General features: G+C 39.0%; 82 protein-coding genes, 2 tRNA genes, 8 pseudogenes, 2 riboswitches and 2 other annotated features. Of the genes and pseudogenes, 84 read left to right on the plus strand and 8 right to left on the minus strand.

Annotated elements, in window-relative coordinates:
- Window positions 1–28 precede the first annotated feature (28 nt).
- The 9 genes and pseudogenes from pheS to JCM9157_RS08920 all read left to right on the plus strand — a co-directional run bounded on the left by pheS (window position 29) and on the right by JCM9157_RS08920 (window position 12,147).
- Entirely contained in the window at window positions 29–1,063 is a 1,035-nt protein-coding gene (pheS, locus tag JCM9157_RS08885) for a phenylalanine--tRNA ligase subunit alpha (protein WP_035664120.1), read from the plus strand.
- 12 nt (window positions 1,064–1,075) lie between these two features.
- Window positions 1,076–3,498: pseudogene (gene pheT, locus JCM9157_RS08890) on the plus strand (phenylalanine--tRNA ligase subunit beta).
- Between the two features lie 317 nt (window positions 3,499–3,815).
- On the plus strand, window positions 3,816–4,091 hold the full coding sequence (zapA, locus tag JCM9157_RS08895) for a cell division protein ZapA (protein WP_035663997.1): 276 nt from the start codon (window positions 3,816–3,818) through the stop codon (window positions 4,089–4,091).
- Between the two features lies 1 nt (window position 4,092).
- Entirely contained in the window at window positions 4,093–4,632 is a 540-nt protein-coding gene (locus tag JCM9157_RS08900) for a CvpA family protein (RefSeq protein WP_035663998.1), read from the plus strand.
- 111 nt (window positions 4,633–4,743) lie between these two features.
- The gene (gene polX, locus JCM9157_RS08905; RefSeq protein WP_035664000.1) at window positions 4,744–6,477 is read left to right on the plus strand and encodes a DNA polymerase/3'-5' exonuclease PolX; all 1,734 of its coding nucleotides are present in this window, start codon (window positions 4,744–4,746) and stop codon (window positions 6,475–6,477) included.
- A gap of 24 nt (window positions 6,478–6,501) precedes the next feature.
- Window positions 6,502–8,858, plus strand: a pseudogene (locus tag JCM9157_RS08910) (endonuclease MutS2).
- 14 nt (window positions 8,859–8,872) lie between these two features.
- On the plus strand, window positions 8,873–9,286 hold the full coding sequence (locus JCM9157_RS08915; protein ID WP_035664002.1) for a DUF350 domain-containing protein: 414 nt from the start codon (window positions 8,873–8,875) through the stop codon (window positions 9,284–9,286).
- A gap of 640 nt (window positions 9,287–9,926) precedes the next feature.
- Window positions 9,927–10,122: pseudogene (locus JCM9157_RS24370) on the plus strand (transposase); the annotation flags it as partial.
- 318 nt (window positions 10,123–10,440) lie between these two features.
- Entirely contained in the window at window positions 10,441–12,147 is a 1,707-nt protein-coding gene (locus JCM9157_RS08920) for a long-chain-fatty-acid--CoA ligase (RefSeq protein WP_035664004.1), read from the plus strand.
- 59 nt (window positions 12,148–12,206) lie between these two features.
- Here the strand turns inward: JCM9157_RS08920 and JCM9157_RS08925 are convergent, their stop codons facing one another.
- Complete coding sequence (locus tag JCM9157_RS08925; RefSeq protein ID WP_148296840.1) at window positions 12,207–12,863, minus strand: hypothetical protein; 657 nt, start codon at window positions 12,861–12,863, stop codon at window positions 12,207–12,209.
- A 168-nt stretch (window positions 12,864–13,031) separates the two neighbouring features.
- Between JCM9157_RS08925 and JCM9157_RS08930 the strand changes: the two genes are divergently transcribed.
- From JCM9157_RS08930 to JCM9157_RS08965, 8 genes and pseudogenes are all read left to right on the plus strand, one after another.
- Window positions 13,032–14,738, plus strand: a complete 1,707-nt coding sequence (locus JCM9157_RS08930) for an AMP-binding protein (protein ID WP_035664008.1) — start codon at window positions 13,032–13,034, stop codon at window positions 14,736–14,738.
- 99 nt (window positions 14,739–14,837) lie between these two features.
- Complete coding sequence (gene fadR, locus JCM9157_RS08935; protein WP_035664010.1) at window positions 14,838–15,422, plus strand: fatty acid metabolism transcriptional regulator FadR; 585 nt, start codon at window positions 14,838–14,840, stop codon at window positions 15,420–15,422.
- A gap of 22 nt (window positions 15,423–15,444) precedes the next feature.
- The gene (locus JCM9157_RS08940; protein WP_035664012.1) at window positions 15,445–16,221 is read left to right on the plus strand and encodes an enoyl-CoA hydratase; all 777 of its coding nucleotides are present in this window, start codon (window positions 15,445–15,447) and stop codon (window positions 16,219–16,221) included.
- Window positions 16,222–16,243: 22 nt separating this feature from the next.
- Window positions 16,244–17,013, plus strand: a pseudogene (locus JCM9157_RS08945) (electron transfer flavoprotein subunit beta/FixA family protein).
- 14 nt (window positions 17,014–17,027) lie between these two features.
- Window positions 17,028–18,005: an electron transfer flavoprotein subunit alpha/FixB family protein gene (locus JCM9157_RS08950; RefSeq protein WP_035664015.1), complete on the plus strand. Its 978-nt coding sequence runs from the start codon at window positions 17,028–17,030 to the stop codon at window positions 18,003–18,005.
- Between the two features lie 187 nt (window positions 18,006–18,192).
- Complete coding sequence (gene trxA / locus JCM9157_RS08955) at window positions 18,193–18,507, plus strand: thioredoxin (protein ID WP_035664016.1); 315 nt, start codon at window positions 18,193–18,195, stop codon at window positions 18,505–18,507.
- A gap of 124 nt (window positions 18,508–18,631) precedes the next feature.
- Window positions 18,632–20,404: an excinuclease ABC subunit UvrC gene (gene uvrC, locus JCM9157_RS08960; RefSeq protein WP_035664018.1), complete on the plus strand. Its 1,773-nt coding sequence runs from the start codon at window positions 18,632–18,634 to the stop codon at window positions 20,402–20,404.
- Window positions 20,405–20,501: 97 nt separating this feature from the next.
- A riboswitch (Lysine riboswitch) is annotated at window positions 20,502–20,689 on the plus strand.
- A gap of 122 nt (window positions 20,690–20,811) precedes the next feature.
- A complete protein-coding gene (locus JCM9157_RS08965) occupies window positions 20,812–22,059 on the plus strand; it encodes an aspartate kinase (protein WP_035664020.1) in 1,248 nt (415 codons plus the stop codon).
- Window positions 22,060–22,522: 463 nt separating this feature from the next.
- On the opposite strand, the gene JCM9157_RS08970 is transcribed toward JCM9157_RS08965, so the two are convergent.
- Window positions 22,523–22,918 (minus strand): YslB family protein, encoded by a 396-nt coding sequence (locus JCM9157_RS08970; protein ID WP_035664021.1) that lies wholly within the window; start codon window positions 22,916–22,918, stop codon window positions 22,523–22,525.
- A 298-nt stretch (window positions 22,919–23,216) separates the two neighbouring features.
- Here JCM9157_RS08970 and JCM9157_RS08975 point away from each other — a divergent pair, with 298 nt between their 5' ends.
- The 5 genes from JCM9157_RS08975 to JCM9157_RS08995 all read left to right on the plus strand — a co-directional run bounded on the left by JCM9157_RS08975 (window position 23,217) and on the right by JCM9157_RS08995 (window position 28,569).
- The gene (locus JCM9157_RS08975) at window positions 23,217–24,566 is read left to right on the plus strand and encodes a TrkH family potassium uptake protein (protein ID WP_035664023.1); all 1,350 of its coding nucleotides are present in this window, start codon (window positions 23,217–23,219) and stop codon (window positions 24,564–24,566) included.
- A gap of 319 nt (window positions 24,567–24,885) precedes the next feature.
- On the plus strand, window positions 24,886–25,515 hold the full coding sequence (locus tag JCM9157_RS08980) for a succinate dehydrogenase cytochrome b558 subunit (RefSeq protein WP_035664024.1): 630 nt from the start codon (window positions 24,886–24,888) through the stop codon (window positions 25,513–25,515).
- Between the two features lie 12 nt (window positions 25,516–25,527).
- Window positions 25,528–27,297 carry a succinate dehydrogenase flavoprotein subunit gene (gene sdhA, locus JCM9157_RS08985; protein ID WP_035664025.1) on the plus strand — a complete coding sequence of 590 codons (1,770 nt, stop codon included), beginning with the start codon at window positions 25,528–25,530 and terminating at the stop codon, window positions 27,295–27,297.
- Window positions 27,294–28,043 carry a succinate dehydrogenase iron-sulfur subunit gene (gene sdhB, locus JCM9157_RS08990; RefSeq protein WP_035664027.1) on the plus strand — a complete coding sequence of 250 codons (750 nt, stop codon included), beginning with the start codon at window positions 27,294–27,296 and terminating at the stop codon, window positions 28,041–28,043. Before sdhA ends, sdhB begins: the two co-directional genes overlap by 4 nt.
- Before the next feature lie 73 nt (window positions 28,044–28,116).
- Window positions 28,117–28,569 (plus strand): acyl-CoA thioesterase, encoded by a 453-nt coding sequence (locus tag JCM9157_RS08995; RefSeq protein ID WP_035664028.1) that lies wholly within the window; start codon window positions 28,117–28,119, stop codon window positions 28,567–28,569.
- A gap of 95 nt (window positions 28,570–28,664) precedes the next feature.
- Here the strand turns inward: JCM9157_RS08995 and JCM9157_RS09000 are convergent, their stop codons facing one another.
- Window positions 28,665–28,889, minus strand: a complete 225-nt coding sequence (locus tag JCM9157_RS09000; protein ID WP_035664029.1) for a helix-turn-helix domain-containing protein — start codon at window positions 28,887–28,889, stop codon at window positions 28,665–28,667.
- A gap of 542 nt (window positions 28,890–29,431) precedes the next feature.
- Here JCM9157_RS09000 and JCM9157_RS09005 point away from each other — a divergent pair.
- The 10 genes from JCM9157_RS09005 to JCM9157_RS09050 all read left to right on the plus strand — a co-directional run bounded on the left by JCM9157_RS09005 (window position 29,432) and on the right by JCM9157_RS09050 (window position 36,688).
- Window positions 29,432–29,695, plus strand: a complete 264-nt coding sequence (locus JCM9157_RS09005) for a phosphocarrier protein HPr (RefSeq protein WP_035664030.1) — start codon at window positions 29,432–29,434, stop codon at window positions 29,693–29,695.
- A complete protein-coding gene (gene ptsP, locus JCM9157_RS09010; RefSeq protein ID WP_173401250.1) occupies window positions 29,692–31,413 on the plus strand; it encodes a phosphoenolpyruvate--protein phosphotransferase in 1,722 nt (573 codons plus the stop codon). The genes JCM9157_RS09005 and ptsP overlap by 4 nt, the downstream gene beginning before the upstream one ends.
- 151 nt (window positions 31,414–31,564) lie before the next feature.
- Entirely contained in the window at window positions 31,565–32,008 is a 444-nt protein-coding gene (locus JCM9157_RS09015) for a MarR family winged helix-turn-helix transcriptional regulator (protein ID WP_035664033.1), read from the plus strand.
- 29 nt (window positions 32,009–32,037) lie between these two features.
- On the plus strand, window positions 32,038–32,841 hold the full coding sequence (racE, locus tag JCM9157_RS09020; protein ID WP_035664034.1) for a glutamate racemase: 804 nt from the start codon (window positions 32,038–32,040) through the stop codon (window positions 32,839–32,841).
- Between the two features lie 401 nt (window positions 32,842–33,242).
- Window positions 33,243–34,313: a GerMN domain-containing protein gene (locus tag JCM9157_RS09025; RefSeq protein ID WP_173401249.1), complete on the plus strand. Its 1,071-nt coding sequence runs from the start codon at window positions 33,243–33,245 to the stop codon at window positions 34,311–34,313.
- A gap of 132 nt (window positions 34,314–34,445) precedes the next feature.
- Window positions 34,446–35,189, plus strand: a complete 744-nt coding sequence (gene rph, locus JCM9157_RS09030) for a ribonuclease PH (RefSeq protein ID WP_035664035.1) — start codon at window positions 34,446–34,448, stop codon at window positions 35,187–35,189.
- 12 nt (window positions 35,190–35,201) lie between these two features.
- The gene (locus tag JCM9157_RS09035) at window positions 35,202–35,801 is read left to right on the plus strand and encodes an XTP/dITP diphosphatase (RefSeq protein WP_035664037.1); all 600 of its coding nucleotides are present in this window, start codon (window positions 35,202–35,204) and stop codon (window positions 35,799–35,801) included.
- A gap of 12 nt (window positions 35,802–35,813) precedes the next feature.
- A complete protein-coding gene (locus tag JCM9157_RS09040) occupies window positions 35,814–36,326 on the plus strand; it encodes a metallophosphoesterase family protein (protein ID WP_035664038.1) in 513 nt (170 codons plus the stop codon).
- 210 nt (window positions 36,327–36,536) lie between these two features.
- Window positions 36,537–36,607, plus strand: a tRNA-Gly gene (locus tag JCM9157_RS09045).
- A gap of 4 nt (window positions 36,608–36,611) precedes the next feature.
- Window positions 36,612–36,688: transfer RNA gene (locus tag JCM9157_RS09050), tRNA-Arg, on the plus strand.
- A 41-nt stretch (window positions 36,689–36,729) separates the two neighbouring features.
- Here JCM9157_RS09050 and JCM9157_RS09055 read toward each other — a convergent pair.
- On the minus strand, window positions 36,730–37,134 hold the full coding sequence (locus JCM9157_RS09055; RefSeq protein ID WP_052013038.1) for a hypothetical protein: 405 nt from the start codon (window positions 37,132–37,134) through the stop codon (window positions 36,730–36,732).
- A 301-nt stretch (window positions 37,135–37,435) separates the two neighbouring features.
- Here JCM9157_RS09055 and ilvE point away from each other — a divergent pair, with 301 nt between their 5' ends.
- The 15 genes and pseudogenes from ilvE (at window position 37,436) to yihA (ending at window position 58,127) form a co-directional block, all read left to right on the plus strand.
- Window positions 37,436–38,317 carry a branched-chain-amino-acid transaminase gene (gene ilvE / locus JCM9157_RS09060; protein ID WP_035664039.1) on the plus strand — a complete coding sequence of 294 codons (882 nt, stop codon included), beginning with the start codon at window positions 37,436–37,438 and terminating at the stop codon, window positions 38,315–38,317.
- 60 nt (window positions 38,318–38,377) lie between these two features.
- Complete coding sequence (gene ilvD, locus JCM9157_RS09065; RefSeq protein ID WP_035664040.1) at window positions 38,378–40,045, plus strand: dihydroxy-acid dehydratase; 1,668 nt, start codon at window positions 38,378–38,380, stop codon at window positions 40,043–40,045.
- Between the two features lie 4 nt (window positions 40,046–40,049).
- Window positions 40,050–40,310, plus strand: a binding site (T-box leader).
- A 147-nt stretch (window positions 40,311–40,457) separates the two neighbouring features.
- Window positions 40,458–42,194 carry an acetolactate synthase large subunit gene (gene ilvB, locus JCM9157_RS09070; RefSeq protein ID WP_035664042.1) on the plus strand — a complete coding sequence of 579 codons (1,737 nt, stop codon included), beginning with the start codon at window positions 40,458–40,460 and terminating at the stop codon, window positions 42,192–42,194.
- Complete coding sequence (gene ilvN, locus JCM9157_RS09075) at window positions 42,191–42,712, plus strand: acetolactate synthase small subunit (RefSeq protein ID WP_035664045.1); 522 nt, start codon at window positions 42,191–42,193, stop codon at window positions 42,710–42,712. The genes ilvB and ilvN overlap by 4 nt, the downstream gene beginning before the upstream one ends.
- Window positions 42,713–42,770: 58 nt before the next feature.
- On the plus strand, window positions 42,771–43,772 hold the full coding sequence (ilvC, locus tag JCM9157_RS09080; protein WP_035664047.1) for a ketol-acid reductoisomerase: 1,002 nt from the start codon (window positions 42,771–42,773) through the stop codon (window positions 43,770–43,772).
- A 12-nt stretch (window positions 43,773–43,784) separates the two neighbouring features.
- Complete coding sequence (locus JCM9157_RS09085) at window positions 43,785–45,332, plus strand: 2-isopropylmalate synthase (RefSeq protein ID WP_035664049.1); 1,548 nt, start codon at window positions 43,785–43,787, stop codon at window positions 45,330–45,332.
- 13 nt (window positions 45,333–45,345) lie between these two features.
- Window positions 45,346–46,440 (plus strand): 3-isopropylmalate dehydrogenase, encoded by a 1,095-nt coding sequence (gene leuB, locus JCM9157_RS09090; RefSeq protein ID WP_035664050.1) that lies wholly within the window; start codon window positions 45,346–45,348, stop codon window positions 46,438–46,440.
- A 273-nt stretch (window positions 46,441–46,713) separates the two neighbouring features.
- Window positions 46,714–48,132: a 3-isopropylmalate dehydratase large subunit gene (gene leuC / locus JCM9157_RS09095; RefSeq protein WP_035664052.1), complete on the plus strand. Its 1,419-nt coding sequence runs from the start codon at window positions 46,714–46,716 to the stop codon at window positions 48,130–48,132.
- Between the two features lie 12 nt (window positions 48,133–48,144).
- A complete protein-coding gene (gene leuD / locus JCM9157_RS09100; protein WP_035664054.1) occupies window positions 48,145–48,729 on the plus strand; it encodes a 3-isopropylmalate dehydratase small subunit in 585 nt (194 codons plus the stop codon).
- A 278-nt stretch (window positions 48,730–49,007) separates the two neighbouring features.
- The gene (locus JCM9157_RS09105) at window positions 49,008–50,051 is read left to right on the plus strand and encodes a tetratricopeptide repeat protein (RefSeq protein ID WP_035664055.1); all 1,044 of its coding nucleotides are present in this window, start codon (window positions 49,008–49,010) and stop codon (window positions 50,049–50,051) included.
- Between the two features lie 125 nt (window positions 50,052–50,176).
- A pseudogene (gene tig, locus JCM9157_RS09110) lies at window positions 50,177–51,468 on the plus strand (trigger factor).
- 511 nt (window positions 51,469–51,979) lie between these two features.
- Window positions 51,980–53,254 (plus strand): ATP-dependent protease ATP-binding subunit ClpX, encoded by a 1,275-nt coding sequence (clpX, locus tag JCM9157_RS09115; RefSeq protein ID WP_035664057.1) that lies wholly within the window; start codon window positions 51,980–51,982, stop codon window positions 53,252–53,254.
- 174 nt (window positions 53,255–53,428) lie between these two features.
- A complete protein-coding gene (gene lonB / locus JCM9157_RS09120; protein WP_035664059.1) occupies window positions 53,429–55,093 on the plus strand; it encodes an ATP-dependent protease LonB in 1,665 nt (554 codons plus the stop codon).
- Between the two features lie 121 nt (window positions 55,094–55,214).
- Window positions 55,215–57,536, plus strand: a complete 2,322-nt coding sequence (lon, locus tag JCM9157_RS09125) for an endopeptidase La (RefSeq protein WP_035664060.1) — start codon at window positions 55,215–55,217, stop codon at window positions 57,534–57,536.
- Window positions 57,537–57,539: 3 nt separating this feature from the next.
- Window positions 57,540–58,127 carry a ribosome biogenesis GTP-binding protein YihA/YsxC gene (gene yihA, locus JCM9157_RS09130; RefSeq protein ID WP_035664062.1) on the plus strand — a complete coding sequence of 196 codons (588 nt, stop codon included), beginning with the start codon at window positions 57,540–57,542 and terminating at the stop codon, window positions 58,125–58,127.
- Between the two features lie 205 nt (window positions 58,128–58,332).
- Here the strand turns inward: yihA and JCM9157_RS09135 are convergent, their stop codons facing one another.
- On the minus strand, window positions 58,333–58,809 hold the full coding sequence (locus JCM9157_RS09135) for a LiaI-LiaF-like domain-containing protein (protein ID WP_035664063.1): 477 nt from the start codon (window positions 58,807–58,809) through the stop codon (window positions 58,333–58,335).
- Window positions 58,810–59,087: 278 nt separating this feature from the next.
- On the opposite strand from JCM9157_RS09135, the gene hemA reads away from it, so the two are divergent.
- The 10 genes and pseudogenes from hemA (at window position 59,088) to ysxE (ending at window position 69,074) form a co-directional block, all read left to right on the plus strand.
- Entirely contained in the window at window positions 59,088–60,467 is a 1,380-nt protein-coding gene (gene hemA, locus JCM9157_RS09140) for a glutamyl-tRNA reductase (RefSeq protein ID WP_035664064.1), read from the plus strand.
- 18 nt (window positions 60,468–60,485) lie between these two features.
- Window positions 60,486–60,851, plus strand: a complete 366-nt coding sequence (locus tag JCM9157_RS26030; RefSeq protein WP_369384716.1) for a hypothetical protein — start codon at window positions 60,486–60,488, stop codon at window positions 60,849–60,851.
- Between the two features lie 35 nt (window positions 60,852–60,886).
- Window positions 60,887–61,299: pseudogene (gene ccsA, locus JCM9157_RS26035) on the plus strand (cytochrome c biogenesis protein CcsA).
- A gap of 49 nt (window positions 61,300–61,348) precedes the next feature.
- Window positions 61,349–62,284: a hydroxymethylbilane synthase gene (gene hemC, locus JCM9157_RS09150; RefSeq protein WP_035664065.1), complete on the plus strand. Its 936-nt coding sequence runs from the start codon at window positions 61,349–61,351 to the stop codon at window positions 62,282–62,284.
- The gene (locus JCM9157_RS09155) at window positions 62,281–63,054 is read left to right on the plus strand and encodes a uroporphyrinogen-III synthase (RefSeq protein ID WP_035664067.1); all 774 of its coding nucleotides are present in this window, start codon (window positions 62,281–62,283) and stop codon (window positions 63,052–63,054) included. Before hemC ends, JCM9157_RS09155 begins: the two co-directional genes overlap by 4 nt.
- Complete coding sequence (gene hemB, locus JCM9157_RS09160; RefSeq protein WP_035664069.1) at window positions 63,051–64,034, plus strand: porphobilinogen synthase; 984 nt, start codon at window positions 63,051–63,053, stop codon at window positions 64,032–64,034. The genes JCM9157_RS09155 and hemB overlap by 4 nt, the downstream gene beginning before the upstream one ends.
- 15 nt (window positions 64,035–64,049) lie before the next feature.
- A complete protein-coding gene (gene hemL, locus JCM9157_RS09165; protein ID WP_035664070.1) occupies window positions 64,050–65,336 on the plus strand; it encodes a glutamate-1-semialdehyde 2,1-aminomutase in 1,287 nt (428 codons plus the stop codon).
- Window positions 65,337–65,808: 472 nt separating this feature from the next.
- Window positions 65,809–67,128 (plus strand): stage VI sporulation protein D, encoded by a 1,320-nt coding sequence (spoVID, locus tag JCM9157_RS09170; protein WP_035664073.1) that lies wholly within the window; start codon window positions 65,809–65,811, stop codon window positions 67,126–67,128.
- Between the two features lie 12 nt (window positions 67,129–67,140).
- Window positions 67,141–68,049 (plus strand): hypothetical protein, encoded by a 909-nt coding sequence (locus JCM9157_RS09175; RefSeq protein ID WP_035664075.1) that lies wholly within the window; start codon window positions 67,141–67,143, stop codon window positions 68,047–68,049.
- Entirely contained in the window at window positions 68,046–69,074 is a 1,029-nt protein-coding gene (ysxE, locus tag JCM9157_RS09180; protein ID WP_035664076.1) for a spore coat protein YsxE, read from the plus strand. Before JCM9157_RS09175 ends, ysxE begins: the two co-directional genes overlap by 4 nt.
- Before the next feature lie 259 nt (window positions 69,075–69,333).
- Here the strand turns inward: ysxE and JCM9157_RS09185 are convergent, their stop codons facing one another.
- On the minus strand, window positions 69,334–69,540 hold the full coding sequence (locus JCM9157_RS09185; protein WP_035664079.1) for a YszA family small membrane protein: 207 nt from the start codon (window positions 69,538–69,540) through the stop codon (window positions 69,334–69,336).
- Window positions 69,541–69,723: 183 nt separating this feature from the next.
- Window positions 69,724–69,966 (plus strand) — a binding site (T-box leader).
- A 40-nt stretch (window positions 69,967–70,006) separates the two neighbouring features.
- Between JCM9157_RS09185 and JCM9157_RS09190 the strand changes: the two genes are divergently transcribed.
- Window positions 70,007–72,652 (plus strand): valine--tRNA ligase, encoded by a 2,646-nt coding sequence (locus JCM9157_RS09190; RefSeq protein ID WP_035664082.1) that lies wholly within the window; start codon window positions 70,007–70,009, stop codon window positions 72,650–72,652.
- 112 nt (window positions 72,653–72,764) lie between these two features.
- Here JCM9157_RS09190 and JCM9157_RS09195 read toward each other — a convergent pair whose 3' ends face one another.
- Window positions 72,765–72,953, minus strand: coding sequence for a hypothetical protein (locus tag JCM9157_RS09195; protein WP_035664084.1), 189 nt, complete (start codon window positions 72,951–72,953; stop codon window positions 72,765–72,767).
- A gap of 170 nt (window positions 72,954–73,123) precedes the next feature.
- Between JCM9157_RS09195 and JCM9157_RS09200 the strand changes: the two genes are divergently transcribed.
- The 26 genes and pseudogenes from JCM9157_RS09200 (at window position 73,124) to JCM9157_RS09330 (ending at window position 98,441) form a co-directional block, all read left to right on the plus strand.
- Entirely contained in the window at window positions 73,124–73,567 is a 444-nt protein-coding gene (locus tag JCM9157_RS09200) for an RNA polymerase sigma factor (RefSeq protein WP_052013039.1), read from the plus strand.
- Window positions 73,560–73,862, plus strand: a complete 303-nt coding sequence (locus tag JCM9157_RS09205) for a hypothetical protein (protein WP_035664087.1) — start codon at window positions 73,560–73,562, stop codon at window positions 73,860–73,862. Before JCM9157_RS09200 ends, JCM9157_RS09205 begins: the two co-directional genes overlap by 8 nt.
- Window positions 73,859–75,712 carry a carboxypeptidase-like regulatory domain-containing protein gene (locus JCM9157_RS09210; RefSeq protein WP_035664089.1) on the plus strand — a complete coding sequence of 618 codons (1,854 nt, stop codon included), beginning with the start codon at window positions 73,859–73,861 and terminating at the stop codon, window positions 75,710–75,712. Before JCM9157_RS09205 ends, JCM9157_RS09210 begins: the two co-directional genes overlap by 4 nt.
- A 426-nt stretch (window positions 75,713–76,138) precedes the next feature.
- The gene (locus tag JCM9157_RS09220; RefSeq protein WP_035664093.1) at window positions 76,139–77,446 is read left to right on the plus strand and encodes a bifunctional folylpolyglutamate synthase/dihydrofolate synthase; all 1,308 of its coding nucleotides are present in this window, start codon (window positions 76,139–76,141) and stop codon (window positions 77,444–77,446) included.
- Window positions 77,447–77,462: 16 nt separating this feature from the next.
- Window positions 77,463–78,137 carry a hypothetical protein gene (locus tag JCM9157_RS09225; protein WP_035664095.1) on the plus strand — a complete coding sequence of 225 codons (675 nt, stop codon included), beginning with the start codon at window positions 77,463–77,465 and terminating at the stop codon, window positions 78,135–78,137.
- A 17-nt stretch (window positions 78,138–78,154) separates the two neighbouring features.
- Window positions 78,155–79,180, plus strand: coding sequence for a sensor domain-containing diguanylate cyclase (locus JCM9157_RS09230; RefSeq protein ID WP_268870936.1), 1,026 nt, complete (start codon window positions 78,155–78,157; stop codon window positions 79,178–79,180).
- A 201-nt stretch (window positions 79,181–79,381) separates the two neighbouring features.
- A riboswitch (cyclic di-GMP riboswitch) is annotated at window positions 79,382–79,464 on the plus strand.
- A gap of 148 nt (window positions 79,465–79,612) precedes the next feature.
- Window positions 79,613–80,032 carry a type II secretion system protein gene (locus tag JCM9157_RS23335; protein WP_052013040.1) on the plus strand — a complete coding sequence of 140 codons (420 nt, stop codon included), beginning with the start codon at window positions 79,613–79,615 and terminating at the stop codon, window positions 80,030–80,032.
- Between the two features lie 73 nt (window positions 80,033–80,105).
- A complete protein-coding gene (locus tag JCM9157_RS09240; RefSeq protein ID WP_148296841.1) occupies window positions 80,106–80,852 on the plus strand; it encodes a prepilin peptidase in 747 nt (248 codons plus the stop codon).
- A 12-nt stretch (window positions 80,853–80,864) separates the two neighbouring features.
- Entirely contained in the window at window positions 80,865–81,344 is a 480-nt protein-coding gene (locus JCM9157_RS09245) for a type II secretion system protein (protein ID WP_035664099.1), read from the plus strand.
- Entirely contained in the window at window positions 81,331–81,783 is a 453-nt protein-coding gene (locus JCM9157_RS09250; RefSeq protein ID WP_035664100.1) for a PilW family protein, read from the plus strand. Before JCM9157_RS09245 ends, JCM9157_RS09250 begins: the two co-directional genes overlap by 14 nt.
- Window positions 81,784–81,799: 16 nt before the next feature.
- On the plus strand, window positions 81,800–82,849 hold the full coding sequence (locus tag JCM9157_RS09255) for a pilus assembly PilX N-terminal domain-containing protein (protein WP_035664101.1): 1,050 nt from the start codon (window positions 81,800–81,802) through the stop codon (window positions 82,847–82,849).
- A gap of 12 nt (window positions 82,850–82,861) precedes the next feature.
- Window positions 82,862–83,989: a type IV pilus biogenesis protein PilM gene (pilM, locus tag JCM9157_RS09260; RefSeq protein ID WP_035664102.1), complete on the plus strand. Its 1,128-nt coding sequence runs from the start codon at window positions 82,862–82,864 to the stop codon at window positions 83,987–83,989.
- A 33-nt stretch (window positions 83,990–84,022) separates the two neighbouring features.
- Window positions 84,023–84,583 (plus strand): hypothetical protein, encoded by a 561-nt coding sequence (locus JCM9157_RS09265; protein ID WP_035664103.1) that lies wholly within the window; start codon window positions 84,023–84,025, stop codon window positions 84,581–84,583.
- A complete protein-coding gene (locus JCM9157_RS09270; protein WP_035664105.1) occupies window positions 84,580–86,109 on the plus strand; it encodes a hypothetical protein in 1,530 nt (509 codons plus the stop codon). Before JCM9157_RS09265 ends, JCM9157_RS09270 begins: the two co-directional genes overlap by 4 nt.
- A 53-nt stretch (window positions 86,110–86,162) precedes the next feature.
- Window positions 86,163–87,830 carry a GspE/PulE family protein gene (locus tag JCM9157_RS09275; protein WP_035664106.1) on the plus strand — a complete coding sequence of 556 codons (1,668 nt, stop codon included), beginning with the start codon at window positions 86,163–86,165 and terminating at the stop codon, window positions 87,828–87,830.
- A 7-nt stretch (window positions 87,831–87,837) separates the two neighbouring features.
- Window positions 87,838–88,884 carry a type IV pilus twitching motility protein PilT gene (locus JCM9157_RS09280; RefSeq protein WP_035664108.1) on the plus strand — a complete coding sequence of 349 codons (1,047 nt, stop codon included), beginning with the start codon at window positions 87,838–87,840 and terminating at the stop codon, window positions 88,882–88,884.
- Window positions 88,885–88,904: 20 nt separating this feature from the next.
- Complete coding sequence (locus JCM9157_RS09285) at window positions 88,905–90,122, plus strand: type II secretion system F family protein (RefSeq protein WP_035664109.1); 1,218 nt, start codon at window positions 88,905–88,907, stop codon at window positions 90,120–90,122.
- 130 nt (window positions 90,123–90,252) lie between these two features.
- A complete protein-coding gene (locus JCM9157_RS09290) occupies window positions 90,253–91,356 on the plus strand; it encodes a hypothetical protein (protein ID WP_035664110.1) in 1,104 nt (367 codons plus the stop codon).
- 325 nt (window positions 91,357–91,681) lie between these two features.
- A complete protein-coding gene (locus tag JCM9157_RS09295) occupies window positions 91,682–92,254 on the plus strand; it encodes a Maf family protein (protein WP_035664112.1) in 573 nt (190 codons plus the stop codon).
- Window positions 92,255–92,307: 53 nt separating this feature from the next.
- Window positions 92,308–92,994, plus strand: a complete 687-nt coding sequence (gene radC / locus JCM9157_RS09300) for a RadC family protein (protein WP_035664113.1) — start codon at window positions 92,308–92,310, stop codon at window positions 92,992–92,994.
- A gap of 182 nt (window positions 92,995–93,176) precedes the next feature.
- Window positions 93,177–94,217 carry a rod shape-determining protein gene (locus JCM9157_RS09305; RefSeq protein WP_035664114.1) on the plus strand — a complete coding sequence of 347 codons (1,041 nt, stop codon included), beginning with the start codon at window positions 93,177–93,179 and terminating at the stop codon, window positions 94,215–94,217.
- 42 nt (window positions 94,218–94,259) lie between these two features.
- A pseudogene (gene mreC / locus JCM9157_RS09310) lies at window positions 94,260–95,103 on the plus strand (rod shape-determining protein MreC).
- Window positions 95,104–95,167: 64 nt separating this feature from the next.
- The gene (gene mreD / locus JCM9157_RS09315; RefSeq protein ID WP_052013041.1) at window positions 95,168–95,623 is read left to right on the plus strand and encodes a rod shape-determining protein MreD; all 456 of its coding nucleotides are present in this window, start codon (window positions 95,168–95,170) and stop codon (window positions 95,621–95,623) included.
- A 167-nt stretch (window positions 95,624–95,790) separates the two neighbouring features.
- Window positions 95,791–96,474, plus strand: a complete 684-nt coding sequence (gene minC / locus JCM9157_RS09320; protein ID WP_035664115.1) for a septum site-determining protein MinC — start codon at window positions 95,791–95,793, stop codon at window positions 96,472–96,474.
- Window positions 96,475–96,600: 126 nt separating this feature from the next.
- The gene (minD, locus tag JCM9157_RS09325; RefSeq protein ID WP_035664116.1) at window positions 96,601–97,395 is read left to right on the plus strand and encodes a septum site-determining protein MinD; all 795 of its coding nucleotides are present in this window, start codon (window positions 96,601–96,603) and stop codon (window positions 97,393–97,395) included.
- A 521-nt stretch (window positions 97,396–97,916) separates the two neighbouring features.
- A complete protein-coding gene (locus tag JCM9157_RS09330) occupies window positions 97,917–98,441 on the plus strand; it encodes a MogA/MoaB family molybdenum cofactor biosynthesis protein (RefSeq protein ID WP_035664118.1) in 525 nt (174 codons plus the stop codon).
- A gap of 40 nt (window positions 98,442–98,481) precedes the next feature.
- Here JCM9157_RS09330 and JCM9157_RS09335 read toward each other — a convergent pair.
- A pseudogene (locus tag JCM9157_RS09335) lies at window positions 98,482–99,401 on the minus strand (aldo/keto reductase).
- Window positions 99,402–99,639: the final 238 nt, after the last annotated feature.

Raw genomic sequence — 99,639 nt, forward strand, 5'->3', positions numbered from 1 at the left:
TTGTTCAAATTTAAAGGAGGCACTCCAGATGCGTGAACGATTAGAAGCTTTGCGAGATGAGGCATTAGCGAAAGTCGCTGTAGCTGAAGATGTAAAAGCATTGCAAGAAGTTAGAGTTGCTTATTTAGGCAAAAAAGGACCTATTACCGAAGTGTTACGAGGAATGGGAAAACTATCAGCAGAAGAACGTCCTTTAATTGGTCAAATGGCGAATGACGTTCGTGATGCCATTAAAGAACAGGTAGAGAAAAAGGAAGTTGAATTAGAACAAGCGGCGATCGAGCAACAGCTTGCGACAGAGAGCATTGATGTAACCTTGCCAGGCCGTCCAGTACAAAGTGGCTCAAGCCATCCGCTAACTTCCGTTGTTGAAGAAGTAGAAGAGGCATTTATCGGTCTTGGTTTCTCAGTTGCAGAAGGACCAGAAGTAGAAGTTGATTATTATAACTTTGAAGCTCTGAATCTGCCTAAAGATCACCCAGCACGTGACATGCAAGATTCATTTTATTTTACGGATGAACTATTACTAAGAACACATACGTCACCTGTTCAAGCAAGAACAATGGAATTACATAAAGGAAAAGGACCAGTTAAAGTTATTTGCCCTGGAAAAGTGTTCCGTCGTGATGATGATGATGCGACACATTCTCATCAATTCATGCAAATTGAAGGCTTATTTGTAGATGAAAATGTACGAATGAGTGATTTAAAAGGTGTATTAGAGCAATTTGCGAAATCTTTCTTCGGAGAGGATCGTTCGATTCGCTTACGTCCAAGCTTTTTCCCATTCACAGAGCCTTCTGTAGAAGTAGATGTTTCTTGTGGAATGTGTGGCGGAAAAGGCTGTCGTATTTGTAAACAATCAGGCTGGATTGAAGTACTTGGGGCTGGAATGGTTCATCCGCGCGTACTTGAAATGAGTGGATTTGATTCAACGAAGTACAGTGGCTTTGCTTTTGGTATGGGAGTTGAGCGTTTAGCAATGCTCAAATACGATATTGATGATATTCGTCATTTCTACACAAATGATGTTCGTTTCTTAAAGCAATTCAAACGGGTGTAAGGAGGAGTTTGCATGTTAGTCTCATATAAATGGTTACAAGATTACGTTGATGTTAAAGAGCATTCAGCTCGTGATATAGCAGAAAAAATGACTCGCGGTGGGATTGAAATTGATTTCGTTCATTCTCTTAACCAAGGAATCTCAGGTGTTGTTGTTGGATTTGTAAAAGAATGTACTCAACATCCTAATGCCGATAAACTAAATGTATGTCAAGTGGACATTGGTGAAGAAGAACTTGTTCAAATTGTTTGTGGAGCAAAGAATGTAGCGCAGGCCAACATGTTGCGGTTGCAAAAGTAGGAGCCGTTCTTCCAGGTGATTTTAAAATTAAAAAAGCCAAGTTACGCGGCGAAGTGTCACAAGGCATGATTTGTTCCCTGCAAGAGTTAGGGATCGACAGCAAGCTAGTTCAAAAAGAATATTCAGAAGGCATTTATGTGTTCAAAGATGAAGTGGAAGTAGGAAGCTGTGCTCTTTCTGCTCTTAACTTAGATGATGAAATTCTTGAATTAGATTTAACACCAAACCGTGCTGATTGTTTAAACATGTTAGGTGTTGCATATGAAATTGCTGCTTTATATGAAAAGGAAGTTACGTTACCTTCAATTGAAGTGAATTCAAACGAGGAGAATGCAGCGGATTATATTGACGTAAAAGTGGAAGCGAAAGAAGATAATCCATATTATGGCGCTCTTATTATTAAAGATGTGAAAGTAGGAACGTCACCACTTTGGCTACAAAATCGTTTAATGGCAGCGGGCATTCGTCCAATTAGCAACGTTGTTGATATAACGAATTACGTATTGCTCGAGTACGGTCAGCCTTTACATGCCTTTGACTATGATCTTTTTGGTTCCAAGGAAGTGGTAGTCCGCCGCGCTAAAGATGGGGAAACGATTGTCACATTAGATGATCAAGAAAGAACACTTTCAAGTGATCATTTGGTTATTACAAACGGAAAAGAGCCTGTAGCGATTGCTGGAGTAATGGGTGGAGCGACATTAGAAGTACATGCTGGAACGACAACTGTTTTGTTAGAAGCTGCTTATTTTGAAGGGGCAACAATTCGCAAAGCCTCTCGCGATCTTGGTTTGCGTAGTGATGCCAGTACAAGATATGAAAAAGGAATTGCACAAGACCGTGTATTAGCTGCTGGAAGACGTGCCGCTGCTTTAATGGCAGAACTAGCTGGTGGGACGATTGTATCAGGCGTAGTAGAACAAGATCTTTTTTCTTATGAACTTAAGACGATCGAATTAGATGTGAACCGAGTAAATAATCGTTTAGGAACTCAGGTTTCAACCGAAGAAGTTATGGCGCTTATGAATCGTTTAGGCTTTACTTATGACAATAATGGTGACGTGTTACAAGTAACGATTCCATCAAGGCGCCCAGATATTCAGATTGAGGAAGATCTAATGGAAGAAGTAGCTAGATTATATGGTTATGATCTGATTCCAACTACTCTACCAGCAGGGGCTACAACACAAGGAGCTTTAACTGAATACCAACAAAAAAGACGTCAAGCTCGCCGAACATTAGAAGGTTCTGGTTTATCACAAGTAATCACTTATTCATTAACTAGTCCAGAAAAAGCTAAAGGCTTTGCTTTTGAGATGAATCAAACACCTGTAACGTTAGCGATGCCTATGAGTGAAGACCGAAGCACAATGCGTACAAGTTTAATTCCGCATTTGTTTGATGTTCTATCTTACAACATTAATCGTAAAAATCCAGATGTGTTTGTGTATGAAATTGGATCAATTTTCTTAAGTAATGAGGAAACATTAACAAATCAACCTCTGGAAAAAGAAATGGTTGCAGGTGCGTTAACCGGAATGTGGATGGACCATGGTTGGCAAGGAGAAAAGAAAGCTGTTGACTTTTTCCTAGCAAAAGGAATTATGGAAAAACTTTTCGAAACGTTTGGAGTAGAAGAAGAAGTGGTGTTTGAACAAGCAACACTACCTGATTTGCATCCTGGAAGAACCGCTTTAGTGAAACTTGATGGCAAGGAAATCGGCTTTATTGGTCAAGTCCATCCTTCTCTTCAAAAACAATTAAATTTAAAAGAAACGTATGTGTTTGAATTGGATTTAGAAACGATTTTGAAGCATCAAGCAAAACCAGTTGTGTATCAGGCGTTGCCACGTTACCCTGCGATGACTCGCGATATTGCCCTTGTGGTAGATTCACACCGCTCAGCTGGTGAGGTTGAAACGGTCATTCATTGGGCTGGTGGGGAACTTCTAAAAAAGGTTCGTCTTTTCGACTTATACGAAGGAGAACATATGGAAGAAGGCAAGAAATCACTTGCGTTTTCACTAACATATCTTGATCCTGAGAGAACGTTGACGGACGAAGAAGTAACAAAAGCACACGGTGAAGTATTGAAAATGCTTGAGGAACACGTTGGAGCAACATTAAGAGGCTAACAAGCATTTTATAAATCTAAAGCTAATTAAAGGACTAATAAACCCTTTAGTTAGCTTTTTTTATATCAAATTGTAGTTTGAATTAAGCAGTGGGAATAGACGAAAATGTAGAAAACAACAAAGTATACGAAAAGCAGCCATTTAATTACATAAAATGCAAATGAAGGTCATACCATATTTTGAGAATGGAAAGGTTCAAAGGCATTTTTTCCAAATTTCTGCTATCTTTTGTTTCCATTATAAAACCTTCATGGTATGATAGAATGTAGGTTTTATATGTCAACTTTTGATTTAACTTGTAGATAGGAGGCTTTTCCGTGTCAAAACGAAACGAAAAGCAGCGGATAACGGTTTCAATTTATGGTCAACATTATACAATCGTCGGTGAGGAGCCTACCGCACACGTAAAAGAAGTGGCTCAAACAGTTGACCAGAAGATGCGAGAAATTAAAAAAAGAAACCCTTATCTCGATACTACACGGTTAGCTGTATTAACGGCAGTCAATATAGTTGATGACTACTTAAAATTAGCGAAAGAAAATGAAATGTTGAGAGAAAAAGTAGAGCAGGAAAGAACGACAGGAGACGAATAACATGCTTAGCTTTTTAATTCTATTTATCTTATTTTGTAGTTTTTTTATTGGTAGAAGAAGAGGGTTTATCCTTCAAATTATCCATCTAATCAGTTTCGTAGTGGCCATTGTAGTTGCTTATACATATTTTGGGGAACTTGCTACTTATATAAGGTTGTGGGTGCCTTATCCGCAATTTTCATCTGATAGCACGATGGGGATGATTATCAACACATTTGATGCAGAAAATGTGTATTACTCAGGGATTGCTTTTGCGATTTTATTTTTTGGAACAAAAATCATTCTACATTTACTTGGATCTATGCTTGATTTCCTTGCGCACCTACCTTTCCTAAGGTCGATAAATCAATTGCTAGGTGGGATATTGTGTTTTGTTGAAGCTTATCTTATTATTTTTGTGCTGCTATTTGTGGCAGCTCTTTTACCGATTGATTTCGTTCAACAGGCGATGCAAGGCTCAATTATGATTCAGTTTATGTTAAATAGCACTCCTTTTCTATCTGATTGGTTGAAAGAGTTATGGATCAATAACCAATTATAATTTAAGAAAATGTAGATTAACTATGTGAAAACAAAGCGTATTGGATGATTTTCTTTCCAATACGTTTTTTCTATGTACTTTCGTTGATTTTGTCTACCAACTATCGGTATGATGAAGGTAAGAAGAAAGGAACGATGGAAGATGAATAAAAAAGATGTCATTAAACACCTTGAATTAATCGGAACGTACCTTGAAATTAAAGGTGACAATCCATTTAAAATATCGGCTTATCGAAAAGCGGCACTTGCGCTTGAGTCAGATGAGCGTACATTGGATCAAATAGAGAACCCAGCTTCTTTGAGTGGAATCGGTAAAGGCACCGCAGAAGTAATTATGGAGCTTGTTCAAACGGGTAAATCAACCATCATGGAAGAATTACAAAACGAAGTACCGGCTGGACTTCTTCCTTTGTTAAAATTACCAGGGCTTGGTGGTAAGAAAATTGGAAAGCTTTATCAAGAGCTGCAAGTGGTCGATATGGACACGCTTAAACAGGTTTGTGAAGCAAAAGAGGTTCAAAAGCTGGCTGGTTTCGGTAAGAAAACAGAAGAGAAGATTTTAATTGCCATTAAAGAAGCTAATGAGCGCCCAGACCGTTTGGCACTTCCTTTGGTACTTCCTTTAGCTCAAGCTATTGAAGAAGCCCTTGCGAACATGGATGGAATTGAGCGCTTTAGCAAAGCGGGCAGTCTAAGACGCATGAGTGAAACGGTTAAAGATTTAGATTTTATCATCTCAACCACTAATCCAGAAAAAGTAAAAACACAATTATTGGAGCTTGAGTCGATTACGAAAGTTGTGGCAAGTGGAGATACGAAGATTTCTGTTGAAATCACACTGGATTTGCCTATCTCAGTTGATTTTCGTCTTGTGAAGCCTCATGAATTTGCAACGACTCTTCATCATTTTACTGGTTCTAAGAATCATAATGTAAAAATGAGACAGCTTGCTAAAAAACGCGGGGAAAAAATAAGTGAGTATGGGGTAGAAAACGTTGAAACAGGTGAAGTAAAAACATTTGAATCAGAAGAAGCATTCTTTGCTCATTTTAATCTAGATTGGATCCCTCCAGAAGCTCGAGAAGACCAAGGAGAAGTCGAGAACGCGTTTGACTATATTAAAGACGAAGATATTGTCAGTGATCTTCATATGCATACAACCTGGAGTGACGGAGCACATTCGATTGAAGACATGATTGAAGCTGCTAGGAAAAAAGGATACCAATATATTGCAATCACTGATCATTCTCAATACTTGCGTGTAGCGAATGGATTATCTGTTGCTCGTTTGAAAGAACAACACGCCCGTATTAGAGAGCTAAATGACCAATATGATGATATTACGATTTTTACTGGAATTGAAATGGACATTCTACCAGATGGATCACTCGACTATGATGATGAAGTTTTAGCTGAAGTTGATTTTGTAATTGCGGCGATTCATTCCTCATTTCAACAGGATAGAGAAACGATCATGAAGCGATTAAGAACAGCTCTAGAAAATAAACATGTTGATTTAATTGCCCATCCAACTGGCCGAATACTAGGCAGAAGGGATGGCTATGATGTGGACGTAGAGCTCTTAATTGAGTTGGCGAAAGAAACGAACACAGCACTTGAATTAAACGCTAATCCCCACAGGTTAGATTTAGCAGCACACTGGTTAAAAAAAGCAGAAGAAGCAGGAGTTACGATAGCTATTAATACAGACGCTCATCATTTAGAATCTCTTGATTTAATGGTTTATGGTACTGGTGTCGCTAGAAAAGCGTTGCTTAAAAAGGATTCGGTCATGAACACTTGGTCATTAGAAACATTCACGGCTTATTTGAACCGCTATGAATGATTGATTAGAGAAGGAGTTACTCATATGGAACGAGTTTTACGGGTACTAGAATTTGAGAAAATGAAAAAGCAATTGCTTGAACATGTTTCATCTTCGCTAGGTAGACAGAAAGTCGAATCATTACTTCCTTCTACTGATTTAGAAGAAGTTCAAAAATGGCAGTTAGAAACCTCAGAAGGGGCAAAGGTTCTAAGATTAAAAGGTCAAGCTCCTTTAGGTGGAATCACAGATGTTACTGCCCATGCTAAGCGTGCAAAAATAGGTGGAGCGCTTGCAGCACATGAGTTAGTCGAAGTAGCAAGTACGATTTATGGCGGACGTCGTTTAAGAAAATTCATCACTACGATGGTGGAAGAAGAGGAAATTGAGCTTCCGTTACTCTATTCATATTGTAGCGAGATTGAACCGCTAACTGATGTTGAACGTGAGATTAAACAATGTATAGATGATAATGGACACGTGATGGATTCTGCAAGTCCAGAGCTTAGGACAATTCGAGCACAAGTGCGGAGCTACGAGTCGTCAGTAAGATCAAAACTAGAAAGCATGACTCGTTCTTCAAGTACTCAGAAGATGCTATCAGATGCCATTGTGACGATAAGAAATGATCGTTTTGTTATTCCTGTTAAACAAGAGTATCGTAGTTCATTTGGGGGAATCATTCACGATCAATCAGCTTCTGGAGCAACTTTATTTATCGAACCGCAAGCAATCGTTGTCTTAAATAACCAATTGCGTGAAGCAAAAGTAAAAGAAAAGAAAGAAGTTGAACGAATCTTAGCAGCGTTATCGGTACAAGTTGCAGAGGTAGCTGATGAGTTGCTTCATAATCTCACAATCCTTGCTGTACTTGATTTTATTTTCGCCAAAGCTAGATATGCAAAACAAATTAGAGCATCAGAACCGAAGCTTAATGAAAAAGGCTATATCTTTTTAAAGAAAGCAAGGCACCCACTTTTAGAAGATGATGAAGTTGTCCCGATTGATGTTGAATTAGGAGGAGCTTATCGCTCTCTTATTATTACTGGACCTAATACGGGAGGTAAAACGGTTACGTTAAAAACAGTCGGGTTACTGACGTTAATGGCACAAGCAGGACTTCATGTTCCGGTAGAAGAAGAATCTGAAATGGCTGTATACAAGCAAGTATTTGCTGATATCGGTGATGAACAATCAATCGAACAAAGCTTAAGTACATTCTCTTCTCATATGACAAACATTGTAGATATTTTAGATAAAGTCGATTTCCAAAGCCTAGTTCTGTTTGATGAACTCGGTGCTGGTACGGATCCAACCGAAGGAGCCGCGCTTGCGATTTCGATTTTGGATGATGTATATAACCGCGGTGCTTGTGTTGTCGCAACAACTCACTATAGTGAATTAAAAGGCTATGCGTATAACCGAGAAGGAGCTATTAACGCGAGCTAGAATTTAATGTAGAAACATTAAGGCCGACTTATCGTTTATTAATTGGTGTGCCTGGACGAAGTAATGCTTTTGCAATTTCAAGGCGCTTAGGTCTCGATGAACGAATTATTGATAAAGCGAAAGAACAAATTGATAGTGAATCGAATCAAATTGAAACGATGATTGCTTCTTTAGAAACGAGTCAGAAATCAGCTGAGACCGATTGGGAAAAAGCGCAAGAGATCCGGAAAGAAGCTGAGCGTCTTCGTTCAGATTTAATCAAGCAACTAGAAGCTTTAGAGCAGGAAAAAGAACGAATTCTACTTGAAGCCGAGCAAAAAGCCGAAAAAGCGGTGGCAGAGGCTAAAGAAGAAGCAGAATTCATCATTGGTGAGCTAAGAGAAATGCAAAAAGAAGGACTGTCAGTGAAAGAGCATCAAATTATTGATGCAAAAAAACATCTTGAACAAGCAGCGCCAAAACTAACTCCTAAACAGAAGAAAATCAAGAAAGAAGCAGCTAAAAAACAAAACATTGAACTAGGTGATGAAGTTAGAGTTTTGAGTTTTGGACAGAAAGGCTTCATTGTTGAGAAAATAAGTGACAATGAGTTTCAAGTACAAATGGGTATTATGAAGATGAAAGTAAAACACGATAACTTGGAACTGTTGGATCGTCCAAAACAAGTAGAAACCAAACCACTTGCAATGGTTCGAGGAAATGACCATCATGTAAAAGCTGAACTTGATTTACGCGGAGTGAGATTTGAAGATGCGATGCTCAAAGTGGATAAATATATCGATGATGCTCTCCTAGCCGGGTACCATCAAGTATCAATTATTCACGGAAAAGGAAGCGGAGCTCTTCGTAAAGGGGTAAAACAACTTTTAAAGAAGCATCCACATGTTAAATCTGAACGAGATGGTGGAATGAATGAAGGTGGGCTTGGCAACACAGTGGTAGAATTAAAATAAGAGAGGCTTAAACTATGGAAGCATTATTTGAATACGAATGGATTCGAACAACGGCGTATTACAGCGTCTCTCTCCTGGCCCTTATTTTATTTTTAGCCATATTTGAGACGGTAACGAAATACAATAACTGGCAGGAAATTAAAAAGGGGAATATCGCGGTCGCTCTAGCAACGGGTGGAAAAATCTTTGGTGTAGCTAATATTTTCAGGCATTCTATTGGTTATTCTGATTCATTATTAACGATGCTTGGCTGGGGTGTATTAGGATTCTTTTTACTCCTTGTTGGCTATTTTATTTTTGAGTTCCTCACCCCTACCTTTAAAGTAGACGAGGAAATCAAGCGCGATAACCGTGCAGTAGGATTTATTGCTATGATTATTTCAGTCGGTCTTTCTTATGTTATTGGAGCTAGTATTATTGCGAGATAGAAGGAGCGTTTAATCAATTGGAACTATTAATGAAAATATTGTACGTAGCCTGCGGAGCATTTATTTTAGCTGGAATTATTTTTATGATATTCTACGCTCCATAAAAAAGAAGAAACTGTTGAGTCAATAGACTCGACGGTTTTTTTGATTTTAATGAAAGGTTTTTTTCGTATATTTTGTTTTTATGGGTTACGCGTCCTACGTATGTGTATGTTCGTTGCATGGCGCTGCAACTACTCGCTTTCCGCTGGGAGGGGCCGAGCCTGCCTGCAGGGTCTCACCCTGTCCTCTAAATGAGGCCATGAAAAAGTCCATATTTTTATCGTACAGTGACAAGGTTAATTTCATGAAAACTTTAGCCTGTCTAATCTCTCAAAAGCGCGATGGTAGACAGGCTATTGTTATAAGAGTGGGCTTTGATAAGTCGCTTCGAACCCGCTACCGGGATGGGGGACACGCTTTCCGCAGGCGGGCGTGGAACTAACCGGCTTCGCCGGTGGATTTCCACTTGCCCTTCCCTCCTGCAGGAGTCGGCCCCCCATCCCGTCCGCTATGATGAGAGGAAAGATAAAATTTTCCTTCTCTTCAATGTCCTAACTAGATTATTTTTATCAACCATTTCACCTCAGATGTCGATTAAGTTGAACGTTCGAAATTTGATATGTCATTCAAATACGCCTCAATATGGTGCCAGAAGAATCGGTCATTGACACAAGCTCGCTAACTAAATTCAGAAGGCTTCGCCTTAAAAACGAGGGTTTATTAGATAGCTAATTCACAGATCCTTAGAGATTGCCATAGAAAAGCAAATGATAAAAAGTAAAAGCATCATCGTTGTGTAGTGCTTGAAATTTGATATGTGATGATTTTTAGTGGAATGAAGCGGAAGGCACTTGACTCCTGCGGGAAAAGAGGGAAAGGTAAGACCACACAGACGAAACGTCGTGGGGGCTTAGCTTCCTCCCCGCGGAATGCAAGTGCCTGCAGCGCAATGAAACGGAGCATGAAGGACTTACAAAAATAAGTAAATAAAAAAAATTCACAAAAAAGACAAAAAAAGATTCAAAATTGTAAGCGATTACAATACAATAGAGATAGAGGAGATTGATTTATGAGAAAGGAGTAAGATCAAAGTAGTAAGGGGGAGATAGTAAATGACAACGGTTGAGAAGATTTGGCTAGACCATTATCCTGAGGAAGTTCCACATTCGATTGAATATGATGAGAGGTGTTTACACGATTATTTAAAGATATCTGCTGAGAAATACTCAACAAACACAGCTCTCCATTTTCTAGGTAAGGATATGACGTTCACGGAATTGTACGAACAAGCAAAGCAGTTTGCCAACCAGTTACAGACACTTGGTGTAAAAAAAGGTGACCGTGTAGCTATTATGTTAGCAAATTGTCCTCAAGGAGTCATAAGCTACTACGGAGCACTTATGGTTGGAGCAGTTGTTGTTCAGACGAATCCACTTTATGTGGAAAGAGAATTAGAACATCAACTCGTTGACTCAGGTGCAAAAGTAATCATTTGTTTAGATCTTGTCTTTCCGCGTGTTGAAAAAGTCCGTTCGAAAACCAAACTAGAACATGTCATTGTCACAAGTATTAAAGACTATCTACCATTTCCTAAAAATTTGCTCTATCCTTTTGTTCAAAAGAAAAACACAGGCATCAAAGTTGATATCGAATACAACAATAAAACAATCGCATTTAAACCGTTTCTAAAAGCTGGAAAAGCAACAGAAGTACATGTTGACATGGATCCTGTTTCTGACTTAGCTCTACTGCAATACACAGGGGGAACTACGGGTCCTGCTAAAGGGGTTATGCTAACTCACCAAAATCTAGTTGTAAATACATTGCAATGTATTCACTGGACATATAAAGTAACTCCTGGAGAAGAAAGAGGGTTAGCTGTATTACCATTTTTCCATGTATACGGTATGACTGTCAGTATGAATCTTGGCATTATGAACGGGCATACGACTGTCATTTTACCGAAGTTTGATCCAAAAGATGTTTTAAAAACGATTGAGAAACAGAAAATCACATTGTTTCCAGGTGCACCAACAATGTATGTGGCTTTAATTAATGACCCTAGTATTAAAGAACATAATTTGTCTTCAATTAAAGCGTGTTTAAGTGGAGCTGCACCACTTCCGTTAGAAGTACAACAGAAATTTGAAAAATTAACTGGAGGCAAACTTGTAGAAGGGTATGGGTTAACTGAAACATCGCCTGTTGCCATTTCAACGCCAATTTGGGGGAAACGGAAAACAGGAAGTGTTGGAATACCTTGGCCTGATACAGAAGCGGCTGTGTTATCTGCAGAAACAGGTGAACCTGCTGAAATAGGTGAAGTTGGTGAGATTGCTATTAGAGGCCCTCAAGTAATGAAAGGGTACTGGAATCGTCCCGAGGAAACGGCAAAAGTTTTCAAAGAAGATTGGTTCCTCACTGGTGATATGGGATACATGGATGAAGAAGGGTACTTCTTTATTGTTGACCGTAAGAAAGATATGATTATTGCTGGTGGCTTCAATATTTATCCAAGAGAAATTGAAGAAGTGCTGTATGAGCATGAGGCGATTCAAGAAGCCGTGGTCATTGGTGTGCCAGATGAATACCGGGGTGAAACCGTAAAAGCCTTTGTCGTATTAAAAGAAGGGAAAAATTTGACTGAAAAAGAACTGGATGAGTATTGTCGTAAGAATTTAGCAGCATTTAAAGTTCCGAGACTATACGAATATCGTCAAGAACTTCCTAAAACATTGGTCGGCAAAATTTTAAGACGGGTTCTTGTTGAAGAAGAAAAGCAAAAGCAAGTACCGAAAGAAAAGGTTAGCAACGAATAACTTAAATACAAACAGGTATCCCAAGGCTGGGATACCTGTATTTTAATGGCGTAAAAAATTTATAAATGAGGATTAGCCTCTGCCATTTGTTCTTCTCCAAACAAGTCGATGACACTTTCACTTTGATAAAGGATACGCACAAGACCTTTTCCTTCTGAAAAATAATAAACGGTCTCATCTACATAAACTGGAAGAACAGCAACATCTTCTCCACTCATAAGAATCGTTTCTTCCACTTCTTCTGTGGCTGAAAAAAAGAGTTGTTCCTTATTTTGTTCCTCGTATTGATACTCTTCTAAAACCAATAATGGATCTCGATCCTCCTCTTCAATAGCAAGTCGGATTGAATCAAAGGTAACCGTACCTTCTTGAAATTCATGGGTTATAAAGACCGCTTCAGCTTCACTATCAATCTTCAGAATCCGGTAGAAAGCTAATGCTTGACCTTGGTGTCCTTCGGCTAGAATGATTTGATCTGTTTTAGCTAAAAAATTCATTCCCTCCCCAAGACCTGTACCGTCGTGATACATATCGTAATCTGTAAAAGGTTGATAAGTATCAATAAGACGAGCAAATGTATCCACGTCGCTTTCCTGTTCTACTTTTATGTTATCTTGCTCAAGCTCCTGCTCTGTTTCTGGAGTAGATTCTGCCTGACAACCTACTAGAAAAATAACGACCAATAGAAAATTAAACAAACGTTTGATTAAAATCACCTCTACCCTTACTATTACCAGCTTTTATGCCTAGTATAACGAAAAAAAATGATCGAAAAACAAAAAAATAAATAAATAACTATTTAAAAATGAATGAACATTCATTACAATAGAGAGTAGAGAGGATGAAAGCTTGAAAGGAGAGAGGAATAAAAGGAGGCTGTTTACTTGACTACTACTGTAACTGAAAAAGAATGGGTTAATCGTTATGATAAAGAAATTCCAGGTTCAATTGATTATCCTGAACTAGCGCTACACGAACTAATTGAACAAGTAGCGAAGCGATCTCCTAACCATGTAGCACTTGAGTTTTTAGGAAAGTCGCTTACGTATAGGGAATTTAATCAATCTGTAAGACTATTTGCCAATCAATTACAAGCAATGGGACTAAAAAAAGGAGACCGAGTAGCGATTATGCTACCAAATTGTCCACAGGGTGTAATTGCATATTATGCTACATTACTAGCAGGTGGTATCGTAGTACAAACAAATCCGCTATATGTTGAAAGAGAATTGAAACATCAATTAATTGATTCAGGTGCTAAATTTATTTTATGTCTAGATTTGCTTTACTCAAGAGTAATGAAGGTAAAAGAGGCAACCAAAATTGAACATATTATTGTAACCGCTATCAAGGATTATCTGCCATTTCCTAAAAACTTAATTTATCCTTTTATACAGAAGAAAAATACGGGAATAACGATTGATATTACGTATAACGAACGGACTCACCGGTTTGTTTCACTTCTGAAAAAAGGTTCTGACAAGGTTGTTCCAGTTGAGGTAGATTCAGAAAGTGACCTAGCCTTGCTTCAATACACAGGAGGTACGACAGGTCTCGCTAAAGGGGTTATGCTTACCCATAAAAATCTAGTTGCCAATACGATTCAATGTCGACACTGGATGTATAAAATGAAAGAAGGACAAGAAAGAACACTGGCTGTACTTCCTTTTTTCCATGTGTACGGGATGACAGTTTCAATGAATTTAACACTGATTACCGGGAACACTTTGCATATCGTTCCGAAATTTGATGTCGAACAAGTGTTAAAAATCATCCATGAGAAAAAGATTACGATATTCCCAGGGGCTCCAACGATGTATATTGGATTAATTAATCATCCTGAGATGAAGAAATATAATTTAACGTCAATTGAAACTTGTATTAGTGGTTCTGCAGCGTTGCCTGTTGAAGTTCAAGATCGTTTTGAACAGTTAACTGGAGGGAAGCTAGTAGAAGGGTATGGCTTAACCGAAGCGGCACCTGTTACGCATTGTAATTTACTATACGGAGAAAGAAGAAAAGCAAGTATTGGTTTACCATGGCCTGATACAGAGGCTGTTATTCTTTCAATGGAAACAGGCGAACGTGCTGAACAAGGAGAAGTTGGTGAACTCGCTATACGTGGTCCTCAAGTGATGAAAGGTTATTGGAATCGGCCCGAAGATACGAAAGCTACTATGAATGGTGAATGGCTGCTAACAGGCGATATGGGATATATGGATGAGGATGGATTCTTTTATATTGTTGATCGCAAAAAGGATATGATTATCGCTGGTGGCTTTAATATTTATCCGCGTGAGATTGAAGAAGTTTTATATAATCATCCAGACGTTCAAGAAGCAGTAGCTATTGGAATTCCAGATGAATATCGCGGAGAAACGGTAAAAGTCTTTATCGTGAAAAAAGAAGGAACGACTCTTACTCAGGAGCAATTAAATGCTTACTGCCGAGAAAATTTAGCTGCTTATAAAGTGCCGCGTAAGTATGAGTTTAGAGATGAGCTTCCGAAAACCATTGTAGGGAAAATTTTAAAACGGGTATTAATTGAAGAAGAAAAGGAAAAAAAGAAATTAGAACAAAAAACTAGTTGAAATGATCAGATAAATAAAAAGAAGTAATTGACAATTCCAATCTTTTTCACTAAAATATAATATATGAATGAGTATTCATTCATTAAAGGAGAGAAGATAGTGGGAAAGAAAAAAGGACCAAAATACAACCAGATTATAGAAGCAGCAGTTAAAGTGATAGCAAGTCATGGCTACCATCAAGCGCAAGTATCTAAGATAGCAAAAGAAGCTGGAGTAGCTGATGGAACCATCTACTTATATTTTGAAAACAAAGAAGATATCTTAATTTCATTATTTGAAGAAAAGATGGGACACTTTGTTGAAATCATTCGCGAGAGAATATCTGCCGAGTTATCAGTAGAAGATAAGTTCTTAATTTTAGTTAAAACTCATTTTGAGCAGTTACAAGCAGATAAATACCTTGCGATTGTAACGCAACTTGAACTAAGACAATCAAATACAGAACTTCGTTTAATGATCAACAAAATTTTTAAAAACTATTTACTGCTGTTGGAGGAAATCCTAACAGAAGGAAAAGAAGCAGGTTATTTTTTAGCTGACCTAGATAACCGTTTAGCTAGACAAATGGTTTTTGGAACGTTAGATGAGGTCGTAACCAATTGGGTTATGAAAGATTGTAAATACGATCTACTAGCTTCAGCTGAGCCTGTACACAACATGTTGCTACGCGCGTTTCGCGCTTAGCTTCATGAAAGGAGAGTTGTCAATGACTTATTTTAAGGTAAAGGTTGAAGACAAGGTTGCTCTCATTACTTTGAATCGACCTCCAGCTAATGCTCTTTCAAAAGGCGTTCTCAAGGAACTAGACCAAGTACTTAAGAATGTAAAAAGCAATGATGATGTACATGTCCTTCTTCTCCATGGCGAAGGTCGCTTCTTCGCAGCTGGTGCAGACATTAAAGAATTTACAGAAGCAAAAGATGGAGCGGAGTTTGCTCAACATGCGAGAATGGGGCAGGAATTGTTTGAAGAAATTGAGAATTTTCCTAAACCCGTCATCGTCGCCATCCACGGAGCAGCTTTAGGTGGAGGTTTAGAGCTTGCGATGGCATGTCACATTAGACTTGCAACAAAAGACGCTAAGTTAGGTTTACCCGAGTTATCATTAGGATTAATTCCAGGTTTTGCAGGAAGCCAACGTCTTGCCAGGTTTGTCGGAACGGCTAAAGCAACGGAAATGCTTCTAACGAGTGAACCGATAACGGCGATGGAAGCACAAGCACTTGGTCTTGTTAACTCGACTTATGAATCAGAAGAGTCATTATTAGCAGAATCTCGTAAACTAGCTTTGAAAATAGCTGCAAAAAGTAGAGTAGCAGTGGAAAGAACACTTGAACTGCTAACGTATAGTCAACCTTCGAAGCAACAAGCAGGTTCCATTCGTGAAGCTGAATTGTTCGGTGAAGTGTTTGACTCAGAGGATGGAAAAGAAGGCATACAAGCTTTTATTGAAAAACGTTCACCTAATTTTAAACATAAATAACCAAATAGTAGGAGGGTCCCACATGAATATTTTTGTAATTATGAAGCGTACGTTTGATACGGAGGAAAAAATTTCTATTAGTGGCGGTCGCATTGATGATAGTGGAGCAGAATTTATTATAAACCCTTATGATGAATATGCGATTGAAGAAGCGATTGTTTTAAGAGATGCACATGGCGGAGAAGTAACAGTTGTAACTGTCGGAGAAGAAGATGCTGAAAAAGAATTACGTACAGCACTTGCGATGGGTGCAGACAAAGCTGTTTTAATCGACAGTGAAGAGGTTGATGAATTAGATCAATTTACAACAGCAACTTTACTTGCTACTTACTTAAAAGATCAAGAAGTAGACATTATTCTAGGCGGAAATGTTGCGGTTGACGGCGGGTCTGGTCAAGTCGGTCCTCGTGTAGCTGAACTTTTAAATATCGCGCAAGTGACAACGATTACAAAATTAACGGTAGCAGATGGAAAAGCAACAATTGTACGTGACGTAGAAGGTGATGAGGAAACAGTTGAAGTATCCTTACCTGTATTAGTTACAGCTCAACAAGGTTTAAATGAGCCGCGTTACCCATCATTACCTGGAATTATGAAGCTAAAAAGAAGCCGTTAGAAACACTAGACTTAGATGATCTTGATTTAGATGAAGATGATGTCGAAGCAAAAACGACTACGGTAGAAATTTATTTACCACCAGCAAAACAAGCAGGAAAAATACTTGAAGGTGATTCAGCAACTCAAGTAAAAGAGCTTGTATCATTGTTAAAATCTGAAGCGAAAGTCATTTAATAGGAGGGGTATTCATGGCGAAAAAAACATTAGTCATCGGTGAAGTTCGAGACGGAGAATTACGTAACGTATCTTTTGAGGCAGTTGCAGCAGGGAGAACCGTTGCAGACGGTGGAGAAGTAGTAGGTGTACTTTTAGGAGAGAATGTAAGCGGTTTAGCTGAGTCGTTAATCCAATATGGAGCAGACCGTGTTGTTACAGTTGATCATGCTGATTTGAAATCTTATACAACAGATGCTTATCAACAAGCCCTTTTGCAAGTGTTTGATGTTGAGAGTCCAGAAGCGGTAATCTTAGGGCATACGGCTGTTGGAAAAGATGTATCCCCACGTTTAGCAATGAAGCTTAATGCTGGTCTGATTTCAGATGCTATTGCAGTTGAATTAGATGGTGGGGAACCGGTCTTTACACGTCCGATTTACTCAGGTAAGGCTTTTGAGAAAAAGAAAATCAATGAGGGCGTAGTGTTTGCAACAATTCGTCCAAATAACATTCCAGCTCTTGAACAAGATGCTTCTAGAAGTGGTGATGTTTCAAGTGTAACGGTTGATATTAAAGATCTTCGTACAACGATTCGTGATGTCGTTCGTAAAGCAACTGGTGGAGTCGATCTATCTGAAGCAAATGTTATCGTAGCAGGTGGCCGTGGAGTAAAGAGTGAAGACGGCTTCAAACCTCTACAAGAACTTGCAGATTTATTAGGTGGGGCAGTTGGAGCTTCACGTGGAGCTTGTGACGCAGAATATTGCGATTATGGTCTTCAAATCGGTCAAACAGGTAAAGTGGTAACACCAGATCTTTATTTTGCGATTGGAATTTCAGGCGCTATCCAACATTTAGCTGGGATGTCAAATTCAAAAGTCATTGTTGCCATTAACAAAGACCCAGAAGCACCGATCTTTGAAGTAGCTGATTACGGAATTGTTGGTGACTTATTTGAAATTGTCCCACTGTTAGTAGAAGAACTAAAAGCAGTATTAGTATCTAACTAATAACTTAATTTATGAGCACACCAAATCAGGTGTGCTCTTTCACATTCAAAAGATTCAAGGTGAAAAAAATGCGTACCAACTCAAAATAAGGTTAAAATAATGAACAGGCAACAGATTAGCCACTCAGTGTAGTGTTTGGTATAATCAAATTGAGTTAAAACATGTTAATATATAGGAGGTTTTTTTAATGGCAATTGTAAATGTAACAGATCAAACTTTTGCAACTGAAACAAGCGAAGGAGTTGTTCTTGCAGACTTCTGGGCACCTTGGTGCGGACCTTGTAAAATGATTGCTCCAGTCCTTGAAGAATTAGATTCTGAAATGGGCGATAAAGTCAAAATCGCTAAAATTGATGTTGACGAGAACCAAGAAACAGCTGGTAAATTCAGTGTAATGAGTATCCCTACTCTACTTGTTTTAAAAGACGGAGAAGTAGTAGACCAAGTTGTTGGATTCCAACCGAAGGAAGCATTAGCTGAATTACTAAATAAACATCTTTAATTTTTTTTATAAGACCGTTTCCTTCCTTTGGAGACGGTTTTTTTCTATTTCTAAGTATTGCTAAATAGATCTTACTTGCTTTTCTCTTCATTCTCGCAAACAATAGATAGTGAGGTGGAGTACGATGAGTCAAATTAAAGAAAAACTTATGTTTCTGCCTGATCAACCAGGCTGTTATTTAATGAAGGATCGACAAGGAACCGTTATTTACGTAGGGAAAGCAAAAGTGCTAAAGAACCGCGTTCGTTCTTATTTTACTGGTTCTCATGATGCTAAAACTCAGCGACTCGTAACGGAAATTGTTGATTTTGAATATATTGTGACCTCATCTAACATTGAGGCACTTATTTTGGAAATGAATTTAATCAAGAAACACGACCCTAAATATAATGTCATGTTAAAGGATGACAAATCGTATCCTTACTTGAAGATTACAAATGAAGAACACCCTCGTTTAATTACAACACGCCAAGTGAAAAAAGATGGTGGGAAATACTTCGGACCTTATCCAAATGCTGGAGCGGCAACTGAAACGAAAAAGCTTTTAGATAGGATTTATCCTTTGCGAAAATGTAATACGCTCCCAGATAAAGTTTGTTTGTATTATCATATTGGACAATGTTTGGCTCCATGTGTAACAGAGGTGTCTAAAGAACAAAATCAAGCCATGGTTCAAGATATAACGAAATTTCTCCGGTCAGGGCAAGATGAGATTAAAAAACAGTTAACAGACAAAATGATGAAAGCTGCAGACGAAATGGATTTTGAACGAGCTAAAGAAATAAGAGACACACTTCAACATATGGAGACAGTCATGCAAAAGCAAAAAATGATGATCGGCGATTTCGTTGACAGAGATGTATTCGGTTTTGCTTATGACAAAGGTTGGATGTGTGTTCAAGTTTTCTTCATACGTCAAGGAAAGTTAATTGAAAGAGATGTCTCGATTTTTCCTTTTTACAAAGAAGCGCATGAAGACTTAATGACTTTTATTGGACAATTTTATTTACAAAAAGAGCATCTCAAGCCATCGGAAATTTTGTTGCCTGATGAGGTAGATGGAGAATTGATTGAGCAATTGTTAGAGGTGAAAACACATCACCCAAAACGAGGTAAGAAAAAGGACTTGCTTGATCTTGCTAATCAAAATGCAGCAGTTGCTTTAAAGGAAAAGTTTTCGTTAATTGAACGAGACGAAGAAAGAACGATTAAAGCGATTGAAAGACTAGGTGAAGCAATGAAAATCGCAACACCTTATCGAATCGAAGCATTTGATAACTCAAATATACAAGGAACAGACCCGGTGTCGGCAATGATCACATTTTTAGATGGTAAACCAAGCCGCAAAGATTATAGGAAATATAAAATAAAAACAGTAGCAGGTCCAGATGATTATGGTTCAATGCGCGAAGTCATTCGTCGCCGTTACGTTAGATTACTAAAAGAATCTCTTCCGCTACCAGATTTAATTGTGATCGACGGTGGTAAAGGTCAAATTGCAGTTGCACAAGAAGTGATCGTTGATGAACTTGGGTTATCTATCCCTGTTTGTGGTCTTGCTAAAGATAAAAAGCATAGAACATCGCAATTGTTGATGGGGGATCCCCCCGTTGTGGTTCCATTAAAAAGAGATAGTCATGAATTTTATCTTCTGCAACGAATTCAAGATGAGGTACACCGATTTGCGATCACGTTCCATAGACAATCTCGTTCTAAAACATTCTTCAAATCAGCTCTTGATGACATACCAGGAGTAGGAGAAAAAAGAAAGAGGCAACTATTAAAACATTTTGGTTCTGTTAAGAAAATGAAAGAAGCTTCTCTAGAAGATTTTAAGCAATTATCTATCCCTGAAAAAGTAGCTGAAGCGATTATGGATGCATTGAAAAATGAGTAAGCTGACAGACGTAACAAAAAAATTGAAATTGCCCCTTGCGTCTTTTAAAAACCTTTGCTAGAATGAGAAACAATTAAATATGCCGCACTTCAATTGAAGTGATGGTAGAGGAGCGAAAACCATAAGTACACTTACTGAGGTGAATGAGAGCCAGTGAAGTAAGCAGAAAGGGGAATTCGCCGAAGTGCAAGGGTCACTCATATCCCTTGTGCTGGACCTATGCTGAATAAGTATAGGGCTGTCACATACCTACACCCAAGGGGTATGTGGAGAACTATCTCACGTGAGAAACAGGGAGCAGTGTGGTACCGGACGATTCGGTATGACGAGCAACAGTGAGGGGTTTTCCTTATTGTTGCTTTTTGGTGTTCCATCATCCCCGTGAGCAAATGGAGAGGATGAATCTAATGGCTAGAATAGTACAAAAATATGGTGGTACTTCAGTAGGATCGGTAGAGCGAATTAAACATGTCGCGAGTAGAATTGAACAAAGTGTTGTCCAAGGACATGAATTGGTCGTGGTTGTATCTGCAATGGGTAAATCAACGGATCAGCTCGTTCAATTAGCAGGTGATATAACAGATAATCCAAGCAAAAGAGAAATGGATATGCTGCTCTCCACTGGAGAACAGGTGACGATCTCCCTTTTAACGATGGCACTTCATGAGCTTGGAATTGAAGCCATTTCCTTAACAGGCTGGCAAGCAGGTATGCAAACCGAAGCTAGTCACGGAAACGCGCGAATCTCAGAAATCAATAGCAAACGCATGGAAGAAGAACTTCAGTCTGGCAAAGTTGTAATTGTGGCAGGTTTCCAAGGGATAAGTGGAACTGAGATTACAACACTAGGACGCGGGGGATCGGATACAACAGCTGTAGCTATAGCAGCTGCTTTAAAAGCAAGTCGTTGTGATATCTATACAGATGTAACAGGCGTATTTACAACAGACCCACGCTATATTAAATCAGCCCGTAAATTACATTCGATTTCTTATGATGAAATGCTAGAAATGGCCAATTTAGGAGCTGGAGTTTTACATCCTAGAGCAGTAGAATTCGCAAAAAATTACGATGTCCCACTTATGGTGGCATCAAGTATGGAAGATGTTATTGGGACTATTATTGAGGAGGAAGTGTCAATGGAACAAAGTTTAATTGTACGAGGAATAGCTTTTGAAAATGATGTAACAAAGGTAACGGTAAGTGGTTTACCAAACCATTTAAATACGTTATCAAAATTATTTACGACACTATCTTCACATCAAGTAAATGTTGATATTATTGTACAAAATCAATACGACGATAATCATGTCAATATTTCTTTTTCCATTACTCAATCTTCTTTGAAGGAAACATTAGCAGTCTTACAGGAAGCACAAGAGGAACTCCAATTTACAGATATTCATTTTGAAGAAGAGCTAGCAAAAGTTTCTATTGTCGGTTCGGGCATGGTCTCTAATCCAGGTGTTGCAGCTCAAATGTTTGAAGTATTAGCTGAAAATGAAATTTACATTAAGATGGTAAGTACTTCTGAAATCAAAGTATCTGTTGTGATCGAGGAAGCTAATATGGTGTTAGCTGTTGAAAGACTCCACGAAGCTTTCCAATTAGCTGAAGAAGCAGAACAAGTGCAGGAAGAAGTTTCTTCATTATAATTAAAGTAGCATAGCTAGTTTGTATTTAATATAAGCTAATAGACTTTTAGCAAAAAGGCCAAATCTAAATTAGGTTTGGTTTTTTGTGGTAGTAAAATCAAGATAGGGTAAAGGACTTGTGTAAAATTACTCAAGTGGTTGAGAGAACAAAGGAGGATCGGTCCAAAAGAAAGAGGTCATCATAAGGCGGATGAAGACCAAAATAATGAAGAAATTGAAGGAAAGAGGTCATCATAAGGCGGATGAAGACCGAAATAGGGAAGAAATTGAAGGAAAGAGGTCATCATAAGGCAGATGAAGACCGAAATAAGGAAGCGATCCAAAGAAACAGGTGTCATAAGACAACCAACCAAAGAATCTAAAGCTATAATAGTAGCTACCCAACTCATCCACTTCAGCCCACAAAAAAACGCACAGAGATCACCCAAAAAATGGTAGCGACCCCGAACGTTTTTCACCGAACCTAAATAATCTGATCTTTTCTATCAAGCTCTACAGTAATATGTATAACCTGTTTTTTGGCTGAATATGTAGCTCCTGCAATGCAGTTGTACCAAGATTCTAATTGTTGAGCCAGAAAGCCAGCCTCTAATTGGTAACAACGCTCATCTCCTTTAACCATCCATGGTCCTGTTAACTCGAACATTTGCATATTTTTCTTTTCTTTCGTTCTTGATAACAATCCCCAATTTGCTTCTTCGAAAAAGGATATTAATTCTTCTATTGTAGAAGTCGGATACTTACGTGCTAGTGATTTCCCGATCCAATACAGGATTGAATCGTGTTCTTTACCAAGAACATCTTTAAGAACATCATTACGAATTAAATCATAACCAAATTGATTGGTTTCTCTTACCATGGATTACATCTCTCCCTTGTAATACCGTTCCTTACTATTAAACCAGAAATCATAAGATTCGAAAACTGAGTTAAACTACTTTTGATCATAAACGAAGTAAAAACGTCATACAAGAAAAAATTCTACATCGAATTTATCGTTTCAAAATGTATTTTCCCATTATCCTCGAGTAAACATGACAACTAAAAATTGTTAAATAAGTGTTTAGCAAGAACCAGTCATTCATTTTTTTCTAATCTAGTCTAGATATTCCTTTAGTGGTATACTAAAGCCCGAATAAATGTGGAGGTTTTATTACATGAAATCTGGTTTAAACCAATTCCTTTCTCCTTTTAGAATTATCTTGATTGCTTATATTATTGCGATGGTATTATTTAGTTTCTTATTATACTTACCGATTTCGCACCAACCCGGAGTCGATGTTAGTTATTCCGAAGCGCTATTTACTTCTGTTAGTGCCGTGAGTGTAACTGGGTTAACTGTTGTTACGGTTCCTGAAACTTATAGTAAAGTTGGTATTATCTTTTTGTCCCTCGCTATTCAGCTTGGTGGAATTGGAATTATGACGATGGGTACTTTTGTCTGGATGCTATTTGGACGGAAGATTAATTTTGCGCAGCGAATGTTAATTATGGTTGACCAAAACCAAAATACATTTTCAGGTTTGGTTAATTTAATGCGCGGGATTTTGATTGTCGCGTTAATTATTGAATTTATTGGAGCATTGATTCTAGGTACATACTTTATTCGATACTTTGATACAGTGGGAGAAGCCTACTATCAAGGAGCCTTCGCCTCGTTAAGTGCGTTTACAAATGCAGGATTCGATGTGACAGGTCAGTCGCTTATTCCTTTTGCCAATGATTATTATGTTCAACTCGTTGTGATATTACTAATCATGGCTGGAGCAATTGGCTTTCCGGTTTTACTAGAACTAAGGGAATACTTCTCAAGAAGAAACTCAAATTTCAAGTTTAGTTTGTTTACAAAAATTACGACAACAACGTATTTTGCTGTATTTTTAATTGGTGTGGTTGGAATATGGGCGTTAGAAGCTGGTTATTACTATGTTGGATTAGAGTGGCATCAACAACTTTTTTATTCATTATTTAATTCGGCTACATCTAGAAGTGGTGGTTTAGCAACAATGGATGTTTCAGAATTAAACAGTGCAACCTTGCTTTTTATATCAGGTCTAATGATAATTGGTGCAAGTCCTTCCAGTGTGGGAGGAGGAATTCGAACAACAACAATTGCCGTCATGTTCTTAACGATACGTAGTTTTGCATTAGGGAAAAATGACGTGAAAGTTTTTGGACGTGAGATCCACCCTGAAGATCGACAAAAGGCTTTTATTGTTCTATCTGTATTTCTTGTATTACTTTTTCTAGCTGTAACCTTAATTGCAGCATTTGAAGGAAGAAATGAGATCAATTTAATTGCGATTATTTTTGAAACGGCATCTGCCTTCGGAACATGCGGATTATCAATGGGGATCACATCTGATTTATCCTTTGCAAGTCAAACGGTGTTAATGGTGTTAATGTTTATTGGCCGGGTAGGATTAATTGCCTTTTTATTCTCTATTCGAAAAAGAGAAACGAAAACACATTACAAATACCCTACAGAACGAATTATTATCGGTTAATGCTCAAATAAGAGTAATCAACGAATCTATAATGAAAAGACTTTGACTTTCTAATTAGAATAATAGAAAGCAAAGTCTTTTTTCCGTTATTTGGTCAATTTTCTTGTGAAAGGTTGTATACGGTTTCTTGACGATGTTACTTGATAGGAGTACAATAAATTTGTCGGATTTTTTCACAGAAATGTGATAAAACGTTCATATTTCTGCTTCTTCTATATTTTGTGTTTTTCATAGAAAACAACACATAGTATGGATAAAGATAGAAGAAATTCATAGTATGAGATTAATAGGGTTAAATTCATTTGTGGGGGAAAAGGGTATGGCTGGTAATCGAGAGTTTTTTAATCGTAAGTTACATTCACTACTTGGTGTCATTCCAGTTGGGGTTTTCTTAATCCAGCACTTAGTAGTCAATCATTTTGCAACACGGGGAGCGAGTGCTTTTAATCAAGCATCTCACTTTATGGAAAGTCTGCCATTCCGTTATGCACTTGAAATTTTTGTTATTTTCATTCCATTACTTTATCATGCAATCTACGGTCTTTATATTGCTTTCCAAGCAAAGAATAACACTGCTAGATATGGTTTCTTCCGTAACTGGATGTTTAAAATCCAAAGATGGACTGGTGTGTTTCTAGTAATCTGGATTACTTGGCACGTTTGGGAAACTAGAGTAGCAGCAGCGTTTGGTGCAGAAGTAAATTATGATATGATGGCAAATATTTTTAGTAATCCATTTATGATCGTGTTTTATATTGTTGGGGTTATTGCAGCAACATTCCACTTTGCAAATGGTCTATGGTCGTTCGCGGTATCTTGGGGAATTACGGTTACGCCTCGTTCACAACAAATTGCAACATATGTAACACTAGGTATTTTCTTTGTTTTAACTTTCATCGGTATCAGAGCTATTCTAGCATTCGTTAATCCAGACTTAGCAAACATTTAAGGAGTGAATCATATGAGTAAAGGTAGAATTATTGTTGTCGGCGGCGGACTGGCTGGTCTGATGGCAACAATTAAAGCAGCAGAAAAAGGAGTTCCTGTTGATCTCTTCTCTTTAGTTCCAGTAAAACGTTCACACTCAGTTTGTGCACAAGGTGGAATTAATGGAGCTGTTAATACGAAAGGTGAAGGTGACTCACCTTGGGAGCACTTTGATGATACAGTTTATGGAGGAGATTTCTTAGCAAACCAACCTCCTGTAAAAGCAATGACAGAAGCAGCGCCTGGGATCATCCATTTAATGGACCGTATGGGTGTTATGTTTAACCGTACACCTGAAGGATTATTAGACTTCCGTCGTTTTGGTGGAACGCAACATCACCGTACAGCTTTTGCTGGTGCTACGACTGGACAACAACTTCTTTATGCACTTGACGAACAAGTTCGTCGCCATGAAGTAAGTGGACTTGTAACTAAATACGAAGGCTGGGAGTTCTTATCAGCAGTTGTTGATGACGAAGGAACCTGTCGTGGTATTACAGCTCAAGATTTGAAAACTTCTGAAATTAAAAGTTTCCAATCTGACGCTGTCATAATGGCAACTGGTGGACCTGGTATTATTTTTGGTAAGTCTACTAACTCTGTTATTAATACAGGATATGCTGCTGCTAAGCTTTATCAACAAGGAGTTCATTATGCAAATGGTGAATTCATTCAAATTCACCCAACTGCGATTCCTGGTGACGATAAACTTCGTCTGATGAGTGAATCTGCACGTGGTGAAGGTGGCCGTGTATGGACGTATAAGGACGGAAAGCCTTGGTATTTCTTAGAAGAAAAATACCCTGCTTATGGAAATTTAGTACCTCGTGACATTGCAACACGTGAGATCTTTGACGTCTGTGTTGAGCAAAAGCTTGGTATTAACGGCGAGAACATGGTTTATCTTGACCTTTCTCATAAAGATCCGAAAGAACTTGATATTAAACTTGGTGGAATTATTGAAATCTATGAAAAATTCATGGGTGACGATCCACGTAAAGTACCAATGAAAATCTTCCCAGCTGTTCATTACTCAATGGGTGGTATGTGGATTGATTACGATCAAATGACAAATATTCCTGGTTTATTTGCAGCTGGTGAGTGTGATTATTCACAACATGGTGGTAACCGTCTTGGTGCTAACTCACTTCTTTCTGCGATTTACGGTGGTATGGTTGCTGGTCCAAAAGCGGTTGAATATATGAACGGCTTAGATAAGTCAGCTGATTCAATGCCTTCTTCTTTATATGAAAATGAAGTGAAGAAAGAGCAAGATGCTTATGACAACATCTTAAAGATGGATGGAAAAGAAAATGCATACATTCTTCATAAAGAGCTTGGTGAATGGATGACTGACAACGTAACTGTTGTACGTTATAATGACAAGCTTTTGAAAACAGATGAGAAGATTCAAGAGTTAATGGAGCGTTATAAAAATATTAACATCAATGATACAGCTAAGTGGAGCAACCAAGGAGCATCATTTACTCGTCAATTAGATGGAATGTTAAGCCTTGCACGTGTTATTACACTTGGTGCTTATAATCGTAATGAAAGTCGCGGAGCTCACTTTAAGCCAGACTTCCCTGAGCGTAATGATGAAGAATTCTTAAAGACAACTAAAGCGACTTACAACCCAGCGAGAAATGCACCTGATTTTTCATGGGAAGAAGTTGACACATCTTTAATTGCACCGCGTAAACGTGACTACTCTCAAAAAAAGCAAGGAGCTGGTAAATCATGAGTGAAAAAACAATCAAATTTAAAGTTTTGAGACAAGATGATCCAAACAGTGCTCCTTATGAAGAGGAGTTTGAGGTTCCATATCGTCAAAACATGAATGTAATCTCAGCTTTAATGGAGTTTCGTCGTAATCCTGTAAATACAAAAGGTGAGCAAACAACGCCAATTTCTTGGGACATGAACTGTCTTGAGGAAGTATGTGGAGCTTGTTCAATGGTTATTAACGGCAAACCTCGTCAATCTTGTACAGCTCTAGTTGACCAACTAGAACAACCAATTCGTCTTGAGCCAATGAAGACATTCCCAGTTGTTCGTGATTTAGTGGTCGATCGTAGTCGTATGTTTGATTCATTGAAAAAAGTTAAAGCTTGGATTCCAATTGACGGTACGTATGATCTTGGACCAGGACCACGTATGGCGGAAACAAAACGTCAATGGGCATACGAACTATCTAAATGTATGACTTGTGGTGTTTGTTTAGAGTCTTGTCCAAACGTAAATAGTAAATCAGATTTTATTGGTCCAGCACCATTATCACAAGTACGTTTGTTTAATGCGCATCCGACTGGTGAGATGAACAAGGAAGAGCGTTTAGAAACGATCATGAGTGAGGGCGGACTAGCTAACTGTGGTAACTCACAAAACTGTGTTCAATCATGTCCTAAAGGAATTCCTTTAACAACATCAATTGCTGCGCTTAACCGTGCAACAACGTTACAATCGTTTAAGAATTTCTTTGGTGCTTAATTTTCCCTGGGACTGATCTCTTATAAGAGATTGGTCTCTTTTCTTTTAACTATACATACAAAGAGGTGTTAGCATGAGGGTTCCTGCATATATAGATAATCTAGAAGAATGGGCTGCTGGCTTTCAATTTTCGGTACCGGTTAAGGTTAGGTTTTCAGAAACAGATGCTTTTGGTCATTTAAATAATACGAATGCCTTTGTTTATTTTGAAGAAGCTAGAATAGAGTTCTTTAAGCATTTAGAATTAATGCAAAAATGGACAAGTCCCGAACATGAAACGATGATTGTCGTTGCAGATCTGCAGTGTGATTTCATTCGTCAAATTAAGTTTGATGAGCGTTTAGCAGTTTCTGTAAAGGTTAATAAAGTAGGGAACTCTTCAGTTGATTTGCATTATTTGGTTCATAATAGCCGTAAAGAAGTGTGCTTAGTTGGAAGAGGTACAGTTGTTCAAATCGGAAAGAAATCTGGGACATCTGTTTCTTGGCAAGAAGAGATGCAGCGTGCTTTTTGCAGTCTAGTATAAACAGAAGAAGAGGGAACTCCGAATTTCGGAATTCCCTCTAAAAAGAAACGACTAAAACACAGTGAGCTTGTGGTGAGCTTGTGAAAGTAGTGTTCTTATATTTCAAGTTCCCCTAGTCGTATTAATTCGATAACTGCTTGAGAGCGCCCCTTTACCCCCAGCTTTTGCATCGTATTAGAGATGTGATTTCGTACTGTTTTCTCACTTATGAAAAGTTCTTGCGCGATTTCTCGTGTTGTCTTATCTTGGACAAGAAGTTCAAATACTTCCCGTTCCCTTTTCGTAAGTAAGGGTTTAGGTCCGAATTCTGCTCCTTTCAATTAGTTCACTCCTTCTTGCTCGGGCTGAGAGCGTTGTGTAGAACTCATTGGTTCCCACGGGTTTGAAGGGTTTTAGTCTCGATAGTATATGTCTGAGAGGATAACGACGTGTTTAATATTGAAAATAAAAATTAATTCATGTAACTTTGGACGAATATAAGCTAGAAAAATTCAAAAATGTTTTAAAAAAACGTAAACTTATCTATTGAAAGAAATGAAATCTCTGTGCTATACTTTTAGTGCTTGAAGTGGAAGAAATACTTACAACATAAAGTAATAACAACAAGATCATAGATTGTACACTTAATTACGTGTTACTGATTCGATCAGGCATAAGTAGAAGTGTATATGAAGGGCAGATGGGGTACGCTATATATGTACAAACCTATTTATTTTTCATGTACTTTTTCCTACTTAAGCCTTTTTTTATTGCTTAAATGGTTGTTTGTACCAAAAAAGCGGAAGAAAAAACTTGGGAAGCGCGTCTGTGCAACCAGTTTTTCTAAATAACTAATCCAAAAAATGAAAGAGGTAGATCAATTATGGCAGAAAAAACATTTTTAATCACAGCAGATACTGGAATCCACGCTCGTCCAGCTACACAATTAGTAAACAAAGCAGGTCAATTTTCTTCAGATATTACACTTGAGTACAAAGGGAAGTCAGTTAACCTTAAGTCAATCATGGGTGTAATGTCTCTTGGTGTTGGTAAAGGTGCTGAAGTTACAGTAAAAGCTGAAGGTTCTGATGCTGATGAAGCGTTACAAGCAATCGAAGACGTTATTAAGGAAGGGCTAGGAGAATAATGCTTAAACTTACCGGTATCGCTGCTTCTTCTGGCGTAGCGATCGCAAAGGCTTTTGTTCATGAAGAGCCAGATATGACAATTGAACTAAAAGAAGTTCAGGATCCGGAGAGTGAAGTTCAACGCCTAGTCGCTGCTTTAACGAAATCGAAGGAAGAACTCTCCGTTATTAAAGATAAAACGGAAAAAGAATTGGGTCCTGATAAAGCTGAAATTTTCGCAGCGCATTTACTCGTATTAAGTGATCCAGAGTTGGTTGATGCGGTTAAAGACAAAATTACAACAGATAAACAAAATGCAGAATATGCAATGAATGAAGTTTCTTCTATGTTCATATCTATGTTTGAAAATATGGATAACGAATATATGAAGGAACGCGCAGCGGATATTCGCGACGTTTCTACTCGAGTACTAGGTCACTTGTTAGGTGTTGAAGTACAATCTCTAGCAACGATTTCAGAAGAAACGATTATTATTGCAAAAGATTTAACTCCATCAGATACGGCTCAACTTAACCCTGAATTCATTAAAGGGTTTGCAACTGATATTGGTGGACGTACATCTCACTCTGCCATTATGTCTAGATCTCTTGAGATTCCAGCAGTAGTAGGTGCTAAAGAAGTAACAGCCCAAATCCAAACAGGAATGACTGTTATTGTTGATGGACTTGATGGTGTTGTCATTGTAGAACCGACAGAAGAAGAAATCGCGTCGTACACTAAAAAGCGTGATGATTTTGCTAAGCAAAAAACAGAATGGGCTAAGCTTGTTAGCGAACAAACAACTACAAAAGACGGTCAACATGTTGAACTTGCAGCGAATATTGGGACGCCAAAAGATTTAGATGGTGTTATTAACAATGGTGCTGAGGGTATTGGCTTGTATCGTACTGAATTTTTATATATGGGAAGAACCGAACTTCCTTCAGAGGAAGAACAGTTTGAAGCATATAAAGAAGTTGTTGAACGTATGGAAGGTAAGCCTGTTGTCATCCGTACATTAGATATCGGCGGCGATAAAGAATTACCATACTTAGATTTACCAAAAGAAATGAATCCATTTTTAGGTTTCCGTGCGATTCGCTTATGTCTAGAAGAACAGGATATTTTCCGTACACAACTGCGCGCTCTTCTTAGAGCAAGTGCTTTTGGAAATTTAAAAGTCATGTTCCCAATGATTGCTACACTTGATGAATTCCGTCAAGCGAAGGCTGTTTTATTGGAAGAAAAAAGCAAGTTAGTGAGTAACGGAGTTTCTGTTTCTGAAGATATGGAAATCGGAATGATGGTTGAGATTCCTTCAACTGCTGTCGCAGCAGATCTTTTTGCAAAAGAAGTTGACTTCTTTAGCATTGGCACGAACGACTTAATTCAATACACAATGGCAGCAGACCGTATGAATGAACAAGTTTCATACTTGTATCAGCCATATCATCCTGCGATCTTACGTTTAGTAAAGATGGTAGTAGATGCTGCTCATAAAGAAGGAAAATGGGCTGGAATGTGTGGAGAAATGGCAGGAGATGAAGTAGCGATCCCGTTATTACTTGGTCTTGGATTAGATGAATTTAGTATGAGTGCTACTTCCATTTTACCTGCTCGTAGTCAATTGTTATCCTTATCTAAAGAAGAGCTAGCTTCATTTGCAAATGATATGCTTTATTTAGATACGGCTGCTGAAGTAGAAGAAAGAGTACGAACTTCTTTTATGACTAAATAAATTTAAATTGACTTAATGAGCGATTTCGTTCATTAAGTCAATTTTTTTAAGTAAAAAGTCACAATCTGTCACATTCTTCTCTTGCTTTTAACGAAGAAACAAGGGACAATAATGACAATAACACAGGATCTGTGTATAGGAGGTGCGTAAGGTGGATCATCGCCAAATTGAAGCAATTGAACGTTCATTACGTAGAGTAGCAGAAATGGTAAAGCAAAAGGGTCGAGAAATCCTCACGCAATTTCCAATAACCCCACCGCAATTTGTAGCATTGCAATGGCTAAACGAATATGGTGATATGACGATTGGTGAACTATCTACAAAAATGTACTTAGCATGCAGTACAACAACTGATTTAGTAGATAGAATGGAAAAAAATGAACTTGTAGAACGAGTAAAAGATAAAAACGACCGACGTGTTGTACGCATTCATTTATTAGATAAAGGTCGTACAATTATTGAAGAAGTTATTAATAAACGACAAGATTACTTAGAAGGCATTTTAAAAGATTTCTCTCAAGATGAAGTCGATTTTCTTGAGAAGAGTTTGCATGTCTTACACGATGAAATGAAAGCGACACGTGTGAATCAATAGATAGAGTCGAAAGAAATTGAGGGGTACTGTTGGATAGACCGATTGGAGTTATTGATTCAGGACTAGGCGGACTTACTGTAGCAAAAGAGATTATGAGACAGTTGCCAAAAGAAGAGATCATTTACATTGGTGATTCAGCTCGTTGTCCCTATGGTCCGCGGTCAGCAGAAGAAGTAAGACAATTTACATGGGAAATGATTAATTGTCTACTAGAAGAAAAGATGAAGATGCTTGTGATTGCTTGTAACACGGCTACAGCTGTAGTGCTTGATGAAGTAAAGCGAGAGTTGCCTATCCCTGTTGTTGGCGTCGTCCATCCGGGCGCAATCAGTGCTTTAAAAGTTACACAAAAGGATCATGTAGCGATAATTGGGACAACTGGCACGATTCAAAGTCAAGCTTATGAAAAAGCTTTAAAGTCCATTAACAGTGAAGTTAAGGTTGAAAGTCTAGCATGTCCACCGTTTGTCCCACTTGTAGAAAGAGGGATTTTTGATGGACCAGAAGCTGAAGCGATTGTTGATCAAGCTTTACAACCGTTAGACGGATTTGAGTTTGACACGCTTATTTTAGGGTGTACTCATTACCCACTTTTAAAAGATGTGATTGCCAAGCGTGTAGGACCAAGCATAGAATTAATTTCTTCAGGTGACGAAACGGCAAGAGAAGTAAGCAGCCTGCTTTATCATAAAAATCTTCTCTTCACAGACGAACGAGAAACGAAACACCGTTTTTACACGACAGGAGATGCTACTCGGTTTAAAAAGCTAGCTGATCAATGGCTAGAAATGAACGTCGGACATGTAAAAACGCTGAATTTAACGGCTGATTGAGAGGAAGCTCGTATGATGGACGGAAGTCTATCATGCGAGCTTTTTTTGATGATGAGAGAGGGGGAGGGTTTAGAGGACAGGAGATTCTCTATTTCTATTAAAACAGCCTATATAACCTTCTAAAAGGACAGAGAGGCCCTTATTTCGTTTATTTTTAATTAAAATGTAACGATTTTAGATAGATAAGGAACCTCCTGTCCTCGAAATAAGGAAAAACGAGAGATTTAATCATAATAGCGAATCCTCTGTCCTCCACAAACATAAACGCTGTGACAATCGGCTCCGCTCATTGCTTTTATTTTTTTAAAAAAGACAAGTTCGGTCTTTTTTAAAAATATTGGTCTATTATTATTTCAAGGCTCGTATACATGTAGTACAAACTATCTTAGGAGGGAATACAAATGCGTAAAGTTATGAGAAAAGGGGTTCCCGCCCTTGCGGTTGCTACTATGTTAACAATGACAGCTTGTTCTTTTGGGGCTGATAAGACGAGTAATGAAATGGATACACCGCCTACCAATTATTTAGAAGAGGATGAGTCGTTAGAATTGGAAGATGGAGAAGAGGCTGACCCTGGTGAAGTAGATGGTGAAGAAGTAGCGGAAGAGAGCAGTATGAGAGAATTATACTTAATTGATGCGAACGGGATGGTTGTTCCTCAAACATTTGAATTACCTAGAACACAAAGTGTGTTGAAACAATCGCTTGAGTATTTAGTAGACGGAGGTCCTGTGACCGATATGCTTCCAAACGGTTTCCGTGCAGTTCTTCCAGCTGGAACAGAAGTAGATGTTGATTTAAAAGAGGATGGAATTGCAGTAGCAGACTTCTCGAATGAGTTTAGCAACTACGATCCAAGTCAAGAAAAGCAAGTGCTAGAGGCGATTACATTTACTTTAACTCAATTTGAAAATGTCGATAGTGTTCAAATTCGTATTAATGGACATAAACAAGATATGATGCCAGTTAGCGGGACGCCAATTGGTGAAGGTGTTAGTAGAGCGAACGGAATTAACATCGAAACAGGTGATGTGACAGATGTTGTAAATAGTAGAGGAGTTACACTTTACTTCTTAGCTCAAAATGGTGAAAACTCGTATTACGTACCTGTAACACGTCGTGTATCGCTAGGAGAGGATACTTTAACGTCAGCCGTAAATGAGTTACTTAAAGGACCAGCTCATCAATCTGATTTATTAACTGATTTCCGTCAAGGGGTTGCTCTATTGGATGAGCCAATGTATGAAAATGGAACGCTTACTTTAAACTTTAATGAGTCTATCTTATCAGAGTTGCAAGCTACAGCTGTTTCTTCTGAAGTGATGAATATGCTGGCTCTTACTTTAACGGAACAAGAAGGCGTTGAAAAAGTAGCGATCCAAGTGAACGGGGAAGCAAACATCCTTAATGAGTCAGGTGAAACGGTTCAACCAGTTTCAAGACCATCACTTGTTAATACTGGAAGATATTAATAGCTTTATTGGACTCGAGCCTCATAATTAATTATACTTATTATATCGCTAGGAAAAAGGAGGAGCATCTTGCTACCTCCTTTTTACCCTTACATAAAAAGTTTTGGTTATTAACGAGTAGGAGGATATTATATGAGAGTCGATGGCCGTGATGTAGATCAGTTAAGAGAAGTCGTCATAGAAACAAATTATGTTAAACACCCGGAAGGATCGGTTTTAATTTCGATGGGAGATACAAAAGTGATTTGTACAGCTACAGTGGAAGATCGTGTTCCGCCTTTTCTAAGAGGGAAGGGGAAAGGTTGGATTACAGCGGAATATTCCATGTTACCCAGAGCAACAGAACAACGAAACATTAGAGAGTCGTCAAAAGGTAAAGTAGCGGGGAGAACTATGGAAATTCAAAGATTAATTGGACGAGCCCTGCGTTCTATTCTTGATCTTGAAAAAATAGGAGAACGCACCATCTGGATTGATTGTGACGTGATTCAAGCTGATGGAGGAACACGAACGGCTTCTATTACAGGTGCATTTGTAGCGCTAGCTCTAGCTATGGAAAAAATATTAAATGCAGGAAAAATTAAAGAATGGCCAATTACTGATTATTTAGCAGCTGTATCAGTGGGGATTGATTCCCAAAAAGAAGCTTTGCTTGACCTGTGCTACCAAGAAGATGCTAACGCAGAAGTGGATATGAATGTTGTCATGACAGGAGTGCATCACTTCGTTGAGCTTCAAGGAACAGGAGAAGAAGCAACATTTTCAAGAGAGCAACTTAACTCGTTACTAGATATAGCTGAAAAGGGAATTGATGAGCTAGTTAAAATTCAACGAGAAACATTAGGTTCGATCGCTGACAGAATGATAGAAAAGTAAAGGAGTAAGTAGATGAATAAGGAAATGGTCATTGCCACGCAAAATAAAGGCAAAATTGCTGAATTTGAGCAAATGTTTCGAGCGAGTGGATGGGTCGTAAAGTCATTACTTGATTATCCTGATATTCCAGATATCGAAGAGGACGGAGAGACGTTCGCCGAAAATGCTGCTAAAAAAGCCGAGACGCTAGCCAAACACTTGAATCGACTAGTAATAGCAGATGATTCTGGTCTCATAGTGGATGCTTTGAATGGTAGACCTGGTGTATACTCAGCCAGATACGCAGGCGAAGAGAAAAGTGATCTCAAAAATATGGAGAAAGTTTTAAAAGAACTAATTGATGTTCCGAGTGAAGATCGAACAGCACGCTTTATCTGTTTAATTGCTGTAGCAAGACCCAACGAAGAAACGTTACTTTATGAAGGGTCTTGTGAAGGCTATATTGCAGCAACCGCAACTGGTGATTACGGATTTGGCTACGATCCAATCTTCTATGTACGAGAACACGATCAAACAATGGCTCAGTTAACCTCTGAACAAAAAAATAAAATCAGTCACCGAGCACAAGCTCTAACTAAATTAATGGAACATCAAAGCGATTGGAACAAGTAAGGAGGAAGGCAAGTGAAAGCACTCATCATTAGTGATAGTCATGGATTTGAAAAAGAGCTAAAACTAATTGCAGATCGGCATCGTCACGAGGTAGATGCGCTTTTTCATTGTGGCGATTCCGAGTTGCCGAATGGACATGAAGCACTTGAAGGCTTATATATTGTAAAAGGAAACTGTGATTTTAACGTTGATTTTCCAGATGACCTTACTGAGACGATCCGAGGTGTGACGTTTTACGTGACACATGGTCACTTGTACAATGTCAAAATGACTCATGTTCCATTAAGTTACAGAGCGGAAGAGAATCAAGCGGAGATAGCCTGTTTTGGACATTCGCATGTAGCTACAGCATTTCAAGAAAACGGAGTCGTTTATATCAATCCAGGGAGCATCCGTCTACCTCGTAATAGAGTAGAGCGAACGTATTGTATTTGTGAGTGCGAAGGCGAGACAATTAAAATTACTTATTATGGTTTTAATGGAGAGGTGATTCCTGATTTAGCTTTTCGATTTACTAGAAAATAAATCTACACGTAATCCCGAAAGCTCGGTTACAACCTCTTTTGGGATTACTAAAAAATAATCAGAAACTGTTGACATGTTATATTTATTTTGATATAGTTATAAATGTCGCTGAAACGTAACAGAAAAAACTTTTGAAAAACATCTTGTTCTTAAAATGAATATGTGTTAAAATTATTTCTGTTAGAGTTGAGACGATGGTCAAATTAATATGCGGGTGTAGTTTAATGGTAAAACCTCAGCCTTCCAAGCTGATGTTGTGAGTTCGATTCTCATCACCCGCTCTTTGTCCCAGTAGCTCAGCCGGATAGAGCATACGCCTTCTAAGCGTACGGTCGGGAGTTCGAATCTCTCCTGGGACGCCATTTTTTTTACATACTAAAACAATTAATATAACGTCTCCCCCTCATGATGAGGAGGAGACGTTTTTTGTTGGTGCTTGTTTTAAAATTAAATCAAAATAGCGGCGTTCGTCTTTGAGCAATTGATCTGTATCATAGAAGATCACTCGCCATTGACGTTTTTTCAATTGCTTAATGATTCTTTTTTCATCCATTCCGGGCTTAAACTCTATTAAAGCGAGTTTGTATGGAACGAGAGCTAAATTTGCTCGAATATGTTCAATCCAGTAATGAGGAGTTGGATAATACATATTTGCCCGTAATTGATGATAAAGCAGTTTCTCTGCTTCTGTGTTACATTTTGTCCATAAATCCTCAACAACAACTAACGAAGCACGGCCTTTTCTGGTTACTCTAATAAAAGGAAATTTTTTGGTTAGTCTAACGTTTTTTTTGTATTTTTTTAACATGTATGATCACCCAATAATAGCATGTCCGAAGATGACTAATATATCCACTAAATAGGAATTAGTGGAATTTTTATTTACCAACTTCAAAGCTAGCAATGGTGTAAGCGTATACATGATAATAGACTAATCAAAATAGTCTAATTATTTTTAAAAAAATGGTTGACCATGCACCTGAATGAGCGTAAGATAAATCACAACAAAACAATTTCAGAAAAACAAATGTCCGCTCTAGAGAGATAAAAAGTAAAGTAGTTTTACCAAAAAAAGCTATTTTACAATGTACGTGAGGAGAGTAAACGTCATGAGTGAACAATGGATTTATCTCGGTGGTGAATTTGTCAGAAAGCAAGATGCTAAAATTTCAGTTTATGATCATGGTTTCTTGTATGGTGATGGGGTATTTGAAGGGATTCGAGTCTATGACGGCAATGTTTTTCGATTAGAAGAACATCTTGATAGACTTTATAACTCGGCCAAATCAATCATGTTGCAAATTCCTCATTCAAAAGAGGAAATGCAAAATCTAGTTATTGAAACTCTTCAAAGAAATGAATTAAAAAACGCTTATATTCGTCTTGTTGTTTCTAGAGGAGTAGGTAATTTAGGGCTTGACCCAACATCGTGCGCTAAACCACAAGTGATTATTATCGCTGAAGAGTTAGCTTTATTTCCAAAAGAATTATATGATTCAGGACTTGAAATCGTTACAGTAGCAACGAGAAGAAATCGTCCTGATGTACTAAGTCCTAAAGTTAAATCACTGAATTATCTGAATAATGTTCTAGTTAAGATTGAAGCTAGCCTTGCAGGTGTTAGCGAAGCACTTATGCTAAATGACCAGGGTTATGTAGCTGAAGGATCTGCTGACAACGTATTTATTGTTAAAGGGAAAGAGTTATTAACTCCTCCTGGTTATGTTGGAGCGCTAGAAGGTATTACAAGAAACGCGATCATTGAGATCGCTAAAGAGTTAGATTATATAGTAAAAGAAGAGCCTTTTACAAGACACGACGTATACGTTGCAGATGAAGTGTTTTTAACAGGAACGGCTGCAGAAGTTATCGCTGTTATTAAAGTAGATGGACGCGTCATTGGAGATGGAAAGCCTGGAGTAGAGACAAAGGTTCTATTAGAGGCATTTAGAGAAAGAGTGGTAGAAGAGGGAGTAAAAGTCTATTCTTAGACAAATAGATAGAGAAGAGTAGAGTTGAGAGAGAAGCATGGAAGTAGGGAGCGGGTAGCAATGAGAAGTGACATGATTAAAAAAGGGATTGATAGAGCACCACATCGTAGTTTACTAAGAGCTGCGGGTGTAAAAGAAGAGGATATGAATAAACCGTTTATCGGGGTTTGTAACTCTTACATTGATATTATTCCAGGGCATATGCATTTAAATAAGTTTGCAGAGGTAGCAAAGCAAGCGATTCGAGAAGCAGGAGGCATTCCATTTGAATTCAACACGATTGGTGTTGATGATGGAATTGCAATGGGGCATATCGGAATGCGTTATTCTCTTCCGAGTCGAGAAATTATTTGCGATGCAGCTGAAACAGTTATTAATGCTCACTGGTTTGACGGTGTGTTCTACATTCCAAACTGTGACAAAATTACACCGGGTATGTTAATGGCAGCTGTGAGAACTAATGTACCAGCCGTATTCGTCTCAGGTGGACCAATGGAGGCAGGTAAAACAAAAGACGGGCAGAACTTGTCACTTGTATCTGTCTTTGAAGGAGTAGGCGCATTTGCGTCAGGTAATATGACAAGGGAAGAACTTCTTGAAATTGAACAAACAGCTTGTCCGACTTGTGGCTCCTGTTCCGGAATGTTCACAGCTAACTCAATGAACTCTCTTATGGAAATGTTAGGTTTAGCATTACCTGGAAATGGAACGATCGTTGCTACATCTAATGATCGTCATAAATTAATTAAGGACGCTGCAAAGCACTTAATGAATTTAATTGAAAAGGACATTCGTCCTCGTGATATCGTGACACAAGAAACGATTGATGATGCATTTGCGCTTGATATGGCAATGGGTGGATCGACTAACACAGTCCTCCATACATTGGCAATTGCTAACGAAGCAGAAATTGAATATGATCTTAATAGAATTAATCAAGTTGCTGAACGAATTCCATACTTGAGTAAAATTAGTCCAGCTTCTGATTATTCAATGGACGATGTTCACCATGCTGGTGGAGTTAGTGCGATCATCAAAGAACTTTGCTCAATTGAAGGAGCGATTCATCCAGATCGTATTACAATCACTGGAAAAAGTTTGTATGAAAATGTAAAAGATGCAGAAATTACAAATGATGATGTGATTCGTCGTAAAGATAATCCTTATAGCCCTGTTGGTGGTCTTTCCATCTTATTTGGAAACATAGCACCAGACGGAGGAGTTATTAAAGTAGGAGCTGTTGATCCATCTATTAAGGTGTTTGAAGGAGAAGCTATCGTCTTCGAATCTCAAGAAGAAGCACAAAAAGGGATTGATGATGGACTCGTTCAAGCAGGACACGTAGTTGTCATTCGCTACGAGGGACCAAAAGGAGGTCCGGGAATGCCTGAGATGTTAGCTCCAACATCGGCTATTGCTGGTAGAGGGCTAAGCACGAAAGTTGCTCTTATCACAGACGGTCGTTTCTCAGGGGCTTCAAGAGGGATTTCAATTGGTCATATCTCTCCAGAAGCAGCAGAAGGTGGCCCAATTGCATTCGTTGAAAACGGAGATCGAATTCGAATTGATTTAACAAATAGAACAATTGATTGGCTTGTATCTGATGAAGTTCATGCTGAACGCAAAGAAGGATTTGTTCAACCAGAACCGAAAGTGAAAAAAGGATACCTTGCTAGATATTCTAAATTAGTAACAAGCGCTAATACAGGTGGAGTTATGAAAATTTAATAACGCTAAAACGAAGAAGAGGAAAAGTAATCAATGTTTGACTTCAACAGAGAGCCGTGGTGCTGAAATGCGGTGTTGTCAACTTTGACGAAGCTCGCCTCCGAGTATCATTCTGAACAATTTTTTTCAGTAGGAATGGTCGGGTGTTCACAGCACTCGTTATTAAAAAAGGATAAGTGGAAACTTATCCATAAGATTGAATAAATTTTATTTATTCAATGAATAAGGGTGGTACCGTGGAAAGATAAATCTTTTCGCCCCTTCAGCTACATCAGGGTGGCTTATATGGGGTGGAAAGATTTTTTTCTTGTTCTTTTTTAAGAAAAATTAAATTATTAACAAAATAAACACCTTATGCCATTAGAATACAGAATGTTTTGTAAATAGATCAATCATATAAGGAGGCACAGAAATGAGTACGAAATTAAAAAATAAAGACAAAGAACAGCAAGCGAGTAACGAAATGCCAAGAGAATTATCAGGGTCTAGTATGCTCATTGAAGCTCTGGCGAAAGAGGGAGTAGATGTCATCTTTGGTTACCCTGGTGGTGCAATCCTACCAACCTATGATGAAATCTATAAAACAGGAATTCATCATGTATTAGCTAGACATGAACAAGGTGCGATTCACGCAGCGGAAGGTTATGCAAGAGTATCAGGTAAACCTGGAGTTTGTATCGTAACATCAGGTCCAGGAGCAACGAATGTTATTACAGGAATTGCTGATGCCATGATTGACTCACTTCCACTTGTTGTGATTACGGGGCAAGTAGCGACAACAGTCATTGGAACAGATGCATTCCAAGAAGCGGATATCATCGGAATTACAATGCCGATTACAAAACATAACTATCAAGTTCGATCTGTTGATGAATTTCCGAGAATTATTAAAGAGGCATTTCATATCGCAACAACAGGCAGACCTGGACCGGTTTTAATTGATTTACCTAAAGATGTGTCACTAGCAACTGGCATTTTTGACTACGACAAAGAAGTCAATTTACCGGGATACCAGCCAACTACTGTTCCGAATCGCTTGCAAATTCGCAAAGTGGTAGATGCTGTAACAGAAGCAAAGCGTCCTGTTATTTTAGCTGGTGCGGGAGTATTACATGGAAAAGCATCAGAAGAGTTACTTCAATTTGTTGAACAAACAAAGATTCCAGTCGTTAACACACTACTTGGACTTGGAGCGTTCCCAGGAGATCATGATTTGTTCTTAGGAATGGGTGGAATGCACGGAACATACACAGCCAACATGGCTATTCATGAATCTGATTTATTAATTAGCATTGGCGCTAGATTTGATGACCGATTAACTGGAAATCTAGAATATTTCGCTCCAAATGCAAGAGTGGTTCATATTGATATCGACCCGGCTGAAATCGGCAAAAATATCAAAACGGAAATTCCTGTTGTTGGGGATGCGAAACTTGCAATTCAAATGCTTATTGATGAACAAGGAGAAGCAGGCGATACGCAAGAGTGGTGTCAGAAATTAATAGGAATGAAGCAAGAGTATCCACTTTGGTATAAAGAAGACGGCGAGACAATCAAACCACAAAATCTAATTGAATTAATTCACGAAGTAACAAACGGAGAAGCGATTGTAACGACAGATGTCGGCCAACACCAAATGTGGTCAGCTCAATTCTATCGTTTTAACAAACCGAATCGTTGGGTCACTTCAGGTGGACTTGGAACAATGGGCTTTGGTTTCCCAGCAGCGATCGGAGCACAATTTGCAGAGCCAGAATCGCCAGTTGTTGCAGTAATTGGGGACGCAGGTTTTCAAATGACAGCTCAAGAGCTTTCCATTCTGCAAGAATTAAATCTACCAGTGAAAATTGTCATCGTGAACAATGCATCACTTGGAATGGTAAGGCAATGGCAACAACTATTCCATGGTGAACGCTACTCTAACTCGTTGTTCCCGATTCAACCTAACTTTGTCAAACTAGCTGAAGCTTATGACATTAAAGGCTTACGGGTCGATCATCTTTCAGACCTGAAGGGAGCACTAGAAGAAATGCTAGCTCACCCAGGACCTGTGTTATTAGATGTTCGAGTTGCAAAAGAAGAAAATGTGTATCCGATGATTTCTCCTGGTAAAGGTCAACATCAAATGGAGGGGGTTAAGCCACTATGAAGCGCACAATTACAGCTTTAGTTAATAATACGTCTGGTGTGCTCAACCGAATTACCGGATTGTTTGCTAGACGTCACTATAATATTGAAAGCATTACTGTTGGAGTAACTGAAAACCCAGCTGTTTCAAGAATGACGTTTGTTGTTGCTGTTGACAGTATGCAAAATGTAGAGCAGGTTATTAAGCAATTAAATAAACAAGTTGATGTGTTAAAAGTTAAAGATATAACGGATGAATCTATCGTTGCTCGCGAGCTTGCTCTTGTGAAAATTGTGGTTACTCCACAGCAACGAGGGGAAGTAGCTGCTCTTGTTAATCCATTCCGCGCGACCATCATTGATGTTGGCCGAGAGTCGATGACCATTCAAATTACAGGAGATCATCCAAAGGTAGAAGCATTTATTGATCTGCTTCGCCCTTATGGCATCAAGGAAATTGCTAGAACAGGAATCACTGCCTTTAATCGCAGCACGAAAAAACCTGTAACAGATCCTTATCGCTTAACACTCATTAATTAATCTAGTGAATTCATAATTCAAAATATAAATTATTTAAACAAAGAGGAGAGATTTCATTATGGCAAAGGTAGTTTACAATTCAGACATTAACGAAGCAGTATTACAAGGGAAAAAAGTAGCGGTGATCGGTTATGGTTCGCAAGGTCATGCTCATTCTTTAAATATGCGTGAGAGCGGTCAAGACGTAATTATCGGTTTACGCCCTGGTAAGTCATGGGATAAAGCAGTAGAAGACGGATTTGAAGTATTTTCTGTTCGTGAAGCTGCAGCTCAAGCTGATTTAATCATGATTCTTCTTCCAGATGAGCTTCAACCAACTGTATACAAAAACGAAATTGAGCCTGAATTAACAGAAGGCAAAACATTAGCATTTGCTCATGGTTTTAACATTCATTTTAATCAAATCGTTCCACCAAGCAATGTGGATGTATTTTTAGCAGCTCCAAAAGGACCTGGTCACTTAGTTCGTCGTGTATTTGAAGAAGGTGGCGGTGTTCCTGGATTAATCGCTGTATACCAAGATGCTACAGGTCAAGCAAAAGAGATTGCTTTAGCATACGCAAAACAAATTGGTTCAGCTCGTGCAGGTGTTCTTGAAACAACATTCCAAGAAGAAACAGAAACAGATTTATTCGGAGAGCAAGCGGTTCTTTGTGGTGGCGCATCGGCTCTTGTAAAAGCTGGATTCGAAACATTAGTTGAAGCTGGTTACCAACCTGAGGTTGCTTACTTCGAGTGTTTACATGAATTAAAATTAATCGTTGACCTTATGTATGAAGGTGGACTTGAAACAATGCGTTATTCCATCTCTGATACAGCACAATGGGGAGATTATGTAGCAGGTCCGCAAATCATCACAGATGAAACGAAAAAAGCAATGAAAAAAGTACTTACAGATATTCAAACAGGTAAATTTGCTAAAGGTTGGATTTTAGAAAACCAAGCAAATCGTCCGGAGTTCACAGCAATCACTAGAGCGGAAAGCCAACACCCAATTGAAGTAGTTGGTCGTGAACTACGTGAAATGATGCCGTTTGTAAAATCTAAATCAAAAATCTAAGGAGTGGTTGTAGTGCGTAAAATAAATGTTTTTGATACCACGCTAAGAGACGGAGAACAGTCAGCAGGTGTTAATTTAAACTTTCAAGAGAAGCTTGAGATTGCGAAACAGCTGGAACGCTTGGGTGTAGATATCATTGAGGCTGGTTTTCCAGCCTCCTCTCAAGGAGATTTCGCTTCAGTCAAAGCAATCGCCCAAACTGTTAAGGGCAGCTCAATTACAGGTCTCGCCCGTTCACTTGAGCGTGATATTGAAACGACTTGGGAAGCACTGAAAGAAAGTGCAGAACCAAGAATTCACACTTTTATTGCCACTTCTCCTATCCATATGGAATATAAGCTTAGAATGACACCAGATCAAGTTGTTGAAAATGCGGTTGCTGCTGTGAAACTAGCAGCTTCCAAATTTCCTCAAGTTCAGTGGTCAGCGGAAGATGCGAGTCGTTCAGACTTAGCATTTCTAGCAAGAATTATAAAAGAAGTGATTGATGCAGGTGCAACGGTTATTAATCTTCCTGATACAGTAGGTTATACAACGCCTTATGAAATTGGTCAGATGTTCCGATATGTGTCAGAAAATGTGCCTAACATTGATAAGGCTATTCTATCTACTCATAATCATGATGATTTAGGAATGGCGGTTGCAAACTCACTTGCTGCGATTCAAAACGGAGCAGGTCAAGTTGAATGTACGATCAATGGTATTGGTGAACGAGCAGGGAACGCTTCATTAGAAGAGATTGCAGTAGCTTTGCAAATTCGCCAAGATCACTATCAAGCAAACACAGGTTTAACGTTAAAAGAAATAAAACGCACAAGCTCGTTAGTTAGTAAACTAACAGGGATGGTTGTTCCAAATAACAAAGCCGTTGTTGGAGCAAATGCATTTGCTCATGAATCAGGGATTCACCAAGATGGAGTATTAAAAAACAAAGAAACATATGAAATCATCACTCCGGAATTAGTAGGTGTTTCATCAAACAGAATGGTCCTTGGTAAACATTCAGGGCGCCATGCCTTTAAAGAGAAGTTACAAGAGCTTGGTTTTAATGGAACAGATGAACAGCTACAGAGAACGTTCACGGCCTTTAAAGATCTTGCAGATAAGAAAAAAGACATTACGGAAGAAGATTTATTTGCGCTTATGACAGAAGCGACCGTTGGATCCGCTCAAACGCATTATGAGCTTGAAACACTGCAAGTTAATTACGGAACAACGAATATACCAACTGCAACGATTACAATGAAGCTTCCAAGTGGAGAGACCGTTCAAGAAGCAGCTACAGGATCTGGTAGTGTTGAAGCCATTTACAATACGCTAGAGCGTGTCATTGATGAACCAATTCTACTAATGGATTATCGAATTCAATCAACAACAGCTGGTCGAGATTCACTAGCTGAAGTGTATGTAACAGTAAAATATGATGGAGCTGAGTCGTCTGGTCGCGGAACAGCACATGACGTTCTAGAGGCATCGGCAAAAGCGTATATCAACGCTGTTAACCGAACGATTAATCGTAAGTTATTCAATGAACAACGAACAAATCCAATCAAAGTTTAAGGGAGTTGATCCAATGAAAAAACGAATTGCTATTCTCCCTGGTGATGGAATCGGACCGGAAGTTTGTGAGTCGGCAACAAAAGTATTAAATGAGATTGGTCGCTTGTATAATCATGAGTTTGAATTTGTTTACGGTGACCTTGGCGGTGTTGCTATCGACAAAACAGGGAACCCGTTACCTGAAGAAACACTAACAATCTGTAGACAAAGTGATGCTGTGTTACTAGGAGCTGTTGGTGGTCCAAAGTGGGATACACTTCCTGGTTCACAACGTCCAGAACAAGGACTACTAGGTTTACGTAAGCAGCTTGAACTGTTTGCTAACCTTCGCCCTGTTACAATCTACGATGCATTAGCTGAAGCGTCTCCACTTAAAAGTGAAGTAGTGGAAGGTGTAGATTTACTAATTGTTCGTGAACTAACTGGTGGTATTTACTTCGGAGAACCTCGTGAGCGAAGAGGGGAAGGAAAACAGGAAACAGCTGTTGATACTCTCGTCTACTCAAGAGAAGAGATTGAGCGTATCGTCCGTAAAGGATTTGAATTTGCAAAAGAACGTCGTGGACACCTTACTTCTGTTGATAAAGCAAATGTATTGGAATCCAGTCGCCTTTGGAGAGAAATAGTTGAAGAAGTAGCAAAGGATTACCCTGAAGTTACTTACACGCATATGCTCGTTGATAATGCCGCTATGCAGCTGATTCGTAATCCAAGGCAATTTGATGTCATGGTAACAGAAAATATGTTTGGTGATATTTTAAGTGATGAAGCTTCTATGATTACCGGTTCACTCGGGATGTTACCTTCAGCAAGTATGAGTCAAAACGGTCCAGGATTATTTGAGCCAATCCACGGATCAGCGCCAGATATCGCTGGAAAAGGAATTGCGAACCCATTAGCAACTTTATCATCTTTAACGATGATGCTTACCTTCGCTTTTCAAATGCCTGAAGAAGCGACTGCACTTCAAAACGCCATTAATGATGTTTTAGCAAAAGGGCATCGCACAGCAGATATAACAAATGATCAAACAACGGCCATTTCAACAAACGAAATGACTGAAAAAGTAATAGAAGCACTAGTAGCCAACCAAGTACCAGCATCATAATGAAAAAATGAGTTGACTTAACTAACAAACGTTAGAAGTCAACTCTTTCTAAAAAGCTATTCTCGAACGACTGTTGCCTTTGTTTTTTTTTCACCAAGTGGAATGGAGCTTCAGGTACTTGACTCCTGCGGGAAAAGAGGAAAAGGCAAGACCTCACAGACGGAGTCGTGGGGGCTTGGCAATACCCCTCGGAAAGCAAGTACCTGAAGCGCAATGAAACGGATCGTTACGATAACAGCTATCAAAAAACAAATAAAAGAGGAGGAGCATGAGATGGCACCTAAAACAATTATAGAAAAAATTTGGGAAAAGCACGAAGTAATCGCGGAAGAAGGGAAGCCAAGTCTCCTCTATATAGATTTGCACATGGTACATGAAGTGACATCCCCACAAGCGTTTGAAGGATTACGACTAGCAAACCGCAAAGTAAGACGTCCAGACTTAACGTTTGCGACAATGGACCACAATGTACCTACCGTTAATCGCTACGATATATCAGACCAAATTGCCAAAACCCAAATCGAAACTCTAGCAAACAACTGTAAGGAGTTTGGAATTGATTTAGTAGATTTAGAACATCCAGAAAACGGCATTGTTCATGTTATCGGACCAGAGCTTGGTTTAACACAGCCTGGAAAAACAATCGTTTGTGGAGATAGTCATACGTCAACGCACGGAGCGTTCGGTGCATTAGCATTTGGAATTGGAACGAGTGAAGTAGAACACGTTCTTGCGACCCAATCATTATGGCAATCACGTCCGAAAACACTAGAGATTCGTGTAACAGGAAAACTAGCTCCAGGGATAACAGCAAAAGATGTAATCTTAGCTATTATCGCAAAATTTGGTGTTGATGTTGGTACGGGTTCCGTTGTTGAGTTTACGGGTGATGCGATTCGTGGGTTAACAATGGAAGAGCGCATGACGATCTGTAATATGTCAATTGAAGCGGGAGCAAAAGCCGGTTTAATATCTCCAGATCAAGTGACTTTTGACTACTTAGAAGGAAGAGAATATGTCCCTTCAGGTGAAGAGTTTGCGAGAAAAGTTGAAGAGTGGAAAGCATTAGCAACTGATGAGAACGCAACGTATGATCGCTCAGTAACGATTGATGCTACGGAAATTGAGCCGATGGTTACATGGGGTACTAATCCTTCTCAAGGAGTAGGGATTTCAAAAGTCGTTCCTGCAGCGTCAGAAGGAGAAACGGTTACCGATCAAAGAGCCATTCAACAAGCTCTTGATTATATGGAACTAACTCCTGGAACTCCTATTTCAGAGATACAAATTCAACATGTATTTATTGGTTCATGTACAAACTCTCGTCTTAGTGATTTGCGTGCAGCCGCAAGCGTTATTAACGGTCAAAAAGTAGCGGACCATGTTCGTGCGTTAGTTGTACCTGGCTCACAAAAGGTCAAACAACGCGCGGAAGCAGAAGGCTTAGATAAGATTTTTATCGAGGCAGGCTTTGAGTGGAGAAGTTCTGGCTGTAGTATGTGTTTAAGTATGAACCCAGACGTTGTTCCAGAAGGAGAACGTTGTGCGTCAACATCGAATCGTAACTTCGAAGGACGTCAAGGTAAAGGAGCTCGCACTCATTTAGTAAGTCCGCAAATGGCTGCAGCAGCTGCTATCGCTGGTCATTTTGTCGATATCCGTAAATGGCAAAACGAAGAAGTCACGCAATAGGAGGAGAGAAGAATGGAACCAATTGTTAAACATAAAGGAATTATTGCAACATTAGATCGAGTTAACGTGGATACAGACCAAATCATTCCTAAGCAATTTTTGAAGCGCGTGGAACGCACTGGTTTCGGTCAATTCTTATTTTACGACTGGCGTTTTCTAAGTGATGGAAAGCCTGATCCGAAATTTGAATTAAATCAAGATCATAATCAAGGTGCCACTGTTCTTGTAGCTGGTCATAACTTTGGTTGTGGATCTTCTCGTGAGCATGCTCCTTGGGCGTTACATGACTACGGATTTAAAGTGGTTATTGCGCCGACTTTTGCTGATATTTTTTACAACAACTGTGTAAAAAATGGAATGCTTCCGATCCGCTTGGATGAGAAAAAAGTGTATCAACTACTAAAAAATGGGGCGAATGAAACATATGAGCTCACAGTAGATTTAGAAAATCAAATTCTAACTGGCGAAAACTTTGAAGCAACTTTTGCGATTGATCCATATTGGAAAGAAATGCTTTTAAACGGTTGGGATGAGATTGGTTTAACGCTTAAATACGAAAAAGAAATTGAAAGCTATGAGACCCTGCAAAAAGGGTAATCGTTCTTTTTTATGAGCAGAGCAGAGGCTAGCAGAGCGAAAGATTTAGTTTAGTGCAAAGACGATATCAATAAAAGGTCATTGTTATGAGGGGATTATATGTTCCATCTCGTGACAGTGACCTTTTCCCTTCTGAATGAATGATTGTAATGGTTGTTGGTTACTGATAAACTTATGAGAATAAGAATGTTCAAAAAGTCTATCACTTGCAAGAAGAGCTTGTCACCACTTTTTGAACGCACGCATAAATACTCTAAAGAAGAGTGGAGCGAGTTCTGGTGGATAAACGTAAAAATGCAAAAAATGAAAATATTATTTTATACCCCGGCCTTGTTAAGCGTTTAATCGAAAAGGGAATGGATGCTCTAAAAGAAAAAGATGGGAAGTCAGCTTATCAATTTTTTCTATCAGCTGAAGAGCATGAACCAGACAATTCACAAATTCTCTTTGGTAAAATGTTAAGCTTGGTCGAACTTGGAAGACTAGAGGAAGCAGTAGAGCATACTGACAGCTTGTTACGCGGAGACATTGGCGATTACTATGAAAATTTGCAAGTACATATATCTTTACTCGTTCAATTAGGAAAATATCAAGAGGTCGTTAACATTCTCGATGCCGTTTTATCGGAAGGGAATTTCCCAGCTCATTACGCTGAATCTTTTTATCAATTGTTACATTTTAGTCGGCAAATGGTAGGAGATACAGAGTGGAATCAGCCATTTGATTCATTGGATGATCCGATTCCGTCTGAATTAATGACGATGCTTGAATCAAGTTCGTTAGCGCTTCAATCAAAAGCCATTCAGCAATTAAAAGAAATAACCAATTCTGAAGCAACGAAGGCTCTAGTAGATTTCTTACATAAACCAAATCAAGATTATGTTCTGCAAAGTATGGCCTTACATGCGTTATATGAAAAAGATTGCGAAGAAGTAATACATATAGAAAAACAAGGTAGAAAGATGAAAGTGGTTCCTAAACAGCTAGGAACTATTTACCAACATGATTTTCAAGATAAAATACTAGATTATTTAAGTGATGAATTAGAACATGTTGACCCGCTTTTATATGATATTGCTAAACAAGTGATGACCACTTATATGTGGGCATTGTATCCTTTTATACCAGAACCTTTAGATGAAAAGTTCTGGGCGGATGTCTTTCACTATTGCGCTGTTATTAGAATGGGCTTAGAAGATGGCATTGAAAGGTTACAAGAAAGCAATCATGATCAATTAGAGTTATTTTTGGAAAAGGTAGAAGAAGTGAAAGAGCTAGAAGCACTTACTTATCAAATAGATACAACAGATTTTACAAGCTGATAGAATGTTGGAAATAGTACTATTTGAAATGAAACAACGTTATGGTATACTAGAGTGGTTGTCAAAGATAATAGAAGAAATCTATCGTTCGGAAACGATGATGTGTATAGTTGGAGGGAAAGTAAATGACTGCAAAATGGGAAAAGTTAGAAGGTAACGAAGGCGTACTTACAATTGATGTAGAAGCTGAAAAAGTAGATGCAGCGCTAGATCAAGCATTTAAAAAAGTATCAAAAAAGGTGAATGTACCAGGATTCCGTAAAGGGAAAGTTCCTCGTTCACTTTTCGAAAAGCAATATGGTGTTGAGTCTCTTTACCAAGACGCTCTAGATATTCTATTACCAGAAGCTTACGCTGCTGCTGTAACGGAAACAGGAATTGAGCCTGTAGATCGTCCTGAAATTGACATTGAAACAATGGCAAAAGGAACAACTTTAGTATTCACAGCTAAAGTCGTTGTAAAACCTGAAGTAGAACTAGGCGAGTACAAAGGTCTTGAAGTTGAAGCTCAAGATACAACAGTAACAGACGAAGATGTTGAAGCAGAACTTAAGCAATTACAAGAGCGTCAAGCTGAACTTGTTGTTGTTGAAGACGGAGCAATTGAAAATGGTGATACAGCTGTATTTGATTTCGAAGGTTTCGTTGATGGCGAAGCATTCGAAGGCGGACAAGCTGAGAACTATTCATTAGAAATCGGTTCTGGTCAATTCATCCTGGCTTTGAAGAGCAAATGGTTGGTCTTAAAGCTGGCGAAGAAAAAGACATCGAAGTATCATTCCCTGAAGAGTATCACGCTGAGAATTTAGCTGGTAAGCCTGCTACATTCAAAGTGAAGCTTCATGATATCAAGCGTAAAGAATTACCAGCTCTTGATGATGAATTCGCAAAAGATGCTAACGAAGAAGTAGAAACGTTAGAAGAACTAAAAACTCAATTAAAAGACAAGCTTACAAAAGATAAAGAGCACCAAGCTGAGCATGCAGTTCGTGATACTCTAGTAGAAAAAGCGGCTGAAAATGCTAAAATTGATATCCCAGAAGCAATGGTTAACACAGAAGTAGATCGTATGCTACAAGAATTTGAGCAACGTTTACAGTCTCAAGGTATGAATCTTGAACTTTACTTCCAATTCTCTGGACAAGATGAAGAAGCAATGCGTGAGCAGTTCAAAGTTGATGCTGAGAAACGCGTACGTGTTAACTTAACTCTTGAAGCAATTGCAATTGCTGAAAATCTTGAAGCTTCTGATGAAGATGTTGATAAGGAAATTGCAAAAATGGCTGAGATGTACCAACGTTCAGCTGAAGAAATTAAAAATATTTTTGCTGCTCAAGGTGGCCTAGAAAACCTTAAAGGTGATCTGAAAATCCAGAAAGCTGTCGAATTCCTTGTCGATAACAGTAAAACTGCATAATAAATAAATAGATTTTGTAGATGAACATGTAGACAAGGCGCGAAATTTCGTGCCTTGTTTTTCCATACTCATGTAGTTTGGTCATGTATGGAGTTTGAATATATTGAACAAGCTTAATAAAGAGAATGGATACAACATAAGCTTAATAAAAATGAATTTTCCTTAATAAAAAGGATTTTTCTTCATGAATCTTGAATGTATAATCAATCCATACATAAAATGAAGTAATCTAGGAATGATTGTCTTCTAGGACGAGTCAAAGATTTACATAGGATCTTTCGTGATCGCAAAGCGTGGAGGGTATATATATCATCTATTGCTTGAAGAATGAAAAGGGTTATCTTTAGGGGTTTAGTCAGCTTGTGTGATACAATAACGGAACATAAGGACGTTTTCTTTTATAATACATGAAGAAAACAAGAAAAGTACTGTTATTGTATTATCGTGTCCATTCATTAAAAAAGTAGGCCGCATGAGGATGGTACAATATTTTCTAAAGAGGTGAAGATAAATGTTCAAATTTAATGAAGAAAAAGGACAACTTAAATGTTCTTTTTGCGGAAAAACACAAGACCAAGTTCGCAAGTTAGTAGCTGGACCAGGCGTGTATATATGTGATGAGTGTATTGAACTTTGCACAGAAATCGTTGAGGAAGAGCTAGGAACAGAAGAAGAAGTTGAATTTCAAGAGGTTCCAAAGCCAAGCGAGATCAGACAGATTCTTGATGATTATGTCATTGGACAGGAACGCGCGAAGAAATCATTATCTGTTGCCGTTTACAATCACTATAAGCGTATTAATTCATTGTCACGTTCTGATGAAGTTGAATTAGCGAAAAGTAATATTTGTATGATAGGACCAACAGGTAGTGGTAAAACATTACTTGCTCAAACTCTAGCTCGTATTTTAAATGTACCGTTTGCGATTGCAGATGCTACATCACTAACGGAAGCTGGTTATGTTGGGGAAGATGTTGAGAACATTCTATTAAAACTGATTCAAGCTGCTGATTACGATGTTGAAAAAGCAGAAAAAGGCATTATTTATATTGATGAGATTGATAAGGTTGCTCGTAAATCTGAGAATCCGTCTATTACACGTGATGTATCTGGTGAAGGTGTACAGCAAGCCTTACTTAAAATTTTAGAAGGTACGAGTGCAAGTGTACCTCCACAAGGTGGACGTAAACATCCTCATCAAGAGTTCATTCAAATTGACACGACAAATGTTCTATTTATTTGTGGTGGTGCGTTTGACGGGATTGAACAAATTATCAAGCGTCGCTTAGGTAAAAAAGTAATTGGATTTGGATCTGATGTGAAACAAGATGATTTGAAGCCAGGTGAATACTTAGGTAAAGTTTTACCAGAGGATTTACTTCGTTTCGGTTTAATTCCAGAGTTTATCGGTCGTCTACCAGTTATTTCGAGCTTAGAGCCATTAGACGTGGATGCATTAGTTGAAATTTTAACAGCTCCGAAAAATGCTTTAGTGAAGCAATATAAAAAATTATTAGAGTTAGATGATGTTGAACTTGAGTTTACAGAAGAAGCTCTTCGTGAAATTGCCAACAAAGCAATTGAGCGGAAAACGGGTGCTCGTGGTTTACGTTCAATCATTGAAACTCTTATGCTTGACGTGATGTTTGACTTGCCTTCACGTGAGGACATCGTCAAATGTGTGATTCATGACAAGTGTGTTACGGACAATGAAGCACCTACATTGCTAACAGCGGATGGGGAAGAAATGTCATTATCCAAAACAGAACCAAAGGAAAGTGCATAACAATCAACAGGGGTTATCCTATTAGTCTAAGACTTTTGGGGTAACCCCTTTTCCTATATAGTTGAAAATATTCCTGTTTTTTTTCACCAATCATTCTCAAAACTTTCTTTGATTAGTGTTGTTTTTCCCGGTCATACTAAAAGAAACAAACGACTACATCAGGGAGGTTTCATTATGAATTGGACTGGAATTGCACTAGTGGTACAACTTTTCTTTGGTGTTATCATTGGTGTCTATTTTTGGAACTTATTAAAAAGTCAGCGTAATCAAAAGGTCTCAATTGACCGTGAATCAAGAAAGGAAATGGATGAACTTCGAAAAATGAGAGCCATTTCATTAAGTGAACCACTTTCTGAGAAAGTGCGACCAATTAGTTTTGATGACATTGTTGGTCAAGAAGAAGGAATTCGTTCACTTAGAGCTGCTTTATGTGGCCCGAATCCACAACATGTCATTGTTTACGGACCACCAGGTGTCGGTAAAACGGCTGCTGCTCGTCTTGTGTTAGAAGAAGCGAAAAAAAATTCAAACTCTCCTTTCTCACAAACAGCTGTTTTTGTTGAGTTAGATGGAACGACTGCTCGTTTTGATGAAAGAGGAATTGCAGATCCATTAATCGGCTCTGTTCATGATCCAATTTATCAAGGAGCAGGTGCGATGGGACAAGCTGGTATTCCGCAACCAAAACACGGTGCTGTTACGAAAGCCCATGGCGGAGTTTTATTTATTGATGAAATTGGAGAATTACATTCGATTCAATTGAACAAACTTTTAAAGGTTCTTGAGGACCGTAAAGTCTTTTTAGAAAGTGCGTATTACAGCGAAGAAAATCAGCAAATTCCTCGTCATATTCATGAGATTTTTCAAAAGGGATTACCAGCCGATTTTAGATTAATTGGTGCAACAACGAGAACACCTGATGAATTACCCCCGGCCATACGCTCACGTTGCTTAGAAGTTTATTTTAGAGCACTGAAACCAAAAGAAATCATCCAAATCGCTGAAAAAGCAGCAGATAAGATTAATTTCAACTGTGAAGCTGGGGCAATTGAGCAAATTGCTAAATACGCGACAAATGGTCGTGAAGCGGTTAATATTGTTCAAATCGCAGCTGGAATTGCGACGGCCGAAAGTCGTGAGGAAATTACACTAGCTGATGTTGAATGGGTTCTTCATGCAAGTCAAATTACGCCAAGACCTGAAAGAAAGATTCATCATGATTCAGCTGTGGGGTTAGTAAACGGATTAGCTGTATTTGGACCTAATTTAGGAGCGCTTCTGGAAATAGAAGTAAATGTAATTGAAAACAAAGGCAAAGGTACAGTGAACATCACAGGAATCGCCGAAGAAGAAAGTACAGGAAATCAAAGTCGTTCCATTCGAAGAAAAAGTATGGCAAAAGGCTCTGTAGAAAATGTTGTAACAGTACTTAGAAGAATGGGAATTCCAACATTGGATTACGACATACATGTCAACTTTCCAGGCGGAGGACCAGTAGATGGGCCATCAGCTGGGATTGCGATCGCAACAGGAATTTACTCTGCTATTCGTGGAGAAAAAGTAAAAAATACGATTGCGATGACTGGAGAACTTGGTATTCATGGTAAGGTTAAGCCAATCGGTGGGGTCGTTGCCAAAGTTGAGGCAGCTAAGTTAGCTGGTGCTACAACTGTTATTATTCCAAAAGAAAACGAACAAGCTTTACTTCAAACAGTTACTGGTGTTGAAGTGGTGTCTGTCGAACATTTAGATGAAGTGCTTGCACTTGCGATTGAGCAGGAAGAAAAAGAAATTATCCCAGCAAGTACAGAGCTAAACACATCCATCGCACCTGTTTAAAATTAGACAAACATAATGGTGATAAGATAAAATTGAAAAAGATGAATCATAAGCAAAGTCACCAAATGAGAATCTAAGTGTGAGTTAGATTCGGAAATTGGATGTATGGAGGTGTATGCGGATGGTCGATACAAACGATAGACGACAAATTCCGCTTCTGCCGTTACGCGGATTACTCGTTTTTCCTTCAATGGTGTTACATTTAGATGTAGGAAGACCTAAATCCGTGCAGGCGTTAGAACAGGTGATGGAGACGGACCATCAAATTTTACTCGCAACTCAAAAAGAAATTTCGATAGATGATCCTACCGAAGAAGAGATTTATCATGTTGGAACACTAGCAAAAGTGAAAAACTTACTAAAGCTCCCGAATGGTACGGTAAGAATTCACGTCGAAGGACTGCAACGTGCACGAATTAATGAATTCGTTCAACTAGAAGAGTATTTACAGGTCGATGCAGAAATGATCGAGCAAGAGGATGCGTTTTTAACAACAGAGAATCAAGCTCTTATGCGCAACCTCATGACCATGTTTGAACAATACACAAAAGTTTCTAAGAAGATCTCAGCTGAAACATTAGCATCAGCTCGTGACATTGCAGAACCTGGTCATTTTGCAGATGTAGTGGCAGCGAATCTTCCGCTCAAGCTTGCTCAGAAGCAAGAACTACTTGAAATCAGCTCTGTTAAAGATCGCTTAGTAAAGCTAATCGAGATTTTAAATAATGAACAAGAAGTTCTTGGACTTGAAAAGAAAATTGGGCAGCGTGTGAAGAAGTCGATGGAAAAAACGCAAAAGGAATATTACTTGCGTGAACAGATGAAAGCCATTCAAAAAGAACTTGGCGACAAAGAAGGGCGTTCTGGTGAAGTAACGACCTTACGTGAGAAAATAGAACAGTCGGACATGCCTGATTCTATTAAGGAAAAAGCGTTAAAAGAATTAGATCGTTACGAAAAAATGCCAGCAAATTCGGCTGAAAGCTCCGTGCTACGAAACTACCTTGACTGGCTCATTCAATTGCCGTGGTCTTTTGAAACAGAAGATCAGCTTGATGTAATCAGGGCAGAGGAAATTTTAAATGAAGATCATTACGGGTTAGAAAAAGTGAAAGAGCGTGTGTTAGAATACCTAGCTGTTCAACAATTAACAAGAGAATTAAAAGGACCGATCCTTTGTTTAGCTGGACCTCCGGGGGTTGGTAAAACATCTCTTGCTCGCTCGATTGCTCGTTCACTTAATCGGAAATTTGTTCGAATCTCACTTGGTGGAGTTCGAGACGAGGCGGAAATTCGCGGACACAGACGTACGTATGTAGGAGCGATGCCAGGTCGAATTATCCAAGGGATGAAAAAGAGTGGATCTATCAATCCTGTTTTCCTTTTAGATGAGATTGACAAGATGGCTCATGATTTCAGAGGAGATCCTTCTGCAGCCTTGCTAGAAGTATTGGATCCTGAACAAAACAATACATTCAGTGATCATTTTATCGAAGAACCATATGATCTTTCTAAAGTCATGTTTGTAACGACGGCTAATAATATCGGTACGATTCCTGGTCCATTGTTAGACAGAATGGAAATCATCTCGATTGCTGGTTATACGGAAGAAGAGAAGATTCAGATTGCGAAAAACTATCTTGTTCCTAAACAAATGAAAGATCATGGTTTAACTAAAGGAATGCTTCAAGTGAAGGATGACGCTCTTCAAAAAGTGGTGCGTTATTACACACGAGAAGCTGGGGTTCGTAATTTAGAACGTCAAATGGCTACGCTTTGCCGTAAAGCGGCTAAAATGATCGTATCAAATGAGAAAAAGAAAGTTATCCTTACAGCCAAAACAGTTGAGGAAATGCTTGGTAAACCAAGGTTCCGTTATGGTTTAGCTGAAATTGAGGATCAAGTCGGTGCTGCTACTGGTTTAGCTTATACAACAGTAGGAGGAGACACCCTTTCAATTGAAGTATCTGTTGCTCCAGGAAAAGGAAAGCTAACGTTAACAGGGAAATTAGGAGACGTAATGAAAGAGTCTGCGCAAGCTGCTTTTAGTTACATTCGCTCTCGTTCAGAAGAGTTAAATATTGACCCTGCTTTTAATGAAAAGCTAGACATTCATATTCACGTTCCAGAGGGAGCAACACCAAAAGATGGACCATCAGCCGGAATTACAATGGCTACTGCGTTAGTGTCTGCACTAACAGGTAGAAAGGTGAAAAAGGAAGTTGGAATGACAGGTGAAATCACACTTCGTGGCCGTGTCCTACCAATTGGTGGCTTAAAAGAAAAATCAATGAGTGCTCATCGAGCGGGATTAACAACGATTATCATGCCAAAAGACAATGAGAAAGATCTAGAGGATGTGCCTGAAAGTGTGCGAAATGACTTAACATTCATTCCTGTCTCTCATTTAGATGAAGTTCTCAAGAACGCGTTAGGGGAGTAAAGAATGAAAGTTACAAAAGCCGAATTAGCACATGTTGCCGTGAAAAAAGAGCAATATCCGACATCACATCTTCCGGAAATTGCATTATCAGGACGATCCAATGTAGGGAAATCATCTTTCATTAATAAAATGATTAACCGCAAAGCTTTAGCAAGAACGTCACAACGTCCAGGTAAAACACAAACACTAAATTTTTACGAAATCAATGAAATGATTTATTTTGTAGATGTACCTGGATACGGGTTTGCTAAAGCACCAAAACCAGAACGAGAAGCTTGGGGAAGAATGATTGAAACATACTTACAAGACCGTGATCAACTGAAAGCTGTTGTTCAACTTGTAGATGTAAGACATGCCCCTTCTTCAGACGACAAAGCGATGTATAGCTGGCTTAAGCATTTTGAGATTCCTGTCATTGTCATTGCAACAAAGAGTGACAAGATTCCAAAAGGCAAATGGCAAAAGCATTTAAGCGTGATTAAGAAAGATTTACAAATGATAGAAACAGATCCGTTATTGCTTTTCTCTTCCGAAACAGCACAAGGAAAAGAGCAAGTATGGAAAACGATTCTATATTACGCATCTCTATAAGAAAAAAGCGCATTGGATTTAGTAATCCAAATGCGCTTTTTTTGTATTCGTTTAAACTATGAACCAGTGAAATGGAGCGGAAAGCACTTGACTCCTGCGGGAAAAGAGGAAAAGGAAAGACCACACAGACGAAGTCGTGGGGGCTTACCTTTCTCCCCGCGGAAAGCAAGTGCCTGTAGCGCAATGAAACGGATACGTTTAGATTTTATTTTTTCCTCAAAATCAAAAATATTCCAACCACAATGAGAAAGATCGGCCATAGGTGCTGGATAAAGGAAAACCCTTCTACAAGCCAGTGGATCGGATTGATAGTTGTAAAGCTCATTAAAGATAACGTTAACAAAACAATGGCTGGTACAAAGCCATCCTTTCTATTTTTAAAATAAGAAAATAAAAACGCTAATCCAACAATAAGGGTATAAATTCCCCAATGGCTAGGCCACCAGTCAACGATCACATCAAGATGAAAATGAATAGCAAGCCCTGTTAACAAAACACCAGGGAAAATCATCGAATGCTCTCGGCCAAAATGAGCTTGAAGCAAAAAAGCAAGGCCTATAACAAATAACAAAGAGGGCCAACTTAAGAGTTGTTTGTGATAAGGAAGAGAAAATTGCTGAAGCAAATAATAACAACCAACCCCGATTAAAAGGACACCTGGGAAAATACGTTGTGTTTTCATTTGATCCTCCTATCTTTTTTTATATTAATCACAATAACTGGTTACGATATAAGAAGGAAGCAATTGCCGGTATATCCAAATTGATTTAACAATAAGATCATGATAGCATAGCTTCATGATCTGTTCACAATTTTTTTTGGTACGCTAGATTAGACATGTTATAATGTAGCTATGTTATACTGGTTGAGGAAAGTCCAGTATAAGACTTATTAACGAATAAATAAATTGATGACATAGATAAAAACGTACGGAAAATATATTTGGGGGTGAACGTCAGGATGCATATTCTTGTTGTCGGATTTAACTATAAAACAGCTCCTGTCGAGATGAGAGAGAAGTTTGCATTCCAAGAAGCCGAACTTCCAAACGCACTATTAAAATTGCGAAATATGAAAAGCATTCTTGAATGTACGATTGTATCGACCTGTAATCGCACAGAAGTCTATGTAGTTGCCGATCAGTTGCATACTGGACGTCATTTCACAAAGACTTTCTTAGCGGAGTGGTTTGACCTTCCTAAAGAAGAGTTCATAGCTTATTTGGACATTCGTGAAGATCACCATGCAATCGAGCATTTATTTAGAGTTTCCTGTGGACTTGATTCGATGATTCTTGGGGAAACACAAATTTTAGGTCAAGTGAAAGAAAGCTTCTTACTTGCACAAGAGCACGGAGCAACTGGTACGATCTTTAATCAATTATTTAAACAAGCTGTTACACTTGCGAAAAAAGCTCATACAGGAACGGAAATTGGTTCGCATGCTGTATCAGTTAGTTACGCTGCAGTAGAACTTGGAAAAAACATCTTTAATGATTTCACTGGTAAACATGTCGTTATTCTCGGCGCTGGAAAGATGAGTGAGTTAACAGCGAAGCACCTACATGCAAATGGTGCGAAGCAAATTACAGTGATTAACCGTACGGAAGCAAAAGCGGTTGAACTAGCAGCTCGTTTTCTCGGACAAGCGAGACCACTTGAAGAATTGCAGCGTACATTAGCAGAGGCTGATGTACTAATCAGTTCAACAGGAGCACGCGATTTCGTTGTGACAAAGGAAATGCTTGCAGGAACGTTGAAAAAGCGTAAAGGTCGTCCGTTGTTTATGGTTGATATTGCCGTACCACGTGATTTAGATCCAGCGATAGCTGAATTTGATGATGTTTATTTATATGACATTGATGATTTACAAAACATAGTTGAAGCAAACTTAGCAGAACGTAAACGTGAAGCTGAGAAGATTGAGATTATGGTAGAAGCAGAAATTGATGAATTTAAGCAATGGTTAAATACGTTAGGAGTAGTACCGATTATCACAGCGTTAAGGACGAAAGCATTAGCAGTTCAAGCTGAAACAATGGAAAGCCTTGAACGTAAACTACCGAACTTAACGGATCGTGAAAGAAAATTGATCAACAAACATACAAAAAGTATCGTGAATCAACTTTTACGAGATCCAGTTACAAAAGTGAAAGAACTTGCTGGGGAACCCGATGCAGATGCGACTCTTGAACTCTTCACTAAAATCTTTGCTTTAGAAGATGAACTAGCGGTACAAGAAAATCAAGTTCGAGTTGCAGAGGCAGAAAAAGAGTGGGAATCGAAAAAGCAAGAGTTTGTGAAAGCACCTAGACAACGTGAAGCGGTTGTCCGTTCTTAAGAAAGAAGGGACGTTTGAATGAATTGGATTTATCCTATTACAATCATTCTTTATAGTATCAGTTTACTTGGTTATTTTATTGATTTCTTACAAAACAACCGGAAGGTCAATCGTATGGCCTTCTGGTTGCTTTCTATTGTTTGGGTATTACAAACCGTTTTCTTTATTATAAGAGCATCTGAACTTGAGCGCTTGCCTCTGTTAACACCATTTGAGGGCCTCTTTTTTTATGCCTGGTTAGTGGTTACGTTATCATTAGCTATTAACTGGTTTTTTCGAGTTGATTTCCTAGTGTTATTCACGAATCTAATTGGGTTTAGTATGATGCTTTTAGCCTGTTTACCCCGGATGGTGATGTACCTGAATCACTCTCTTCTTTATTAGCGTCAGAGCTCCTCATCATTCACATTTCTTTTATCCTGCTTTCATATGCGGCTTTTACGTTATCATTTGCATGTCAAATTATGTATTTTATCCAACATCAAATGTTAAAAAGAAAGCTGTGGGGAAAACGATTATTACGTTTTGGGGCGCTATCTAAATTGGATTCACTATCCTTTGGAGCGGTAATGATTGCCTGGCCTTTTCTATTAATAGGCTCATTCTCGGATTTATTTGGGCTCATAGCCAGCTAAATTATGTTCCATTTTTTGATACGAAAGTGATAAGCTCTTTAGTTGTATTAGGAATCTATGCATACTATATTTATCAAAGAGTTGTTAAAATGGCTAGAGGCTATAACATGGCTTTGCTTGGAATTGCAGGCTTTTTAATTTTATTAATCAACTATTTCTTATCAGGACAGTATTCATCTTTTCACATTTGGTATTAAAGACGAAAAAACATTATAATGAACAAAAGAGTAGTAATTGGAGGAAGTTATGCGCAAAATTGTGATTGGCTCAAGAAAAAGTAACCTTGCCCTCGTTCAAACGGACTGGGTAATTGAACAACTAAAGAAAACAGGTCTTCCTTATGAATTTGAAGTAAAGAAAATCGTTACAAAAGGAGATAAAATTCTCGATGTAACTCTTTCAAAAGTTGGGGGAAAAGGCTTGTTTGTTAAAGAGATTGAGCAAGCTCTAATAGATGGTGAAATTGATTTAGCGGTTCATAGCATGAAAGATGTACCTTCTGTTTTACAGAAAGAGTTTACGTTAGCGGCAATTACGGAACGTGAAGACCCAAGAGATGCGCTTATTTCAAACAATCATGTTAAACTTGCTGATCTACCTGCAGGTTCGGTTATTGGAACAAGTAGCTTACGTCGATCTGCTCAAATTTTAGCTGAACGTCCAGATCTAGAAGTGAAATGGATTCGTGGAAATGTTGAAACTAGACTACGCAAGCTTAAAGAAGAAGGTTTTGACGCCATTATTTTAGCGGTAGCTGGAATTCGTCGTTTAGGGTTTCCAGACGATCTTGTCACAGAATACTTAGATCCAGAAATGTGCGTACCAGCTGTTGGTCAAGGTGCACTTGGACTTGAATGCCGTGCAGATGATGAAGAATTAGTTGATCTACTTCAACATTTAAATGATGATGCAACTGCACGTACTGTAACAGCGGAGCGTACGTTCTTAAATCGCATGGAAGGTGGCTGCCAAGTACCGATTGCTGGGTACGCGACAGTTACGCTTGAAAATGAAATTGAGTTAACAGCTCTAGTCGGGTCACCAGACGGTAAAGTGTTAATCAAGGAAACAGTAAAAGGATCAGATCCAGTTGATTTAGGAGAAAGAGCGTCACAACTTTTACTGGACCAAGGAGCAAAGGAAATACTAGATAAAGTAAAAAAAGAGCTGGATCAAGGATGACCGATCGTCCTTTAGCTAGTAAAATAATTCTAGTTACTCGAGCAAAAGAACAAGCTCAAGATTTAACGAAGTTAGTTGAAGCAAAAGGCGGAACCACCATTGAAGTTCCGCTTATTGCTTTTCAGTCACTTCAAACACCTGAAATAAAAACAGCCATACATACGATTAACGACTACCAATGGCTTATTTTCACAAGCTCAAATGGAGTTCGTTTTTTCATGGAACAATATGAATTACTTCAGCAAACATGGAAGCTTCCAAAGCATCTGAAAATAGCCGTCGTTGGCCAAAAAACAGAACGAACACTAGCAAAATATCACTTACAGGCTGACTTATGCCCCGACGAATTTGTTGCTGAAGGTCTAATTGAAGAATTAAAAGGGCAAATTAGGAACAATGAGCGTGTGCTTATTGCTAGAGGAAACCTTGGTAGAGACATCCTCGTTCAGCAACTGTCGAGGATCGGAGCACAAGTTGACGATGTAACGGTGTACAAAACCGTTGTTCCAGAAGCAGCTAATCAGTTAGAACAAGTTCTTAATCATTCAATCGACTACATAACATTTACGAGTTCATCGACCGTTCATCATTTTATGCAAATTATTAGACAAGCAAACATTCAGATTCAAGCAAAGATTGCCTGTATTGGCCCGATTGCGGCAAAAACAGTGCAAGACTATGGCTTGACGGTTGATGTTATGCCTACTACATACACGATTGACCACTTAGTTGAAGAAATTATCGCTGATACAAAGGAGAATCATTCATGAAAGATTTACAATTTCGTCGTCACCGCCGCCTTCGAGGTACAGCAAGCATTCGCAGCATGGTTCGAGAAACGCATCTTCATCCAGAAGACCTTATTTATCCGATCTTTGTCGTTGAAGGGACTAATGTAAAAAATGAAGTACCTTCAATGCCAAATGTTTATCATTTATCATTGGATTTACTTGATGCAGAAGTGAATGAAGTAGCTTCACTTGGAATTCCTGCAATTATCGTATTCGGTGTTCCAAGTGGAAAGGATGACATTGGTTCTTCAGCGTTTCATGTTAATGGCATCGTTCAAAAAGCGATTCGTCAAATTAAAGCAAATCAGCCAGATTTAACGGTTATCGCTGATACATGTCTTTGTCAATTCACTGACCATGGCCATTGTGGTGTGATTGAAGAAGGGAAAGTTCTCAATGACCGAACGTTAAATTTATTAGCAAAAACAGCTGTGTCTCAAGCGGAGGCTGGTGCAGATATTATTGCTCCTTCTAATATGATGGACGGCTTTGTAGCGGCAATTCGTCACGGCTTAGATGAAGCAGGTTTTATTGATGTTCCAATTATGTCATATGCAGTGAAATTCGCTTCTGCCTTTTACGGTCCGTTCCGTGATGCAGCGCACAGCTCACCGAAATTCGGTGACCGTAAAACCTATCAAATGGATCCAGCTAATCGTCTAGAAGCTTTACGTGAGGCGGAGTCAGATATGGAAGAAGGCGCAGATTTCCTTATTGTAAAGCCAGCTCTTTCTTATTTAGATGTGATTAGAGAAGTAAAGGACTTTTCTGGTTTTCCGATCGTTGCTTATAATGTAAGTGGCGAATATTCAATGGTGAAAGCGGCAAGTCAAAACGGTTGGATTAATGAAAAAGAGGTTGTACTAGAAAAATTAACGAGCATGAAGCGTGCTGGTGCAGATTTAATTTTAACGTATCATGCTAAAGATGTTGTTCGTTGGTTACAAGAAAACAAGTAAGGAAGGGGACCATACATGCGTTCATATACGAAATCTCAAGAAGCTTTCGCAAAAGCGAAACCCGTAATGCCAGGTGGAGTAAACAGTCCTGTACGTGCCTTTAAATCAGTGAAAATGGATCCTGTCTTCATGGAGCGTGGACAAGGCTCAAGGATCTACGATATTGATGGAAATGAATACATAGATTATGTGTTATCATGGGGGCCACTCATTTTAGGTCATGCAGATGAGCAAGTCGTGGCAGCTCTGAAAGAAGCAGTAGAAAAAGGAACAAGCTTTGGTGCTCCAAGTGAGCTAGAAACAAAACTAGCAGAACTAGTCATCGAACGTGTGCCTTCAATTGAAGTTGTGCGAATGGTGAACTCAGGAACTGAAGCAACCATGAGTGCACTTCGATTGGCAAGAGGATACACAGGTCGTAATAAGATTTTGAAATTCGTTGGTTGTTACCACGGACATGGAGACTCGTTACTCATTAAAGCTGGATCAGGTGTGGCCACGTTAGGTTTACCTGATAGCCCAGGAGTACCAGAGTCTGTCGCTCAAAATACATTAACGGTTCCTTATAATGATATCGAAAGTGTTCGTTATGCATTTGAGAACTTTGGTGATGACCTGGCTGGAGTCATTGTAGAACCTGTAGCTGGTAACATGGGTGTTGTGCCGCCTGAACCTGGTTTCCTAGAAGAGTTAAGAACGTTAACAGAGGAAAATGGAACTCTACTTATTTTTGATGAAGTCATGACTGGCTTCCGCGTTGGGTACAACTGTGCTCAAGGTAAATTAGGTGTTACACCAGATTTGACTTGTTTAGGAAAAGTAATTGGTGGAGGCTTACCAGTAGGGGCATACGGAGGTAAGCGCGAGATTATGGAACAGATTGCTCCAGCAGGACCAATCTATCAAGCAGGAACTCTTTCTGGTAATCCGCTCGCTATGACAGCCGGTTATGAAACATTATCGCAGTTAACACCGGAAAACTATGATCAATTTGAAGCTTTAGCTGAGCGTCTTGCTCATGGCTTATCGGAAGCTGCAAAAAAATACGAGATTCCACATTCCATTAACCGTGCTGGATCTATGGTTGGCTTTTTCTTCACAGATGAAAAAGTAGTGAATTTCGAAAAAGCATCAACAGCAAATCTAGATTTCTTCACTCGGTACTTCCAAGAAATGTTAAACCAAGGCATTTCATTACCACCATCGCAATTTGAAGGAATGTTCTTATCAACAAAGCATACGGAAGCAGACATTGATAAAACCATTGCAGCAGCAGAAATTGCATTTTCGAAGTTGAAATAAGGTTGTTTAGTTTTGATCGTTGCAATATATGTTTTTTCTCATAGTGAAATGAAGCGGAAGTCACTCGACTCCTGCGGGAAAAAGAGGTAGGGTCGAGACACCACAGGCAAAGCCGTGGAGGCTCGACACCTCCCCGCGGAAAGCGAGTGACTGGAGCGTAATGAAACGAACATGGCTAGAAAGAACAACAAAGTATGAGAAGACTATAATTTAAAACGAAAGCCTGTTACGAGACTAACACTCGTAACAGGCTTTTTTCATTGCTTGAATAACTCTATAAATAAATGAACTCTATGAATGTTAAAGAGATCCAAGCATATCTATTTTAGTAGGGATATAAAAATAAGTTGAGTAAAAAACTGATGAGTTTCTTAGATTTACTAGCATATTGCCTGAGAACTTGTCATAGAGTGATATTGTACTGACTATGACCGTAGCAGAAGTTAGAGATTATATTGAGGAGGAATGCAACGTGACACAAGAACACCCGTCAAAGTTATCATTTTCAATTGAGGAATCGGTTTGGTTAAATAGAAGTCAAGAGGTAGAAGAAATTCTAGGCATGTCGCTTGAACCTGAAATTGTTATAGAAGAAAAAGATCATCATGTCTATATTAAGGGTGGCTTACGTCTCGTTGGAGAATATCGTTCTTCCAACAGTGATTCAGCAGTTGATGCAGAAACTTCCCTACAAGAACAAGTATCTTTCCGTTCAGCAGGAGATGTAACCGTAACATCAGACGGTACTGGAGAAATTAAACATTTCTTTCCTATTGATGTAACGATACCGATCAGTCGCATTCAAAACTTAGATGATGTTTATGTTCAAGTGGAATCATTTGATTATGATCTTCCGGAAAAAAGTTGCATCCAACTTACGGCTGATATTAGCATTAGTGGAATGACGCAGCAATTGGGTCAAACAGAAAAACGTGACGAAAAAGCTCCAAAACAAGAAGAAACTCCACGAGTAGAAGCTGCACCTCAGCTAGAAGAGGCGCCAGAGCTTGAAGCAGTTCCTACTGCGTTTTCATTTGAAGCTAGAAAACGTCCTGAGTTGGAACAACCGGTTCAGGAACGAGTAGCGCCACCTACAGCGGTGCCACCAACACCAGCACCAACAGCGGCACGCACACCACGACCGTTTGATCAATACCAGCACCCTTTTGGAGCAGTACCGCAGCAACCGCCAGCTTATCAACGACCAGTATATGAGCCTGAAAAACAACAACCAGTCGTGGAGAAAGAACCAGTGGCCGAAGCTCCTACAACAAGATTACCACAGCAAGAACAGGAGGAACCTGCATTGACAACAAATGAATCTCGATATGATGATCAGTATGATGACTCTGTAGAAACAGAGGAACTTGAGGAAGTAAGAGCAGAACAACAAGAGGTAGAAGAAGTCGAAGTGGAAGAGGAAGTAGTGGAGGAAGTAAGAGAAGCTCCGCCAGCTCCACCTGAAACAAAAATCAATTTAGCTCCTTTAAAGGAAATGGCAACGGCACCAGCTGCCGAAGCGAAAGGTGAAGAGGACGCTGAAGTAGAAGATTCAAAGCCATTATCAGCTAGAGAAGAAAATGCACTGTACTTAACAAAAATGCTTTCAAAAGGCGAAGAAAGATTCTCAAAGTGGAAAATGTGCATCATTCAAGAAAATGAATCTTTAGACACGATTGCTGATAGGTATGAAATTAGCACAAGTCAACTTGTAAGAATGAATCGCTTGCAAGGAGAGCAAGTAGAGGAAGGTCAAATCCTTTATATACCTGTTCGCATTGAGTCTAAATAAAGGAGAGCTCTCATGGAATTGTTGGATCGGCTCAAGGAACAATATGAGTGGCAAGACGTTAAATTCGTAAACGAGCAATTAGTAGAAACAGAACTAGGTCGAAAAAGGGTGCGCTATTGGACGGACAAAGCGCTCCTTGACTGGCATATCGCGTGGCGTGACGGTTGTAGCGTCACGCCGTATATGCAAACCGATCGAATGATTCGAAATAAAGATCAGCAGGCATGGATTGACTGGAAAGAAGGGTGGCTAACCGTTCATGATGAAGTGGATAACAGCTTCCGATTAAATCAATCCGATCAGAAAGTCGGTCAAATGATTGGGACGATGATTGCATATGGACTACGAGCAAATCCAGAGCTGGATCCAGCTAAGCCAAAAGAGCCACTCTTTCAAACAGCGTTTAACCATTTATCGGCTTTGAAAGAGGAGCAACGCATACTCATTCGTTCTTTAATTAAAGAATCAGATGTGCGAATGAGAAAAGCCAAAGCCCTAACAGCAGATAAAAAAGAGCAATTACCCATACTTGATCCGCTCACCTCTATAGATCAAGCTCAGACGATCCATCAAATTTTTCTTTGGTTTGGATCCACAAACCAGCCTGAACGCGGATATTACTCTTTGCGTTCTTTTCTTTTAAAATGGCTTGAAACAAATGGAACAGAATCTCTTCAAGCATTGTTAGAAGAATTATTCAACAATCAAGCTATGACACGTGATCAAGCGATTCTTTTATTAGCAGAATGTTTAAAGCCGTATGAACTTGACCGGCTTGTTCGTGAAATGACAAAAGGAACGGAACAACAACAGATCGAAGAAACGATCGAAGCCGTCACAAAAGAGTGGGAGCAATCGAAAGAGCTTGTTCAAAAGCTTAGTGTTCTGATTGATTCGAAAAAGAAGGTGTTAACGACATGATGCAAGCACAATCTCCTTATGATTCGGTGCTCTTTTACTATGATTTGTATCCACAAGCCATTGAAGACTTCGGTAAAATCAAAAAGGTGACGACAAATCGCGGTGTTTTTGCGTTAAAAGAAACGCGAATGTCACCAGAGCAAGCCGATAGTTTTATTCACGCGTTACGAAAGCTAACGAAGCTTGGCTATACGCAAACGGTTCCGGTGTATCCAACTAAATACGGTGAATATGTACTTCAAACAGGTGATTATGCATACTACCTTATGCCATGGGTAGAACCGATTGAGTACACAGCCAGAGAAACGCAAGAACAAAAACTAGCTTCACAACTTGGGATCATTCACAGACTTACAGTGAAAACCCAACCTTTCTTAAAAGAAAATGTGGAAGAATCATATCAACAACTGCTTAGAAGATGGGAAATGAGGCGACTGGAATTAAGTCGTTTTGCCGATCAAGCAGAAAGAAAGACGTATATGTCGCCGTTTGAATTAACTTTTATCACACACGCACATATGCTTGACCAAATGGCAGAAGTAGCTAAAGGCCATTTAGAAAAGTGGTTTGAACTTTGCTTAGAAAAAGAAAAGTATCGCACCGTTTTATGTCATAGTCGAATGAATCGCACACATTCCTTTTTCTCACCTGAAAATGAACCATTGCTGTTAAATTTTGAGAGAGCTTGTGTAGACACTCCATCTCGAGATATCGCTAGCTTTTGTCGTTATAGCTTCCGTCATGCCTATTGGGTGGAGGAAGAAGTGTTACAATGGTTTCATAATTACGAAAGTCACCTTCCGCTTTTAGAAGAGGAAAAGCATTTAATCTGCGCTTATCTGAACTTTCCAGAACCGATTGCGTTTGCGGTTGATGCGTATTTGGAAAACCGAGGAACAGCCGGAGAGTTCGGGCATGTCCAAAGATTAGAAAAGCGCTTAACGTCAATGCGCAGAGTGCAGCGCCTGACGCAAAAGCTTATTATAGTACCCGATCCACAACAACAAACTCAAACTCCACAATAACGTTCTCTTTCCTTTGAAAGAGAGCGTTTTTTTAGGCTGTTTTCGTATACTTTGCTATTTTTAGGAGGCAAGCAGTCCTCTACATGTTCGTTCCATTCTGCTACAGCCACTCGCTTTCCGCGGGGAGGTGTCGAGCCTCCTCGGCTGCGCCTGTGGGGTCTCGACCCTACCTCTAGATCCCGCAGGAGTCGAGTGACTTCCGCTCCATTACACTACGAGCAAGAAATAAAACATCAATTATTATACGAAAACAGCCTTTTTAAATAAGTTGAAAACGGATTGAGCAGTAGAATACAATCATAATGGTTAATAAAATCACATCAAAAGTAGTTGGTAATAGTAACGTTCGTAATAGTTGAAAACAAATAAGTGGCAGTAGGATTTGTCCGAACACTAGCTTAATACGAAGCCATATGCTAGGACGGTTGTGATAAGGATTATGGAAACGCCCAAAGCGTCGTTTCATCAACAAGCACCTCCTAGAACAGAAAAAAATCTCTTTCTTTACAATATGCGAAAGGGCACCTGTTTGTGTGCCCAAGGAGTCACGTGTAGATTAATTTCTCCTTGTTGTATATGAAAGAAAAAAATGGGTAATGCTCTTATTGACGAATGAAGCTGATTTAGATAGAATATAACCACAATAACAATGAAAGCGTTGAGTAGGAAGAGTAAAATCGGAACCTTTTAGAGAGAGAGATCATTAGCTGAAAGATCTCTTAAGACGTACGATTTGAATGTCGCCTAGGAGCAGCTTTTTTGAACATGCCAGTTGGCATTAGTAGATTTAGCCGGACACTGACCGTTATCAGATTGAGGTGTGTAGCCAACAGAGTTTTTTTGAGCTGCAAACAAAGGTGGTACCGCGAAAGTAACTCTCTTCGTCCTTTGGATGGAGGGGGTTTTTTTATGTTTAAAAGGAGGATTATAAGATGAGTGAAGAACAACAAGTAACAATGCCAACGAAGTACAACCCACAAGAAACAGAAGCTAAATGGTATTCCTACTGGCTTGAAGGGAAATTTTTTGAAGCAACAGGAGATCAATCAAAACAACCTTATTCAATAGTGATTCCGCCACCAAACGTAACAGGAAAACTACATCTTGGTCATGCATGGGATACAACACTACAAGATATCCTTGCTCGCGTTAAACGTATGCAAGGCTACGATACGTTATGGCTACCAGGAATGGACCACGCTGGAATTGCGACACAAGCGAAAGTTGAAGCGAAATTAAAAGAAGAAGGCCTAAGCCGTTATGACCTTGGACGTGAGAAATTCCTTGAAAAATCATGGGAGTGGAAAGAAGAGTATGCTTCTTTCATCCGTAATCAATGGTCAAAAGTAGGTCTTTCCCTAGACTATTCACGTGAGCGTTTTACACTAGATGAAGGTTTATCAAAAGCCGTTCGTGAAGTGTTTGTAAAGCTTTATGAAAAAGGTTTAATCTATCGCGGAGAATACATCATCAACTGGGATCCGCAAACGAAAACGGCTTTATCTGATATTGAAGTCATTTATCAAGACGTTCAAGGCGCTTTCTACCATATGAACTATCCATTAACAGATGGTAGCGGAGACATTAACGTTGCAACAACACGTCCGGAAACGATGCTAGGTGACACAGCTGTTGCGGTTCATCCAGAAGACGACCGTTACAAGCATTTAATCGGGAAAACCGTTACCCTTCCAATTACAGGACGAGAAATTCCAATCGTAGCAGATGACTATGTAGACATGGAATTCGGTTCAGGTGCTGTGAAAATCACACCAGCTCATGATCCGAATGACTTCGAAATCGGAAACCGTCATAATCTAGCAAGAATTCTAGTAATGAATGAAGACGGAACAATGAACGAAAACGCAGGCAAATACAACGGACTTGATCGTTTTGAATGCCGTAAGCAAATTGTAAAAGATCTACAAGACGCAGGGGTCCTATTCAAAATTGAAGAGCATATGCACTCAGTTGGTCACTCAGAAAGAAGTGGAGCAGTTGTTGAGCCTTATCTTTCGACACAATGGTTCGTTAAAATGCAACCATTAGCTGATGCAGCGATTGACCTTCAAAACTCAGAGGAAAAGGTCAACTTTGTTCCAGATCGTTTCGAGAAAACCTACTTACGCTGGATGGAAAACATCCGTGACTGGTGTATTTCAAGACAACTTTGGTGGGGACACCGTATCCCAGCTTGGTATCACAAAGAAACAGGTGAAGTGTACGTAGGTCACGAAGCACCTGAAGACGCAGAAAATTGGGATCAAGACAATGATGTTCTAGACACTTGGTTTAGTTCAGCGCTATGGCCGTTCTCAACAATGGGCTGGCCTGACGAAAAATCTGCAGATTATGAGCGCTTCTACTCAACGAATGTACTTGTGACAGGCTATGATATCATTTTCTTCTGGGTATCTCGTATGATTTTCCAAGGACTTGAGTTCACAGGCAAACGCCCATTTGATGATGTGTTAATTCACGGCCTTGTAAGAGACTCTGAAGGTCGAAAAATGAGTAAATCGCTTGGTAACGGTGTTGATCCAATGGATGTTATCGACAAATATGGTGCTGATTCATTACGATTCTTCTTATCTACCGGTAGTTCCCCGGGAAATGACTTGCGTTTTTATTGGGAAAAGGTCGAATCAACGTGGAACTTCGGAAATAAGATTTGGAACGCGTCTAGATTCGCCCTTATGAACATGCAAGGCTTAAAATACGAGGAAATCGACTTAACAGGCGAAAAGACAATTGCAGACAAGTGGATTTTAACACGTCTTCAAGAAACAATTGCCGATGTTACCCGCTTAATTGATGCGTATGAGTTCGGTGAAGTAGGACGTATTTTATACAACTTCATATGGGATGATCTCTGTGACTGGTACATTGAGATGGCGAAATTGCCATTATACGGAGAAGATGAGGCGGCTAAGAAAACGACAAGATCTGTGCTTGCTTATGTATTAGATCAAACAATGCGACTTCTTCACCCAATGATGCCGTTTATTACCGAGGAAATTTGGCAACATTTGCCACACGAAGGCGAATCGATAACAATTGCGGCATGGCCTGAAAAGAAACAAGAGCTAATCTTCACAGATGCTGTCGAAGACATGGAAATGTTAAAAGATATCATTCGCTCTGTTCGTAACATCAGAGCAGAGTTAAATGTACCAATGAGCAAGCAAATTGAGCTATTAGTTCGAGCGAAGAACGACAACATTCAAGCTCAACTGAAACGAGGAGAAAGCTACATCGAAAAGTTCTGTAACCCAAGCGAGCTTAAAATCGGAACAGATGTAACGGCACCGGAAAAATCAATGTCACAAGTATTGTCTGGTGTTGAATTATTCTTACCGTTAGCTGGATTACTTGACCTTGACGCTGAAATTGCTCGTCTAGAAAAAGAGTTAGAAAAGCTAAATAAAGAAGTAGAGCGTGTAGACAAGAAGCTAGGAAACCAAGGCTTTATTGCGAAAGCACCTGCTCACGTAATTGAAGAAGAAAAAGCAAAACAAGCTGATTATATAGCAAAACGTGAGACGGTTGAAGCGCGTATTGCGGAGTTAAGAGCTTAGGAAGTTATATGGGAAAGAGATCAAATCTGTGAGAGTGGATTTGATCTCTTTTTTGTTTAATCGAGGACTCAGAGGTCGCTATTTCAGTTGAAATGGGGGATTTCAGTAGACCTTATCTTCTCTTTTCATGCTCTAGTTTAGTTGATTTTAAGTCAATAAGAGCACCTGTGTCCTCTAGGCAATATAAAATAGGCAATAAAGCTTGAATAGGTGCATCTGAGTCCGCCACCGCACCAAGTTGGTAAACCTCTGCAATCCCCCCACAGCAAAAATATTTATAAAAATTCCCAAATATGTGCAACCAAAACCTGCTATGATGACTCTATTATGTAGCGGATCAAAATAAAGCGTTTTTTATTAGAGGAGAACTAAGATGGAGGAACTCGTTCAGAGGTTGAGAGAGAAGGAGGAAGCGGCCTACAGGGAGTGCATGGAGCTTTATAGCCATGATGCTTAAGGCTTGCCTACTTGATGTTAAAAGATAGGTATGAAGCAGAAGATGTTGTTCAAGATGCTTTTCTACTCGCTTTCGAAAAAATAAGTCAGTTACAAGAAGCCGCGAAACTCAAACACTGGCTTGTTTCTATTGTGATCAATCAATGTCGAAAACGAACGAGGCGTTGGAGTTTTAAGAATATCTTACTTAGACGCTCAGAAGACATATTTGAAGATGGGATTGTCGAGGAAACTCCTGAGAGTGAATTGTTGCGACTCATAGAAGGACAATCGCTTAGTGTGGAAATTAGAGCGCTCGATTTTAAATACCGAGAAGTGATCGCGTTGTTTTATTTTCAACAACTCAGTGTGAAGGAAATTTCGGATATAACAAAGGAAAATGAAAGTACAATCAAAAGCCGCTTGTCACGCGGTAGAAAACAATTAAAAGAACGGTTAAAGGGTGAGCGAAGTGAATGACCAAGAAAAATGGAAGAAACAACTCGATCAAGAACTAGAGCTTATTCAATTTACCAAGATAGAGCAAGTACTAGCCCAAACCCATCCAAAAACGTTCAAACAAAAGTGGAGTCAGTGGTTAAACAAAGAAATTTCATTACCGCTTGTTCCTCTTGTTGCGGCGACTTCTATATTCCTAGCAATAGGCGTTTTCCAAACGCTCGACTTGAACGAAGTCGAATCAAGAGAACTAATTGAAATTCAAGGAAATATATATTGGAGCGATATGATAGCCGAGAGGATGAAGCAGTCATGAAAATAAAAATGAAGATGAAACATCTACTTATTGGCATTTTGTCTTTTGCTGTACTATTGCTTGGTATTCAAGTTTTGGTCCTCCCGCTTTGGAAAGAACATCTGGTGACGAAAGCTTATACAGTAGGAGCTCCGAAAACCGGGGAAATGATCAAATCGTTAATCGATGACTCGTGGTCAGATAAGAAAAAACTTGGGTTTATTGAAACATATATGATTGAACCGACCATCAACGTTCACATATATGATCTTTATTTAACCTCCTCTTCTTCCACTTGGTCACACGAAGGGAGCTGGAGAGGATTCGAAGCCGAAGAGATCCAACCTTATTTAACTTACTATGTTGATAAAGGAAATCCACATAAATTTTATTATGACTATGCAGTCGCTATGAGAGCCGAACATATTGCTAAAACGGATTCCGTTGATGACGCTATTGTTTACGTTGAAAAACAAATAAAAGAGATCTCCACAAAAAGAGATTATGTAGAAAGTAAACTTACGCTTCTTCTTGCAGAGTTATACAAGCGATCTGGTGATCTAGATCACGCACTCGTGTTATTAGACGAAATAAGAGACCAAGAAAAAGAGCGTTTACAAGAGTTTGTTGAAGAATATGTGTTATCCGAGGATTGGACTTTATTAAAAGCGAAAATCTTGTTAGAAAAGAACAATGTGAAAGAAGCGATAAGCACGTTATCTGAGTGGGAAGAATCGCAAAAGCTTCTAGCGCAAAGAGATGAATGGATTGAGTATTATGATGATAACCGGATTACTAGGTTAAAAGAGAGGCTACTTGCCGTAGGGGAAGTATTTGAATATGGCACGGTCTCAGGCTTTGTCCAAAAGGAAGATGGTACACCGATAGTAGGGACTGCGGTTATGCTACGTGATCAAAGTAGAGCTAATTACTCGGTCGACCCTTATGGTGAGGATTATCAAACTGTAACCGATGAACAAGGTTACTATGAAGTGACCGGTGTATTACCAGGGGAGTATCAAATTGGTCTCGGGTTAAGCTTCAATCAAATTAGTGGATACTCATGGCCAGTTGAAATAGAAGATTCTATATCTGTCGAAAACGATTCAAAAGCTGTTTATGACGTAGAATTACGAAAATTGATGAATGTTGTATCACCAGTTAATAATCAAGCCATTGACACAGAAACGATTTTGTTTGAGTGGGAGGAAACAACGGCTGCTTATTATCTTGTCTACGCTGCTTATCATTTTGAGCACGGTTCAGTTTCCATGCAAATCAGTGAGGAAATTCAAGAGCATAGTTGGGAAGCAAGAATCGAGGATTTGCATCATATCGGTTTCTTTGTTGACTACGATGTTAGAGATGAAGAGAATTATGAGGGAGCATTTGCCCCTGGCCAACTGTTTGATTTTATTCATCCAGCAGGGAAGTTCTCATGGTCAGTTGCGGCCTATGATGAAAATGGCAAAGAAATCCGTCGCAGCAATGGTTACCGATTAGACGATGCGTTAGTTGAGGAGTTACCATTCTTCACGTTAACAAACCGAGAGCCAAGTAAAGGCGATCAGTTATTACTAGATGGAAAACATCAGCAAGCCTTAGAAGCCTACCGAACGTTAATCAAAGAAAACAAAGAAGATGACCTATCACTTAGAATGGCAGTTAAACTCATTAACGGTCTTAGACAACAAAAGGTTGGAAATGATGAAAAGTTAAGAGAAGAAATGTACGGATACATCGCACAGCTTTCTACCTTAACAGAAAAACCATTTTACGCAGAAATGATGATGGATAAAGCAGAAAAAGAAGATAACCAGATTGAGTATGATAAGTGGAAGAAAATTTATGATGAGCATCAGGGTGGGTAGTTTTTCTAATTCGCAAATTTGAACACAAGATGGTTGTCATTTTAATTCCCCGGCTCCGTTACATTGCGCTTCAGACACTTGCTTTCCGCGGGGAGGAAGCCAAGCCACCACGACTTCGTCTGTGTGGTCTTGCCCTTCCCTCTCTTCCCGCAGGAGTCAAGTGTCTTCCGCTCCATTTCACTAGATTCAGGAAAACTAACTAAAAAAACAAAGTATACGAAATTAACTTGAAAGTCTTTTACAGCATGTACTTCACAATTTGGTTCAAGGATCTCTCCAAAAGGTTTAAACATCAACCTTCGAGAGATCCTATTTTTATTGGAATTTTCTAAAAAGGAAGGAACATCCGCTTTCATTCGACAAGATTCTACGTTAAAATAGTAAGTTGAGAGAAAGATTAATGTAGAACGTCAGGAGGGGATCGGTTTGAACAGTCGATCAGAAGTGATTGAATGGGTAGAAGGATTGCTTCCATTTGGTATTAAACCAGGTTTAGAGCGAATGGAAGCAATGCTAGATTCATTAGGAGAACCACAACAGAAACTTAAAACCATTCATATCGCAGGAACAAACGGCAAAGGCTCAACGGTTAGTTTTATCCGTCACATACTAGAAGCAGAAGGATACTCCGTTGGAACCTTTACATCTCCTTCAATTGAATTCTTTGAAGACCGAATCTCTGTAAACGGTATTCCTATCTCTGAAGTTGATTTAATAGCGACGGCGAACCGCATTCGCCCATTAGTAGAGAAAATTAGTCAAACAGAGCTAGGCAGTCCAACTGAATTTGAAGTCATTACAGCGATAGCAATAGATTATTTTACAAACATCGCTCAACCTGACGTTGTCTTAATGGAAGTAGGCTTAGGGGGGCGGTTAGACTCAACTAATGTAATTACTCCGATCCTTTCCGTCATCACGTCGATAGGCTATGATCATATGCACATACTCGGTAACTCGCTTTCAGAGATTGCCTTTGAGAAAGCAGGAATCATTAAACCAGGAGTCCCTGTTGTATCAGCTGTTCCTCAATTAGAAGCAAAAGCAGTGATTCAAAACCAAGCAACAACACTCAGCTCAGATTTGTACGAGCTAGATAAACATTTCACTCAGACACTTGTTTCTATAGATGAACAAAAACAAGTGTTCACATACCAAAGTGAAAACGACTCTTTTGATGTAACCATTCAAATGCCAGGTCGACATCAAAGAGAAAACGCAGCGCTAGCTATTTGTGCGGTACAAGTTTTACAAACTACTCAACAATTTCAAATAAATGAAGATTCATTAAAAACAGGATTGTTTTACACAACGTGGCCAGGTCGCTTTGAACGAATCGAAGCTGAACCAGTTGTGATCTTAGATGGGGCACACAACAAGGAAGGGATGGAAGCGTTGGCTGAAACACTTTCCTTACATTATCCTGATAAACGCTATCGCTTTGTGATAGCTGCAACGAAGGAAAAAGACATGGACGTGCTTCTTCAGCCATTTACAAACTGGCATGCGACATTTACGTTCACGAGCTTTCCTTTTGAACGAGCAGCTAAAGCAGTTGACTTGTGGGAGCAAGCCCCTGTTAAACAAAAACGATATAGTGAAGACTGGGAACAAGTTTTAGATGAAGAACGATCAAGCACACAATTAGATGAAGTGTTTATCATATGTGGTTCGTTATATTTTATTTCAAAAGTAAGAGAAAAGTGGAAGAGCTTAGTGAAGCTTTCAACTTAGAAAAGAGGTGATGGTCATGTCGAGGCATAAAGAAAAGATAATCTGGATCATATGGGGTTTCGTTTTTTTAGCTGTGTTTGCTTATTTAGCTCAAGCACAAACCTTTAAGATGCTTACAACTGTCGATTCAATCGCTTTCCTTGCACTCGCCATGTTAACAGCCATCCTGCCAATCCAATATCGAAATCATACACTAACGTTCTTTCAATGGATTACGCTCGCGATTTTTATCAAATATGGTTTTAATCTCGAAGTCCTGATCAGTCAAATGGCAGTTCTAGCGGCACTAATAGCATCTGGTTTAACTAAACAAACCCTTTACCGAATACCGATTAACTCTTTAATTTTCTTAATAACTTCTATTGTCTCAGCTTCTATGTTTTATTTAGTCGGGGGGCAAACGGGAGATCTTTTCTCGATGCTATATCACGGACACGCCATGCTAGTCTATGCCATGTGTATTCTTGTTTTAAATCACGTCCTTATCTTCGCGACAAGAAGATATCTATTTAGTATAAAAGGGCAAAACTTTTTTAAAGCATTAACGAGAGAAATGATCTCAGCTACGATTTTATTGCCAATTGTCATTCTGTTAATCATTCTACACAAAGAAATTGGCTCCTTTGCTGTTTTATTTACAGGCATTGCTTTATCGGAATATCAATTGTCTTTAAGCTATACAACAGAGTAGAGAAAGTAAACCATCTGCTGAAAGAAGTAACTAAGTTCGGCTATGAATTAAACTCCAGTTCAACGGTTGAAGAATTGATGGATAAAGTCCGTAACCACTTAAAACAATTTGTCGATTGGGATCAACTTTATTTTTACAATGTTAAAAATAAAAGCTTAACATTGGCTTACATGGATCAAAGAGGAAACGAAGCGATTCCGCTTATTTTAAAATATGGGGACGGGATCAGCTTACAAACGGCACTCGATGAAACGATCACATTGGAAAATGAACGTTCTTATTGGTCTCTCCGTGGGAAAAGTCTCCCAGATGATTTAGAAACGATTCTCGCGCTGCCAATAAAAGATCAAGAAGCAGTCAAAGGTGTTCTAACGATTGCATCAACGAAACAAAAAGCATACAGAACAGATCAAATTATGATCATAGAAATCATTGCAAACATGTTAGCCATAGCGTTAACTAATGTTCAATATCTAGAAAAAACCAAAAGAGAAAGTCACTTTTGTCCTCTTACCAATCTATATAACTTCCGTTTCTTTGAACAAGCCCTTAAAGACAATTTAGAAGAAACGAAGCAAACTTCTTTAATCTTACTAGATTTAGATCACTTTAAAAAAATTAATGACACTTACGGACATCAAAGCGGAAACGATGTGTTAATCGAAATTGCTAGTAGATTAACGCAAACCTGTCCGAACGAAGTAGTAGCAAGATACGGGGGCGAGGAATTTGTGATTCTTCTCCCAAATCAAACGGAGGAAGAAGCCTACCAGACAGGTTTAAAAGTCCAAAAAGCTTTAAAACAAGATCCTATTATCATTCAAAATGACTTAACCGATCATAAGCCAGCAGAAATCAATGTCACTGCAAGTATTGGAATAGCTAGCACAGAACAGGTTAATGAAGAAGATGAAACGACATTAGATGCTGTCACTCTCATCCGCCGAGCTGACCGTGCGATGTATAATGGCGCAAAACAACAAGGCCGTGATAAAGTAGCTAGCTTCAGTGGACTGAAAAAAGGACTAGCAGTTCAATCATAATAAAAGTAAAAACGACAACATAGGTCTTTCGACACTGTTGTCGTTTTTAAGTATACGGTGTCGAATAGAGTCGTATCGTCAGTGTAATATATTAGAAATGGAAGATTGTTGTTGAATAAAGACAAAAACTAGGAAAATAGTATTGACATACCAGTTCTATGGGATTAATATAAAAGTAACAAAAGAACACTATATAGAACAACTTGAAGGAAAGTGAAGAACTACGACTTGTATATGGGCACCTGAGTCGTAAGGAGCTATTGGTGCAACCGGCCGCTTTAAGTCTACTAACAGGTAGATTTCGTAAAGGGCTTTTTGTTTGCTCTCGTTTCGTACATATGGATTTTTTTGGTTATTTAATGGTTCTAAAGGCTTGGTGATAAAGTCTGGCCTTTGACATAAAACTAATTAAAAAAGAGGAGTGCTAGTAGAATGAGAAAACTTATTCAAAAAAGATTGAAAAATCAAAAAGGTTTAACACTTATCGAGTTATTGGTTGTTATTGTTATTTTGGGGATTATTGCTGCGGTAACGATTCCGATGATAATGGGGAATACAGAAAGAGCGAATGCAGCAACGAATGAAACAAATATGAAAATTATAAATGATGCACTGAGCAGATATGAAACATTAAACGAAGGGAAGTTACCAAGTGGGGCTGATAAAACACTTGTTAAGATATTGGAAGAATCAGGTGTTGATGAAGGTGGTCCTTATCTAGATGAAATCCCTGGTGTTGAAGGCTGCGAATCTGACTTTGCTTTTGATACTAGTGAAGGCGGAAATGCCAATAGAGTTATTATCCCTAATGGTTGTCCAGGGGGAGAGCCATTACCTGTAGTGGAAGGTTAATTAAAATTAGGTAAGCTGTCGCTATCATAATGATGGTGACAGCTTAATTAATATAGAAAGTAGGGAAATTGGTTTGTTATTATCTGCTTATTTTTTTATCATGGCTCTTGTATTAGGTAGCTTCTTCAACGTAGTAGCAATCCGCCTACTAAAAAAACAATCAGTAGCATTCCCACCATCAAACTGCCCAAATTGCAATCACAAACTATCAGCACTAGATCTAGTACCTGTACTAAGCTACCTCTTCTTAAAAGGTAAATGTCGCTACTGCCGCGTGAAAATCTCTCCGTTATACCCGTTCGGTGAACTGTTAACAGCTTCATCTCTTTTCGTTGTTTATAAGTTTGTCGGGTTTGAACTTGAATTGATTCCTGCTGTCATCATTACAATTGTCCTAGTATTAGCGGTTTTAACAGATATTCGTGAACAACTCATCTTAGATATCATTACATTACCAGCTTTAGGAATTTTGTTAATTGCACGTTTATTTATTGGAACAGAACCGTTTTGGTTTTATTTGCTAGGTGGAATTGTTGGTTTTGTATTGTTACTTCTTATTGCGATTGTCAGTCGTGGTGGTATGGGTGGTGGCGATATAAAGCTATATGCAGCGATTGGGGTTGCGTTAGGTCCTTGGTTGACGTTAATGAGTTTGGTGCTTGCTTCTTTCGTCGGAGCTGTTGTTGGTTCAATTTTAATGGTTACGGGTCTTGTGAAAAGAAAACAACCGATCGCGTTTGGTCCGTTTATTTTAATCGGGACAATTGGCGCCTATCTTTTTGGTTATGAAATCTGGGACTGGTATATCGGACTATGGTAGGGGTGTAGTAGAATGAGAGATGAGAGAGGGTTTACCCTTGTTGAACTGCTAGCTGCAATTGTGATAGCAGGTGTGATTATCGTACCGCTGTTAACGATTATGACAGGTACTTTTACTCGGACGATGAATCAGGATAAAGAAACGAACATTTCCTATGTGGCACAAGAAGTCGTTGAGAAAGTTTTGAATCATCGGACTCCTTTAGAAAGAGGTTCTTATTGCTTCTCAAATATGGTAGATGTTTGTGACGGTTTAGCCATATCAGGTTTAGAAGCTTTGCCTTCGCCATACAACGAAATCAATACGACAGAGGATATTGTGGTTTTAGTTGAAGTTAAGGCTTTTGATCCTGATGCTGATATTAGTGATTATAATGAAGTGTTTGTTACGGTAACAAATGAAGGATATATCGTGAATGGTCCTTCTGGTGGAGTGATTGAGAAAGAAAATATCGTTGAATTAGTAACGGTGGTGAGAGATGAAAATGGCTAATGAAAGAGGAATTACACTAGTCGAGTTATTAGTTGTTATTACGATTATGGGTGTAATTACAGCTGCTGTTACTGGATTAGTTAGTTACTCGCTTAAGACGGAGAAGGTAGTTTCGGGTCAAAATGATGTTCAGAGAGAAGCTAGATTTATCATGGAACATATGACGGAGAAAATGAGAGACACTGCTTATTGGTTTGAAGATACAGGTACAGGTAACTGGACATTGGAAAAAGACGGGACCGTTTTTTTGACGTATGTTAATAGTGATAAAAAAATCACGTTAGGTGAACAAACTGGAAGTGTCCTTAGTGACTCTGTAACTAAATTTGAGGTTAAAGAGAATGAAGCAGATCGGAACGAAGTGGATGTCATCTTAGAAATAACAAAACCGAACGGGAAAATTAAATTGGAATCTACTATTATTTATTCTAGGTTTTAAGAAGGGATGACATGAAATGAAAAAATATCTTTCATCTGAATCGGGTGCTGCTTTAATATTAGTGCTATTCTCTGTTGTGCTGCTCAGTGCTGTTGGAACAATGATGCTAACAACGACTACTTATAGCCAAAAAACGATTGTTAATAATGAAGAAATTCAAGAGGAATTTTACCGAGCTGAAGGAGCTATTGAAATGGCTCTTGGAGAGATGGGTGTGACAAATAGTAGTAAGTTTACGTTCTTAAAGGATCATTATCCTTCTTACAATCGGTCGTACACAATTGGGGACGAAGAAGTACTTGTAACGGTTGAACTTTCAAAGGATAGCGAAGCCCCGTCAGCAGCAAATATTGAAAAAATAGATTCGATTAACGCTAAAATAACGGCAAGATATTTAAACAATTCTAAAGTCAGTCGAACACTAGAAATGGCTGCAACTGAAACAACAATTAAACATTTAAGTACGTACATTAGCCCAGGTAAAGCAATCAACTATGTTGATAGTGAAGAAATAGAAAAAGAAGCCGTTCAAAATAAGATTGATAAAGAAAATATTGTGAATGTAGATTTAGATCTTTATACCAACGCTAAACAAGAAGCTACTAGTAAGTTTAACTTAGTGAACAAAGGAAATCTGAATAATGGTAGTCATTACAACAAAGATCTAACCGTTATTGAGTCAGGTGTTTATGGGGAAATAAGTCCTCCAGGCGGTCGAAACGTTTTAATCGCCGAAAATTCAGTTGTCGTAGTAAATAAACTTGAACTACTAGGAAACAATACGCTAACGGTTAAAGGATTGTTAATCGTTAATAATCTTTATATAAATGGTGGTCCTGCTTTTGTCATTGACTCTGGTATTATTGCGAACGAAATTAATTTCGGAGGAAATTACGGGAAATCTAAACAACCTTTTACACTAGACGGAGCTGCTGTGGGGATTGATTGTGCGACATTACCTGCATTAGCGTCAAAATGTACAAGTGCGCCTGGTGGAGGAGTTGGAGGAACGACTTCAACAACTCATGGGTCGACGAATTTATCTTTATATACAAATCGCAACTAATGAGGTGCTAACATGTTATTCAATAACAAATACTCAGGGATTGACTTTCGTGATAACAAAGTCACCTTTGCAACGGTGAAATTAGATAAGCAAGCTCCGATACTAGAAGACATCTATGAAACGCCACTGAAAGAAAATGTTGTCAATAATGGTGTTGTCATGGAGAAAGGGCTGTTATCAACAGCCCTTCGTACGTATTTTCAGAGCGGAAAAGTGAACTCAAAACAAGCACATCTAGCTATTCCTACTCAAAATACATTAATTCGTAAAATTACAACGTTACCTGATTTAGAGGAAAAAGAATTAGCAAAATTACTTCAGTTTCAAATTGGTGAAACGATTCATTTGCCTTTTGAAGATCCGATCTATGATTTTGTGAAAATAGGTTCGATTCTCCCGAAAGGAGAACAATCAGCCAATGAAGATGATGATTTTACGCTTGAAGATTTAACGAATAAGGTTGAAAAAGAAATGCAAGGACCGAAAAGTGAAATTTTGTTCTTTGCTACTTCAAGACCAATTTCTCAAAGTTTAATGGAGACGTGTGAGAAAGCTGGATTTAAGCCGCAAACAGCTGAGATTAGAGGACTTTCGTTACAACGTCTTCTCATGTATTTGCACCCAAGCTGGTTAAAGGGAACCGAAATGATTATGGATGTGACTGAGGAAACGGTTGATATTCATATTTTCAAGAATGACCTAATCGTGTTTTCGAGAACGATGGCGATAGAAAGCAATGATTATATCCAAACGCCAACTCCGGAAGCAGAAGTCTTATCTTTTTCCGATGATGCTTTAATCCAAACTGAAGTGGCAGCTACGGTTGAGCCTGTTGCATGGGACATAGATCAATACGTATCTGCTGTTATCAGCGAATTCCAAAAAGCCCAAAACTTCTTCAGATACTCTCTCGGCGAACGTGACAGTGAGTTTAGCCGAATTATCTTAACAGGTGATTACGCTAGTAAAATAGCAAGCTCTTTATCTTCAAGACTACAAATGGACATTAGTTCAATTGATTATAGCTCGATCCTTTCTCACGACAACATGACGCAGCAACAGCTGGATTCTTGTAGTGTGGCAATTGGACTAGCTCTTCGAACGAACGATAAACCAGATAAAAATAGAAAACTAAAATAATTAAGAGAAGCGTTGCAGATTGGAGCGATAGTCGTGAACATTAGTATAGACTTATTACCTCAACGAACGAGATCAAGAACAGGAAATCTTCCTATCATCCCAGTGGCCGGGGTACTCTCCATTGTTGCAGGTGCTGTTGTGTTAACTTATACATTTTTAGATACGAGAAGTAATGTTGAAGCTCTTGAAGCACAAGTAGCTACACAGACGGAGCTGTTGACGGCAGTTGAAGCTGATTTCTTAGCGATGACGACTGGCATTAATGATTATAATTACGTTGACTACTTTACTTCAATGGACACTTTATTAACAAACGTATATAAAGGAACGATTCCGTTAAAACAACGAATCTATTTTCATTTGCCAGAAGAGGCTTCTGTGAATAGCTATTCTTACGTTAATAATGGAGATCTTTCCATCCAGATTACTTCGGTTTCTAAAGGAGATGCGGCTGTTTATTTACATCATCTTTTGAATGAACAAGAAGTGAGTGGGGCTGAAGTGAATACAATTGCCTTAGAAGGTGATGAGGGTGTAACGTATTTGTCTAATTACACATTAAAGCTGAAAACGTTAGTAGGTGAAGATCAATGAACGAGTGGTTAATACGAAATCAAAAGCCGGTCTTATATATTATTATTCTCTTGTTTTTAGGATTAGCCTCGTTCTATCTTTATCAAGTGAAGCCGCTGCAAGCACATGAAGCAGGGCAAGAGCGAGAGTTGCAACGAGTTAAGAACAGCATTTCTGATTACGAAGTGCAAATGGCCAAAATGGAGCAACAGTTTTTGACGGAGGAAGAAGCTCGTGATCTACTAGCGAAAGTTCCAATACGTCCTAACGTTGAACAAATGGTCGCTAATTTAGAACGTACAGAACTTGAAACGGAAATTGTCATTCAAAACATCGGGATTAGTATTTCTCCAAACGAAGGAGAAGGGGAAAAGTGGAAACATATTTTGCCTGAAGAAGTTTATACAATCCTAGAAGAGAAAGTAACCGAAATTGATGACATTCAAGTTTCCTATGTGGAAATGACTCTTTCTGTTGAAGGAGAAGAAGAGAACGTTCATTCATTTGTTGATAAAATTGAAAACCTTGAGCGGATTACACACATTCAAAGTTATTCCTATACAACGGATGAGGAAACAGAAGAGGTCTCAGCTAACATTACGATTAGATCGTTTTACACGGAAGACTTTACACCATTTATCGAGGAAACAGAAGAATTTGAGCTAGATTACGAGTTTAACTCGACGAAGATTAAGTCTTACTTAGATGCTGCAGCTAAAAAAGAAGCTGAAGAAAGCACGGAAGGAACGGCTACGGAGGGGACAAGCGGAGGGACGAATACCATTTTTATCCCTGTTTATCCTGAACCTGTAGGTGAACCGATTCCTGCCCCAACACCAACACCTGAGCCTACACCTAGTCCACAGCCGAAGCAGCCTGTTACAGGGTTAAGTGAGATTGAACTTTACTATCAGCCTTCTTCGTTTGATCTAAAAGTGAAAGCAGATGATACAGTTTTCTACGTTGTTCAAACGGGTGGTTACAATACAGAAGTTTTCTTTATGAATCAATTAGAGCGATTAATGAACGCTGGAATTTATCCTCGTACGGTTGTAAGAGACTATGATCCAAAGTTAACGACATTAGTCATCCATACTGGGTTTGCTCATAATCGTGACTCGGCAGACAAGCTTGGGAAACAATTAGAAAGCATGAATAGTAACTTCCGTTCATGGGTAGACGAAATCCCATTCAGACTACCTGCTACTGAACAAGAAAACGTACTCCCAGCTGCGCATGAAGCTGTAACGTTAATCAGTGTGTTAGCAAGTAATGGGTTAACAAATCCAAGCTATAAACCAACAGATGTTCAAGTACAAACAATTGAACAAAAAGTAAAATCATATGAGACTTTAGCGAACGAAGCAATCCAACAAACAACGGATGAAGCTCGCAAGGTTCAATTACAAGATACGATTACATTCCTGAAACTTGCTGAGAAATCAGTCAAGGAATTTAATGAAACAGGTAAGAAAGAAGTGCTTTGGAGTACGCAAGGTGCGTTGCTTGACTTCGTTCACACATTAAATGGATACGAGCGTTACTAGAGAATAACTCCGACCGTCACTTACTAGTCCTTAGAGAAAAGGAGCTTATACTTATGGCCACGCAAAAAAAGCGACTCGGCGATATTCTTGTTGAGTCTGGAATGATCACAGATGAACAGCTTATGAATGCATTGCAGGAGCAAAAGAAAACGGGTGCTCGTTTAGGAGATCAACTCGTTGATATGGAAGCTGTTACCGAGCAACAAATTATTGAGGTGTTGGAATTCCAACTTGGAATTCCTCACATTAATTTATACAAGCAGAAAATTGACCCGAAAATCATTGGGATTATTAATGAAGAATTAGCTCGTCGCTACCAGCTATTACCTGTTGAAAGAATCGGTGATAAGCTAACGGTTGCGATGGCAGATCCGCTTGATTATTTTGCACTTGATGATTTGCGTTTAAGTACAGGATTTCAAATTCAACCAGCTATTGCCAAAAAAGAAGAAGTTCGTTTGGCGATAAACCGTTACTACGGCATGCAAAAATCCATTGACCAAATGGTCGATGATTTAATGCCAAAAGACGATGACCCAGCGTTGCTTGAAATGCAACAATCGGATGAATCTCCAGTAGCAAAAATGGTGAATCAATTAATTTATCAAGCCGTTCAAGAGGGTGCTAGTGATATTCACATTGATGCGCTTGAAACAGAAACAATCATTCGCTTCCGTGTTGATGGCGTTTTACGTCAAGAAAGAACCGTTCCTAAAAACATGCACAACGTTCTTTCTTCAAGAATAAAGATTTTATCTGATCTCAACATTGCTGAAAAGCGCTTGCCTCAAGATGGTCGTTTTAAAATGGATTTGGATTTACGTAAGATTGATTTGCGTGTTTCGATTTTGCCTACTGTATTTGGTGAGAAAATCGTTATGCGTATTTTAGATACAGGCAATGTTTCACTCGGTATTAACCGCCTTGGTTTTTCTAGATGCAATGAAGAGAAGTTTTTGAAAATGTTAAATAGTGCGTACGGCATTATTTTAGTTACCGGTCCAACCGGTTCAGGGAAGTCAACGACGTTGTATTCAGCTTTAACGAATATTAACTCCGATGACGTCAACATCATTACCGTTGAGGATCCGGTTGAGTATCAATTAAGAGGGATTAACCAGGTACAAGTGAATGCGAATATCGGCATGACATTTGCGGCGGGTTTGCGCTCGATCCTACGTCAAGATCCTGATATCATCATGGTCGGTGAGATTCGCGATACGGAAACGGCTGAAATTGCGCTTCGTTCGGCTTTAACAGGTCACTTAGTTTTAAGTACACTGCATACAAATGATGCGGTTAGTGCGATTAGCCGTTTAATGGATATGGGAGTTGAACCGTTTCTCGTGTCTTCAGCTTTAACTGGGGTTGTCGCGCAGCGTTTAGTTCGTCGTGTTTGTTCTTCTTGTGCCCAATCGTATGCGCCGACAGAAGAACAACAAAGGCTTTATGCTGAACGTGGCTTGACTGTTGAAAAGTTAGTTAAGGGGAAGGGCTGTGCAAATTGTAACAGCACCGGCTATAAAGGTCGTTTAGCGATTCATGAAACCATATATGTGGATGATACGTTACGTGAGATGATTACGAAAAAGTCATCAGATACAGTGTATCGCCAATATGTACAAAAGCAAGGCTTCCTCAGAATGATGGAAGACGGATTTCTAAAGGCTGCTCAAGGGTTAACGACTCTTGATGAAGTGTTTAGAGTAACTGTTGAATAGAAGGTGACTGCAAATGGATATGGACAAACTGTTACACTTTGCGTTTCAAAATAAAGCTTCCGATTTACACATTACGATTGATACGACACCAATCGTGCGTATTAATGGGAAACTAAAGAAAATTGGCTCACACATTTTAACTAGAGAAGAAACAACTGCGATGGCAAAGCAAATTACATCGGACCAACAATATCAACAGTTTGATCAATCAGGAGAACTTGATTTTTCTTATGCGCTTGAAGATATTTGTCGTTTTCGTGTAAATATATACAGACAGCGCGGAGCTGTTGGGATTGTTTGTCGTGTGATTAACAGTTCGATTCCGACTTTAACGGATTTGAAGTTGCCTGCTGTTATGGAGCAATTTGCAAAGAAAACTCAAGGTTTACTTTTAGTCACAGGGCCTACAGGTTCAGGTAAATCTACGACTCTAGCTGCTTTAATTGATTATATTAATGAAAACATGAGTAAGCATATTTTAACACTCGAAGACCCGATAGAGTATTTACATGAGCATAAGAAAAGCATTATCAACCAACGTGAAATTGGCTTAGATAGTAAAGGCTTCTCTGTCGGTTTACGAGCAGCACTACGTCAAGATCCTGATGTTATTCTAGTCGGAGAGATGCGTGATTTGGATACGGTACAAACGGCGATTACGGCAGCTGAAACAGGTCACTTAGTACTCGGAACTCTTCATACGCAAACCGCTTCTCAAACGGTTCACCGGATTATTGACGTGTTCCCAGCTGAACAACATCAACAAGTAAGGATGCAGATTGCAAGCTCATTAGTAGGGGTTGTCTCACAGCGACTACTACCAACGGCAAATGATCAAGGACGAATGGCTGCACTTGAAATTCTAGTGAACAATGCTGCGATTGGAAACTTAATTCGTAGTGATAAAATTCATCAAATTTTAACGGTATTAGAAACAAGCAAACATGCCGGCATGCAAACGATCAATATGTCGGTTGTCGATTTAGTTCAAAAAGGACTTGTTACCCGTGCAGTTGCGGATGAATTTGTGCCGGGTTGGGACAAGCATGAATAAGAGAGAAAGGAGGAACACCAATGAATTTCCTCTACAAGGGAATTGATTCTAGAACGGGTAAATCAGTATCTGGCAAGTTGAGCTCAGCTTCTCATGATTCAGCTGTGAAAGAATTGAAGGGAAAAGGACTTTTCATCGCTGAACTGAACGAGCAAAAAGAAACGATCTGGAATAAAGATCTTGATATCACCATCGGACCACCTGTGAAAAATCAAGATTTCGTTATTTTCTGCCGTCAGCTTGCGACTCTTTTAAACGCTGGAACGACCATCGTTGAAGCGATTAAAATATTAGGTGAACAAGTGTCCTCAAAGAAGTTCAAGCAAACACTTGATGAGATTTACTTTGATATCCGTTCGGGAACGACTTTCTCGCAATCTTGTGCAAAGTATCCAAAGATTTTTGATAAAGTTTTTATTAATATGGTTCGTGCAGGAGAGACGAGTGGGGATTTAGAAAATGTACTAGATCGTCTTGCCACTTTTTACGAGAAAGAACGTCGTGTTCGTGAAAAAGTGAAATCAGCCATGATGTATCCAATTGCCGTTTCAATTATCGCAGTCGGAGTTGTTGTTATTCTCTTAACCGTTGTTTTACCGAGTTTATTAAACAACTTAACGTCAATGGGCGGGGAAATTCCTGTCCCAACGAAAATTGTAATGGCGTTATCTGATTTTCTCATTCATCAATGGTATGTCGCCTTATTAATTGTTGCAGCGATTATACTCTCCTTTATGGCAGTTAAGAGAAACCCTAAAGGTCAATATATGCTAGATTACGTGAAACTAAAAATACCAGTGTTCGGTTTATTGGCACAAAAAACGATTCTAGCACGTGTTACGAGAACAATGGCTTCTTTATTTGCTAGTTCGGTTCCAGTATTGCAAACATTAACGATGAGCTCTGAAATCGCGAATAATGAAGTTGTCAAAAAAGTCATAAATGAATCAAAGGAATCCCTTCGTGCTGGAGAAAGTCTATCACTTCCTTTAAGCAAAAGTTGGGTGTTTCCAAAGCTTGTTAGTCACATGGTTAAAGTCGGAGAGGAGTCTGGGCAATTAGATACGATGCTTGAAAAAGTAGCAGATTTTTACGAAGAAGAAGTAGAACAAATGGCAGCACGAATGAGTGCAATAATTGAGCCTCTAATGATTGTCATTTTAGGTGTCATCGTAGGGACGATCGTACTAGCAGCAATTCTACCAATGTTCTCGATCTATGATAATTTCGGTGGCTAACCACTAAGAACAAGGCAAATGTTATGTCTTGTTCTTTTTTTATAAAATTTTCCTTTCTGATGTTCTATCTAGTAACGATAAATAATAGAATAGAGTATACAAGTAGTGATTGAGGAAAGGAGTGATTTACATGAATCAGGATAAATATAAAATATCGGTTCGATTAAACGGCAAGGAACAAACTTTGCAAGAGCAGAAGCCAGAAAAGCTGGAAGTCGATCCAGCTGTTTTGCAGCAAGATGTTTCAAAAGAAATTGTCGCGGCCCGTGACCACGAACAAGAAGACAGAGCAGAAATCATTCCTCAACCAGATAACATCATTGATTTTGGAAGTCGGCACGAGGAAAGGGTGCGGAATGGACAACCTTTCTGGGACGATGGAAACAGAGAGAAAAGCCCGAAGCTTCCTTATAAACGCAAGAAAAAACCTTTTAGTCAAATGAAGAAACCCAAAATTCCATTTATGCTGATAGCAGCGATCTTCTCAGCCATTATAGTCGGACTTGGCTTTGGGACCGTCATTCTCACTGTTTTTACGAGTGATAATGTTGTTGTTGGAGAGGGGGATGACACAGCTGCAGTCACGGCACAAGCGTCACCAGCTGACGCTCCACCAAGTTCAGAAGGAGGCAGCTTACCGGCGTTAACGTTAGAAATTGTTCAAGGTGGGGCCTTTACTGAAATGTCTAAAGGTGAAGAAATCGTTGCTCGGATTCATGAGCAAGGATTAGCAGGAACATTAACACAAGGCACTGATCCTATTTATATGTTTATCGGAGCGGGTGGAGACCGAGCTCAAGCTACGAAAATTAGTGAACTTTATTCAGGGTATGGACAAGATACCTACTTGAAAACATACCGAGTTGAAGGCGAGAACCTTTCCGTTCAAGCAGAAGATTTATCGAACTGGTTCTCTAGCGCGATCTCTCATTATAAAGAAGTTTTGCAGTTATCAGTTGACGGATTAAGCGGAGGGTCTTTAATTACAGCAGATCGTGTAAAGCAGATTGAAGATCAAGCGGCTACACTTCAAGCAAACCGTGATCAAGCTTTTGCACACTTATCAGGAGCGTCGCAAGAACACGCTTTAAAAATGGGCGACAACCTAGTTCTAGCAGGCAAAAAGCTCTCTGAATATCAAAGTTCATCTGAAGCCGAGTCTCTATGGAAGTCACAACAAGCGTTGTTGGACGCTTTAGTGAACTATCAACAAGTAATTCAAGCGTTGCAATAGAATTAAGAGCAGCTGCTGAGTGATCAGCAGCTGTTTATTTATGATGAGAGAGCTCGTTTATCGGCAAAATTCCATTTGTGATCCAACCCTACTAATTTATGATCCGATCTAGCGAGTTTATGATCCAACTTAACCAATTTATGATCCAACTTAACCAATTTATGATCCAACTTAACCAATTTATGATCCAACTCTAACGATCATCTCACCCCTCAAGCTCGGTAGTCAGCAAACCTCACATATTTATAGTTAGTGCCGTAATAATTTGGTATTCTATTTTTGAACCTGTACAATAGAAGAAAACAATTGTAGAGGTGACCCCTTCATGAAATCTTTCATTTTAGCCTCAGGTTCCCCGAGGCGCAAAGAACTCTTACAACAAGCCCATTTATCTTTTTCAATCGAAACAAGTACCGTTGAAGAAATAGTTGAAGAAGGACTGAAACCGGAAGAAGTCGTTCAACAGCTAGCTTTACAGAAAGCGAAAGACGTTTGGTCTAAACATCCACAAGCACTTGTTCTTGGTTCTGATACAGTCGTAGCATATCAATCAGACATTTTAGGCAAGCCTGCAGATGAAAAAGAAGCAAAGGCGATGCTTGAAACTCTATCTGGAAATATTCATAGTGTGTACACGGGTGTAGCGCTTTGTTCACAAGAGGAAACAATCACCTTTTATGAAAAAACAGATGTCGAGTTTTACCCTCTATCAGAAGAGGACATCGAGATGTATATTCGCAGTGGTGAGCCGTTTGATAAAGCAGGTAGTTACGGAATTCAAGGATTCGGTGCTTTCTTAGTCAAGCGTATTATCGGAGATTATTTTGCGGTGGTTGGTTTGCCGTTAGCTAAAACCGTAAGAGAGCTCCGTAAAAGAGGGATTCACCCAAACATGTAAATAATTTCATAAAAAGCCTTTAGTTTGTCCATGATAGAAAGGAGCAAAAATCATTGCACTCTTTCCTTATACGTGATGTTCCTGAACGAGAAAGACCTCGTGAACGCTTAATTCAAGATGGAGCTAAAGCTTTATCCAATCAAGAGATCCTTGCCATTTTACTTCGGAATGGAACAAGACAGGAATCAGTTTTACAGGTTGCTGGCAGGCTCATTGCGAAGTTCGATGGCTTATACTTATTAAAGGATGCGGCGATTGAAGAGTTATGCTCGATTAAAGGAATTGGTGAAGCGAAGGCTGTTGAGTTATCGGCTGCCATTGAACTTGGCAGGCGAATTCACAGTTTAATTCCTGAAGAAAGGTATGTGATTCGTTCACCAGAAGATGTGTCCAATTATGTGATGGAGGATATGCGTTTTCTGCAACAGGAGCATTTCGATTGTTTGTATTTAAATACGAAGAATCAAGTCCTTCACCGTAAAACCATTTTCATCGGTAGTTTGAATGCAAGTATTTGTCACCCCCGTGAAATTTTCAAAGAAGCGATTAAACGCTCCGCCGCCTCGATTATTTGCTTGCATAATCACCCAAGCGGAGATCCAGCTCCGAGCAGAGAAGATATTGAAGTCACGAAACGATTAACGGAGTCAGGGAAAGTACTCGGGATTGAGCTTCTTGATCATATTATTATTGGTGACCGTAAATTTGTTAGTCTGAAGGAACAAGGGTACGTCATATAATAAGTCGGCTACAACATAAGCGGGGTACGGGTCATTTGAAGGATAGCGGCGAAAGGAAGAGAATGGTAACATAAGATTGTTGCCTTTTTTGTTTGTAAGGGGAACTTAAGGCTATTTTTTTTATCGTTTATTCGATATAATGAAGGTTATGATTTCGGTTTTGTATGAAGGGAGATACATAGATGTTTGGTGGGTTCTCAAAAGATATAGGAATTGATTTAGGAACAGCAAACACACTGGTGTATGTGAAGAGCAAAGGAATTGTTGTTCGCGAGCCATCAGTTGTTGCATTACGTACGGATACAGGCTCAATTGAAGCAGTAGGAAATGACGCGAAAAATATGATTGGTCGTACTCCAGGAAATATTGTCGCGGTTCGTCCGATGAAAGATGGGGTCATTGCTGATTTTGATACAACGGCAACGATGCTTAAGTATTTTATTCGTCAAGCGTTGAAGAATCGCTCGATTTTCACTCGGAAGCCTTCGGTTATGGTTTGTGTGCCATCAGGGATAACAGCAGTTGAAAAGCGTGCGGTTGAAGACGCGACGAAACAAGCTGGTGCGAAAGAAGCTTATACGCTAGAAGAGCCATTTGCGGCTGCGATTGGAGCAGACTTACCAGTTTGGGAGCCAACCGGAAGTATGGTTGTTGATATTGGTGGAGGAACAACTGAAGTGGCGATTATTTCCCTTGGGGGAATCGTAACTAGTCAGTCGATCCGTGTTGCTGGTGATGAAATGGATGAGGCGATCATTCAGTATGTTAAGAAAAAATATAATTTAATGATCGGAGAACGAACATCAGAAGCGCTGAAACTAGAGATTGGTTCAGCTGGTGCTCCTGAAGGCGTTGATGATATGGATATCCGTGGTCGTGATTTATTAACGGGATTGCCTAAAACTATTTCCGTTTCGGCAGAAGAAATTGCTGGAGCTCTTCAAGACACGGTGACAACGATTATTGAATCAGTTAAAAATACACTTGAGCAATCTCCTCCTGAGCTTGCTGCAGATATTATGGACCGTGGAATTGTGTTAACAGGTGGCGGAGCTTTGCTTCGTAATCTAGATCGTGTATTAAGCGAAGAAACAAATATGCCTGTACTTGTCGCAGAAAACCCGTTAGATTGTGTAGCGATTGGTACAGGAAGAGCATTAGAAAATCTTCATCTATTCCGTTCAAGGGCGGGAATTACATCACGTTCCGATCGGAAAGGGTAAGTAGGTGTAAGGCATGCTTCCTTCTTTTCAAATAAAAAATTAATTATTCTTCTCGTCAGCATCATTATTCTGGTTGCGTTAATCGGTTTTTCTAGAACAGACCGACAGCAACTTACGGGACCAGAACAAGTGATCAGAGACGCTGTTGGATGGGTGCAAACCATTTTTACGAAACCCGCATACGCTATTGCGGGTTTCTTTGAAAATGTACGGGATATTCAACACATCTACGAGGAAAATAGATTATTAAAAGCAAGATTAGATGAATATGCGCAAATCTCAGTTGAACGAAATTTGCTTAGAAATGAAAACAATACATTAAAAGATATGCTTGAACTTGATGAGAGTCTGAATGATTATTTAATGAGATCGGCCGTGGTTATTCATCGGAGCCAGATCGTTGGAGTGAGTATATTGGCTTAAACCGAGGATCCGAGCATGGAATTAGGCCGAATATGGGAGTCATAGATTCAAAGGGCGGTCTAATTGGTAAGGTGAAAACCGTAAGTGAATTTTCTTCAAGAATTCAACTTTTGTCTGATAATGATCGAACAAACAGAGTATCAGCGATGATCTCTCAAGATCAACCTGAATACGGGTTTATCGAGGGTTATGATGAAGATACAGGTTTACTTATTATGAGAAAAATTGATCTAGAGGCTGAGATAAAGAGGATGTTATGGTTGTGACATCAGGTAAGGGTGGCGTCTATCCAAGTGGTTTGTTAATTGGAGAAATTGTGAGTGTTGAGCCAGATGAGTATGGCTTAACTCAAAATGCGTACATTCGTCCAACTGCTGACTTTTTTGCTTTAGATTATGTTTATATTATTGAACGTACAAGTACAACGCTAGACCCGGAATTGCTTGAGGAGGAACCATCGTGAGTCGTTTCTATATCCCGACACTTATTTTTATATTGTTAGTGATAGAAGGACGATTTTTCAATTAGTGACACCACCTTATAATGAAATAGATGTCATGCTTGTGCCTCGCTTTGTCATCATTATGATTGTTTTTATCGGCATTCATTTTGGCCGCTTTAGTAGCATCATATATGGACTTGCCTTTGGACTCATTTATGACATCGTTTATACGCAGTTACTAGGTGTTTATATATTTGGATTTGGTTTCATCGGCTATGCGTTTGCTTATACATACAAGCAAATCCAAGATTCACTATTATTCCATTTACTTCTCATGCTAGTTGCTGTTGCAAGTTTTGAGTATTATCAGTTTGGTTTATATAAATTAATTGGTATCACAGATCTTCAAGCGAATGTATTTTTCTACGAGCGCTTTCTTCCAAGTATGCTTTTAAATTTTGCATTTGCTGTTGTCATTTATTATCCTGTGAAGGGTTTAATTTCACACGTAAGGAAACAAGCAAATCTTCGTGAAAGATAAAAAACGACAAATTCTAAGAAATTTTAGCTATTTATTCTCTTGATAAAAAGGGTTTAAGTAGTTTCATGTTGAATAAACGTATCATCACTGTTTTTTCGTTTTACTCGAGATCGTCAGTGTTAATTCTGCGAGTAGCGAAGGTGAGTGAGGCTGAGGTGGACATAACTATGGTTCAAAAAAAGCAAAATGTTACGATAAAAGGGACGAAAGAAGGATTGATCTTTATATTAGATGATCGCTGTTCCTATGAAAGCCTACTAGAGGAATTAGTAGAGAAACTTTCGTCCAAACACTATCAACAATCAGAAGGTCCTGACGTTCAAGTGAAAGTCGATATTGGTTATCGCTATCTTCAAGAAGAGCAACAGGAAGAGCTAGAAGATATTATTACAAACGGACGAAATCTGGCAGTTGAACAGTTTGAGTCACGAGTATTATCAAAAGATGAATCCGAAAAGCTTCGTCAAGAATCACAGACAGTTACTTTAATGAGAATCATTCGTTCTGGACAAGTATTAAAGGTGAATGGCGATGTTCTTTTAATCGGTGATGTTAACCCAGGAGGAACGCTAATGGCAACAGGGAACATCTATGTTATGGGTTCTCTTCGTGGGATAGCTCATGCGGGTTATGAAGGTAATTATAATGCCGTTATTTCCGCTTCTCTACTAGCGCCATCACAGTTACGAATTGCTGATGAGATTTTGCACTTTGAAACAGACAAAGAAAATGAAAAAATGATGTCTAGTGCATACTTAGATGATCAAAAAGCCATCCAAGTTGGAAGAGTTCAACAACTAGTTCAAACGCATCCTCAACTATCAAAAAATGAAAAACAATTGCTAGTTTAAAAGATAAATTTTTCTAAGCAAGTCTAATTAATGGGCTTTGCTGAAGTTTGGTTTTTATTATAAATCGTTAGTATTTATTTTATATATTGATGCTTAAAGAAAGAACTTTAGAAAGGGGTCATCAACGTGGGAGAGGCAATCGTCATTACAAGTGGAAAGGGTGGCGTCGGAAAAACAACGACGTCTGCAAATATTGGAACAGCCCTTGCGCTTTCGGGGAAGAAAATTTGCTTAGTAGATACAGACATCGGGCTCCGCAATCTTGATGTTGTCATGGGACTAGAAAATCGAATTATTTATGACCTCGTTGATGTGACAGAGGGACGTTGTAAGCTGAAACAAGCTTTAATTAAAGATAAACGCTTTGATTGCTTATACTTGTTGCCTGCTGCGCAAACAAAAGACAAATCAGCTGTTCAACCTGAGCAAATGAAAGTTGTAATTGAAGAATTAAAGCAAGAATACGATTATGTCATTATTGATTGTCCTGCTGGAATTGAGCAAGGTTTTAAAAATGCCGTAGCAGGAGCTGATCGTGCAATAGTAGTTACAACTCCAGAAGTATCAGCTGTTCGTGATGCCGATCGTATCATTGGTTTACTTGAACAGGAAGATGTTGAACCACCAAGATTAATCGTGAACCGCATTCGCGGGCACATGATGAAAAATGGAGAAATGCTTGATGTTGATGAAATTGCTTCGATCTTAGCTATTGATCTCTTAGGTATTGTTGTCGATGATGAAGAAGTCATTAAACACTCGAACAAAGGTGAGCCGATTGCTCTTCACACAACAAGTAAAGCGTCGATTGCTTATCGCAACATCGCTAGACGCATTCTAGGAGAAACCGTTCCGCTTATGTCACTTGATGAACAAAAAGGTGTTTTTGCAAAAATTAAATCATTCTTTAGTGTACGCTAAAGGTTTAGGCGCATTGGATTCCAATGCGTTTTTTCTTTGTTTTGAGGGGGAGTGTTTGTTTTTTTGGACAGAGAAGCCCTTATATCGTTGGAAAAGGGCATTTTTGACGTGTTGGAGGACAGGAGATTCCTTATTTACTGATTTTAATAGAAAAAGGAGTGTCGATTTGGTTAATAAAGGCTTCTCTGTCCGCATACAGAAGGATGAGAGCACTTTTTAGGTGAATAGCGAATCCTGTGTCCACTTACCATAATGTTCGTTGTTAGTTTATCTCTCACTCTCCATATTCAGCCAATATCAAGGATTAAGTTGTGTAAAGGTTCATGAGGAGAACTCAGTTATCATAAACTGGCTATCTGTCACTATTTGAGCTTCGTTCCAATTATTTGGTAGCTTTAGGTAACAGATGAAAATGGCTATGTTACTATATGAAAAGATCATGTTTGAGAAATTGTTCAAAGACGGAATCTACAAGCTTGTTTTGACCTTTTTGAACACTAAATTTCTAGGGGGAAAAACTAATGACGATGATGGAAGAGCATTGTGAAGAAGTAACAAAAAGTATTCGTTGTATGATTTTAACAGTAACTGATTCTTGTTCGTATGAGAATGATCCAAGTGGTGCGTTAATTAGATCGATGCTAGAAGCAGAGGGTCATTCTGTGTCTGAATATCAAATTATTAATTCGGACTACAGTTTAATTCAGCACTGGATAAAGATTGCAGCCATTCGAGCTGATGTGGATTGCATCTTAATTACAGGTGGTACAGGTATTGCTCTGCATGATACGACGCATGAGGCTGTAAGAGATAGTCTGGACAAGGAGATGCCTGGTTTTGGAGAATTGTTCCGTCACTTGAGTTTTACTGAGGAAATTGGAACAGCAGCGATCTTAAGTCGTGCTATTGCGGGTGTTCGTGATGGGAAAGCTATTTTCTCAATGCCAGGAGCAATCGGAGCTGTTAATTTAGCAATGAAGCGCATAATTCTTCCGGAAGTTGGCCATGTTATGAAAGAAATCTTGATGGATAAAGTGCGTGTTTAACCAGAGACGGCACCAGCTATAAAAAGCTGGTGCCGTTTTTCTATCTATGCGAATCGTAAACATCCGCTTTTGTATGTTGCTGTAACCAATTGAACTCTTCAACTGTTAGTTGATTATGTGTTTGAATTGCTCCTACATTTTCTTGGACTTGATCTGGTCTACTTGCCCCAGCCACAACTGATGCCACAACCGATGAAGCTAAGCAATAATGAAGGGCAACCGACTGTAAAGCTTTTCGCCGAACTTTTTATTTAGAGAGTGGCGTAAGGAGACGAGTTCATCATAATTGTAATTTAAATAACCTTTTTCTTGAATTGTTTCTGACATGTCCGAAAGGGGTCGGTTTGTTAAAATTCCTTTCGCAACGGGTCCTCTTGCGACTACACTAATTTGATTTTCAGCGAGAAGTGGGAACACTTCTTCTGGTCTTCTATCGAGTAGACTGTATTGCATCATTACACTAACAATTGAGGAACGTTTAACATATTCGCGGATAACATTTGGTCTTATTGAAGAAATTCCATAATGGCGGATTACGCCTTCTGTTTTTAATTCCTCAAATGCTTCGATCGTTTCATCAATGTTATCCTCAATCGTACCTCCATGTAGCTGGTAAAGGTCGATATAGTCGGTTTGCAAACGACGTAAGCTGTCTTTAACTGCTTGTTGAATATGTTTTTTCGACGGATCCCACGACCACCCCTGTTTTCCCTTTTCAAACTTATTTCCGGCTTTTGTCGCAATAATTAAATCTTGTCGTTTACCTTTAATAACCTCGCCGATGATCTCTTCATTGACCCCTTGATCATAAAGATCTGCTGTGTCTAGATAATTAATCCCATTGTCTAGAGCTGTCTCAATCGTTCTCTGAGCTTCACTAACGTTTGTTCCTATATTCATACAGCCGAGTCCAATTTCACTTACAAATAAATCTGAACGACCTAATTGACGTTTGTTCATATTGTTTCACTCCGTTCTGTGTGTTGAGTTATGTAGTGTCTTTATTAAGAGTTCGCTTTGATCTAGGGGAATCCTTTTTAGTATTGTACACAAAAAGGTGGAAAGAGCACCTTATTTGTATGGTGTTAAGGCTGAGAGTTGGCCCCGGCTCCGTGCGGTGCGCGCCCACTACGAGAAGATCGCTCGTAGTGGGCTTAAGATCGTTGGCACCGACTACGCTCGGGGCATAGAGTTGTAC

Origin of the sequence: Halalkalibacter akibai JCM 9157 (assembly GCF_000513135.1) — a bacterium.
GTDB lineage: Bacteria > Bacillota > Bacilli > Bacillales > Bacillaceae_D > Halalkalibacter > Halalkalibacter akibai.

What these genes read in the sequence shown, in the direction of transcription:
- pheS (WP_035664120.1), top strand. Translation starts at nt 29, where the DNA reads ATGCGTGAACGATTAGAAGCTTTGCGAGATGAGGCATTAGCGAAAGTC.
- JCM9157_RS08900 (WP_035663998.1), top strand. Translation starts at nt 4,093, where the DNA reads ATGCTTAGCTTTTTAATTCTATTTATCTTATTTTGTAGTTTTTTTATT.
- polX (WP_035664000.1), top strand. Translation starts at nt 4,744, where the DNA reads ATGAAGGTAAGAAGAAAGGAACGATGGAAGATGAATAAAAAAGATGTC.
- JCM9157_RS08915 (WP_035664002.1), top strand. Translation starts at nt 8,873, where the DNA reads ATGGAAGCATTATTTGAATACGAATGGATTCGAACAACGGCGTATTAC.
- JCM9157_RS08920 (WP_035664004.1), top strand. Translation starts at nt 10,441, where the DNA reads ATGACAACGGTTGAGAAGATTTGGCTAGACCATTATCCTGAGGAAGTT.
- JCM9157_RS08940 (WP_035664012.1), top strand. Translation starts at nt 15,445, where the DNA reads ATGACTTATTTTAAGGTAAAGGTTGAAGACAAGGTTGCTCTCATTACT.
- JCM9157_RS08950 (WP_035664015.1), top strand. Translation starts at nt 17,028, where the DNA reads ATGGCGAAAAAAACATTAGTCATCGGTGAAGTTCGAGACGGAGAATTA.
- trxA (WP_035664016.1), top strand. Translation starts at nt 18,193, where the DNA reads ATGGCAATTGTAAATGTAACAGATCAAACTTTTGCAACTGAAACAAGC.
- uvrC (WP_035664018.1), top strand. Translation starts at nt 18,632, where the DNA reads ATGAGTCAAATTAAAGAAAAACTTATGTTTCTGCCTGATCAACCAGGC.
- JCM9157_RS08965 (WP_035664020.1), top strand. Translation starts at nt 20,812, where the DNA reads ATGGCTAGAATAGTACAAAAATATGGTGGTACTTCAGTAGGATCGGTA.
- JCM9157_RS08970 (WP_035664021.1), bottom strand. Translation starts at nt 22,918, where the DNA reads ATGGTAAGAGAAACCAATCAATTTGGTTATGATTTAATTCGTAATGAT.
- JCM9157_RS08975 (WP_035664023.1), top strand. Translation starts at nt 23,217, where the DNA reads ATGAAATCTGGTTTAAACCAATTCCTTTCTCCTTTTAGAATTATCTTG.
- JCM9157_RS08980 (WP_035664024.1), top strand. Translation starts at nt 24,886, where the DNA reads ATGGCTGGTAATCGAGAGTTTTTTAATCGTAAGTTACATTCACTACTT.
- sdhA (WP_035664025.1), top strand. Translation starts at nt 25,528, where the DNA reads ATGAGTAAAGGTAGAATTATTGTTGTCGGCGGCGGACTGGCTGGTCTG.
- sdhB (WP_035664027.1), top strand. Translation starts at nt 27,294, where the DNA reads ATGAGTGAAAAAACAATCAAATTTAAAGTTTTGAGACAAGATGATCCA.
- JCM9157_RS08995 (WP_035664028.1), top strand. Translation starts at nt 28,117, where the DNA reads ATGAGGGTTCCTGCATATATAGATAATCTAGAAGAATGGGCTGCTGGC.
- JCM9157_RS09005 (WP_035664030.1), top strand. Translation starts at nt 29,432, where the DNA reads ATGGCAGAAAAAACATTTTTAATCACAGCAGATACTGGAATCCACGCT.
- JCM9157_RS09025 (WP_173401249.1), top strand. Translation starts at nt 33,243, where the DNA reads ATGCGTAAAGTTATGAGAAAAGGGGTTCCCGCCCTTGCGGTTGCTACT.
- rph (WP_035664035.1), top strand. Translation starts at nt 34,446, where the DNA reads ATGAGAGTCGATGGCCGTGATGTAGATCAGTTAAGAGAAGTCGTCATA.
- JCM9157_RS09035 (WP_035664037.1), top strand. Translation starts at nt 35,202, where the DNA reads ATGAATAAGGAAATGGTCATTGCCACGCAAAATAAAGGCAAAATTGCT.
- JCM9157_RS09055 (WP_052013038.1), bottom strand. Translation starts at nt 37,134, where the DNA reads ATGTTAAAAAAATACAAAAAAAACGTTAGACTAACCAAAAAATTTCCT.
- ilvE (WP_035664039.1), top strand. Translation starts at nt 37,436, where the DNA reads ATGAGTGAACAATGGATTTATCTCGGTGGTGAATTTGTCAGAAAGCAA.
- ilvD (WP_035664040.1), top strand. Translation starts at nt 38,378, where the DNA reads ATGAGAAGTGACATGATTAAAAAAGGGATTGATAGAGCACCACATCGT.
- ilvB (WP_035664042.1), top strand. Translation starts at nt 40,458, where the DNA reads ATGAGTACGAAATTAAAAAATAAAGACAAAGAACAGCAAGCGAGTAAC.
- ilvN (WP_035664045.1), top strand. Translation starts at nt 42,191, where the DNA reads ATGAAGCGCACAATTACAGCTTTAGTTAATAATACGTCTGGTGTGCTC.
- ilvC (WP_035664047.1), top strand. Translation starts at nt 42,771, where the DNA reads ATGGCAAAGGTAGTTTACAATTCAGACATTAACGAAGCAGTATTACAA.
- leuB (WP_035664050.1), top strand. Translation starts at nt 45,346, where the DNA reads ATGAAAAAACGAATTGCTATTCTCCCTGGTGATGGAATCGGACCGGAA.
- leuC (WP_035664052.1), top strand. Translation starts at nt 46,714, where the DNA reads ATGGCACCTAAAACAATTATAGAAAAAATTTGGGAAAAGCACGAAGTA.
- leuD (WP_035664054.1), top strand. Translation starts at nt 48,145, where the DNA reads ATGGAACCAATTGTTAAACATAAAGGAATTATTGCAACATTAGATCGA.
- clpX (WP_035664057.1), top strand. Translation starts at nt 51,980, where the DNA reads ATGTTCAAATTTAATGAAGAAAAAGGACAACTTAAATGTTCTTTTTGC.
- lonB (WP_035664059.1), top strand. Translation starts at nt 53,429, where the DNA reads ATGAATTGGACTGGAATTGCACTAGTGGTACAACTTTTCTTTGGTGTT.
- lon (WP_035664060.1), top strand. Translation starts at nt 55,215, where the DNA reads ATGGTCGATACAAACGATAGACGACAAATTCCGCTTCTGCCGTTACGC.
- yihA (WP_035664062.1), top strand. Translation starts at nt 57,540, where the DNA reads ATGAAAGTTACAAAAGCCGAATTAGCACATGTTGCCGTGAAAAAAGAG.
- JCM9157_RS09135 (WP_035664063.1), bottom strand. Translation starts at nt 58,809, where the DNA reads ATGAAAACACAACGTATTTTCCCAGGTGTCCTTTTAATCGGGGTTGGT.
- hemA (WP_035664064.1), top strand. Translation starts at nt 59,088, where the DNA reads ATGCATATTCTTGTTGTCGGATTTAACTATAAAACAGCTCCTGTCGAG.
- JCM9157_RS26030 (WP_369384716.1), top strand. Translation starts at nt 60,486, where the DNA reads ATGAATTGGATTTATCCTATTACAATCATTCTTTATAGTATCAGTTTA.
- hemC (WP_035664065.1), top strand. Translation starts at nt 61,349, where the DNA reads ATGCGCAAAATTGTGATTGGCTCAAGAAAAAGTAACCTTGCCCTCGTT.
- JCM9157_RS09155 (WP_035664067.1), top strand. Translation starts at nt 62,281, where the DNA reads ATGACCGATCGTCCTTTAGCTAGTAAAATAATTCTAGTTACTCGAGCA.
- hemB (WP_035664069.1), top strand. Translation starts at nt 63,051, where the DNA reads ATGAAAGATTTACAATTTCGTCGTCACCGCCGCCTTCGAGGTACAGCA.
- hemL (WP_035664070.1), top strand. Translation starts at nt 64,050, where the DNA reads ATGCGTTCATATACGAAATCTCAAGAAGCTTTCGCAAAAGCGAAACCC.
- JCM9157_RS09175 (WP_035664075.1), top strand. Translation starts at nt 67,141, where the DNA reads ATGGAATTGTTGGATCGGCTCAAGGAACAATATGAGTGGCAAGACGTT.
- ysxE (WP_035664076.1), top strand. Translation starts at nt 68,046, where the DNA reads ATGATGCAAGCACAATCTCCTTATGATTCGGTGCTCTTTTACTATGAT.
- JCM9157_RS09185 (WP_035664079.1), bottom strand. Translation starts at nt 69,540, where the DNA reads ATGAAACGACGCTTTGGGCGTTTCCATAATCCTTATCACAACCGTCCT.
- JCM9157_RS09190 (WP_035664082.1), top strand. Translation starts at nt 70,007, where the DNA reads ATGAGTGAAGAACAACAAGTAACAATGCCAACGAAGTACAACCCACAA.
- JCM9157_RS09200 (WP_052013039.1), top strand. Translation starts at nt 73,124, where the DNA reads ATGTTAAAAGATAGGTATGAAGCAGAAGATGTTGTTCAAGATGCTTTT.
- JCM9157_RS09210 (WP_035664089.1), top strand. Translation starts at nt 73,859, where the DNA reads ATGAAAATAAAAATGAAGATGAAACATCTACTTATTGGCATTTTGTCT.
- JCM9157_RS09225 (WP_035664095.1), top strand. Translation starts at nt 77,463, where the DNA reads ATGTCGAGGCATAAAGAAAAGATAATCTGGATCATATGGGGTTTCGTT.
- JCM9157_RS23335 (WP_052013040.1), top strand. Translation starts at nt 79,613, where the DNA reads ATGAGAAAACTTATTCAAAAAAGATTGAAAAATCAAAAAGGTTTAACA.
- JCM9157_RS09245 (WP_035664099.1), top strand. Translation starts at nt 80,865, where the DNA reads ATGAGAGATGAGAGAGGGTTTACCCTTGTTGAACTGCTAGCTGCAATT.
- JCM9157_RS09250 (WP_035664100.1), top strand. Translation starts at nt 81,331, where the DNA reads ATGAAAATGGCTAATGAAAGAGGAATTACACTAGTCGAGTTATTAGTT.
- JCM9157_RS09255 (WP_035664101.1), top strand. Translation starts at nt 81,800, where the DNA reads ATGAAAAAATATCTTTCATCTGAATCGGGTGCTGCTTTAATATTAGTG.
- pilM (WP_035664102.1), top strand. Translation starts at nt 82,862, where the DNA reads ATGTTATTCAATAACAAATACTCAGGGATTGACTTTCGTGATAACAAA.
- JCM9157_RS09270 (WP_035664105.1), top strand. Translation starts at nt 84,580, where the DNA reads ATGAACGAGTGGTTAATACGAAATCAAAAGCCGGTCTTATATATTATT.
- JCM9157_RS09275 (WP_035664106.1), top strand. Translation starts at nt 86,163, where the DNA reads ATGGCCACGCAAAAAAAGCGACTCGGCGATATTCTTGTTGAGTCTGGA.
- JCM9157_RS09285 (WP_035664109.1), top strand. Translation starts at nt 88,905, where the DNA reads ATGAATTTCCTCTACAAGGGAATTGATTCTAGAACGGGTAAATCAGTA.
- JCM9157_RS09290 (WP_035664110.1), top strand. Translation starts at nt 90,253, where the DNA reads ATGAATCAGGATAAATATAAAATATCGGTTCGATTAAACGGCAAGGAA.
- JCM9157_RS09295 (WP_035664112.1), top strand. Translation starts at nt 91,682, where the DNA reads ATGAAATCTTTCATTTTAGCCTCAGGTTCCCCGAGGCGCAAAGAACTC.
- JCM9157_RS09305 (WP_035664114.1), top strand. Translation starts at nt 93,177, where the DNA reads ATGTTTGGTGGGTTCTCAAAAGATATAGGAATTGATTTAGGAACAGCA.
- minC (WP_035664115.1), top strand. Translation starts at nt 95,791, where the DNA reads ATGGTTCAAAAAAAGCAAAATGTTACGATAAAAGGGACGAAAGAAGGA.
- JCM9157_RS09330 (WP_035664118.1), top strand. Translation starts at nt 97,917, where the DNA reads ATGACGATGATGGAAGAGCATTGTGAAGAAGTAACAAAAAGTATTCGT.